Origin of the sequence: Streptomyces sp. NPDC046759 (genome assembly GCF_040645475.1) — a bacterium.
GTDB lineage: Bacteria > Actinomycetota > Actinomycetes > Streptomycetales > Streptomycetaceae > Streptomyces.
The window spans coordinates 56,633-144,559 of sequence record NZ_JBEYYJ010000027.1; the positions used below are offsets into that span (position 1 = coordinate 56,633).

Consider the following 87,927-nt stretch of genomic DNA (forward strand, 5'->3'; position numbering starts at 1 on the left):
GCGCAGCTCGCCCGTGTCCGTCACCGCGTTGTTCTGCGAGCCGTGCAACCTGGCGTAGGCACCGCCCCGGGCGAGAAGGTCCTCGTGGCGGCCGGTCTCCACGATGCGGCCCCGGTCCACGACGAGGATGCGGTCGGCGTCGGGGGCGTCGTACGGCCGGTCATTGAGTTCTCTTATGAACCGCTTCCCCGTCCAGCGCCTGGGCCAGCACCTCCGCCAGATGCCGGCCCCGCACGCCGGCCAGCTGCTCCAGCTGGGTGCGGCAGGAGAACCCGTCGGCCAGGATCACCGTGTCCGCGCAGGCCTGCCGCACCGCCGGCAGGAGCTGTTCCTCCGCGCAGGCCCTCGACACCTCGAAGTGCCCTTTCTCGAAGCCGAAGTTGCCCGCGAGTCCGCAGCAGCCGCCGCTCAGCTCGCCGGTCAGGCCCGCGGCCTCGCGCAGCCGGCGGTCGGGGGCCTCGCCGAGCACCGCGTGCTGGTGGCAGTGGGTCTGGCCGGCGACCGGGCGGTCCACGGCGGGCGGGGTCCAGTACGGGGCGTGCCGCTCCAGGGCTTCGGCGAACGTCACCACTGCGGAGGCGAGCCGCGCCGCCCGCGGGTCGTCGTGCAGCAGCTCGGGCAGGTCGGTGCGCAGGGCCGCCGCACAGCTCGGTTCCAGGACGACGACCGGGGCCCCGGCCCGCAGCACCGGTTCCATCAGGTCCAGCGTGCGGCGCAGCACCCTGCGGGCGTGGTCGAGCTGGCCGGTGGAGAGGTAGGTGAGGCCGCAGCAGACCCGGGAGCGGCGGGCGGTGAGCAGGGCGGTCGCCGACCTGGTCCTGCCGTCGCCGATCCCTCCCGAGCGCAGCAGCAGCGTCGGCGGCAGCGCCACCCGCAGACCGGCGGCCTCCAGCACCCGGACGGCGGCCCGGCCGACGGCCGGGGACAGATACTCGGTGAAGGTGTCCGGCCACAGCACGACCGACTCGCCCGTGTGCCGGGCCGGTTTCCGCCCGCGCCACCACCCCGAGAACGTCCGCGTCGCCAGCCGGGGAATCCCCCGCTCGGGCGCGATCCCGGCCAGCCGTGCGCCTATGCCGGCCAACGGCCGTACGGCGGCGAGGGCGTTGAGCAGCCGGGCCGTACGCGTGGCGGCCACCCAGCGCAGCCACTGCGGCAGCCGGCCCATGCTGAGGTGCGCGGCGGGGCGGCGCCGGCCGGCGTAGTGGTGGTGCAGGAACTCCGCCTTGTAGGTGGCCATGTCGACGCCGACCGGGCAGTCGGAGCGGCAGCCCTTGCAGGACAGGCACAGATCGAGGGCGTCGCGGACCTCCGTCGAACGCCAGCCGTCGGTGAGGAGTTCGCCGGCCAGCATCTCGTGCAGCAGCCGGGCCCGGCCGCGGGTGGAGTGCTCCTCCTCGCCGGTGGCCCGGAAGGACGGGCACATCACGGCGGGGCCGGCCGCCGTGGTCGTACGGCACTTGGCGACGCCGACGCAGCGGCGGACGGCCGCGCGGAAGTCGCCGCCGTCGGCCGGGTAGCCGAAGGCCACGTCGACGGGTCCCGTCGGCAGGACGGAGAAGCGGAGGCCGGCGTCGAGCGGGGCCGGGCGGACCAGCATGCCGGGGTTGAGCAGGTCGTCCGGGTCCCACACCGCCTTGGCCCGCTCGAAGAGCCGGACGGTCTCCGTGCCGTACATGCGCGGCAGCAGCTCCGCGCGGGCCTGCCCGTCGCCGTGCTCCCCGGACAGCGAGCCGCCGTGCACCACCACCAGGTCGGCCAGTTCCTCGGAGAAGCGGCGGAAGCGGCCGACGCCTGCCTCGGTGAGCAGGTCGAAGTCGATGCGGACATGGATGCAGCCGTCGCCGAAGTGGCCGTACGGCGTGCCGCGCAGTCCGTGCGCCGCCAGCAGCGCGCGGAAGTCCCGCAGATAGGCACCGAGCCGGGCGGGCGGCACCGCGCAGTCCTCCCAGCCGGGCCAGGCCTCACTGCCGTCGGGCATGCGGGTGGCCGTGCCGCTCGCGTCCTCGCGGATGCGCCACAGGGTCCGCTGGGCGGCCGCATCCGTCACGACCAGCGAGTCGAGCACGTCGGCGGCGCGGACGATCGCCTCGGCACGCGCGCGTGCCTCGGCCGCCGACTCACCGCCGGTCTCCACGAACAGCCAGGCACCTCCCCCGGGCAGCACGGCAGGCGCGCGCACCAGGTCGGCCGCCATGCCCTCGACCGTCAGCGGGCCGAGCGGCAGCAGCCCGGCGGCGGCCTCGGCCGCGGCGCTCTCGTCGCCGTACGCCAGCACGGCCAGGGCACGGGCGCGCGGGGCCTCCACCAGCCGTACGACCGCCTCGGTGAGGATGCCGAGGGTGCCCTCGGAACCGCAGAAGGAGCGGGCGACATCGGCGCCCTTCTCGGGCAGCAGCGCGTCCAGCGCGTACCCGGAGATCCGGCGGGGCAGATCCGGGAACCCCGTGCGCAGCCGGGCCAGTTCGCTCTGTGCCAGTGCGCGCAGCCCCTCGGGCGCGCCCGCCCAGCCCTGCCCGAGGCGCAGCCGGTCGCCACGCGCGGTGAGGACGGACAGCTCCCGCACGCTGTCCGCGGTCGTCCCCCAGGCCACCGAGTGCGCGCCGCAGGAATTGTTGCCGATCATCCCGCCGAGCGTGCACCGGCCGTGCGTGGACGGATCCGGGCCGAACCGCAGGCCGTGTGGGGCAGCGGCCTCCTGGAGCCGGTCCAGGACCAGCCCCGGCTGGACGACGGCCGTACGGGTGAGCGGGTCCAGCTCCAGCAGGCCGTCCATGTGCCGGGTGAAGTCCAGCACCACGCCCGTGCCGGTCGCCTGCCCGGCGATCGACGTGCCCCCGCCGCGCGCCACCACCGGCACCCCGCGCGCCCGGCAGACCTCCAGCGCGGCGGCCACGTCGTCGGCGTCCGCGGGGGCCACGACGCCCAGCGGGACACGCCGGTAGTTGGACGCGTCCATGGTGAACAGCGCCCGGGAGGTGGTGTCGAAGCCGACGTCGCCCCGGACGACCCTGCGCAGTTCGCCGGCAAGATCTGTCATGCGTCCAGGATGCATCCGCTCACGCTCAGTCACGGAGACTTTTCCACAGCCCCGCCCCTTTCGTCGTATCAATTCACAAGTCCACGCGTCGATGATCTCGTCTCATCGGACGGACACGGTTACGTCCGGTTTCGCCCACCGGATACCCTCCGAGTCGTGGCCGACATCCAGATCCCCGCTGACATCAAGCCCGCCGACGGACGTTTCGGCGCGGGCCCCTCCAAGGTGCGTACCGAGGCACTGGAGGCGCTCGCCGCCACCGGTTCGTCCCTCATGGGCACCTCCCACCGCCAGGCCCCCGTCAAGAACCTGGTGGGCCAGGTCCGCGAAGGCATCAGCTCCCTGTTCTCGCTGCCCGAGGGCTACGAGGTGATCCTCGGCAACGGCGGCTCGACCGCCTTCTGGGACATCGCCACCCACGGTCTGATCGAGAACAAGTCGCAGCACCTGAACTTCGGCGAGTTCTCCTCCAAGTTCGCCAAGGCCGCCAAGCTCGCCCCCTGGCTGGCCGAGCCGACGGTCATCGCCTCCGACCCCGGCACCCACCCGGAGCCGCAGGCCGAGGCGGGCGTCGACGTCTACGCCTTCACCCACAACGAGACCTCCACCGGTGTCGCCATGCCGATCAAGCGCGTGGCCGGCGCCGACGAGGGCGCGCTGGTCCTGGTGGACGCCACCTCCGGCGCGGGCGGCCTCCCGGTCGACGTCACCGAGACCGACGTCTACTACTTCGCGCCGCAGAAGTCCTTCGCCTCCGACGGCGGCCTGTGGATCGGCGTCTTCTCCCCGGCCGCGATCGAACGCGCCGAGCGCATCCACGCGAGCGGCCGCCACGTCCCGGAGTTCTTCTCCCTGCCCACCGCGATCGACAACTCCCGCAAGAACCAGACGTACAACACCCCGGCCCTCGCCACCCTCTTCCTGCTGAACGAGCAGCTGGAGTGGCTCAACGGCCAGGGCGGCCTCGCCTGGTCGACGGCGCGCACCAAGGACTCCTCGACCCGCCTGTACTCCTGGGCGGAGGAGTCCAAGTACGCCACCCCGTTCGTCGCCGACCCGGCCAAGCGTTCGCAGGTCATCGGCACGATCGACTTCTCCGACGAGATCGACGCGGCCGCCGTCGCCAAGGTGCTGCGCGCCAACGGCGTCGTCGACACCGAGCCGTACCGCAAGCTCGGCCGCAACCAGCTGCGCATCGCGATGTTCCCGGCGATCGACCCGGCGGACGTCGAGGCCCTGACGAAGTGCGTCGACCACGTCATCGAACGGCTCTGACCTCGCGCACGGACCGTTGAAGGGCGCCCGGTGCGACAGGCACCGGGCGCCCTCTCGTACGGTTCAGCTGCGGCGCCGCAGCCGCCGCAGCCCGAACAGGACCACCAGCCCGGCGGCCACCGCGGCGGCCCCGATCTTCAGAGCGCTGTCCCCGCCGGCGCCCGCGGCCGGGCTCCCGTTCGCCGACGGCGACTTGGCGGCGGGCCGGCCGGGCGCGTCCTTCGCCACGACCTCACTGTCCGCGCCCTCGCTGCTGTAGAGCAGTCTCGTTCCGTCGACCGAGTACGAGACGCCCTCCCCCTGCCCCTGCAGCGGCACGTCGAGCCGGCCCGCGCGCCTGATCCGGCCGCCGTTCCAGTCGTAGTAGATCCCGCCCAGGTAGCCGCGCACGGCGAGCTGTCGCCCGTCCGGCGAGAAGGCCGCGTCGGTGGCCCAGAGGTCGACGGGGGCGATCGGCCGGAAGATGTTCGTGCCGGAGGTGGACAGGGTCGCCGGCCCCTCGTACAGGTGCCCGCCGTCCTCCTTCTTGTCGATGATGTAGACCCGCCCGGTCTTCGGGTGGACGACCAGCGACTCGGCGTCGCGCGGCCCGTTCGCGTACTTCACGACGTACTGCGTGGCGGTGACCGTCTGGTCCTTCAGCTGCTTCGGCTCGGGCAGCCGGTAGATCCACACGTAGGGCCACTTGCCGCCGAGGTTGTCGCCGATGTCGCCCAGGTAGATCTCGTCGTGCGGCCCGATCGAGATGGCCTCGACGTCGCGCGGGGCCCCGATGCCGTGCAGGGTGATCCGGGCGACCGTCTTCCCGGTGCGGCTGTCCACGGCGTAGATGTACGGCCCGTCGCCGCTGTCGTTGTGCGTCCAGTAGACGCCGGGGTGGAGGTGGGAGGCGGCGAGCCCGCTGGACTCGGTGATGCGCGGGTCCTTGAAGGTGAACCCCTGGTCCCCGTCGGAGGCGGAGGCGGAGGCGGAGGCGGAGGCGGGCAGCGCGCAGGCCCCGGTGAGCAGCAACCCGGCGAGGACGGCGAACGATCGGCGCATGCCCCAAGCCTGCCATTGCCGCCGGGGGTTCGGCGGACGTGGTGGCCCTCACACTGCACCCGCGCGCGTGATCGTCCATGATGAGCGGATGCTCAGGTTCATGCCCGTAGGCGACTCCATGACGATCGGCAGCGCGGGCGAACACACCTGGCGTCACCGGCTGTGGCGGCACCTGTGCACGGCGTACGACGGCCCGTTCACCTTCGTCGGCCCGCGCGAGACGCTGTACGACAAGCTGGCCGACGCCCCCACCTCGCTCGCCTACGCCGACGCCGGCTTCCCCCGCGCCCACCTGGCCGGCTGGGGCGAGGGATGGCTGCACATGGCGCCGGTGATAGGCGAGACGGTGCGGCGGTACCGGGCGGACGTGCTGCTGGTCTCCCTGGGCCTGATCGACCTGGGTTTCTACACGAACGCCGAACAGACGGCGCAGAACGCGCGTGCGTTCATCGCGGGCGCCCGGGAGGCGAACCCGCGCATCCGCATGGTGCTGCTGCCGGTCATCCCCAACATCCGGGCCGAGGCGGACGCCCCCTTCGCCGCACAGGTGGACCTCTTCAACGTCCTGCTGGCGAAGTGCGTGGCCGACCTGGACGAGCCCCGCTCTACACTCCTGCTGGCTTCGCGGCCGGAGGGGTACGACATCCACACCGACACCTACGACGGCACGCACCCCAACGCGAGCGGGGAACACCGGATCGCGGCGGCCTTCGCGGGGGCGATGTGGGAGGCGTGGGGGGTCGGACAGGCGTACGTGGCGGGAACAGGTTGACCTGATTCCGGCGTGCCCCGGTCACCGTGCGTATCGTTGAACCGCGCGGCTGCACTCGTGCGTGGGGCAGCCGTGGAGGAGCGCCACGATGACCGTCCTTGAAGACAGGATCGAGATGGCCGAGGAGAGCGGCGAGCTGACTCTGGACGACCTGTTCGAGTCGCTCGAGCGGACCACCCCCGAGGGATACAAGGTCGACATCGTCGAGGGGGCCATCTTCATGTCGCCGCAGTGGGACACCCACTGGGAGATCATCGCCAACATCTACGACCAGTTGCGCACCAAGTACCCGCGCAGGCGCGTCAAGTCGGACGTCCGGATCGACTACCCGGGCCACCTCAACGGCTTCTGCTCCGACGTCACGCTCGTGACCGATGGTGCCGAGAAGACACCCAACGGCCTGTGGCAGTGCAAGGACGTCGAGTTCGTCGCGGAGGTCATCTCGAAGGGCACGGGACACAACGACTACGGCCCCAAGAAGACGGCCTACGCCACCGCCGAGGTGCCCGTCCACCTCGTCGCCGATCCCTACCAGGGCAAGTGCCACCTGTACAGCCAGCCGAAGGACGGCGAGTACCTCAGCGAACTGACGGTCGCCTTCGGAGCGGACGTCGACATGACCACGACCCCCCTCGGTCTCACCCTCAAGACCGACGAGTTCCCCGCGACTGACACCCCCCGAAAGCCCTTGCCTAGAGCGCACTTCAAGCCGTTGGCTGGGGAACCATGAAGTACACGCAGCTTGGACGCACGGGACTCAAGGTCAGTCGGCTCGTCCTCGGGACGATGAACTTCGGGCCGCAGACCGACGAAGCCGACAGCCACGCCATCATGGACGCGGCACTGGACACGGGCATCAACTTCTTCGACACCGCCAACGTGTACGGGTGGGGCGAGAACAAGGGCCGGACCGAGCGGATCATCGGCAACTGGTTCGCCAAGGGCGGCGAGCGCCGCGACAAGGTCGTCCTCGCCACCAAGGTCTACGGCAACATGGCCACCGACGGCCACGCCCCCTGGCCCAATCACGACAGGCTCTCCGCGCTGAACATCCGGCGCGCCGTGGACGCCAGCCTGAAGCGGCTGCAGACCGACTACATCGACCTCTACCAGTTCCACCACATCGACCGGAACACCCCGTTCGAGGAGATCTGGCAGGCCATCGACACCCTGGTCCAGCAGGGCAAGATCCTCTACGCGGGCTCCAGCAACTTCCCGGGCTACAAGATCGCCCAGGCCAACGAGATCGCCGCCCGCCGCGGCGGCACCATCGGCCTGGTCAGCGAGCAGTGCCTGTACAACCTCGCCGAGCGGCGCGCCGAGATGGAGGTCATCCCGGCCGCGCAGGACTACGGCCTCGGCGTCATCCCCTGGTCGCCGCTGCACGGAGGTCTGCTCGGCGGAATCATCAGGAAGGAGGTCCAGGGCGGCCGCCGCGCCACCGGCCGGGCCGCCGACACCCTCAAGGACCCCGCCGCCCGCGCCCAGGTCCAGGCGTACGAGGACCTGGTCGACAAGCACGGCCTGGAGCCGGGCGAGGTGGCCCTGGCCTGGCTGCTCACCCGCCCCGGCGTGACCGGCCCGATCGTCGGCCCGCGCACCGCCGAACAGCTGGAGTCGGCGATCCGGGCGGTCGGGCTGGAGCTGGGCGAGGAGCTGCTCGCCGGCCTGGACGAGGTCTTCCCCGGCCCCGGACCGTCGCCGGAGGCCTTCGCCTGGTGAGGGCGGCTCTCCTGACAGCTTCGTGAGGGGCGGCGCCCCGAAGGGACGCGGGGAACTGCACGACCGGCCACGACGGGTCCGCACCCGGCAGATCCGGCGCAGTTCCCCGCCGCTGTCCCGGCCACACCGCTATCGGACGGCCGCCGAAACAGCCACCACCACGAACATCAGCACAAGCACACCGGCCATGATCCGGTTTCGCGTCTTCGGGTCCACGTCATCGAGCGTAACCGGACCCGCCGAGCTGCCAGCGGGCGACCGCCTCGTACCGCGGCTGCTCCCCCGGCACCCCCGACCGGGGCAGGGTGCTGCGCACCAGCACCAGCTCGTCCACCGTCCAGGTGCTGCTGGTGAACCCGCGCAGCAGGTCGACGTACGGCCGTACGTCCACCGTGTCCCGGCTGCGCGCCACCGTCAGGTGGGCCTTGTAGCGCCGGTGCTCCCCCATCGGCACGCCCGCCTTCCGCGCCGCCGACTCGGCCCGGTCGGCCAGCAGCCGCATCGCCTCCACCTCGCCGTGGGCACCCGTCCACAGGGCCTTGCCGTGCCCGAACTGGCCGCCACCGGAGAGGGCCAGGGAGAAGGGGACCGTGCGGCGGGCCACGCGGTCCAGGCGGTCCGACAGGTCCGGTACGAGATCGTCGGTGACCTCGCCGTAGAAGGCGAGGGTGAAGTGCCAGCCCGGCCGGTTGGTCCAGCGCAGCCGGTCCGCACCGGGCAGCCGCTCCAACTCGGCGACTTCGGCGGCGAGTTCATCAACGACGTGCTCCGGGGGCAGCACCGCGGCGAAGAGTCTCATGCCTTCACCTTGGCAGACGCGGGCGGGCAGGATGGGCCCATGACGATCGCCATCCGAGAAGGCGTCCCGGACGACATCCCCGCGATGCTCGGCATGCTCGACAGCAGCGTGCAGTGGCTGGTCTCACAGGGGCGCACCGAGCAGTGGGGCACCCGGCCGCTGTCGGAGCACCGCGGCACGGTGAAGTCGGTCACCCGGTACATGGACGAGGGCACCACGTACATCGCCGAGATCGACGGCGTGCCGGCCGCCACCCTGACCCTCACGGACGCGCCCGGCGCCTGTCTGTCGCATCTGCCGTCCCCCGGCGAGCCCGAGCGGTACATCCACTGGCTCGCCTCCGACCGCCGCTTCGAGGGACGGGGTGCCGGCGCCGCCCTGCTCGCCCACGCGGCCGAGCAGACCCGGCGGGCCGGGGTCCGTCTGCTGCGGGTGGACTGCTACGCGGGCGGGGACGGCAGGCTGGTCGCCTACTACGAGGCCAACGGCTTCACCCCGACGGAGACCTACACCGCCGGCGAGCGCAACGACTGGCCGGGACAGGTGCTCGTCCGGCGGGTGTGACCGCCCGGCCAGCACCCCGAGTGTGGTCGGCGCATCGGCGCTCGCGCCCAGGGTGCCGAGCAGCCCGTGCCCCTCCTCCGCTTCCGGTCCTGCCGCTCCGCCCGGCCCGTGAGGTCCAGGACGAGGTCGCGCTCCTGGAAGCCGTGGCCGGCCTTGCACGGTGCGGCGACGGCCCCGGACGGCCCGGCGGCGGTGAGCGCGCCGACCGTGCCCGGGGTCAGCGCGCATCCGTACGGGCACCCGCCGTGGTGACTCCTACGCCGCCGCCGCCAGTTCCTCCCGCTCCCTCGGCACGAACCGGACCCGCGGGTGGCCGTGGTGCCAGCCGACCGCCAGACGCAGACCACCGATCCGCGCCAGGACCAGACCGATGGCGCCGGCCGCAGCGACCGACACGACGCCGCCGAGGGCGAAGCCGACCCGAGCGCCGTAGGTGTCGGTGATCCAGCCGACGACCGGCGCGCCCAGCGGCGTACCGCCCATGAAGACCATCATGAACAGCGCCATCACCCGGCCGCGCATGGCCGGGTCGGTGGCCATCTGCACGGCCGTGTTCGCCGTGACGTTGACCGTCAGGCCGCAGACCCCGATCGGGACCATGAGCAGCGCGAACAGCCAGTAGGAGGGGGCCAGGGCGGCCACCACCTCCAGCGCGCCGAAGGCCAGCGCGGCGGCGGTCAGGATGCGCAGCCGGGCCGTGCCGCGCCGGGCGGCCAGCAGGGCGCCGCACAGGGAGCCGACCGCCATGAGCGTGTTGAAGAGGCTGTAGGCGCCGGCGCCGGAGTGGAAGACGTCGTCCGCGTAGGCCGACAGCCACACCGGGAAGTTGAAGCCGAAGGTGCCGATGAAGCCGACGAGGACGATGGGCCAGATCAGCTCGGGCCGCTTGGCCACGTACTGGAGGCCCTCGCGCAGCTGGCCCTTGCCGCGCGGCGCGCGCCGGACGACGTGGAGCTCGCGGGCGCGCATCAGCAGCAGGCCGGTGATGGGCGCGGCGAAGGACAAGCCGTTGGCGAGGAACGCCCAGCCGGTGCCCACACCGGTGATCATCAGGCCGGCGACGGCGGGGCCGACCAGGCGGGCGGACTGGAAGTTCGCCGAGTTCAGGCTGACCGCGTTCTGCAGCTGGTCGGGGCCGACCATCTCGGAGACGAAGGACTGACGGGCCGGGTTGTCGACCACCGTGGCGAGGCCGACGGCGAAGGCGGCGACGTAGACGTGCCAGACCTGGACCTGGCCGGTGAGGGTCAGCGCGGCGAGCGCGAGGCCGCTGAGGGCCATCGAGGCCTGGGTGACCAGCAGCGTGCGACGCTTGGGCAGGCGGTCCACGAGAACGCCGCCGTAGAGGCCCAGCAGGAGCATCGGCAGGAACTGCAGGGCCGTCGTGATGCCCACGGCCGCGGAGGAGCCGGTGAGGCTGAGGACGAGCCAGTCCTGGGCGATGCGCTGCATCCAGGTGCCGGTGTTGGAGACGACCTGGCCGACGAAGAAGAGGCGGTAGTTCCGGACCTTCAGCGAGCTGAACATCGAGCCCTTGCGGGCGCCGGGGGTGGGGGTAGTGGTGGACGGTGCGGGGGCGGAAGCTGCTCCGGGTCCCGTACTCAAAAGGGTTCGCCTCCTACATCAGTGGCTTACAGGTGCGCGAGCTTCTCCAGCACGGGGGCGGCGGCGCGCAGCGCGGCCCACTCGTCCTCGTCGAGGCCCTCGATCAGGCCGGCCAGGAACGCGTTGCGCTTGCGGCGGCTCTCCTCGAGCATCGCCTCGGCCTGTTCGGTCTGGGTGACGACCTTCTGGCGCCGGTCCTCGGGGTGAGGCTCCAGCCGGACCAGCCCCTTGGCCTCGAGCAGCGCGACGATACGGGTCATCGACGGCGGCTGGACGTGCTCCTTGCGGGCGAGCTCGCCCGGGGTGGCCGAGCCGCAGCGGGAGAGGGTGCCGAGCACCGACATCTCGGTGGGGCTCAGCGACTCGTCGACCCGCTGGTGCTTGAGCCGACGGGACAACCGCATCACGGCGGAGCGGAGGGAGTTCACGGCGGCAGCGTCGTCGCCATGGGTGAGGTCCGGCATGTTCTTTAGGGTAACTCATTACTCTCCCTAAAGACCACCGCGACACGCGGGTCGTGCCCGTGACGCCCGCCACTGAACCCTTTGATCACCCGTATGAGTGAGCCGGTTCGGGAAAGTGACGCACCGGACGGCCGGATGTGGCGACCCTCGTACGCATGGGGACCAGTGTGCTCAGCCTGCGGATAGACGGGGAGCTGCTCGAAAGGCTCCGGCACCACGCGGCGAAAAGGGGAATGAGCGTGCAGGACTATGTGATCCGCACGCTCATTCGGGACGACTTCGACGAGCGGTTCCAGGCCGCCGTCGAGGAGACGGAGAAGTTCTACGGCGTCACGTGAAGCCGTGACGGGCCGGTCATGTCAGACCCAGGGCCGGCATCAGGTAGTAGAAGGCGAAGACCGCCGAGACGACGTACATCGCGGCCGGGATCTCCCGGAACCGGCCGGCGGCCAGGCGCAGCACCGTGAAGGTGATGAAGCCCATGCCGATGCCGTTGGTGATCGAGTAGGTGAACGGCATCATCAGCATCGTCACGAACGCCGGGATCGCGATGGTGTAGTCGGCCCAGTCGATCTCCTTGACGGAGTTCGACAGGATCAGGAAGCCGACCACGACCAGCGCCGGGGTCGCCGCCTGGGACGGGACCATCGTGGCGATCGGCGTGAGGAACAGCGCGACGGCGAAGAGGCCGCCCGTGACGACGTTGGCGAGGCCCGTGCGGGCACCCTCGCCGACACCGGCCGTGGACTCGACGAACGCGGTCGTGGCCGAGGAGGAGCTGGCACCGCCCGCCGCGACCGCGAGGCCGTCGATGAAGAGGACCCGGTTGATGCCCGGCATGTAGCCCTGGGCGTCGGTCAGCTTGGCCTCGTCACCGACGCCCATGATCGTGCCCATCGCGTCGAAGAAGCACGACAGCAGGACCGTGAAGACGAAGAGGACGCCGGTCAGCACACCGACCTTGGAGAACCCGCCGAACAGGCTGACCTGGCCGACCAGGCCGAAGTCGGGGCTGGAGACCGGGTTGCCCGGCCACTTCGGCACCGTCAGGCCCCAGGACGGGATCGTGATGACCGCATTGAGGACCACCGCGAGGACGGTCATGCCGACGATCGAGATCAGGATCGCGCCCGGCACCTTGCGGACGATCAGCGCGAAGGTCAGCAGCACGCCGAGGACGAAGACCAGCACCGGCCAGCCGTGCAGATGGCCGCCCATGCCCAGCTGGAGCGGGACGGTGGTCTGGGCGGCGTCCGGCATACGGGTGACGAAGCCGGAGTCGACCAGGCCGATCAGCATGATGAACAGGCCGATGCCGATCGAGATCGCCTTGCGCAGACCGAACGGCACGGCGTTCATCACACGCTCGCGCAGACCGGTGGCGACGAGGAGCATGACCACGACGCCCGCGAGGACGACCATGCCCATGGCGTCCGGCCAGGTCATCCGGGGCGCCAGCTGGAGCGCGACGACCGAGTTCACGCCGAGGCCGGCGGCGAGCGCGATCGGCACATTGCCGATGACACCCATGAGCAGGGTGGTGAAGGCGGCTGTCACGGCGGTCGCGGTCACCAGCTGACCGTTGTCCAGGTGATGCCCGTACATGTCCTTCGCGCTGCCGAGGATGATCGGATTCAGCACGATGATGTACGCCATCGCAAAGAAGGTGGCGAAGCCACCGCGGATCTCACGAGCGACGGAGCTGCCGCGCTCGGAGATCTTGAAGTAACGGTCGAGACCGCTCTGGGCGGTCGCGCCGCCCGGCTTTTCGGGGGTGGGGGCCTTGGCTGGTGCCGAGGTGGGCATGCGGGACTCCATCACCAACAGGTTTCCCCCGAGCACTGTTGGAGTTTCGTACGAACAGAAGTGGACACAGACAAACGGTTTCAGTATGAACGTATGAGTCGGAGATCGCTATCTCCGCGCGTAGAACCGCTCAGGACCTGACCGCCTCGGTCGCGATCCGATCGCCTCGTAAGCTGTGCGCATGGCCAAGTGGACTCCCCAGCACGAGGCGCCGGAGCCCCTGGAGGGGCCCGTGGTCGCCACCATCACCGGCGGCACGATCGTGTGGTTCGTGCTCTTCCTGGTCCAGCTGCCGTTCTACGGCTGGTTCCAGGAGCACCGCCATCTGTGGTGGCTGTGGACCTGCCTGGCCGGGGGTGGCCTGGGACTGATCGGCATCTGGTACGTCCGCAGGCGGGACGCGGCGATCAAGCGAGCGACCGCTCCAAAGGCGGCGCAGGCCGAGTAGGCCCGTCGGCGACCCGGGGCGCCCGGACGCTCCCTCCCGGACCGGTGGGCGGGTGGGCAGATCCACACGTACCGTCGAATGCATGAGCCATATAGACGCGGGTGCCGAACTCGACCCCGTGCACCCCGTGGCCCTGCCGAAGAGCCCCGCGGCCGGGCTGACCGGCGCCGAGGTGGCCGACCGCGTCAGCCGCGGCCTGGTCAACGACGTGCCCGTGCGCAGCAGCCGCTCGCTGGGCGAGATCGTCCGGGCCAACGTCTTCACCCGGTTCAACGCGATCATCGGCGTGCTCTGGCTGGTCATGCTGTGCGTCGCGCCGATCCAGGACAGCCTCTTCGGCTTCGTGATCCTCGCCAACACCGGCATCGGCATCCTCCAGGAGTGGCGGGCCAAGCAGACCCTCGACTCGCTCGCCGTGATCGGGGAGGCCCGGCCGACGGTGCGCCGGGACGGCCTGGCCACCGAGGTCGCCACGCACGAGATCGTCCTGGACGACCTGATGGAGGTCGGCCCCGGGGACAGGGCGGTGGTGGACGGCGTCTGCGTCGAGGCCGACGGGCTGGAGATCGACGAGTCGCTGCTCACCGGCGAGGCCGACCCCGTCGTCAAGCGCCCCGGCGACCCGGTCATGTCCGGCAGCTTCGTGGCCGCGGGCGGCGGCGCCTTCAAGGCGACCAAGGTCGGCCGCGAGGCCTACGCCGCCCAGCTCGCCGAGGATGCCTCCCGCTTCACGCTGGTCCACTCCGAGCTGCGCACCGGCATCTCCACGATCCTGAAGTACGTCACCTGGATGATGGTCCCGGCCGCGATCGGCCTGGTCGTCACCCAGCTGGTGGTGAAGAACGACGACTTCAAGGACGCCGTGGCCCGCACGGTCGGCGGTATCGTCCCGATGGTCCCGGAGGGGCTGGTGCTGCTCACCTCCGTCGCCTTCGCCATCGGCGTCATCCGGCTCGGCCGCAGACAGTGCCTGGTGCAGGAGCTGCCGGCGATCGAGGGGCTGGCCCGCGTCGACACCGTCTGCCTGGACAAGACCGGCACGCTCACCGAGGGCGGCATGGACGTCACCGAGCTGCGGCCGCTCGGCGGGGCCGACGAGGGCTACGTACGCAAGGTGCTCGGTGCGCTCGGCGAGTCCGACCCGCGCCCCAACGCCTCCCTCCAGGCGATCATCGACGCCTGTCCCGACAGCGAGGACTGGCGCTGCGTCGAGTCACTGCCCTTCTCCTCGGCCCGCAAGTACAGCGGCGCCGCGTTCAGCGAGGCCGACGGCGAGATCAGCACCTGGCTGCTCGGCGCGCCCGACGTCCTCCTCTCCGACGGCGACCCGGCCCTGGCCGAAACCGAGCGCCTCAACGAGCAGGGCTTGCGGGTGCTGCTGCTCGCCCGTGCGAAGCGGGACCTGGACGACACCGAACCGGCCCGCGACGCCCGCCCCGCCGCCCTCGTCGTCCTGGAGCAGCGGCTGCGGCCCGACGCCGGCGACACCCTGCGCTACTTCGCGGACCAGAGCGTGCGGGCCAAGGTCATCTCCGGCGACAACGCGGTGTCGGTCGGTGCGGTCGCGGCCAAGCTGGGCCTGGAGGGCACGACGGTCGACGCGCGGCACCTGCCCGCCGACCGGGCCGGGATGGCGGGCGCGCTGGACAAGGGGACCGTCTTCGGGCGGGTCACCCCGCAGCAGAAGCGGGACATGGTGGGAGCGCTGCAGTCGCGCGGGCACACGGTCGCGATGACCGGCGACGGCGTGAACGACGTGCTCGCGCTGAAGGACGCCGACATCGGGGTCGCCATGGGCTCCGGCTCGGAGGCGACGCGGGCGGTGGCGCAGATCGTGCTGCTGGACAACAGCTTCGCGAGCCTGCCGTCGGTGGTGGGCGAGGGCCGCCGGGTGATCGGCAACATCACGCGGGTGGCGACGCTGTTCCTGGTGAAGACCGTCTACTCGGTGCTGCTGGCCGTCCTCGTGGTGTGCGCACAGGTCGAGTACCCCTTCCTGCCCCGGCACCTGACCCTGCTGTCCACCCTCACCATCGGCGTCCCGGCGTTCTTCCTGGCCCTGGCCCCCAACAAGGAGCGGGCGAGACCGCACTTCGTGCGCAGGGTCATGCGGTACTCGGTGCCGGGGGGCGTGGTGGCCGGGGTGGCCACCTTCGTGACCTACCTGATCGCCCGCGTCCACTACACGGGACCGGGCCAGCTGGACGCGGAGACCAGCGCGGCCACCCTGACGCTGTTCCTGGTCTCCCTGTGGATCCTGGCGATCGTCGCCCGCCCCTACACCTGGTGGCGGGTGGTCCTGGTGGCCGCGATGGCCGCGGCGTTCCTGCTGGTCCTGGCCGTCCCGGCGCTGCAGGGCTTCTTCGCGCTGAAACTGGTGGGTGTCACGATGCCGTGGACCGCCGTCGGCATCGCGGTGGTGGCGGCGGCCGCCCTGGAGTTCCTGTGGAAGTGGGTCGACCGCCGCTTTCCCGACCAGGCGGGGGTTACTTCACGCCGACGTAGACACCCGTGGCGCTGACCGCCGGGGTCGTCGAGGTGCCGGCGAAGGAGTAACGCCAGTAGCCGCTGTAGTTCACGGTGGCGCTGGTCTTCAGGTTGCCGTACGAGTCCGTGTACACCGTCTTGATCGTGGTGTACGTGGTGGTGCCGGCCTTGCGGAACTGGAGCTTGACCGGCTGGTTGGCGTAGCCGTGGTACAGGTTGTCGTCCCAGTCGGCGCGGGAGAGCTTGCCGGACGCCGTGAAGGTCTTGCCCTTGTAGACGGACGTCGAGCTCACGGTGGTCGTCAGCTTGGAGTAGCGCTGCACCAGGGTGGTGCCCAGGCCGCTCTGGTCCTTGTAGCCGACCTTGCTCATGTCGGGGTTCTGCTGGTCCTGGCCGTTGAAGGCGACGGCCTCGGCGGCCACGTTCCAGGTGCCGGCGTCCGCGATCTTCGGGTCGGCGTCGGTCGGATAGATGTTGATGGAGCCCTTGCAGGTGGCCGTCGTCGACGAGGTGGCGGTGCAGGTCGCCGGGTCGTCGCCGTAGAGCTCGGGCGACGTGTCGCTGTAGGTGCCGTGGTACAGGAAGGCGTCCGTGTAGAAGTCGCTCGCGGCGATGTTCACGTCGGAGCCGTGCGTCAGCGTGTACGAGTACGAGACGCTGACCTCGTTGGTGGTGCCCACCTTGACCGCCTTGGCGATCGAGACGTTGGAGAAGCTTGCGTTCAGCGTGTACGGCGCGCCCGAGTCGGTGACGGCCTGTGCGGCCGGTACGGCGAGGGCGGAGAGGGCCAGGGCGCCGGAGACGGCGGCCACGATGGCACGTATGCGCATGTACGTTCCCCTGGAGGGATAAGAGATCGTGGAGTCGGTTGACTCACGCGATCAGATCCGTGGCACCCGGGACTGGTTGTACGGCCGAGGCGGTTCCCGGCCAGATTTGGGCGGCGCATTGCCAGGTCATGGCTCAAGTGAGAAGAAACGTTCCGGCCCGGGGCGGCAGACGCCTCCCGGGCCGTCACGGCACCTACCGCGCGTCGGCGTGGTCACCCGCGGCGCAGACCGCCGGGGCGGTCGAGGTGCCCGCCGAAGGAGGAGCTGGTGCTGCGACCGGAAAGGTTCACCGGCTCGCGACGCCCGCGAGCTTTCCGGCAGACCTTTCCGGTCCCAGCACTAGTCGAACCAGCGGTCCCGGGCCAGTTCCTCCGTCCGGGACGGGTCCTCCAGCAGGGCCGCCACCTCGAAGCGCCGCGGCCACTGCCCCGCCGCCCAGGCCAGCCCCGCGGCGACGCCCTCCAGCGTGGCCGCGTGCAGCACCCCGTCGTCGGTGAGCCGCCAGTCGATCTCCACGCCGTCCACGACCAGTTCCTCGTGCTCGACGTACGTCTCGGGAGTCCGCGGCCCGAGCAGCACCCGCACCGGCTCCGGCACCTCGTGCTCGGCCCCCTCGGAGTGCACCTCACCGGTCACGGACTCGCTGAGCCGGCGCACCTGGAACAGCTCCGCCAGCTCCGCGGCCCGCGCGGAGCGGACGGGCAGCAGTGGCATCCCGGAGGTGAACGGCAGCAGATCGGGCGAGTCGACCACGACGGCCTCGCCCGCGTCCACGACCTCCACCCGTCCGTCGACCACGGCCCGCAGCTCGTCCGGCAGGGTCACCTGCTCCGGGTCCAGCTCCGCCAACGCCCCGTACAGCCCGTGCAGCTGGGCCGGGGTGACCGGACGACCGGGGTCGGCCAGCCGGTCCAGCAGCTCCGCGGCGCCGCCGGGCTCGTCCAGCAGGGCCGCGACGGAGGTGCGCACGCCCAGGGCACGCAGCACCTGCTCGTCCTCGAAGCCGGTGGCGTCGGCCTCGTCGTACAGGCCGCGCAGCAGCGGGTCCCCGCCGGCCACCAGGAGACCGGCGGGACGGCGGCCGTCGAGGACCGGGTGGCCGCGCAGCCACCAGGCCGTGTACGGCCGTACGACCTCGTGCGTGCCGTCGTGCAGCAGGATGCGGACCTGCTGGGTGAGGGCGTCCCGCAGCGGCGGCCGGGCGAGCAGCGCGAGCGCCTGCGGCCAGTGCTCGTCGTCCACCAGGTCCAGGTCGCGTACGGCGACCAGCTCGGTGGCGACGGGAGGCACCGGGCTGTCAGGGAAGCGGTCGAGGATGTCCTCGCACCAGACGTCCACGGCGTCCAGCAGCCCGGCGTCGTCGGGCTCGGCGAAGTCGCCCTCCCGGGGCTCCAGTTCGTCCGGGTCGAGGACGACGTCGGTGGCCCGGACGAGCGCGAAGTCCGCGAGCACCCCACAGGCGGCCAGCGGCTGTGCGCCCCACTTCTGCGCCAGATCGTGGTCCACGGCGGCGAGCTCACCCTCGCGGATCACCTGGGCGAAGGGGCTGCCGGGGAGGACGAGTTCACCGGCGGGGGCGAGTTCACCGTCCTCGTCGGGCAGCGCGAGGGCCCCCAGCCAGGGCTCGTCCCCCGGCTCCAGCCCCGCGTCCCGGACCAGCGCCAGAACGGTGTCGGCCAGCTCCTCCGCGTCCGGTGCGTCCTCCTCCCAGCCCAGGGCGCCCTCCTCGTCCAGCGAGGCGGCGACGGCGGCCCGCACCTGCGGGGTGGTGAGCACCGCGCGCGGTGTGGCGGGCAGCGCGCCCAGCTTCTCCAGCAGCGGGTGCGCGGCGTCCTCGTGGGCCACCTTCAGCCCGAGCCGCCCCAGCACCTCCGGGTCGACCAGGGCGGCGTCCGGGGAGGGCAGGAGGACCCGCCGGGGCCCGATCGTGGTCCTCCCGTCCGCAAGCGGCACCGGCAGCCCGGACAGCCGGTCGGGGTCGACCCCGGCGAGGCTGTCGTAGAGGCGCCACCACCAGTCGGGGTCCTTCTCCAGCCCGGCCAGCCGGTCGACGGCGTCGGCGAGGGGCAGCCGGGCGACGCCGAGGGTGCGCAGCTCGGCCCGGCGCTCCAGGCCGGCCGGCAGCAGGGTGGGCAGCACCTCGGCGAGCACCCGCACGGTGTCCGCCCCGGCGCCCTCCACGACCTCGGCGTCCCGGGGGCGCAGCGCCTCGGGGAGTTCGTCGTCGCCCTTCGCGGACACGGCCGGGGGCAGGAAGGCGGTGCGCGGCAGCCGCTCCAGCACGGCCTGGCGCAGCGCCGCGTCCAGCTCGCCCTTGCCGAGGGGGCCCGGGACGAGGTCGATGATCCCGTCCGTCACCGGCCGCCAGCCGGCGAGCAGTTCGGCGTAGGCGTCGGCCGCGCGCCGCACCAGGAAGTCGGTGAGCGGCCCGGGAGCCGGGTGCCGACGGGTGGCGTCGAGGGGGAAGGAGGCGATGAGGAGAGCGGGCACGCCGAGGGGTTCGTCGCTGGGGGTGGGCGCGTGCACCACGGCGGCCGTCCGCGGCCGCACCGGACGCCCGGCCTCGTCCTCCGGTACGGCCCAGGTCACCGACCAGTGGGGCCGCAGCCGTTCCTCCACCGGCCGGTCGGCGAGCAGGTCTGCGGAGAGCGGCCCGTGCGCGGAGGCGGTACGCCACCGGGTCGTCCCCTCCCGCGAGTCCTCCACGACCGTCAGGGCGCCCTCGGTACGCCGGCGGAGCACGCGCGGCGCCTGCTCCCCCGCCTCGACCACGACCTCCTCCAGACCCGGCAGGGTGAGGAGCAGCGCGTCGTCGACGGCGTTCAGCAGCCGCTCGGCGAGATCGGCGGCGGCCGCGTCCCGCAGCGGCAGGATGACGGCGGTGTCGTACGGCTCCGGGGCGCTGCCCTCGGCGGCGAACGGCAGCCGGAGCAGCGGCACGTGCCCGTCCCGGCGCCGGATCTCGTCCCCCAGCCCCGGGCTGTGCCGGGCGGTCTCGGCGGCCAGCTCGCGCGCCTCGGCGAGGGACCACCGGACACCGCCGTGCCGGCCCACGATCGCGGGCTCGTCCGTCACCGAGAGCACGGCGGCGAACCCCACGCCGAACCGTCCGACGGCGCCCTGGGTCACCTCGACGTCCCGCTTGGCCGAGGCCCGCAGCGTGGACAGCGACTCGACGCCGGCCGCGTCCAGCGCGGCACCGGTGTTGGCGGCGACGAGGACGCCGTCGCGGAGGGTGAGCCGCAGCCGCCCCGGCACCCGTGCCCGGGCGGCGGCGTCGGCGGCGTTCTGGGCCAGTTCGACCACGAGCCGGTCCCGGTAGCCGCCCAGGACCAGGTCCTCCTCGGCGTTGGCGTCCTCGCGGAACCGGGCGGGGCTGGTGGCCCAGGCGTCGAGGACACCACGGCGCAGCCGGGCCGTCCCGAAGGGATCGGCGCCCTCAGCCGCCGGCCGCACGTAGTTGCTGCTCACGTTCACTCTCCTCATGGCGCGTGAGCACGAAGGTACAGCGCGGGTGCCGGTGCCGGGGCCGGGGTGTCCGGGCGGCGGGCGGCGGGCGGGCGGCGGGCCCGGGTTCAGCCGCCGAGCACGGGCAGGGAGACGCCGCAGCGCACGGGCTGTGCGTGGGCGGGATCGAGGGCGTTGCGGACGAGTTGGAGGGCGTTGGAGTCGTAGGTGATCGACACGTGCTCGGAGGCGTCCTGGCCGCAGAGGTCCTGGATCGTGATGTTGCGGACGGTGGCGCCGGGGCCCGCGGTCAGGAACTGGTGCTCATAGGGCGTGACGACCTCGTCGTACCGGGTGGCGACGACGGTGTAGTCGACTCCCGGCCGGGTGTCCCCGTCACGGTCCAGGCTCGTGTTCACCTCGGAGCCGGCCAGCTGGTCCTGGTACGCCCGGCCGAGGACGAGGGACGCGGGCCTGTCGAGCCCCAGCATCGTGGTCAGGGTGCCGATGCCGGAGCCGGTCGTGCCGTGGTTGGAGGGCGCCAGGCCGATGAGGGCGTGGACCTTGTTCCGTTCCGGGTGCGCGGGGTCGGTGCCGCCCTCGAACCGCAGGTACCAGCGGGGCAGCGGACCGCCGCCCTGGGAGTGCCGAGCGCCACTGGAGAAGACAGGATCCTCCCCTGCGGGGCCGGGGGCGCGGGGCTGCCCGCCGCGGCTGCCGTGCCCTGCCCGACGCCCACCGCCAGCGTCAGCGCCAGCCCGGCGCACACCGCGGTCCACCTGCCGTGCCGCAGGCCCGGCCCTCCCCGCGAAACACACCGGTCCGCCATCGGGCCACTCCTCGCCTCGGGGCCGGCCGCGCGCCGACTCGGTGATGATCAAGGAGGGGACCGCGGTGGTGCTCGGCGGCGGGGCGCGGCACCTCCTATGGAGCAGCCGGGTTCATCCGGTCGGCGGTCGGCCGGTGAGGCCTGCGGAAGGGCAGGCCGGTGGGCTGCCCGGACGGCGCGGTGGCGTGTCCGCCACCGGACCGCACCGGTACGCGACTTGGGCCGCCGGCGTGAGAGAGGCGCGCCCCCTCCGCCGCGCGAGTCCGGCGCCCGGCCGGGGTCGCCCCACGTCGTCAGGAGTGACCCAGTTCCGCCGTCTCGTCGTCGCCCGCCTCCGGGACCGAGCCCGAGTCACGGGCCGGACGGAGCGGGAAGGGGTCGACCCTCGTCTCGTCGACGACCGGCGCCGCCGGCTGCGGAGGCTTGGGCATGACCGCCGCCTCCGAGTGACCACCGCAGCCGTAGCCGAGGGAGACCACGTGGCCGTCGGCCGGGGAGAACTCGTTGGCGCACACGCCGAAGGCCTGGCCGAGGAAGCCGCCGATGGGGATCAGGAAGCCGCAGCTCATACAGGTGGCCGGGGCCGCCTGGGCCATCGGGGTCTTCGGGCCGAACGACTCCTCCCAGCGGTCGGCGGCGGCGCGCAGGCCGTAGCGGGACAGAACGCGCGCCCGGCGCATGCCCAGTTCCTCCGCCACCCCGGCGATCGAGCCGCGGGAGGGGATCGTGGGCTGGGCGGCCGGGGTGCCGGGGCTGACGTCGGCGTCCTCGGCCTCCGCCAGCTCCGCCATCTCCTCGGAGACCGCCGAGTTGGGCGGCGGCTCCTCCTCGCCGCTGTAGCCGGGCTCCAGGCGCAGGTCGTCCTGGTCGGTGGGGAGCAGATCGCCGGGGCCGAGGTCGCCGGGGCGCAGGCGCTCGCTCCACGGCACCCACTCCGGCGCGAGCAGCGCGTCGGGGCCGGGGAGGAGGACCACCTCGTCGAGGGTGACGATCTTGGCGCGGGAGGCGCGGGCCACGGTGGCCGCCCAGCGCCAGCCCCGGTAGCCGAGTTCCTTGCACTCGAAGAAGTGCGTGACAACGCGGTCGCCCTCGGAGACAAGGCCGACGTGCTCGCCGACCACGCCGGGGGCGGCGGCCTCCTCGGCGGCGGCCCGGGCGAGATCGACCGCCTCGGCGCACAGGCGGTCGGGGGTGCGGCTTCGCGTGGTCGCTGCGCTCACAGGTATCGCTTCTCTCCTACGCCGTCTCGTCGAGTGCGGCTGCCTTCCACGGGCCTGCCGACGGAGCGGACCGGGGGGCCGCATCGACGTCATGCATCCGCGCGCTCGGGCGCACCTCTGCCATCCATTCTGCGTTATGGCTGAGATACGCACGCTACACCGAACGGGATTCGTCGCCGCCATGCGGCAGGTTTTCGCACCGGCCCAACCGCCCCGTCCGCGCCGTACCGCACTATCCCTCGCCTTCTCGGGGCACTATGAAGCACGTGGCGACCGCGGACAGGCGTGGTGTTCGGGGTGGCGGTGCGAGCCGGGTCGGCGGCGCCGTCCGTTCCGTCGGGCGTGCCCTGCACTCTCCGGTCACCGGCGCCGCACGCGGGATCCGCAGGGCCACACACGCGAACGGGGCGGGCGAGTCGGGGCTCGGCCAGCTGATCGAGCTGCACGCGGTGAACGGCGCCGGCGACGTCATGGTCACCGTTGCGCTCGCCTCCACGGTGTTCTTCTCGGTGCCGACCGACGAGGCCCGTGGACGGGTCGCGCTCTACCTCGCCATCACGATGGCGCCCTTCACCGTGCTCGCGCCGGTGATCGGCCCGCTCCTGGACCGGCTTCCGCACGGGCGCCGTGCCGCGATGGCCGGGGCCATGCTGGCGCGTGCCCTGCTCGCCCTGGTGATCTCGGGCGCCGTGGCGAGCGGCAGTCTGGAGCTGTATCCCGCCGCGCTGGGCGTGCTGGTCGCCTCGAAGGCGTACGGCGTGGTGCGCAGTGCCGTCGTACCGCGGTTGCTGCCACCCCGGTTCTCGCTGGTGAAGGCCAACTCGCGGGTCACCCTGGCAGGGCTGCTGGCCACCGGTGTCGCCGCGCCGGTCGCGGCGGGGCTGCACAGGTTCGGCGATCCCTGGCCGCTGTACGGCGCCTTCGTGATCTTCGTCGCGGGAACGCTCCTGTCGTTCTCCCTGCCGTCCAAGGTGGACTCGGCCAAGGGCGAGGACGTGGCACTGCTCGCGGCCGACGAGCAGCATCTGCACGGCCCGCAGCGCAGGAGGGAGCAGGTGAGGCGGCCGGGGCTGCGGACCGTGGGGCCCGCCGTGACGCACGCGCTCGGCGCCAACGCCGCCCTGCGCTGCCTGTCCGGCTTCCTGATCTTCTTCCTCGCCTTCCTGCTGCGCGAGCACCCGCTGACCGGTGAGAGCGCGGCCGTCTCGCTCGGGATGGTCGGCGTCGCCGCCGGTGCGGGCAACGCGCTGGGTACGGCCGTCGGGTCCTGGCTGAAGTCACGCGCCCCGGAGATCATCATCGTGACCGTCGTGGCGGTGGTGCTCGGCACGGCGATCGTGGCCGCCCTGTTCTTCGGGGCGTTCCTGGTGACCTGCCTCGCGGCCGTCGCCGGGTTCGGGCAGGCGCTGGCCAAGCTGGCCCTGGACGCGCTGATCCAGCGGGACGTGCCGGAGCCGGTGCGCACCTCGGCGTTCGCCCGGTCGGAGACGCTGCTGCAGATGGCCTGGGTGTTCGGCGGCGCCGTCGGCATCGTGCTGCCGCTCGACGGCACCGTCGGCCTGCTGATCGGCGCGCTCTTCGTGGCCGTCGGCTGGCTGGCCACCCTGAAGGGCCTGCTGGCCTCGGCCCGCCACGGCGGCCGCCCCCGCGTGACGTGATCCACCGCGGCGCCCCGGCATAACGAACCGGACACGGTTCCCCCGGCCACCGGCACGGCTGGCGTAACGAACCGGGCACGCCGCACCCCACGTGGGCGGACGGCTCGGGGCCCCGATAGCCTTCGGCCATGACCACGCTGCAATCCGTTGTGCGACGCCGCCGCGCCGTCGCCGCCGCCGGCGCCGTTTCCGCCGGACTGCTCGTTCTGTCGGCCTGCGACAAGCCGACGCCCGTCGCGACGGTCACCGTCGGCGACAGCTCGGTCCACTCCGAGGCCATGTGCTACAACGACGGCAACGCGCTGGACACCAAGTCGCTGACCAAGTGCGTCAAGAACGTCAACAACGCCAAGTCGATCACGGTGGACCAGGACAACACGGTCCGCTTCGGTGTCGACCCGAAGATCGCGGACGCCGGCTGGGTCCTCCTGGTGAACGGCCAGCAGTTCACCGACGTCAGCAAGAAGACCTACCGCACCGTCCCCGGCAGCGCCTTCTTCAACCAGCAGTACGGCACCCAGGGCGACACCAACACGGTCACCATCCGCATGGGCGAGAAGTCCAACCAGGGCATGTGGTCGTTCAAGTTCAAGAAGGCCTCCTGACCACGCCTTCCGCACGCGTCCTCGTCGCCACCGCGGTCCCCGTCGAGCGGGACGCGGTGGCCCGGGCGTTCTCGGGGGCGGCGACCGGGGTACGGCTCCCCGGTGCGCTCCTGTGCCGCACCGCCACCGGCTGTGATCTGCTCGCCGCCGGTGTCGGCCCGGCCCTCGCCGCCGCCTCCACCGCAGCCGCCCTGACCGCCGCCGCCCTCGAGGGCGCCGCGTACGACCTGGTCGTCTCGGCGGGGATCGGCGGGGGCTTCCAGCCCGGGGCGCCCGTCGGCTCGCTCGTCGTCGCCGACGCGATCACCGTGGCCGACCTGGGCGCCGAGACCGCCGACGGCTTCCTCGCGGTCACCGAGCTGGGCTTCGGGACCGTCACCCACCGACCGCCGCGGCCGCTCGTGCGCGCCGTGGCCGAGGCGACCGGAGCACGCACGGGCACGATCCTCACCGTCTCCACCGTCACCGGCACCGCCGCCCGGGCCGCCGCCCTCGGCGAGCGGCACCCCGGAGCGCTCGCCGAGGGCATGGAGGGCTTCGGGGTGGCGGAGGCGGCCGCCGCGCACGGGGTGCCGGTGCTGGAGATCCGCGCGGTGTCCAACCCGGTCGGCCCGCGCGACCGCGCCGCCTGGCGCATCGGCGACGCCCTCACCGCCCTCACCGAGGCCTTCGGGAAGCTCGCCCCCGTACTGGAGAGTTGGAACGCACATGACGCAGTTGCCGCACACGACGCCCGAGGCCGGTGAGCAGCGGGAAGCGCTGAAGATCGCGTACTCCCCCTGCCCCAACGACACCTTCGTCTTCGACGCCCTGGCCCACGGCCGCGTCCCCGGCGCCCCCGCGCTGGACGTGACCTTCGCCGACATCGACATCACCAACGGCATGGCCGAGCGCGGCGAGTTCGACGTGCTGAAGGTGTCGTACGCCGTCCTGCCGTACGTCCTCGGCACCTACACGCTGCTGCCGTGCGGCGGTGCGCTGGGGCGGGGCTGCGGGCCGCTGGTGCTGACGCGCGGACCCGGAGCCGGGGGTGCCTCCCACGCGTTCGGCAGCGGGGGGCTCACCGGCCGTACGGTCGCCGTCCCGAGCGAGAGGTCGACCGCCTATCTGTTGTTCCGCCTGTGGGCGGCGGACGCCTTTCCCGGCGGGGTCGGCGAGATCGTCGTGATGCCGTTCCACGAGATCATGCCGGCCGTGCGGGACGGCAAGGTGGACGCCGGTCTCGTCATCCACGAGGCCCGGTTCACCTACCGGAACTACGGTCTGCACAAGCTCGCCGACATGGGCGAGCACTGGGAGCAGACCACCGGGCTGCCGATCCCGCTCGGCGCGATCATCGCCAGGCGCTCGCTGGGCGCGCAGGCGCTGACGAGGCTGGCCGACTCCGTCCGCGCCTCCGTACGGGCCGCCTGGGACGACCCGGAGGCGTCCCGGCCGTACGTCATGGCGCATGCCCAGGAGATGGACCCGGCCGTGGCCGACCAGCACATCGGGCTGTACGTCAACGAGTTCACCGCCGGCCTCGGCGAGGACGGCTATGCCGCGGTCCGCGGGCTGCTCACACGTGCGGCGGCCGAGGGGCTCGTGCCACCCCTCGGCCCGGATGCGCTCGCGTTCCCGTGAGACGGGTCCCGTGGGACCGGCTCAGACGTCCAGCTGGTCGGCGACCGCCCGCAGCAGGCCGGCGATCTTCTTGCCTGACGCCCGGTCCGGGTAGCGGCCCTTCTCGAGCATCGGCGTGATGTTCTCGAGAAGGGTCGTCAGGTCCTGCACGATCGAGGCCAGCTCGTCCGGCTTCTTGCGCTGGGCGGCGGCGACGGAGGGCGCCGGCTCCAGCACGGTCACCGACAGTGCCTGGTCACCACGCTGACCGGCGACGACGCCGAACTCCACGCGCTGTCCCGGCTTGAGCGCATCGACTCCGGCGGGGAGAACCGAGGAATGGACGAAGACGTCACCGCCGTCGTCGCGGGAGAGAAAGCCGAAGCCCTTCTCGCTGTTGAACCATTTGACACGCCCGGTCGGCACCGTCTGTCCTCGTCCTCGTGCTAGTTGGGGAAACTGCTCGCTTCCAGTGCTTCCACTGCTTCGAAAGTGCTCTTGACAGCAGTAGAGCGGGTCGACCATGACCCGCCGCTACCAAGGCTAATGGTCTCGGGGCGGGTGACAAGACGTCCCCCGGTTGTTCTCTCGCGCTGGGAACTACCCTGGTCCGGTGCGTGACAAAACCCAAACGAATTCCGCCGCACCCGGTGACCGGCTGATCCGCGCCGGTGCGATCGTCTTCTTCCTGGGGGCCGTGGCCACTCTGGTCACAGTGGCCCCGCTGTTCCTCGGTGCAAAGCCTTTTCCGACGTACATGTTCGGTTTGAGCATGCTCATGGCCGTCGGTTTCCTCGTCGCCGGCGCGGGTGTCCTGCGGTCGATCGCCGCGGGCCGCCGTCAGGCGCGGGGAGCCTCGGCCTCCCGGTGACCGGCGAGCCACGCCGGGAAGGCGGACAGGTCGTCGAGGACGACGTCCGCCCCGGCGGCGCGCAGTTCGTCGGCAGGGCAGGGTCCGGTCGCCACGGCCACCGACAGGGCCCCCGCCGTACGGGCGCCGCGCACGTCCCCGACGTGGTCGCCGACGTACACGCCCGCCGCGTACGCGCGCAGCGCCTCCGCCTTCTGCTCGGCCCACAGGTCGCCCACGATCACGTCCGGCTCGATGCCGAGGTGGCCGAGGTGCAGCTTGGCGTTGGGCTCGTACTTCGCCGTGACGACCATCGTGCGTCCGCCGGCCGCGCGCACCGCGGCTATCGCCTCCCGGGCGCCGTCCATGGCCGGGGTCGCCGCGATGGCGATCGCCGGGTACATCTCCCGGTACAGGTCGGCCATCACGGGCACCTGCTCCTGCGGGAACCAGTTGACCAGCTCCTCCGCGAGGGGCGGCCCGAGCCGGGTCACCGCCAGGTCGGCGTCGATGTACGTCCCGGTCCGCTCCGACAGTGCCAGGTAGCAGGCGCGAATGCCCGGCCGGGAGTCGATGAGGGTCATGTCGAGGTCGAAGCCGACGGTGAATGTCATATGGGTCATTGTGGCAGCGCGGCGGGGTGTCCCATGTCTGTCGGGTGACCGGGGGACGCCCACCTCACCTGGTGCGCTGTGAGCGCCAGGCCAGGAACAGGGCGGAGGAGATCGCCGCGCCCCTGACCACCCACGGCCAGGTCCCCGCGACCGCGTCGTTCATGTGGCCCTGGGCGATCGGCGCGCCCCAGCGGCCGTTGACCCTGCCCCACAGCCACACCGTTCCCGCCGCGACCGCCGCACCCGGCAGGACCATCACGGCCCACTTGGTCTCCGCGGGCGTCAACCGCCGGGAGCCGTAGGCGATCGCCCAGCCGAGCAGCAGCGCGAACCAGTTCCCCAGCACCGCACCGGCGACCAGCGCGGCCGCGGCCAGGAGCAGCAGGGGGTTGGTCCAGCCGGCGGCGGGGCGGGGCAACAGGCGCCGGCGCGGGGCGGGTTCGGCCTCGGTGGCGTCCGCCTCCGGCACGGCGGCGGTACCGGAGGCGGGCTTCGCCGTCCTTTTCGTCGGCTTCGCCCCGTCTTCCGCCGGCCTGGTCTTCTCCTCCGCCGGCCTCGGCGGCCGCTTCAGCAGCTCCGGAATCTCCACACCCCCGACGAACCCCGGCACCGAGTCCGTCTCGGCAGCGACGCCGAAGGGGCCACCGCCGAGCCGCCACCAGTCCGGCTGCACGGCACTGTCGCCGAGTTCGTGCGCGGCGGCCAGGTGCGGCGGGGACGGTCCGTCGTCGCGTGCGGTGGTGGGCGCGGCGGGGCGGGGGCGTGGGACGACCCGGCGCAGGCCCTTCCGCCGCCCCCCGTCCGCTTCCGCGTCCGACGGCTCCGGCTTCGGCTCGCGGGGCGCGGGCTGGGCGGGCACGGCGGCGGCAGGGGACGGCGCGAAGCGTGCCGAGCCGGACGTGCCGCCCGCCGCCTCGACGACCTCGTCCGGGGTGCCCAGGCGGTCCAGGATGCGGCGCACCGCTGCGGGGCTGTCGACGGTCGCCCTGGCCCGGTGCCGGTCGATCTCGTTGCGCAGCTCCGACACGAGCCGCATCCGCGTGGCCGACGGCAGTTGCCGTTGCTGAGCGATGTCCCCGACACGGCTCAGGTACTCGTAGACCACCTGGTCGCTCTCGATCCCCAACAAAATCCCCTCCGGGGCGACGGCGATGAAACCCCGCTGAGGACGGTACCGCTTCTCCCCGGCCGCCCGGGGCCGGTGTCGCCGTCCGCCGGGCTCCGCGCCGCGAACACCCGTCCCCGTCCGCACACCACCTGCCCGCTCGGCTGGAACGTGCTCACCCGCTACCGTGGGTCAGATGAGCCAAGCGGCCCACCCAGCTCCCCGTTCCCTCGCGGAGGCGCTCCGCGCGCGGGACGACGCGTCCCTTGCCGCGCTGCTGCGCAGCCGCCCCGACCTCATCACGCCCGTCCCGACCGACCTGACCCAGCTGGCGACCCGCGCCGGCACCCGGGCCTCGGTGCTGCGCGCCCTGGAGCGGCTGGACCGGTTCGCGCTGCAGACGGCGGAGGCGCTGGCCGTCGCCCCGGACCCGGCGCCGTACGGCACGCTGCTCGGGCTGATGGCCGGGGACACCACGGACGCGACGGTCGCGGCCGCGCTGCCGCACGCCCTCGCCACGCTGCGCGAACAGGCCCTGGTGTGGGGTGACGACGAGCGGCTGCGGCTGGTCCGCACGGCCCGCGAACTCCTCGCGCCCTCCGCCCAGCACCCCTCCCCGACCGGGCTCGGGCCCACCGTGCAGGAGGCCACCTCGGGCATGTCGCCGGGCCGGATCCAGGAGATCGTCACGAGGGTCGGACTGCCCTCGACGCACGACTCGGTGTCCGCCGTGGCCGCGCTCACCGCGCTGTTCACCGACCGGAAGAAGATGGCCGCGCTGCTCGCCGACGCCCCGGAGCCGGCCGCCGAGGTGCTGTCCCGGCTGGTGTGGGGACCGCCGTACGGCCAGGTCACCGCGGACCCGGCCGCGCATCTGCGCTGGCTGCTGGACCGCGGTCTGCTGCTGCCGACCGCGCCCGGCACCGTCGTCCTGCCCCGCGAGGTGGCCCTGCATCTGCGTGAGGGCCGCGCCCACCAGGCGCCCGAGCCGCTGCCGCCCGCCGTCGAACCGGCCGCAACCCACGGTGCGCAGGTGGTGGACGCGACGGCGGCCGGGCAGGCCTACACCGCGCTCGCGACCGTCGAGGAGCTGCTGAAGGACTGGGACGAGGGCGGACCGGCGGTGCTGCGGGCCGGCGGGCTGAGCGTCCGTGACCTGAAGCGGACCGCCGTCGCCCTGGACGTGGCCGAGCCGGTCGCCGCGTTCTGGGTGGAGTTGGCGTACGCGGCCGGCCTGATCGCCTCCGACGGCGAGGCCGACGAGCGGTACGCGGCCACGCCCGCCTACGACGAGTGGCTGGAGCGGCCTGCCGCCGAGCGCTGGGCGCGGCTCGCGGAGGTCTGGCTGGCGGCCACCCGGACGCCGGGGCTGATCGGCGGGCGGGACGGGAAGGACCGTACGCTCGCGGCGCTCGGTCCGGGCCTGGACCGCTCGGCCGCGCCCGAGGTACGGCACCGGGTGCTGACCCTGCTGGCCGGACTGCCGGCGGGCGCTGCTCCCGGCATCGAGTCGGTGCTGGCCCGGCTGCGCTGGGAGCGGCCGCTGCGCGGGCCGCAGCGCGGGGACGGCGAGGAGGACCTGCGCTCCCGGCTGGCCCGCTGGAGCCTGGCCGAGGCCGAACTGCTGGGCGTCACCGGGCGGGGCGCGCTCTCCGCGCACGGGCGTGCGCTGCTGGGCGCCGCGGCGGCGGGCACCGGGACGGGCTCGCAGACCGCGCGGGGCACCCGCGGCAGCGCGGCCGCCCGCACCTCCTCGGGCGCCTCTGCCCCCGCGGTCGCCGGCGCGTTGCCGGGCGGCCCCGCGTCGCCGGGCACATCGTTCGCCGGGGCGTCCGCTCCTTCGGCCGCACGCACGTCCGGCGGCTCGCTCCGGTCCGTCGGCTCCGCCGGGCCGGACGACCCCGGCGGGCCTCTCGGCCCGGGCGACAAGCTGCCCGTCCACCATCACCAGCGGCCGGCCGCCGCTCCCGCCCCGCTCTCCCCCGCCGAGCAGGCCGTGGCGACGGCCGCCGCCGCCCGTCTGCTCGCACCGCTCCTGCCCGAACCGCTGGACCACGTCCTGCTGCAGGCCGACCTGACGGCGGTGGCGCCCGGGCCGCTGCGGCGTCCGCTCGCCGATCTGCTGGGCGTGCTCGCGGACGTGGAGTCCAAGGGCGGCGCGACCGTGTACCGCTTCACCCCGGCCTCGGTGCGGCGCGCCCTGGACGCCGGCCGCAGCGCCGCCGACCTGCACGCCTTCCTCGCCCAGCACTCGCGCACCCCGGTCCCGCAGCCGCTCGCCTATCTGATCGACGACGTCGCCCGCAAGCACGGGCACCTCAGGGTCGGCGCGGCCTCGGCGTACGTGCGCTGCGACGACGACACCCTGCTGAACGAGATCCTCGCCGACAGGCGCGCCGCGGTCCTGGGTCTGCGCCGCCTCGCCCCGACCGTGCTGGCCGCCCAGTCCGACCCGGCGACGCTGCTGGAGGGCCTGCGCACGATGGGCTACGCACCGGCCGCCGAATCCGCCGAGGGTGACGTCCTGATCGCCCGTGCGCACGCCCGCCGCACCCCGCCGCGCACCGCTCCCGAGCCGGTGCCGGACGGCCCGCCGCCGCCCGACGCCACGCTGCTCGGGGCGGCGATCCGCGCGATCCGGGCGGGCGACCTGGCCGCCACCGCCCCGCGCAAGCCGGTCGGCGAGGGCGGCGGTGGATCCGGCGGTGCGCCCCCGGCGGCCGGCGAGCTGCCCCGGACCTCCTCCGCCGAGACCCTCGCCACCATGCAGGCCGCCGTCCTGACCGGCGAGTCCCTGTGGATCGGTTACGTCAACGCAGAGGGCGGTGCCAGCCAGCGTGTCATCGCCCCGGTCCGCGTCGAGGGCGGTTTCGTCACGGCCTACGACCACACGGCGGACGAGGTGCGCACCTATCCGCTGCACCGGATCACGGGGGTGGCGGAGCTCGCGGAAGACTGAGGGTGATCGTCGGCGTTTGAGGCACACTGGATGTTTGGCCTTCGTGGAAAGGGTGTGTGCCGTACGTGAACGGACCGCTGATCGTCCAGTCCGACAAGACCCTGCTCCTGGAAGTCGACCATGAGCGGGCCGGCGACTGCCGTCGGGCCATCGCGCCGTTCGCCGAGCTGGAGCGGGCGCCCGAGCACATCCACACCTACCGGGTGACTCCGCTCGGCCTGTGGAACGCGCGCGCCGCCGGGCACGACGCCGAGCAGGTCGTGGACGCGCTAGTGCAGTACAGCCGGTACCCGGTGCCGCACGCGCTGCTGGTGGACATCGCCGAGACGATGGACCGGTACGGGCGGCTCACCCTCTCCAAGCACCCCGCGCACGGACTCGTGCTGAGCACCACCGACCGGCCGGTGCTGGAGGAGGTGCTGAAGTCCAAGCGGATCGCTCCGCTGGTCGGCGCACGGATCGACCCGGACACGGTCGTGGTGCACCCCTCGGAGCGCGGGCAGATCAAGCAGGTGCTGCTGAAGCTGGGCTGGCCGGCCGAGGACCTCGCCGGGTACGTCGACGGCGAGGCGCACCCGATCGAGCTGCTGGAGGACGGCTGGGCGCTCAGGCCGTACCAGAAGCAGGCCGTGGAGAACTTCTGGCACGGCGGCAGCGGTGTGGTCGTCCTTCCGTGCGGAGCCGGGAAGACGCTGGTCGGCGCCGGTTCGATGGCGCAGGCCAAGTCGACCACGCTCATCCTCGTCACCAACACCGTCTCCGCACGGCAGTGGAAGCACGAGCTGGTGAAGCGGACCTCGCTGACCGAGGACGAGATCGGCGAGTACAGCGGGACGAAAAAGGAGATCCGACCCGTCACGATCGCCACCTACCAGGTGCTGACGACCAAGCGGAAGGGCGTCTACCCCCACCTGGAGCTCTTCGACTCCCGGGACTGGGGCCTGATCGTCTACGACGAGGTGCACCTGCTGCCCGCGCCCGTCTTCAAGTTCACCGCCGATCTGCAGGCGCGGCGGCGGCTGGGCCTGACGGCGACCCTGGTCCGGGAGGACGGCCGGGAGTCGGACGTGTTCTCGCTCATCGGGCCGAAGCGGTTCGACGCGCCCTGGAAGGAGATCGAGGCGCAGGGTTACATCGCGCCTGCCGACTGTGTCGAGGTCCGGGTGAACCTGACGGACTCCGAGCGGCTGGCGTACGCCACGGCCGAGACGGAGGAGAAGTACCGCTTCTGTGCGACGACGGACACCAAGCGGAAGGTGACCGAGGCGATCGTGCGGCGGTTCGCCGGCCGGCAGATCCTCGTCATCGGGCAGTACATCGACCAACTCGACGAGCTGGGCGAGCACTTGAACGCCCCGGTGATCAAGGGCGAGACCTCCAACATCCAGCGGGAGAAGCTCTTCGACGCCTTCCGCGAGGGCGAGATCAGTGTGCTGGTCGTGTCGAAGGTCGCGAACTTCTCCATCGACCTGCCCGAGGCGACGGTCGCCATCCAGGTCTCCGGCACCTTCGGCTCCCGTCAGGAGGAGGCCCAGCGCCTCGGCCGCGTCCTGCGCCCGAAGGCCGACGGCCACCAGGCCCACTTCTACTCGGTCGTCGCCCGCGACACCATCGACCAGGACTTCGCCGCGCACCGGCAGCGCTTCCTGGCCGAACAGGGCTACGCCTACCGGATCGTGGACGCGGACGAGATCCTCTCCGAGGACTGAGCGGCGGCGAGGAGCAGCGGGGTCACTTGCGGCGCATGCCCGCTTCCTCGCCGTACTCACCGAGGATGATCACGCCGAACGCGGCCTCCGCGAACACCTTGATGGCGCGCAGGGCGTTGCCGAGCGGGTGGTGATGCGGGCCGTCCACGGCCGTGGCGCCGGCCGGCGGCCGGACGGGCGATGGGGAGATGGTTCCTGCGCTCATGTCTCCATGGTGGATCGCGGGGCATAAGGCCCGCATCGGTCTCCGGGGCCAGTCTGCCCGTTCTTCGCGTACCCCGCTGGGCGGAGCGCTCCCCCTACGCCGGGCGGCTTCGCCCCCTAGGGGTCCGCACGCGGAATCGCGGCCCGACCCCGGCCCACCCCCGCGCGAACCCCTCCCGCGCCCGCTCCCCTGCGGGCCTGTACGCCGCGCCGCCGCCCACGTGAAAACGTTCCTCCGGCACACGCCCCCGGCACCTGCGGAGCGCGGCCGGCGCCGGGCGGGCTCCCGTTCAGCGCTCGAACAAACCATGAATGAGCCGAATATTCGGACTATCCGACTGTTCTCTTCCGTCTTGTCGGACCGTACCGCTCCCCGGCTAGCTGGTGACCAGGCCGCCCTCCGGGGCGGAGGGACAACACGTGAGGAGAGACAGGTCATGAAGAAGGCGTACGAAGCACCGACCCTCGTCCGGCTCGGCTCCTTCCGCAAGGAGACCGGGTTCCTGCAGCGGCACGGCAACGACCGGCTCATCCTGAGCAAGAACTGACAGGGCGGCGAGTGAAGGTCTCTGACCTGACGTCATGACTGATCTGCACGCAAGTGCGGGGACGGGCCACGGCGACGCGCACTTCGCGGTCTTCGCCGACCGCGCGGACGCCGCCACCGTGGCCCGCTCCTTCGCCCGTCCCGGCACCCGCAGCCTCGATCACGCCTCGGGCCGGCCCTGGCTCGTGGGCCACTGGCACGACCAGGAGATCGTCAGCGCCCGTGTCGGCCCCGCCGCCCTCGCCCTCGTCGGCTGCGTCCCCGTCGACCGCACGGAACTGGAACGGGTCGCCGGCTCCCTGCGCGACCTCGCCGCACTGGACGCGTGGGCGCGTTCGCTGCCCGGCAGCTGCCACCTCGTCGCCGACCTCGACGGACGGATCCGGGTGCAGGGCACGGCCTCCGGTCTCCGTCTGGTCTTCCACGCCTCGGTGCACGGCATCCGGGTGGCCGCGACGCGCGCGGACGTCCTGGCCGCCGCGCTCGGTGCCGAACCGGCGCCGGACCGCCTGGCCGTACGGCTGCTGTGGCCCGTTCCGCACCCCCTGCTCGACGAACCGCTGTGGCCCCAGATCACCGCCGTCGCCCCGCACGAGGCGCTGGTCCTCGCCCCGGACGGACGCGGTGCACGCCACACCCGGTGGTGGACACCCCCGGAGCCGGTCGTCCCGCTGCGCACGGGCGCCCCCCGGGTCCGCGAGGCCCTCACCGAGGCCGTCCGCGTCCGCACCCGGCACGGCGGGACGGTCAGCTGCGACCTGTCCGGCGGCCTCGACTCCACCTCCGTCTGTTTCCTCGCCGACCGCTCACCGGCCCGCGTCGTCGCCTCCACCTGGCCCGGACGCGACCCCGCCGACACCGATCTGCACTGGGCGAAGCGGGCCGCCGCCGCCCTGCCGGACGTCGAGCACGTCATCTGGGACGCCGAGGCCTCACCCCTCGTCTACGACGGACTGCTCGACATCGACGACGTCCTGGACGAACCCACCATCGGCGTCATGGACCGCGCGCGGGTCCTGCACCACCTGCCCGCCATGGCCGAGCGGGGCAGCCGGGTGCATCTGACCGGCATCGGCGGCGACCACATCGCCTGGTGCTCCGAGGCGTACTACCACCGGCTGGCGCGACGCCGCCCGCTGTTCGCGCTGCGGCAACTGCGCGGCTTCAAGGCATTGTGGCAGTGGCCGCTCGGACCCCTGCTGGGCGCCCTGGCCGACTCCCGGCCCTACGGCACCTGGCTGGCGGACGCGGAACACCGGCTGCGCGACCCGCTGGCACCGACGGTCGCCACCAGCCTCGGCTGGGGCATGAGTCCGCGCCTGTTCGAGTGGGTGACCCCTCAGGCGGAGGACCTGGCCCGCACGGCGCTGCGCTCGGCCGCCCGGCGGACCCAGCCCCTGGACCCCGACCGCGGACTCCACGCCGACCTGGAACAGATCCGCAACTGCACCCGCATCATCCGGCAGTGGGACCACATGGCGGCCCGCTGCGGGCTGCCCATGGCCTCACCGTTCCTCGACGACCGGGTCATCGAGGCCGCCCTCGCCGTCCGTCCCGACGAACGTGTCTCGCCCTGGCGGTACAAGCCGCTCCTGACCACGGCCATGCGCGGCATCGTGCCCGAAGACTGCCTGCGGCGCGCCGACAAGGCCAGCGCCGCGATGGACGCCGCCGACGGGCTGCGCGAGCACCGGGGCGGGCTCAGGGCGCTGTGGGAGGACTCTCGGCTGGAACGACTGGGGCTGGTGCACGGTGACGTGCTGCGCCGCCTGGCGGAACGCCCCGCCACCCGGCAGCTGCGGGAGGCCGTCCTGTACTCGACCATCGCGGTCGAGGTGTGGCTGCGCGCGCTCGGCCGTACGCGGCACGAGGCCGCACGTGACCGGGTGAGGCCGGACGAGCAGGCGAACACGTGAAGCAGAGCGAAAGGAAAGCCGTCATGCCCTTGCGGTTCGGTGCCGACATCTGCACCGCGAAGACCGACTACGGCACCGTCCTCCTCGACCAGCGCTCCGGCGAGTACTGGGAGCTGAACCCGACCGCGACCCTGGTCGTCGACACGCTCATGGCGGGCGGTGACGAAGTGGCCGCGACGGCGGCGGTCACGGAGGCGTTCGACATCGACCACGACCGCGCACGCGCCGACGTCATCGCCCTGGTGGAGCAGCTGCGCGCCGGCGGGCTGGCCGAATGACCACGCCCAGCGCCCTGGAGCGACCGTACGGGGTTCCGTTCGGCCGGCGGCTCGCCGCCCGTGTGGTCCTGGGACCGGCCGTCGTCCTCTCGCTGCTGTCGCCACGCCACATCCGCGCGGTCCTCGGCCTGCTGCGCCGCGGCGCCACACCCGCGACCGCGGCACAGGCCCTGCACGCCCGCGACGCCGTGTGCGCGGTGAGCCTGCGCTGCGCCGGGCCCAAGGGCTGCCTGCCCCGCTCCCTCGGGGCCGCCCTGCTGTGCCGTCTCGGCGGCACCTGGCCGACCTGGTGCACGGGCGTCCGCGTCGTACCACCGTTCACCGCGCACGCCTGGATCGAGGCCGAGGGGCGGCCGGTGGGCGAGGAGGCCCCCGACGGCTACTTCGCCCGCCTGATGGCCGTCGGCCCGGTGCCCCGATGACGACGAGCGACACACCCGCGGGGACCGGCGAGCGCACCGGGGAAGACACCGACCGGTCCACGCGTGCCGCGATCCTCGCCGTCCACCGGCTCACCGCCCGCCACCGCCGCGCGATCGTCCTGGCCACCACGCTGGCCCTCGTCGCGTCCGCACTGGGCCTCGCACAGCCGTTGCTGGCCAGGCGGGTGGTGGACGCGAGCAGCGGGCAGCAGTCCCTCTGGCCACCGCTGCTGCTGCTCGCCGCCCTGTTCGCAGCCGAGGCCGCCACCGGCTCCGCCGGCCGGTTCCTGCTGGAGCGGATGGGCGAAGGCGTCGTGCGGCAGGTGCGCCACACCCTGGTGGGGCGGCTGCTGCGCCTGGAGATGCGGGAGTACGACCGGCAGCGCCGCGGTGACCTGATCGCACGGGTGACCGCCGACACCGCCCTGCTGCGCGAGGTGGTCGCCCAGGCGCTGGTCGACCTGGTCACCGGCACCATGGTCGCCGTCGGCGCGCTGGGCCTGATGGCGTGGCTCGACCCGTTGCTGCTGGTGCTCGTCACGGCGACCGTCGCGACCGCGGCGGCCGTGGTCTCCCTGCTGCTCCGGGGCATCCGCACCGCCTCGGAGCACTTGCAGTCGTCCGTCGGTGCCCTCGCCGCCGACCTCGAACGCGCGCTGGGCGCGCTGGCCATGGTCCGCGTGTACCGCGCCGAGCGGCGCGAGGCAGCCCGCATCGGCGCCCGCGTCGACGAGGCCTGCGCCGCCGGGGTGCGGGCCGCGAAGTACGCCGCGGTGATGAGTTCGGCCGTCGAACTCGCCGTCCAGGGCTCCTTCCTCCTGGTCCTCGTCGTCGGCGGCCTTCGCGCACACGGCCACGGTCGCTCCGTGGGCGACCTGGTCGCGTTCCTGCTGTACGCCTCCTACCTCGTCGTCCCTCTGTCCTCGGTGTTCCGCGCGGTCGGTCTGATCCAGCGGGGCATGGGCGCCCACCTGCGCATCGAACAGACTCTGGACCTGCCCGTCGAGCCCACCGGCCCGGCGGACCCGCCTGCCCCGCGGGCACGGATGCACGTACCGGCCCTCGCGCTGGAGGACGTCCACTTCGCCTACCGGCCCGGGCGGCCGGTGCTGCGCGGCGTCTCCTTCACCGTGCCGCAGCGCCGGCAGGTCGCTCTCGTCGGACTCTCCGGGGCGGGCAAGAGTACGGTGTTCGCGCTGATCGCCCGGTTCTACGAACCCGACGCGGGCCGGCTTCGCTTCCACGGGCGCCCCGCCGCGGAACTCGGCCGGGCCGCGAGCCGGGCCGGACTCGCGATCGTGGACCAGAGCAGCCATGTCGTGCGCGGCACGCTCCACGACAACATCGTCTACGGCTGTCCGCACGCCACGGAGGACGAGGTACGCCGGGCCCTCACGCTGGCCCGCCTCGATCAGGTGGCCGAGCGGCTGCCCGGCGGTCTGCACGGCACGGTCGGCGAACACGGCGCCACCCTGTCGGGCGGCGAGCGCCAGCGCGTCGCCCTGGCCCGCGCCCTGCTCACCCGCCCGACGCTCCTGCTCCTCGACGAACCCACCTCCCACCTCGACGCCCTCAACGAGGCCGCGCTCACCGCAGCTCTGAAGGACATCGCCCGGGAGTGCGCGGTCCTCGTCATCGCGCACCGGCTCTCCACCGTTCAGCATGCGGACCGGATCGTCGTGCTGGACGAGGGCCGCGTCACCGCGTGCGGGCCTCATGAGGAACTGCTCACCACCAGTCCCGTGTACCGGCGGCTGGCCGCGGCCCAGACGGTCCGGCCGGCTGATGCGTCCATGAGGAACGGATGCATCCGTGATTAATTCGTTGGCAAGTCCCTGAGAGCCTCATCTAAAATCTCCGCTTCTGCCCGCCTCCCCACGGAGCGCCGCCGCCCGGTCGGCAACCGGACGGCCCCCAGGCATGCGTCAGCCATGCGCCAGTCATGCGAGAGCAGATCCGGAGGCACCCCTTGTCCGCGCCCGCCCACGAACCCCTCGACGACCCCCTCGCCCGAGAGCGCTCCCACCTCGCCGCCTCCCGCGCCGCGCTGCGCGCCATGCGCGAGGACGTCGAATCGCTGGACATCCGGGACGTCACCGCGAACTGGGTCAACGCCGAAGTGCTGTCCCGCCAGATCGACGAGCGGATCAAGGCGCTCGCCGACCTCAGCGACACCCCGCTGTTCTTCGGCCGGCTGGACTATCAGCACGCGCCGGGGGCCGCGCGGGCCGAGGGTGCGCCGAAAGGTGCGGCGCGAAGCGCCTCCGGTGAGGGCGGTGGTGGGCGACGGGAGGGAGAGCGGTTCTACATCGGGCGGCGGCACGTCCACGACGCCGACGGCGATCCCATGGTCATCGACTGGCGCGCCCCGGTCTCGCAGCCGTTCTACCGGGCGTCCAAGAAGGACCCGATGGACATCGGGCTGCGCCGCCGCTTCGGCTACACCGGCGGCGACCTGACCGCGTACGAGGACGAGCACCTCTCCGACCCCGCCGAGGCCGCCGCCACCAGCAAGCTGCTGCAGCAGGAGATCGAGCGGCCCCGCGTGGGTCCCATGCGGGACATCGTCGCCACCATCCAGCCCGAGCAGGACGAGATCGTCCGCTCCGGGCTGTCCGGGACGGTCTGCGTCCAGGGCGGCCCCGGCACCGGCAAGACCGCCGTCGGCCTGCACCGGGTCGCCTACCTCCTCTACGCCCACCGGGAACGGCTCGCCCGCACCGGCACCCTGGTGATCGGGCCGAACCGGTCCTTCCTGCACTACATCGAACAGGTCCTGCCCGCACTGGGCGAGTTGACGGTCCAGCAGGCCACCGTGGACGACCTGGTCGCGCATGTGGAGGTGCGCGGCACGGACGACGCGGCCGCGGCCGTGGTCAAGGGCGACGCCCGGATGGCCGAGGTGCTGCGCCGGGCGCTGTACTCCCACGTCACCATGCCCACGGAACCGGTCGTGGTGGTGCGCGGCTCGCGGCGCTGGCGGATTCCGGCGTACGAGCTGGCCGACATCGTCGGCGAGCTGCTGGCGCGGGAGATCCGGTACGGCGCCGCACGCGAGGCCCTGCCGCAGCGGATCGCGCACGCGGTGCTGGTGCAGATGGAGCGGTCCGGGGAGGCGCCGGACGACCGGGTGCAGGACGCGGTCGCCCGCAACAGCGCGGTGAAGGCGGCCGTGAAGGAGATCTGGCCGGCCGTGGACCCGGCGAAGCTGGTGCTGCGGCTGCTGACGGACGCCGACTTCCTCGCCGAGCACGCCGAGGGGATCCTCGACGAGGACGAGCGGAAGACGATCCTGTGGGCCAGGCCGGTGCGCAGTGCGAAGGCGGCGAAGTGGTCGGCGGCGGACGCGGTGCTGATCGACGAGGCGACCGATCTGGTCCGGCGCACGCACTCGCTGGGCCATGTCGTGCTCGACGAGGCGCAGGACCTCTCGCCCATGCAGTACCGGGCCGTCGGTCGCCGCTGCACCACCGGCAGCGCGACCGTGCTCGGCGACCTGGCGCAGGGCACGACGCCCTGGGCGACCCGCAGCTGGGACGAGGCGCTGGCCCACCTCGGCAAACACGACGGCGTGATCGAGGAGCTCACGGCGGGATTCCGCGTCCCCACGGACGTCATCACCTACGCCTCCCGCCTGCTTCCGCACATCGCCCCCGGTCTGGCCCCGGTGGCCTCCGTCCGTGAGAACCCCGGCTTCTTCGAGGTCCGCGCGATCGCGGAGACGTCCGACGTCGTCGCCGCCTGCGCGGAGTTGCTGCGCAACGAGGGCTCGACCGGTCTGATCGCCGCCGACGCCCGCGTCCCGGCACTGGCCGAAGCACTGGCGGCGGCGGGGATCACCTGTCTCGCCCCCGGCGAGGAGACCACCCAGGACACCCGCCTCACCCTGGTCCCGGCGTCGCTCGCCAAGGGCCTGGAGTACGACTACGTGGTCCTGGACGAGCCACAGGCGGTGGTGGACGGCGAACCGGACGAACGGACGGGGCTGCGGCGGCTGTACGTGGCGCTGACGCGTGCGGTGTCGGGGTTGGTCGTGACGCACTCGGCCCCGGTACCGGCGCAGCTGGCCTGACGGCCTAAGGTGTCGTGCCGTTCGGTCATGTCCCCGTCGAAAGGCCTCCGTTGAGCACTCCGCCGCCTCCGCACGCGTACCCGCAGAACCCGGGGCCGCACCAGCAGACCCCGATGGGACACCAGCAGGCCCCTGCGGGCTACGCGCAGGCTCCCGGGCCGTATCAGCAGGCCCCTGCGGGTCACCCGCAGCCGACCGGGCCGTACCCGCAGGCCCCGGGCGGCTACGGGCAGGCTCCGTACCCGCAGGCCCCCGGCGCCCCCGGGCAGGCTCCGTACCCGCAGGCACCGGGCGCCCCCGGGCAGGCTCCGTACCCGCAGGCACCGGGCGGCTACGCACAGGCGGGGTACCAGCAGGCCGGGTACCAGCAGGCCCCCGGCGTCCACGCGGCCGCTCCCGGCGTCGGGTGCGAGGTGTGCGGCGCGGCGCCCGCGGCGCAGGTGACGGTCCGCGGCCACCAGGGCATGCTGATCATCATGCGGCAGCTGCGGCGGCGCGGCACCTTCTGCCACACCTGCGGTCTCGCCGTCTTCCGGAAGATGCAGTCGGACACCCTGGCTCAGGGGTGGTGGGGCCCCATGTCGATGTTCATCACGCCCGTCACGCTGCTGATCAACCTCTTCGCCCTGTCCAGGATCCGCAAGCTCCCCGCACCGGTCGCCGCCCAGGGCCCCGGTCTGGACCCGGGCCGCCCGGTGTTCGGACGCCCGATGGGCATGGTAGGCCTCGTCCCGCTCGCCGGATTCGCCTCGCTGGTGGTCCTCGTGCTCATCGGGATGGCCGCCGGGTAACGACACCGACGGCACCGCAGCTCCCCGAGGGGCCCGGGGAACCGCGCGACCGGCCACGACGGCGCCGCACCGGCGTACGGCCCGTGGGCCCGCCGCGCTACCCCGCGTCCAGTGCCGTCCGCCACTCCCGCACGGCTCCCTCGGAAACCGCCCCCGCCCAGCCCGCGGGGCGGGCCGCACCACCGATGTGGAAGGCGTCGATGCCGGCGGTCCGCAGCCGCGGGACATGGTCCAGGCGCAGGCCGCCGCCGACCAGCACCTGCTGCCCGTACCCCGGCTCCCCGTTGCGTCCCGCCTCCGCGATCAGTGTCGGCAGCCCGTCGTCCACCCCGCCGGCGGCGCCCGCGGTGAGGAAGGTGTCGAGGCCGGGCAGGTCGGCGAGCTGCTTGCGGAGGGCGTCGCGGTCGGCGGCGCGGTCGATCGCCCGGTGGAAGGTCCAGGCGCAGCCGTCCAGCGCGTCGACCACCCGCTCCACCGCCGACAGGTCCGCCCCGCCGTCCGTGTCGAGGAACCCGAGGACGAACTGGTCGGCGCCCGCCTCCCGCAGCTCTGCGGCCACCCCCACGAGCCGCGGGACGTCACCGGCGGCGAACCCGTCCGCGAGGCGGAGCATGACGCGCAGGTCGATGTCGACGGCGGCACGGATCCGGGCGACGGTGGCGGGCGCGGGGCTGAGCCCGTCGGCCGCCATGTCGGTGACCAGCTCCAGGCGGTCCGCGCCTCCGGCCTGGGCGGCGACCGCGTCCTCTACGTCGAGCGCGATCACCTCCAGGACTGCACGCTTGCTCATGGCACCCCATTCCTCGGCGTTCTTCGGGCACGGGTCGGCCCGTACGGCCGCCCGGTACAGGTCTAGTCCAATTCCAAGACTACGCCTGTGCCGGAGCGGCCTTCACCCGAAGATGTTGAGTTCCCCCTCCCGCGCGCCGGCCAGCTCGTACCCGCCTTCGTTCACCGGCCGCCCCGCGTACAGCCGTACGAGGGTGGGCGCGTCGCCGATGTAGCGCGCGGGCGGGCCCGCCGCCACCGCCGCCCCGAGCCGCAGCGGCTCGTCCACGTCGTCGAGGTCGGCGTGCAGGGACAGGTGCTCCTTCTCCCTGGTGATCCGGACCAGCAGCGTCAGCGCGTCCGGCAGCCCGGCTCCCGCGTACGCCCCCGGTGCGCCGAAGGCCTCCCGTACGTCCCCGGCGTGCACCCACTCACCGAGCGCGATCATGTCGAGCACCCCGCCGGCCCTGGCGATCACCGGGCCCGCTTCGGTCATCCCGCGCTCCAGCTCGTCCAGGACCTGCGCGTTCGACCACTCGGCCCGCTCCGCGACGTCCCGGTCGTTGGACTCGGGCGAGAACACGCCCTTCTCGAACCGGCTCTCCACCACCCGCATCAGCGCGGCCGAGCAGTGCGCCAGCACGTCGCGCACCGACCACCCCGGACACGCCACGGCCGGCAGCGCGAAGTCCGCGTCCGGCCTCGACCGCAGCAGCGGTATCAGGGCGTCCCGCTCGACGGCGAGCAGCCGGCCGGGGAGTTCGGGGTCTCGTACTTCCTGTACGTCAGTCATGGGCGCCACGCTAGGTGCATCGGGTCGCCCGGCGTGAGAATGACGGCATGGCCGATCTCGACGACCTGCGTTCCCGCTGGGTGCGTGCCCTGCTCGCGACACGGCAGGACTCCTGCCACCCCGACCCGTACCGGTACGCCGATGCCCTGCTGCGCCGCTGGCAGGAGCCACAGCGCCGGTACCACACCGTCGAGCATCTGGCAGCGGTCCTCGACCGCATCGACGCGCTCGAGACGTACGCGGACGACCCGGATGTCGTACGTCTGGCAGCCTGGTTCCACGACGCCGTCTATCTGCCCGAGCGGTCGACGAACGAGGAGCGGTCCGCCCGCCTGGCCGAACGCGCGCTCCCGGAGGCCGGGGTCGCGCAGGACACGACGGCCGAGGTGGCCCGGCTGGTCCGGCTCACCGTCACGCACGACCCGGCCGACGACGACCGCGACGGCCAGGTGCTGTGCGACGCGGATCTCGCGATCCTGGCCGCGGCCCCGTCGGCGTACGCCGCCTACACCGCCGAGGTCCGCGAGGAGTACCACTTCGTGCCGAACGACGCCTTCCGGGAGGGGCGTTCGGCGGTTCTGCGCCAACTCCTGGAACTCCCACGGCTGTTCCGCACACCGTACGGCCGCGAGCACTGGGAGACCACCGCCCGCTACAACCTCGCCTCCGAGCTGGAAATGCTGTCGACCTGAGGGCGCCGGCCGCCTAGGGTTCGCCTCATGCGAGCCATAAACGGGGACGATGTCACCGCGGCCGTGGCAGGCTGCACGGCGGCACTGCGCACGGCCGTCGACCGGGACTGGAGGGCCGTACGGGCCGGGGGGCTGGAGTGGGACTGCCACACCACCGCCGTCCACGTCGCCGACGACCTCGTCGCCTACGCCGCCAACCTGGCCGGACGGGCGCAGGACGCCTACCTCCCGTTCGAACTCACCCTCGACGAGGGCACCGGCAACGCGGGCCTGCTGCACGTCGTCGAGACGACCGGTGCCCTGCTCGCCGCAGCCGTACGCACCGCACCGCCCGGCGTCCGCGGCTTCCACCCCTACCCCTTCCGCAGCGCCGACGCCGAGGGCTTCGCCGCGATGGGCATCGCCGAGGTGCTGCTGCACACCCATGACATGGCCGAGGGGCTGGGGATCGCCTACGAGCCTCCGGCCGAGCTCGTCGAGTCGCTCCTGGCCTGCCTCTTCCCGCACGTCCAGCCCGGCCCGGCCCCGTGGCCGACCCTGCTGTGGGCCACCGGCCGCGGGACGCTGCCCGGCCGCGCCCCGGTCACCGAATGGCGCTGGTACAACAACCTCGTCATCCCCGCCGAGCGCCTCACCCTGACCGGTGTCCGCCCGACGGCCGCCCACGATCTGCGCCTGGGCGGCGACGGCGGCTTCACCTGGCTCGACGGTGGTCCGTACGAGGGCACCAGGGAGGCCGCCTCCTTCCTGATGAAGGCGTACGAAACCGGCGTCCACCGGCCGGAGTTCGGGGTCTTCGTGCTCGTACGGCACGAGGACGGCCGCGCGATCGGCGGCATGGGCTTCCACAGCGTCCCGGACGAGGACGGCCGGGTGGAGATCGGCTACGACCTCGTCGAGGGCGCCCGCGGCCAGGGGTACGCCACCGAGGCCCTGCGCGCGCTGGCGAAGTGGGCGCTGGCCAGGGAAGACGTCAGCTCCCTGTTCGCGACCGTCGAGCGGGACAACACCGCCTCGCAGGCGGTGGTCACCCGGGCCGGGTTCGTCCCGGCGGGCGGTGAGGACGACGCGGAGCTGGCCTACGAGCTGCGTCGCTGACCGAGCCCCTTGGGTCTGCGCAGCCCCGATTCCCGCAGCAGCCGCACCACTTCGCGGCTGCTGGTCTCCACCGCTCCGGCGGCCACCGCGTCCGCGTACCGGTGCGACGGAAGATCGTAGTGGTCCCGCTCGAAGGCGCGCCGCGGAACGCCCAGCGTCGCGGCGAACGCGTGGAGTTCGTCGTACGACACGTCGCTGACCAGGTGCGACCACATGCGTCCGTGTCCGGGCCAGGCGGGCGGGTCGATGTACAGCGTCACGACGAGGGCAGTCCGCCGGTGGCCGAGCCCAGCGAACCCACGGCCGCGACCTTCACGCCCGCCTTGTGGCACACCCAGTGCGGGTCGGGGCCCAGTTCGGGTTCGACGTCCAGCGCGTGCGGGTCACCGGTGCCGCACACCGGGCACAGCGGCCACCGGCCGTACCGGTCCAGCAGCGCGTCCTGTACGTCCTGGGCGACCAGCCCGGCCACATAGGTGACGCCGTCCGGCCACTGCTCGACCCACCAGCGCCGCTCCGCGACGGAGTCCTCGACCAGCGAGACCACGTCCGCCTCCGCGACATCGCCGGCGACCAGGTCGGCGAGCACGAGCGCTCGGGCGGCATGCAGGACCTGCTCAAGGGGACTGATGGGCTCCATACAACCCATTGTGCGCACTCTTGACCGCGGGGCCGAACCGAAAATATCTTTCATTCGTGACCCAGGACGTGAAGGAAATTTTCGGAACTCCGGGCGGCTCCCTCGCCGCAAAGGTGCGCACCCTCGCCCCCTCCATGACCCGGTCCATGCAGCGGGTCGCCGAGGCGGTCGCGAGCGACCCGGCCGGCTGCGCCGCCCTGACGGTCACCGGCCTCGCCGAGCTCACCGGCACCAGCGAGGCCACGGTCGTGCGCACCGCGCGGCTCCTCGGCTATCCCGGCTACCGCGATCTGCGTCTGGCCCTCGCCGGGCTCGCCGCGCAGCAGCAGTCGGGCCGCGCGCCCGCGATCACGACCGACATCGCGGTGGACGACCCGATCGCCGACGTCGTCGCCAAACTCGCCTACGAGGAACAGCAGACCCTCGCCGACACGGCCGCCGGACTCGACACCGTCCAGCTCGGCGCGGCCGTGGGCGCCCTGGCCGGCGCGCGGCGTACGGACGTGTACGGCATAGGGGCGTCCGGGCTGGTCGCCCAGGACCTCACGCAGAAGCTGCTCCGCATAGGCCTCATAGCCCACGCCCACAGCGATCCGCACCTCGCGGTGACCAACGCGGTGCAGCTCCGCTCGGGCGACGTGGCGATCGCGATCACCCACTCCGGCTCGACGGGGGACGTCATCGAGCCGCTGCGGGTCGCGTTCGAGCGCGGGGCCACCACGGTGGCCATCACCGGCCGGCCGGACTCGCCGGTCACCCAGTACGCCGACCACGTACTGACCACGTCCACCTCACGGGAGAGCGAGCTGCGGCCGGCCGCGATGTCCTCGCGTACCAGTCAACTGCTCGTGGTGGACTGTTTGTTCGTGGGAGTGGCCCAGCGGACGTACGAGACGGCGGCGCCCGCACTGGCCGCGTCGTACGAGGCGCTGGCTCATCGGCATCGCACCAGCCCCAGGTGAGCAACAACACGCGAACAGGCACCCGAACCTGAGAGAGCCGCTCCCCATGACCTCCCATGACCTGCGCCGTCAGCTGGCCTCCCTGACCACCGAGGCCTTCCGTCCCGAGCTCGCCGACATCGACCGCCTGCCCACCCTCGACATCGCCCGCCTCATGAACGGCGAGGACGCCGGGGTGCCCGCTGCCGTCGCCACCCAGTTGCCCCGGATCGCCGCCGCCATCGACGCCATCGCCGAGCGCATGACGCGTGGCGGCCGGCTCATCTACGCGGGTGCCGGGACGGCCGGCCGGCTCGGTGTCCTGGACGCCTCGGAGTGCCCGCCCACCTTCAACACCGACCGCGCGCAGGTGGTCGGCCTGATCGCGGGCGGGCCGGAGGCGATGGTGACCTCCGTCGAGGGCGCGGAGGACTCCGCAGAGCTCGCCCGCCGGGACCTGGACGCGCTGCGGCTCGCCCCCGACGACACGGTGGTGGGCGTCTCCGCCTCCGGCCGCACCCCCTACGCGATCGGCGCCGTGGAGCACGCCCGCGCGCTGGGCGCGCTGACCGTCGGCGTGGCCTGCAACGAGCACAGCGCGCTCGCGGCCGCCGCCGAGCACGGCATCGAGGTGGTCGTGGGGCCGGAGCTGATCACGGGGTCCACCCGGCTGAAGGCGGGCACGGCCCAGAAGCTGGTCCTGAACATGCTTTCGACCATCACGATGATCCGGCTCGGCAAGACCTACGGGAACCTGATGGTCGACGTCCGGGCGTCGAACGACAAGCTACGGGCCCGTTCCCGCCGGATCGTCTCCCTGGCCACGGGCGCTTCGGACGAGGAGATCGAGAAGGCCCTCATCGAGTCCGGCGGCGAGGTGAAGAACGCGATCCTCACCCTCCTCGCCGATGTCGACGGCCCGACGGCCGCCCGCCTTCTGGAGGAGTCCGGCGGCCATCTGCGTGCCGCGCTGGCGCACGCGGCCCGCTGACCCGCACGCTCGGGGCGTGCGCAACGACCCCGTCTCCACCGCGACCGCCGTCCTCACCCTGGTCGGCGGCCCGGCCAACGTCACCTCCGTGACCCACTGCGTGACCCGCCTCCGGGTGGTCCTCGCCGACCCGGCGGCGGCGGACGAGGAGGGGCTGCGGGCGCTGCCGGGTGTGCTCGGGGTGGTGTCCGACGGGCCCGCCTGGCAGATCGTGCTGGGGCCCGGAGTGGTCGACGAGGTCACGGCCGCGGTGGAGGCGGACGTGGCGGCGGCCGCGGGGGCGGCGCGGGTCCGCACCACCGCCCGGCCGGAGCCGGCCGGCGCGCCTTCGGGGGAGCCCGGTGCCCGGTCCGCGGGCCCGGTCACCGCCTTCAGGACCGCCCTGCGCCGGATCGCGGGCGTCTTCGTCCCGCTCATCCCCGCCCTGATCGGCTGCGGCGTCCTGGCCGGGCTCAACGGCGTGCTGCTGAACACCGGTCGGCTGCCCGCGCTGACCCCGGCCCTGTCCGCGATCGCCTCCGCCTTCCTGGCGCTGATCGCGGTGTTCGTCGGGTACAACACGGCACGCGAGTTCGGCGGCACACCCGTGCTGGGTGGTGCGGTAGCGGCCGTGGTCGTGTATCCGGGCGTGGCGAAGGTGACGGTGTTCGGCACACACCTGGCGCCCGGACAGGGCGGGGTGCTCGGCGCGCTCGCGGCGGCGTGGCTCGCGACCCGGGTGGAGAAGTGGGTCCGGGGCCGGGTGCCGGGCGCGCTGGACGTGCTCCTCACCCCGACGGTCACCGTCCTCGTCTCGGGTCTGGTGACGCTGTACGGCCTGATGTACACCGCCGGCGCGGTGGCGACGGCGATCGGCACGGCGGCGAACTGGCTGCTGGCCACCGCCGGAGCCGTGGCCGGACTGGTCCTCGGCGGGCTGTTCCTGCCGCTGGTCATGCTGGGCCTGCACCAGGCCCTCATCCCGATCCACACCACCCTCATCGAGCAGCAGGGCTACACCGTTCTGCTCCCCCTGCTGGCCATGGCGGGTGCGGGCCAGGTCGGCGCGGCGCTCGCGGTCTACGTCCGCCTGCGCCACGACGCCTCCCACGTTCCGCTGCGCACGACGATCCGTTCGGCGCTCCCGGCCGGGCTGCTGGGCGTCGGTGAACCGCTGATCTACGGCGTCTCCCTCCCCCTCGGCCGGCCGTTCCTGACGGCCTGCGCGGGCGGGGCGGCGGGCGGGGCGTTCGTCGGCTTCTTCGCGACGCTCGGCACCCGGGTGGGGGCGACGGCGATCGGGCCTTCGGGCTGGGCGCTGTTCCCGCTGCTGACGGGGAACAGGGGCGCGGGGGTGGCGGCAGCGATCTACGGGGGCGGTCTGCTCACCGGCTACCTCGTCGGCTTCCTGGCGACCTACCTCTTCGGCTTTCCCCGCCGTCCCCGGGTGGGCGCACCCGCGTGACGTACCGCCCGGACCGGTCGTTCCCCCGGTCATGATGAAGAAGCTCCTGGTCACCGCCGCCCTCACGGCCTCCGCCGCGGCGCTGGCCGCCCCAGCCCACGCCGACGGCCGCGGCTTTGACGACGCCGCCGTGAGGTGCGCCGAGAACCTCGCCGTACTGCCCGCGCTTGCTCCCGTCTCCCCCCTGTCGACGGCCGCCGGCACCCTCGCCGCCGCACCCGCCTGCGGGGCGGAGAGCGCCCTCGACCGCCTCCGCGGCTGACGGCCGCCCTCCGGTCCCTCAGCGGTCCGACGGGCCGCAGGGGGTACGCCAGACGAGGGTGAGCCAAGGATGATGGTGGGCGTTGTGGTCCCCGGGATGAGCGGCGCCGAAGCGTCGAAGGGCGTCGATCACTGGGCTCGTCATCCCGCTGAGCCCGCGGCTGTCCCGGCTGACACGTGCCTTCGGGGCCCGTGGCCTCCGAGGGCGGTCGGCATGTGTCCCCGCCGCCCCCGGGGCGCTACCGTCGCACCATGAACCACGCCCAGATCGCCGCCCTCGGCCGGGCGCTGCGGCTGCTCGGGGAGCACGGGGAGGTGCTGACCGCCGACACCCCGGACGCCCGGCTGCACGAGGTGAAGGCCGATCTACGGCGCGCCCTCGACCTGCTGGACGAGACGGTCGGCACGAACGCGCCCACCACCCGCTGCGCCGAGCACCCGAACGGACCGGTCGACGAGAGCGCCCCGGACCGCTGCCTGCTGTGCGAGACCCGGCGCCGGGCCGCCCGGCGGTCCGAATACCAGGGCAGACCCCCGGCCACCGAGGCCCCGGACCGGGCCCCCTCCCGCTACGGCGTGCGCGGCGACCGGCCCCAGCCCCAGCAACGCTGGCTGCCCGAGGCGTGGAACGGGCAGGAGTGGCAGCTGTGCGGCACGCCCCGGCGGGACCGGCGCGAGGCGGAGGCGTACCTCGCCGCCCAGCGGCGCGGATCCCGGCCGGCGATGGCGTACCGGCTCGTGCACGAGTTCACCGACTACGAGGTGCTGCGGGTGTGGGGGACACCGGTGCGCGTGGACATCGAGCCGCTGGGCAACCTGTAGTCCCCCCTCTTCCCCGCTCGCGGGGTCAGCTGAGCGTCTTCAGCGCGGCCGCGTCGTACGGCTTCAGCTGGTCGAAACGGTCGGCGAGCACCTTGGCGGCCCACTCGGGGTCCTGGAGCAGCGCGCGGCCGACGGCGACCATGTCGAACTCCTCGGCCTCCAGGCGGTCGAGGAGGTTGTCGATGGCCTTGACCGGGGAGCCCTCGCCCTGGAAGGCGCCGACGAAGTCGCCGTCGAGGCCGACCGAGCCGACGGTGATGACCTGCTTGCCCGTGAGCTTCTTCGTCCAGCCGGCCAGGTTCAGGTCCGAGCCGTCGAACTCCGGCAGCCAGTAGCGGCGGGTGGAGGCGTGGAAGACGTCGACGCCGGCCGCGGCGAGCGGGGTGAGGATGGCTTCCAGCTCCTCCGGGGTCTCGGCGAGCCGGGCGGTGTAGTCCTGCTGCTTCCACTGCGAGTAGCGGAAGATCACCGGGAACTCGGCGGACACCCGCTCGCGGACCGCGGCGACGATCTCCGCGGCGAACTTCGTGCGGGCCACCGGGTCGCCGCCGTACGCGTCCGTGCGGGTGTTGGTGCCCGCCCACAGGAACTGGTCGACGAGGTAGCCGTGGGCGCCGTGGATCTCCACGCCGTCGAAGCCGATGCGCTCGGCGTCCGCGGCGGCCTGCGCGAACGCGGCGACGACGTCGTCCAGGTCCTTCTGGGTCATGGCCTTGCCGGTGGGCTCGGCGCCCGCGGTGACCAGGCCGGAGGGGCCGACGGCGGGCGCGTCCGGGAAGGGGTTCTGACCCTGCTCGCGGACCATGCCGATGTGCCACAGCTGGGGCACGATGGTGCCGCCCGCCGCGTGCACGTCCTCGGCGACCTTCGCCCATCCCGCAAGCTGCTCCTCGCCGTGGAACCGGGGCACGCGCGAGCTGTTGCCGGCCGACTCGTGGCCCACATAGGTGCCCTCGGTGACGATCAGTCCGACACCGGCGGCGGCGCGGCGGGCGTAATACGAGCGCACGTCCTCGCCGGGGACGCCGCCCGGGGAGAACATCCGGGTCATCGGCGCCATCACTATCCGGTTCGGGACGGTGAGGCCGTTGAGCGCGATCGGGCGGGACAGGACCTGGGCCGCGCGGGAGGCGGCAGCGGGCGTGACGGTCACGTGGGGGGCTCCTCGTGAGTGGCGATGTTAACCGGTCGGTATGTGAGCACGCATTGTTGCAGCTCCTTAAGTAACCGCCTATGCGCTGCCCCACATTCCGCCTCCGGAAAGTCCTTCACGTGACGCCGCTCACGCTCTCCCGGTTCAGTCGCCGCACCCGCTCCCGCAGCACCTCGTCCGGCGGCGCCGGCTCGACCGATCCGGGCGGACAGTCCCACTCCCGCCCTCCCCCGATGGGGCGCAGCTGCACCCGGCCGCCCACCTGCCCCATCACCTCACCGAGCCGTCCGCTGCGCGTATCGACGGCGTACTCGGGCGTACGGGCGGGTCGTTCGCCCGCGGCCGTTTCCTTCGCCTCCATTGCTCCAATCCCTCCACGCAGAGTGTTCCCGTTCACCACACAGCGTGGCCGTCGGCGCCCTAGCCTGGCCAGATACGGCGTCCCAACAAGCCCATCTGTGTGACAGGGAGTTGCCATGGCCGGACCGAAGGACCTCGACCCGTCGTCGTCGCCCCGCGCCCTGCTGGGTGCCGAGTTACGGCACGCCCGGGAGCGGACGGGGCTGAGCCAGGAGCAACTGGGCCAGCGGCTGTTCGTGAGCGGGTCGTTCATCGGGCAGCTGGAGGCGGGGACGCGGCGGATGCAGCCGGAGTATGCGCGGATGCTGGATGAAGTGCTGGAGACGGACGGCTTCTTCCGCCGGAACTGCGGGGCGGCGGCCAAGTCGAAGTTCGAGGAGCACTTCGAGATGGTGGCGGAGGCCGAGGCTCATGCAACGGCGATCAGGCAGTACACGCCACTTCTCATCCCAGGGCTGCTGCAGACGCCCGCGTACGCCCGGGCCGTGAACCGTGCCTACGATCCGACGGCGCCGGATGAGACCATCGAAGAGTGGGTGGAAGGCAGGATGGATCGGATCCGTCTGCTGGATCACCCAACAAAGCCCTTGTTGTGGACGGTGCTTGACGAGGCGGCGTTGCGCCGGGAGACCGGCGGCCGGGCGGTGATGGCTGAGGCCCTGCACCGCGTCGCCGATCTGTCCCGCCGCAGTCGGGTCATCGTGCAGGTGCTGCCGTTCGGCGCCGGTGCGCACACGGCGATGCAGGGGGCGCTGAAGCTGATGGAATTCGCAGACGCCCCTCCCCTGGTCTACTTCGAGGGAGTGCGCAACGGGCGTCTGGAGGACGACCCGCCCACCGTCGCCCAACTGAGGTTCGTGTTCGACCTCCTCGTGGCATCCGCACTCTCGCAAGAGAAGTCCCTGGCCCTGATCGAGGCGTTGGCGCAGGATTACGCACATGAGGAACACCCCTGACCTGAGCACGGCCACCTGGCGCAAGTCGAGCTACAGCCAAGGCGGCAACGACTGCCTGGAAGTCACCCACGACTTCCCCACCCTCGCTCCCGTCCGGGACTCGAAGAACCCCGACGGCCCGAAGCTCATCTTCCGGCCGGAGGCCTGGTCGGCGTTCGTCGCGAACCTCAAGCCTTGAGCCCCGAGCCCTCTTTGCACGGAATGGGTGGGGTCTCAACCCGCCCACCCACCCCGCCAGTTGACGCCCCGCACTCAACTTGCCACGCATGGTGACGATCCTCTAGCGTCCCCGCATAACGAACAGCCCCCGCCAGGTGCGCCAACACCTGCGGGGGCTTGACCGACGAGATCGAAAAGGGCGATCCCGTGGCTGAAGCCAAGTTTAGTCCTGCCCTCCCGCCCGCGCACGCCTCCTTTCACCCGATGGCCAACCCGGGCTACGGCAAGCGCTCCGCTCCGGACCAACACCGCCGCACCAAGCATGACTTCGGGCACCTCCCGCCCCGTGAAGCCGCCATCGCCGCGTACGTCGACCGCCTCCCCGACGGCGCCGACATCTCCGTGAAAACGCTGGCCAAGCAGCTCCCCTACGGCCAGTGCGCACTGCGTACGGCCCTCAACCGCATCCAGGCGGCGGGGCACTTGCGGCGAGGGAGGGAGCGGCTGGAGACGGAAGACGGGGGCTCGCGCTGGATCACCCGATCGTGGTGGTCCCGAACCGCACGCGACGACGCCTGGTGGGCGGCGTTCACGCGCGGCGCCGTACCGGAGAACCCGCACCCGCCCGAACGGCCCGGCCCCACCCGCTCCCGCGCCCACATCCTCCTCGCGGCCCTCGGCCGAACGGCTCCCGTCCTGTCCCTCTCCGCCGCCGACTGCGCCGCGCTCGCCCCGCTCCTGACGGAGTGGTTCGCACGGGGGGCCACCGACGAGGCCGTTCTCCGCGCGCTGACGGAGGGACTGCCGACGCCGGTCCACCACCCGGCCGCCTTGGTCCGCCGCCGCCTCATCGACAAACTCCCATCCGAACCGGTCCCCCGCCCGGCGCCCCGCCGAGTCCTGGAGTGCTCGGAATGCGGGGTGCCGGGGCGACCGGAGGCACTGCCGGGGGGCGTGTGCGCGGGATGCCGGGGCGGGCGGGCGCCGACGCGCTCCAACGCCCCCCTGCCCGCTTCAGCAGTCCAAGTCCACGCAGCCGAGATCCGCGCTGCGATGTCCCTCAAACGTCGAGAAAGAGCACCCGCATGACGGCCTCCACGGTCCGGCATGACCACTCAGGGGCACGATGGAGAGGAGGAGTGCGAGGAGCTGGCCGAGGCCGCGCCCGAAACCGTGCGGCTCGAGTACGTCAACGGAAAGGTAGTCGTAAAGGCCATGCCGGCCTCGCGCCCGAGCGAGGCGTCAGGGCCGAGGCCTACCGCAAAGGCCGTGCCATCACGGACGGCTTCCTCGCGCCGGAGTGCTCCACCCGCCCCTGGGGAGCGACCGTCGAGCTGCCGCCTCCGGTGGGCATCACCCTCGACACCGAAAAGCTGAAGGACTACGCCGACCGAGCCCGATGAAAACGCCCGAGGGCGGCACCCCCAGCCAGAAGCTGGACGTGCCGCCCTCGGTCCCAAGGACAGGCGATCAACCGTCAGGTCGATCAGAAGTCCATGTCACCGCCCGGCATGCCACCGCCGGCGGGCGCGGCGGCCTTCTCCGGCTTGTCGGCGATGACGGCCTCGGTGGTGAGGAACAGCGCGGCGATGGAGGCGGCGTTCTGCAGAGCGGAACGGGTCACCTTCGCCGGGTCGATGATGCCCTCGGCGACCAGGTCGACGTACTCGCCGGTCGCGGCATTCAGGCCGTGGCCCGGGGTCAGGTTGCGCACCTTCTCCACCACGACACCGCCCTCGAGGCCGGCGTTGACGGCGATCTGCTTCAGCGGGGCCTCGAGCGCGATGCGCACGGCGTTGGCGCCGGTCGCCTCGTCACCCTCGAGCTCCAGCTTCTCGAAGACCTGGGAGGCCTGCAGCAGGGCCACGCCACCACCGGCGACGATGCCCTCCTCGACGGCCGCCTTCGCGTTGCGGACGGCGTCCTCGATGCGGTGCTTGCGCTCCTTGAGCTCCACCTCGGTGGCGGCACCGGCCTTGATGACCGCGACACCGCCGGCGAGCTTCGCCAGGCGCTCCTGCAGCTTCTCGCGGTCGTAGTCCGAGTCGCTGTTCTCGATCTCGGCGCGGATCTGGTTCACGCGGCCGTTGACCTGCTCCGAGGAGCCGGCACCGTCGACGATGGTGGTCTCGTCCTTGGTGATGACGACCTTGCGGGCGCGGCCCAGGAGGTCCAGGGTCGCGTTCTCCAGCTTGAGGCCGACCTCCTCGGAGATGACCTCGCCGCCCGTGAGGATGGCGATGTCGCCGAGCATGGCCTTGCGGCGGTCACCGAAGCCCGGGGCCTTGACGGCGACGGACTTGAAGGTGCCGCGGATCTTGTTGACGACCAGGGTCGACAGGGCCTCGCCCTCGACGTCCTCGGCGATGATCAGCAGCGGCTTGCCCGACTGCATGACCTTCTCGAGGAGCGGGAGCAGGTCCTTGACCGAGGAGATCTTGGAGTTGGCGATGAGGATGTACGGGTCCTCGAGCGACGCCTCCATGCGCTCCATGTCGGTCGCGAAGTAGGCGGAGATGTAGCCCTTGTCGAAGCGCATGCCCTCGGTGAGCTCGAGCTCCAGACCGAAGGTGTTGCTCTCCTCGACGGTGATGACGCCTTCCTTGCCGACCTTGTCCATGGCCTCGGCGATGAGCTCGCCGATCTGGGTGTCGGCGGCGGAGATGGACGCGGTGGAGGCGATCTGCTCCTTGGTCTCGACGTCCTTCGCCTGCTCCAGCAGGGCGGCGGAGACGGCCTCGACGGCCTTCTCGATACCGCGCTTGAGGGCCATCGGGTTGGCCCCGGCGGCGACGTTGCGCAGGCCTTCCTTGACCAGGGCCTGGGCGAGCACGGTCGCGGTGGTCGTACCGTCACCGGCGACGTCGTCCGTCTTCTTGGCGACTTCCTTGACCAGCTCGGCGCCGATCTTCTCGTACGGGTCCTCGAGCTCGATCTCCTTGGCGATGGAGACGCCATCGTTGGTGATCGTGGGGGCGCCCCACTTCTTCTCGAGGACGACGTTGCGACCCTTGGGGCCGAGCGTCACCTTGACGGCGTCCGCGAGCTGGTTCATGCCGCGCTCGAGGCCGCGCCGCGCCTCCTCGTCGAACGCGATGATCTTGGCCATGTGAAGTGGTCCCTCCAGGACTGGGGGTGATTCCTTCGGACCGCGCCCGCGCCCGCGACGGACGGCTCGCCGGCCTGTGGTTCCTTGCCCCACGTGGCCTGCGGGCCTCACCGACCCGGTCCTTCTTTGTCACTCTCACCTTCAGAGTGCTAACGCCAATGATTAGCACTCGGCACCTCCGAGTGCAAGCGCCCCGGGGGTGCCGCAGGGCGCGCTCAGCCGCGCGCGAACAGGGGCGCGCCGGGCAGGACGAAGGGCCCGCACCCCGGGAGGTGCGGGCCCTTCGACGATGAAACAGAAGAACGTCGCTGTCAGTCGACGCGTGCTTCAGCTGGTCGCCAGCCGGACCATGTCCGCCTGCGGGCCCTTCTGGCCCTGCGAGATCTCGAAGTCGACCCGCTGCCCCTCTTCCAGGGTGCGGTATCCGTCCATCTGGATCGCGCTGTAGTGGACGAAAACATCCGCACCACCGTCGACCGCGATGAAGCCGTACCCCTTCTCCGCGTTGAACCACTTGACGGTGCCCTGAGCCATGCCTAACTCCCCTATTACTGGCCCTTGCACAGATCCACACTTCGCGGACCCGGGTCAGACCTCACCCCCCATCGACGGGGGCGTGCGCCGTAACGCGTCGACCGCGGCTGAATGTATCTGTCCAACTGCCGTCTGCAACAGGTCAATCGGACGAGAATTCTGGACGGGAACGGTCCGGAATGTAGCGAGAATTCATAGGAATTCGGGGCAAGTCGGGCCCCATAAAAGCCACAAATGCCGCATTCGACCCGGGCACTTTGGCTACTTCTTGTCGGGCCTGCGGCATGAATACAGGGCCCCCGACCGGTCCGACCGGGGACGCGTTCCCCAACTCTACCGTGCTCAATCACGCAGAATTGCCTCCTCCGCTTCTCTCACGGAGGAGGCAATTCAATGAACAATGAGTAACTGAAGTTACCCAAGGTAACGATCGACCGCCGTAACGATCAGCCGCCGGCGACCGCCGGAATGATGGAGACGCCGGCGCCGTCGGGGGTCGCCGTTTCCAGGCCCTGCTCGAAGCGGACGTCGTCGTCGTTGACGTAGACGTTCACGAAACGGCGCAGCTTGCCCTGGTCGTCCAGGACGCGGGCGGCGATGCCGGTGTGGTTCTTCTCCAGGTCCTCGATGACCTCGGCGAGGGTGCCGCCCTCGGCGGTCACCTCGGCCCGGCCCCCGGTGTAGGTGCGCAGGATGGTGGGGATGCGAACGGTCACGCTCATGCGAGGCCAGCCTCTCGGAAGGAGTCCAGGGTCGGGCGGATGGTGGCGGTGAGACCGGTGCCGGCCACCGCGTCGAGGGTCTTCAGGCCGTCGCCGGTGTTGAGGACCACCGTGGTCTTCGCCGGGTCCAGGACGCCGTCCTCGAGCAGCTTGCGGGTGACGCCGACGGTCACCCCGCCCGCCGTCTCCGCGAAGATGCCCTCGGTACGGGCCAGCAGCTTGATGGCGTCCACGACCTGCTCGTCCGTCACGTCCTCCACGGCACCGCCGGTGCGGCGCGCGATGTCCAGCACGTAGGGGCCGTCGGCCGGGTTGCCGATCGCCAGGGACTTGGCGATGGTGTTCGGCTTCTGCGGGCGGACCACGTCGTGCCCGGCCTTGAAGGCGGTGGACACCGGCGAGCAGCCCTCGGCCTGCGCGCCGAAGATCTTGTACGGCCTGTCCTCGACCAGACCCAGCTTGATCAGCTCCTGCAGACCCTTGTCGATCTTGGTGAGCTGGGAACCGGAGGCGATCGGGACCACGATCTGGTCGGGCAGCCGCCAGCCGAGCTGCTCGCAGATCTCGTACGCCAGGGTCTTGGACCCCTCCGCGTAGTACGGCCGCAGGTTGACGTTGACGAAGCCCCAGCCCTCGCCGGCCGGGTCGCCGATCAGCTCGGAGCAGAAGCGGTTCACGTCGTCGTAGTTGCCCTCGATGCCGACGAGCTCGCCGCCGTAGACCGCGGCCATGACGACCTTGCCCTGCTCCAGGTCGTGCGGGATGAACACGCAGGAGCGGAAGCCGGCGCGGGCCGCGGCGGCGCCGACGGCACCGGCGAGGTTGCCGGTGGAGGAGCAGGACAGGGTGGTGAAGCCGAAGGCGCGGGCGGCCTCCAGGGCCTGCGCGACCACGCGGTCCTTGAAGGAGTGCGTCGGGTTGCCGGAGTCGTCCTTGACGAACAGGCCGCCGGTGACGCCGAGTTCGGCGGCGAGGTTGTCCGCCTTGACGAGTTTGGTCCAGCCCGGGTTCAGGTTCGGCTTGTCGGCCACGTCGGCCGGGACGGGCAGCAGCGGCGCGTAGCGCCAGATGTTCGCGGGGCCGGCCTCGATGCGGCGGCGCAGTTCCTCGGTGTCGTGGGCGGAGAAGTCGTAGGCGATCTCCAGCGGGCCGAAACACTCCTCGCAGGCGAAGACCGGGCCGAGCGGGACGCGGTGACCGCACTCGCGACAGCTCAGGGCCGCGGCGGGACCGAGGTCGACGGTGGAACTGCTGGAGTTTGCAACTGTCTGCACAGCCATGGAGGCGAGGCCCTTTCTCCTCATCTTCCTCACGACGCATCTCGCCGTGAGACGGATTTGGCACCTTCCCTAGCCGGGAGCCTCGCTGCGAAGACGAGTACCGGCTGGAGGGTTGCCGGGGCTTCATCGGGCCGTGTCCCTCTGCCCCTCTGGATGAGCGGTATGCGGTTGTGAACGCGCGCGGACCCCCGACATGCGATGGTCATCGGCGTTGTTCAAGACTGTAACCGAAGGCCAGGACAGTTGAGATAGTCGTCCGAACCGCGAGATGGATCACACAGTCGACCCATGTGATCACGAACAGTGAGGAGCCGCAGACCGTGCTGGAAGAAGTCGAGCGCTGGCTGGCCACCCGCTCCTGGTCCGTGGCCGATCGCCCGCTCCACCGCATACTCGCCGCCAAACAGCGCACGGGCCAGACGATCAGCGTCGTGCTGCCCGCGCTCAACGAGGAGGAGACGGTCGGTGACATCGTCGCGGTCATCCGTCAGGACCTCGTCGAGCAGGTCCCGCTCGTCGACGAGATCGTGGTCGTCGACTCCGGCTCCACCGACCGCACCTCGGCGGTCGCCGCCGCCGCGGGCGCGCGGGTCGTTCACCGGGACGAGATCCTGCCCAGGCTTCCCGCCGTTCCCGGAAAAGGTGAGGTGCTGTGGCGCTCGCTGCTGGTGACCGGCGGCGACATCGTCTGCTTCATCGACGCCGACCTCAGGGAGTTCTCCTCCGACTTCGTCTCCGGGATCGTCGGCCCGCTGCTCACCGAACCGGACGTGGACCTGGTCAAGGCGATGTACGACCGCCCGCTGGCGGGGGCGGCCGGCCAGGGCGGCCGGGTCACCGAGCTGATGGCCCGTCCGCTGCTGAACATGCACTGGCCGCAGCTGGCCGGATTCGTGCAGCCGCTGGGCGGCGAGTACGCGGCCCGGCGCTCGCTGCTGGAACAGCTGCCGTTCCCGGTCGGGTACGGCGTGGAGCTGGGCATGCTGGTCGACGCCCTGCACCTGGTCGGACTGGACGCGCTGGCGCAGGTGGACGTGGGCGTGCGCAAGCACCGGCACCAGGACGGGCAGGCGCTGGGCCGGATGGCGGCGGCGATCTACCGCACCGCCCAGCTCCGGCTGGCCCGGGGGCATCTGATCCGGCCGGCGCTGACCCAGTTCGAGCGGGGCGAGGAGGGCTTCGAGCCGCGCACCTACTCGGTGGACACCGAGGAGCGGCCGCCCATGGTGGACATCGCGGAGTACGCCGAGCGGAAGGTGGCGTGAACCGGTCGTATACGGCGGCGTGCCGGACGTGGCCGTACGTTTGAGCGTTTCCGGGCCGGGCTAGGTTGAGGACCATGGCTTCCACGCACGGTGCTGTTCAGAGAGCTCAGGTGCTGGTCGCGTCCAACCGCGGCCCGGTTTCGTACACGGTGTACGCCGACGAGGGGACCGGCGGGCCCGGCTCGCTGCGCGCCAAGCGGGGCGGCGGCGGGCTGGTCTCGGGCCTGTCGGCCATCGGGTCGGACGCGGACTCGCTGTGGGTGTGCGCGGCGCTCGGCGACGGCGACCGGGAGGCCGTACGGCGGGCGGACGGCGGGGTGCTGCCGGCCGAGGACACCGGCGGGCAGCGGGTGCGGATGCTCGACATCGACGCGGCGGTGCACACGGACGCCTACAACGGCATCGCCAACTCGGTGCTCTGGTTCGTCCACCACATGCTGTACCAGACCCCGCTGGAGCCCGTCTTCGACACGGAGTTCCGGCGGCAGTGGGCGTCCTACGAGGCCTACAACCGGGCGTTCGCCGAGGCGCTGGCCGAGGCGGCGGCCCAGGGGGCGGCGGTGCTGGTGCAGGACTACCACCTGTGCCTGGTCCCCGGGATGCTCCGTGAGCTACGCCCCGACCTGCGGATCGGCCACTTCTCCCACACCCCGTGGGCGCCGCCGGACTACTTCCGGCTGCTCCCCGACGACATCGCGGCCGCCCTGCTGAACGGCATCCTCGGCGCGGACCGGGCGGCGTTCCTGACCCACCGGTGGGCGGACGCGTTCAGGGCGTGCTGTCATGCGGTGCTGGGACCGGAGGCCGCCACGGACACGCGGATCGGGGTGCACGGGCTCGGCGCGGACGCGGACTTCCTGCGCAAGCGGGCCCACGAGCCGGACGTGGACCAGCGGATGGCGACGCTGCGGGAGGAGATCGGCGAGGGCCGCCGCGCCGTCGTGCGCGTGGACCGCACCGAGCTCTCGAAGAACATCGTGCGCGGACTGCTGGCGTACCGGCAGCTGCTCGACGACCACCCCGAGTGGCGGGAGCAGGTGGTGCACGTCGCGTTCGCCTATCCGTCGCGGCAGGACCTCGCCGTGTACCGCGACTACACCGCCGAGGTGCAGCGGGTGGCCGACGGGATCAACGCGCGGTACGGGACGCCCGGCTGGACCCCGGTCGTGCTGCACGTCAAGGACGACTTCGCCCGCTCCCTGGCCGCGTACCGGCTCGCCGACGTGGCGCTGGTCAATCCCATCCGGGACGGCATGAACCTGGTCGCCAAGGAGGTGCCGGTCGTCTCCGACGAGGGCTGCGCGCTGGTGCTGTCCCGGGAGGCGGGGGCGTACGAGGAGCTGGGCACCGACGCGCTCGTGGTGAACCCGTACGACATCGGGGGTACGGCCGAGGCCCTGCACGCTGCGTTGAGCATGCCGGCGGCCGAGCGGGCGGAGCGCTCCAAGCGGCTGGCCGCGGCGGCCACCGCGCTGCCGCCCGCCCGCTGGTTCCTCGATCAGCTGGAGGCACTGCAGCGGTAGCTACGGCAGCCGGGCCGCCAGCGCCCGCAGCAGGTGGACGACGCCGGCCGGGCCGTCGACCACCACGTCCGCCCGCTCCGCCAGTTCGGTGACCTCCGTGCTGCCGCTGCAGACCAGCAGGCCGGGGATGCCGTCGGAGCGGAGCTTTTCGACGGCGGCGAAGGCGGGGAGGTCGCCCAGGTCGTCGCCGGCGTAGAGGACGGTCCCGGCGCCCGTCTTGCGGACGTGGTCGGCGAGCGCCACTCCCTTGTCCATGCCCGGCGGGCGCAGCTCCAGGACCATGCGGCCGGGTTCGACGATCAGGCCGTGGCGGGTGGCGAGGTCGGTGAGGGGGCCGCGCAGGGCCTCGAACGCGGCCTGCGGGTCGTCGGCGCGGCGGGTGTGCACCGCGACCGCCCGGCCCTTCTCCTCGATCCAGGTGCCGTGCCAGGCGCCGGCGCGGTCCAGCACGCCCGGCAGTTCGGCGCGGACCGCCGCGACGCCGGGGTGCGGGGCCGGAGCGGTGACGGTGCCGGTGGCACCGTCCCAGCGTTCGGCACCGTAGTGGCCGAGGACGGTCAGGTGCTCCAGGCCCGGCACGCCGGAGAAGCCGCCGTAGCGCACCGCGACCCCGGCGGGCCGGCCGGTGATCACGGCGACGGAGGCCACCTTCGGGGCGAGGGCGGCGAGGGCCGACAGGGCCTCGGGGTGGGCGCGGGCCTGCTCGGGGTCGGCGACGATGGGGGCCAGGGTGCCGTCGAAGTCCAGACCGACGAGCGCGGTGCGCGGCTGCGCGAGCAGAGCGGTGAGTCCGTCCCGGCCGGGCCGGGTCTGCGGGGTCGGCAGGGGGTCCATCGGGTGGGTCGAGTCCGTCGTATGGGTGCCCATACGGCGACACTATCCGCGAAGGGCCCCGTCCACTCCTCAGCGCTCCGAGCGCCGGGACTCCCGGACCCGGCGGAGCCGGTTCACGGTCACGGGATCCAGGGCCAGAGCCCGCTCGTCGTCCAGCAACGCGTTCAGCAGCTGGTAGTAGCGGACCGGGGACAGGCCCAGCTCCTCGCGGATCGCCCGTTCCTTGGCGCCGGGGCCGGGAAAGCCCCGGCGCTCGAGCGCGAGGACGGCTTGTTCGCGGTGGCCGAGTTCCATGGCAGCCACCGTAGCGCCGGGCACCGACAGAGGGCTCAGTTCTTGCTGTTGCTGTCGGCCGCTGCCGCCGTCGCCTGGAGGCGGGTCAGGACGCCGGCCGGGTCGCCGCCGGGGGCGACCGCCTGGCCGATGTTCTGCTTCACGGCCGCGCTGACCGACGCCCAGGAGGTCTTGCCGACGGGGTACAGCTCCGAGGTGGGCAACTGGTCCAGGAAGGGGTGCAGGGCCTTGTCGGACGCGGAGTCCGACGCGCTCATGGCGTTGGAGGCGGACGCGGTGACCGGCAGCAGGCCGTACTCGCGGGAGAAGCCGAGGACGTTCTTCTCGCTGTAGACGAAGTCGAGGAAGTCGCCTATCCGGTCGCGGTGCCCGCCCTGCTTGAACGCCATCATCCAGTCGGCCACCCCCATCGAGGCCCTGGCCACGCCGGTGCGCCCCGGCATCGGCACCATGCCGAACTGCACGCCCTTCTTCTGGGCCTGCTGGATCAGCGTGGGATGCCCGTCGACCATGCCCACCTGGCCGTCGGCGAAGGCGGCGAAGGCGGTCGCGCGGTTCAGCCTGCCGGGTGCGACGGGGCCGGTCAGACCCTTGCCGACCAGGTCGTCCTTGAGCCAGGTGAAGGTCTGGACGTTCTGCGCGGAGTCGATGGTGTAGGTGCCGATGTCGTCGGTGTAGCCGTTGCCGCCGTCGCTGCCGCTGCTGCCGCTCAGCAGCCACTGCATGGTCTCGGCCTGGGCCTCCTCGGGGCCGAGCGGCAGCGCGACGGGGTACTTCACTCCCTTGTCCTTGAGCGCCTTGGCGTCGGCGGCCAGCTCGTCCCAGGTGGTGGGCGGGGTGAGGCCGGCCTTGGCGAACAGGGTCTTGTTGTAGAAGAGCACGCGCGTGGAGGCCGCGAACGGGATGCCGTACTGCGTGTGGTTCCACTGCCCGGCCTCGGAGAGCGGGGAGAGGAAGTCGGCCTGCGTGCGGATGGAGAGCAGATCGGAGGCCGGGTAGAGCTTTCCGGCGGCCGCGTAGTCGGCGTAGGCGCCGATCTGGGCCATGTCCGGGGCCTTGCCGGCGTCGACCATGTCCTTGACCTTGCGGTCGACGTCGTTCCAGGAGTAGACGCTGACGTCGATCTTCACGCCGGGGTGCTGGGACTCGTACTCCTTGACCAGGGAGTCCCAGTACTTCTGGGAGCTGTCGGCGGCGGAGTCGCCGTAGTCGGCGGCGACGAGTCTCAGTGTCACGTCGGAGGAGCCCGTACTCCCGCAGCCGCCCAGAACCGTCGTCATGCCCAGTGCGGACACCATCGCGATCGTTCCTGCCGTACGCCGACGCACCCTCAAAGCCCCAACCCTGCTGTCTGACCGTTCAATATATGGACACATAAGGTCTACACCACGTGAGTGGACTAGACCTCTCGCGGGTGCGAGGGTCACACTAGGGGCCGTGGTGAGACATGTCATCGCCCTGGACGTGGGCGGTACCGGGATGAAGGCCGCCCTCGTCGGCGACGACGGCGGGCTGCTCCACCGCGCCCGCCGCGCCACCGGACGCGAGCGCGGACCGGACGCGGTGGTCGGGGCGATCCTCGACTTCGCCGCCGAGCTGCACGCGTACGGCGCCGAGCACCACGGGGCACCGGCCGTCGCCGCAGGCATCGCGGTCCCGGGCATCGTCGACGAGGAGCGGGGCATCGCCTCCTACGCCGCCAACCTCGGCTGGCGTGACGTGCCGCTGCGCGCGCTGCTCACCGAGCGGCTCGGCATCCCCGTCGCCCTCGGCCACGACGTGCGCACCGGCGGCCTCGCCGAGGGCCGGATCGGCGCGGGCAGGGGGGCGGACCGGTTCCTGTTCGTGCCGCTCGGCACCGGGATCGCGGGCGCCATCGGCATCGACGGCCGGGTGGAGGCGGGCGCGCACGGCTTCGCGGGCGAGATCGGCCACGTCGTCGTGCGGCCCGGCGGCACTCCCTGCCCCTGCGGACAGCACGGCTGCCTGGAGCGGTACGCCTCCGCGTCCGCCGTGAGCGAGGCCTGGGCGACGGCCTGCGGGGACCCGGACGCGGACGCCGCCGACTGCGCCGAGGCCGTCGCGTCCGGCGACCCGAACGCCGTCCGAGTCTGGCAGGAGGCGGTCGACGCGCTCGCCGACGGCCTGGTCACCGCGCTCACCCTGCTGGACCCGCGCACCCTGATCATCGGTGGCGGACTCGCCGAGGCGGGAGAAGTGTTGTTCCAGCCCCTGCGGGACGCCGTCCGGCAGCGGGTCACCTTCCAGAAGCTGCCGGCCATCGTCCCCGCAGCCCTCGGCGACACCGCCGGCTGCCTGGGCGCGGGCCTGCTGGCCCGCGATCTCCTCGGCACCGCCGGCCCCGTCCGCACCGCCCCCGACCCCACCGACCCCACCGACCCCCCGGAGGTAACCGCCTGATGGCTCCCAGCTTGGTTCTCGCAGGTGCTCGGGTGGTGCTGCCCACCGGGGTCGTGGACGACGGGCGCGTGGCCGTCGACGGCACGAAGATCACGGCCGGCGCTCCCGGGGACGCCGATGTGATCGACGTGACCGGCCACTGGCTGGTCCCCGGCTTCGTGGACATCCACAACCACGGCGGCGGCGGAGCCTCCTTCTCCGGCAGCGCCGAGGACGTGCTCAGGGCCGTCCACACCCACCGGCTGCACGGCACCACCACCCTCGTCGCCTCCACCGTCACGGACGAGATGGACGTGCTGGTCCGCCAGGCCGGGCTGCTGAGCGAGCTGGCCGAGCAGGGGGACATCGCCGGCATCCACTTCGAGGGGCCGTTCATCTCGCCGTGCCGCAAGGGCGCGCACTCCGAGGAACTGCTGCGCGACCCGGACCCGGCCGAGGTCCGCAAGCTGCTCGACGCGGCGCGCGGCAAGGCGAGGATGGTCACGCTGGCGGCCGAACTGCCGGGCGGCATCGACTCCGTGCGGCTGCTGGCCGAGCACGGCGTGATCGCGGCGATCGGGCACACCGACGCCACCTACGAGCAGACGGCCGAGGCCATCGGCGCGGGCGCCACCGTCGCCACCCACCTGTTCAACGCGATGCCGGCCCTGAACCACCGTGCGCCGGGTCCGATCGCCGCCCTGCTGGAGGACGAGCGGGTCACGGTCGAGCTGATCAACGACGGCACGCACCTCCACCCGGCCGCGCTGGAACTGGCCTTCCACCACGCGGGGGCGCACCGGGTCGCCTTCATCACCGACGCGATGGACGCGGCCGGCGTCGGCGACGGCCGCTACATGCTCGGCCCGCTGGAGGTCGAGGTCAGCGAGGGGGTGGCCCGGCTGGTGGAGGGCGGCTCGATCGCGGGCTCCACGCTCACCCTGGACCGCGCGTTCAAGCGGGCGGTGACCGTCGATCGGCTGTCGGTCGAGGACGCCGTACAGGCCCTGTCGGTCAACCCCGCCCGTCTCCTCGGTCTTTCCGACCGCGTCGGCTCCCTGGAGCCGGGCAAGGACGCCGATCTGGTCCTGCTGGACGCGGACTTCGACGTCAAGGGCGTGATGCGGCAGGGCGAATGGGTGGCCGTACCGCCCCAACTGGACTGATCTGTCCGTCTTTTCCCGCGACGGCGGCCGACTCGTGACTGGGCCGGCCGCCGTCTCTTTGGCATGATCGAGGCCCCGGAAACCGATGACAGGCGACAGGACTTCGAGGGAGGTCGGCCCGGGTGATCCTCACGGTCACGCTGAACACCGCTCTCGACCTCACCTATCGCGTGCGGTCGCTGCGGCCGCACGCCTCGCACCGGGTCTCGGAGGTCGTCGAACGGCCCGGCGGCAAGGGTGTGAACGTGGCCCGGGTGCTGGCCGCGCTCGGGCACGAGGTGACGGTCACGGGATTCGTGGGCGGCGGCACCGGCCGGGCGATACGTGACGGGCTGGCCGGGATCGCCGGGCTGACGGACGCGCTGGTGCCGGTCGCGGGGGCGAGTCGGCGCACGATAGCCGTGGTGGACGAACTCTCCGGCGACACGACCCAGCTGAACGAGCCGGGCCCGCAGACAGCGCCCGCCGAGTGGGGCACCTTCCTGGACCGTTACGAGGAACTGCTGGACGGCGTCCGTGCCGTGGCCCTGTGCGGCAGCCTCCCGCCCGGCGTGCCGGTCGGCGCCTACGCGCATCTCGTCCGGGCCGCCCGCGCCCACGGCGTCCCCGTACTGCTGGACACCAGCGGCGAGCCGCTGCGCCGAGGCGTCGCGGCCCGCCCCGAGCTGATCAAACCCAACGCCGACGAACTGGCCGAACTCACCGGCTCCCACGAGCCGTCGCGCGCCACCCAGGACGCACGCCGACGCGGGGCCCAGACGGTCGTCGCCTCCCTGGGCGCGCAAGGCCTCCTCGCGGTCTCCCCGGAAGGCAGCTGGCAGGCCGCCCCGCCCGCCCCCCTCCACGGCAACCCGACCGGCGCGGGCGACTCGGCGGTGGCCGGCCTCCTGTCGGGCCTGGTCGAGCACCTATCGTGGCCGGACCGCCTGGCGCGCGCGGTCGCCTTGTCCGCGGCGACCGTGATGGCTCCGGCGGCGGGCGAGTTCGACCGGACGGCGTACGAGCAATTGCTGAGCCGGGTGTCGGTGGGCGAGGGAATCAGCGCCGCGTAGGACGCCTACTTCCCTTCACTCTCTTTCGAGGGAGAAACGCGACCCAGGAGTTCCTCTGCGATGGTGCTGAGGAGTCCGTCCTCCTCCGCGCTCGACTCTTCCTCGGCGGAGGTTTTGGCCTCGCGGCCCGTTCTCGTGCCGTCAGCCCTCGGCTTGAGCTGAGCGATGGGCCCCTCAGCGCTGGGGGTGGGCTTGTGCGGAACGGCCGCGGACGCACCGGCCGTTCCGAGCAGGGCGAACAGGACAGGGGCGGCGATCGCGACGGCCAAGGCTCTACGTGATGTACGCATGGTTTCCACCTCGTCTGGGACAACGTCACCGCCAAGTTGTCCCGGCGATCGTTCCGAAAAACCGCTCACCGGACCAACCACCCGTACGGCCGAGCAACTCCCCGGCCGGTCCGGGATCGGGGGCCGATCAGCTGCCGACCCATCCCTTCACCAGCCAGAGCCGGTCGATGAGGGCGTCGCACTGGTTGCCCTGTCCGCAGGAGAGGGAAACGGTGTTGGTGCCCTTGTTGAGCTGGACGTAGTTGTAGGTCTTCGTCCAGCCCTTCTCGTAGTCGCCGCCGGCGGCATTCGCCCAGTTCTTCAGCTTGACGGGCGTGGTGGACGGCGTGCCGTTGACCGTGAGCGTGGCGCTGCCGTCCTTGCCCGGGACGCTGTAGCCGACGTACACCGAGTACTTGCCGGCCTCGGGGATGCCGTCGAACGTCCACGTGATCGCGGCACCCTGCTGGTTCAGGCCTGTCACATAGCGGCCGTCCGAGGACTGCGCGCCCTTGACGTCCGACGCCACGGTCGCACCGCCCGAGAGCTTCACGGAGCTGTTCGCGGCATCGACCTTCGGCAGTTCGCCGGCCGCCGCCGAGTTGCTCCCCGACGGGCTCGGTCCCTGGCTCTGGGACTGGGTCGGGGTCGTGGCGGACTGGTTCTTCTTGCCGTCGTCCGAGTTGCCGTTGATCATCGCGACGCCGATGCCTATGACGACCGCGGCGACCACCGCGATCGCACCGATCAGCAGGCCCTTGGTGTTCGGGCCGCGGCGGCCGGGCCCGGGCTGGGCCGGCGGACGGGCGGCCGGCGGGGCGCCGCCGGGGACGGTCTCGGGGGCCTGGTAGTGCGCGTTCGGCTGGCCGTAGGCACCCTGCTGCTGCGGAATGGTCGGCTGGCCGTACTGCGGCTGCTGGCCGTACTGGCGCTCACCGACCGTACGCACTCTGCTGACCGAGTTCGGGTAGCCGTAACCGCCGGACGGCGGCTGGGCGCCTCTGGCCTGGCCGTCGGCGTACAGATAGCCGAACGGGTCGTCGTCCTCGGGCGTGCTCGGGCCGTTTTCGCCGGGCGTCATCCCTTGGTCTCCTCAGCAGGTGCGGGTGGATGGGTACAGGTCTGGAAAGGCGAGCCTACCCGCTCTGACTGTGCCAAACGGGTGACTCGGACCGCATCAGCTCGCTGACCTGGGGATCACCCGGCGCGTCGGTGCTGTTTGGGACGAGATCGTTTCTCTACGTACATCCGCTCGTCCGCAGACTTCAACACTTCGTCCGCAGTCATGCCGCAGTGTGCCCATCCGATGCCGAAGCTCGCGCCCACCCGGACGGCCCGGCCCTCGGCGCGGATCGGCTGGATGATCTCGTTGCGCAGCCGTACGGCGAGGTCCTGGGCGTCGGCCCGGCCGAGGCCGTCGGCGAGGATCACGAACTCGTCGCCACCGAGCCGGGCCACCGTGTCGCCGTCGCGGACGCCGCGCGAGAGGCGCCGCGCGACCTCGATGAGGACCGCGTCGCCCGCGTTGTGCCCGAACCGGTCGTTGATCGACTTGAAGCCGTCGAGGTCGCAGAAGAGCACGGCGAGACCCTTGGTGCCGTCGTCGCGGTCGTCCTCGGGGGCGACGGTGTGCACGTGGTGGTCGTAGGCGTCGAAGCCCTCCGCGCCCGGACGGAAGTCGAAGCCGTGGCCGGCGACGGCGTCGAAGGCCGGGTGGCCGTAGGCCGCGTCCAGGGACTCCAGACCGCCGGCGTGGGCCGGACGCCGGCACAGCCGGGCGGACAGCCGTGAGCGCAGCTCGGCGGAGTTCGGCAGGCCGGTGAGCGAGTCGTGGGAGGCACGGTGGGCGAGCTGCAGCTCGCGGCGCTTGCGTTCCTCTATGTCCTCGACGTGGGTGAGCAGGAAGCGGGGGCCGTCGGCGGCGTCGGCGACGACGGAGTTGCGCAGCGACACCCAGACATAGGTGCCGTCGCGGCGGCCCAGGCGGAGTTCCGCACGGCCGCCCTCCGCCGAGGTCCGCAGCAGGGTGCCGATGTCCTCGGGGTGGACGAGGTCGGAGAAGGAGTAGCGGCGCATCGCGGAGGCGGGGCGGCCCAGCAGGCGGCACAGGGCGTCGTTGGTGCGCAGTATGCGGCCGTGCTGGTCGCCGCCCATCTCGGCGATGGCCATGCCGGACGGCGCGTACTCGAAGGCCTGCCTGAAGCTTTCCTCGCTCGCCCGCAGGGCCTGCTGCTCGCGCTCCAGGCGGACCAGGGCGCGCTGCATGTTGGCGCGCAGGCGGGCGTTGCTGATCGCGATGGCGGCCTGGAAGGCGTACATCTGCAGGGCCTCGCGGCCCCAGGCCCCGGGACGCCGGCCGTTGCGCGGCCGGTCGACGGAGATGACCCCGAGCAGCTCGCCGGAGGAGCCGCCCTGCACGCCCGGGGTGTACATGGGGGCGAAGAGGCGGTCCGAGGGGTGCCACTCGTCCTCGAAACGGGGCGCGGGCCCGTCCGTGAACCACTGCGGGACGTCGTCGTCGTCCAGCACCCAGCCCTCGGTGTGCGGTATGAAGATGAGGTCGCCCCAGTGCTCGCCCATGGTCAGCCGCCGCTCCCAGGACTCGCGGGAGCCGACCCGGCCGGTGATCAGCGCCTCGGCGGCGGAGTTCCCGGCGAACGCGGCGACGACGAGGTCGCCGTCGGGGCGTACCAGGTTCACTGCCGCCATCTCGTACCCGAGAGCTTGCACGGCGCCGTCGGCGACGGTCTGCAGTGTGTCCGCCAGGCTGCGTGCCGTGTTCATGTCGGCCATGACCTGGTGCAGCTGCCGCAGGGACGCAAGACGGACATACGGCTCCGACTCGGTCTCCATGCTCGCCCTCCCCCCGAGACCTCGCAGCGAATCAAGGGTTGTCTTCGGCGCTTCTTAGGGTGCCTCTTACGGTGCGTTCCGGTTTCCCCGCCACTGAATCACAGCGCGCTGCCCACTCGGTACACAGGGTCAACAATTCCCGGCCCTTGTGACTCAAGTCACAGGCAAACGTGAACAATTGAGTGGAGTTTCTGCGCTTTCTCATGCGTTTGATGACCACAGGATGTGTGGGTTTATGCACAAAGCGTGCCCCGGCGTCTCCGGGCGGTCGGCCCCTGGTCCTAGGACCCGTCTCGGGCCAGGGCCCGATGCGGCCCGCGCCGTGCGGAGATTAGCGTTTCCGGCGTGCTGAAGCCTCCCTCCCCCACCGCCGTCGCCGCTTCCGGGCATGCTGAGGGGGTGAGCAACGACGAGTTCCGGGCCGCGATGTCCCGACTGGCCGCCGGGGTGGTCCTGGTCACCGCGCAGGAACCGCCGCTGGACCCGGACGACCCGAGCGCGCCCGGCATGGAGGACGTCGGCATGACCGCCACCGCCTTCCTGTCCGTCTCCCTCGACCCGCCGCTCGTCCTGGTGAGCCTGCGCGAGGGCTCCCGCATGGACGACCTGCTCGACGAGCAGCCGCTGTGGGCGGTGTCGGTCCTCACCGAGAGCCAGCGGCACATCGCGGGCCGCTTCGCCATGAAGGGCCGCATCAGCGACCGCCTGCTCTTCGAGGACATCCCCTACGTCCGCGGCGAGGTCACCGGCGCCCCGCTGGTGGGCGGTGCGCTGGCCACGCTGGAGTGCCGCACCGAGCAGCGGGTGGCGGCCGGCGACCACACCCTGGTCATCGGCCGCGTCCTGACCGCACACGTCCCGAGCGCGGAGGGCGGACCACTGCTGTACTTCCGCGGCCGCTACCGGCAGTTGGGCTGAGCGGACATCGCCTGGCTGGAGCGCCGGGAACACGCGGTCGGACCGGTCGTGACGTCGCCGGCCGAGGCGTGCGTGCACCCCGCCGGCGTCGCCCGGCCCGGCTGTTCGTGGACGACGACCGCCCGGTCGGCTTCCTCAGGGCCTTCCAGAAAGGCGTCGACGACTCCCGCTGCCGGACCAGACCGGTCTCGGGCGTGTCCGCGCCCCGCACCCGCCGGCGTGCCCTGCCGGCCAGCTGCCGCGCCGCGGCCGGGTTGCGCCCGAGGACGCCGCCGACCTCCTCGAACGGCACCCCGGACAGATCGTGCAGCACGAACGCCAGCCGCTCGGCCGGCGACAGGGTGTAGAGGACGACCAGCAGCGCCGCCCCGACCGAGTCCGCGAGCAACGCGTCCTGTGCCGGGTCCGGTTCGGCGGAGGCGCGCGGGTGCCAGGTGTCCAGGCTCCTCGCCCCGGGAGCGCCGGGAGCGCAGCATGTCGAGGCGGACCCGGCCGACGACGGTGGTCGGCCAGCCCCCGAGGTTGCCCACCTCCCTGGTGTCGGACCGGCTCAGCCGGAACCACGCCTCCTGCACCGCGTCCTCGGCCTCCGCGGCCGAGCCCGGCATCCGGTAGGCGACGGCCCGCAGATGCCCCCGGTACGCTTCGGACCGCTCGGCGAGAAGGTCGTCGTCGTGGTGCTGGTGCTCCTGGTCGCTCATCGGGGTGCCCGGCCTCTTCGTCGTCGGTGGTCCTCTGCCCCACTGACGAACCCCGGGCGCCGAATGTGACGGCTCAGGCCCAGTCCCGGCCCGAACGGCCCCGCTTCGTCTGCGCGCGCTGCTTCTTCTCCCGCAGCCGGCGCTCGTTGATGCCGCGCGGGATCCGGGTCGGCTTGCGCGGCTTGGGCGGGGGCGCGCTCGCCTCCGCGAGCAGGGCGGCGAGGCGTACGGCGGCGGCCTCGCGGTTGCGCCACTGGGAGCGGTGCTGGGAGGCCCGCACGGACACCACGCCGTCGACGAGCCGGCCCGCGAGCCGCTGCAGTGCCCGCTCCTTCCACACCGGCGGCAGCGCCTCGGTGCGGGCGAGGTCGAAGCGCAGCTCCACCTGCGAGTCGGTGGTGTTGACATGCTGCCCGCCGGGCCCGGAGGACCTGGAGAAACGCCACATCAGCTCGGCCTCGGGAAGCGAGACGGAGCCACGGATACGGAGTTCTCCGGAGGCGCCGCCCCCGGACCCCAGGGAAGGACCGGACATGCCGTCCATGTTCCCGGTACCGCCCCGTCTCGTCATCCCGATTTCCGGCCGCGGCCCCCGCACTCGGTAAAGCCGCGGCCCCCGCACTCGGTAAAAAGGGTAAAGGCATCCGGAACCACCGGGACCCCCCTCGACGTTCTTCCCGGTGACGGTAGCTTCATCGGCACCGACACACAGAAATCCAAGGAAGGGACTCCCGACATGGCAGTAAGCCTGTCCAAGGGTGGCAACGTCTCGCTCACCAAGGAGGCTCCGGGCCTGACCGCCGTCACCGTGGGCCTCGGCTGGGACGTCCGCACCACGACCGGCACGGACTTCGACCTGGACGCCTCCGCCATCGCGGTCAACCCCCAGGGCAAGGTCTACTCGGACGCGCACTTCGTCTTCTTCAACAACAAGCAGACCCCGGACAACTCCATCGTCCACACCGGTGACAACCGCACCGGCGAGGGCGCGGGCGACGACGAGGCGATCAACGTCAACCTGGCCGCGCTCCCGGCCGACGTCGACAAAATCGTCTTCCCGGTCTCCATCTACGACGCCGAGAACCGCGGCCAGAACTTCGGCCAGGTCCGCAACGCCTACATCCGCATCGTCAACCAGGCCGGCGGCTCCGAGATCGCCCGCTACGACCTCTCGGAGGACGCCGCCACCGAGACGGCCATGGTCTTCGGCGAGCTGTACCGCAACGGCGCCGAGTGGAAGTTCCGCGCGGTGGGCCAGGGTTACGCCTCCGGGCTGGTCGGCATCGCCCAGGACTTCGGCGTGAACGTCTGACGGACGCGCGTGTCCGCAGGAAGCCCCGGCCCGGCCGCCCGCCGCCGGGGCTCCCGTGGTTCTGGGCGGGAGGAAAACCGGAGGTGGGCCCCGGCTCCTCGGGGATAGCTTGCCTCTGTGATCCTCGAACCGCTGTCCCCCGGCCGGGACCTGCCGCCCCCGCTGCTGGCCGAGCTGACCGCGCTCTACGCGTCCAACCGCGAGTTCCACCGGCTCAGCGGCGACTTCCCCGACCCGGACGCCATACGTCCCGAGCAGGTCGCGGCCGCGCTGGCCGAGGACATGGCCGTGCCGGGCGCCGAGGTGCTGCTCGCCCGCACCGAGGAGGGACGCCTGCTCGCAGTCGCGGGCACGCTGGCCCACCACCCCCAGCCCGCCGACCCGGACCCGTGGATCGGCCTGCTGATGGTGGACGCGGCCGAGCACGGCAAGGGCCACGGCCGTACGTTCGCGGGCCTCCTCGAGCACCGTTTCCGCGCCCAGGGCCGCAGCGCCGTACGGCTCGCCGTCCTGGAGAACAACCCCAGGGCCCTGGCCTTCTGGACCACCCTCGGCTACGAGATCGTCGACCACCGACCCGACCGGGCCCACGGCCGCCCCTGCGCCGTGCTGCGCAAGGTACTGGGCGACGGGGCGCGCACGCCGCGGAGCGCGGCCCGGACCGCCGTCGTCGACCCGGAGGGCGCGGTGCTTCTCCTGCGGTACGACAACGTGGAGGTCGGCGTCCACTGGGCCCTGCCCGGCGGTGGCCTGGAGGCCGGCGAGTCCCCGCGCGAGGGCGCCCTGCGTGAGCTCGCCGAGGAGACCGGCTGGTCCGACCTGGAGCCGGGACCGCTGTTGTGCACCTGGGAACACGACTTCACCCACACCGGCACTCCGGTCCGCCAGCACGAGCACGTCTACGTCACCCGAGGCCCGCGCAGGAACCCGGCCGGTCCCGAGATCGCCGCGGCGCACACGGCCGACGGCATCCTCGCCTGGCGGTGGTGGACGCGTCAGGAACTGACCGAGGCACCCGAACCGGTGTGGCCACCCGGGCTGGCGGCACTGCTGGACGCGTGGGAAGGCTGAGCGGGCGGTGGAGTGGACGACACTGGCCGGGACGGGACTCGGCGCCGTCGTCGGGGTCGGCTCGACGCTGCTCGCCGACCGGGTGCGGTGGCGGCGGGAGACGGGTGAGCGGGACCGGCGCGAGCGCCGGGACGTCTACGTCACCTGCCTGACCAAGTACCGGCTGGCTTATGAGGGCATGTACGCGGCCGCCTCCGCCCACCGGGACGGGCCCGCCGACCACAGGGACGCCGCCGTGCGGGAGGCGTTCCGCGCCTCGGGCTGCGACGAGGTCCGGGAGACCGTGCTGATCTGCGCCCCGCCGGAGATGTCCACGGTCGCCGAGGACGTCTACGCCTCCCTGCGGGCTCTGCTGGAGGTGTTCGCGGCGGGTGATCCGGCCCTGGACACACCGGGGTTCCAGGAACACCGCCTCAGGCACGCGCAGGCCGTGTGGGCGGCGCGGGCGGCGATGCGGACGGCACTGGGGCGGGGAGACTGAGCGTCGTGCGGCCCGTCACGGGTGGGCCGGCTTGCCGTCGCCGTACAGCCAGTCCTTCCAGATCTCGGTGAAGTCCTTGTGCGGTGCCTTCCTCTCCACGTACGCGGTGAAGTCGGCGGTGCTCGCGCTGCCGTGGCGGTGTGCCGCCGCCCAGCCCTGGATGATGGCGTAGAACGTGTCGTCGCCCACCTTCTGCCGGATCTTCTGCAGGACCATCGCGCCGCGCTCGTAGACGGGGCTGTCGGAGATGTGGGCGGCGCTCGACGGCTTCGCCGGCGGATAGGCCCAGATGGCCTCGTTGTCGCCGTCGTAGAGCTCCATGAAGGTCTGCTGGGCGCTCTTGCCTCCGTGGTCCTCCCCGTACAGCCACTGCGCATAGGTCGCGAAGCCCTCGTTGAGCCACATGTCCTGCCAGGACACGGGGGTGACCGAGTCGCCGTACCACTGGTGGGCGAGTTCGTGCACGAGGGTGCCGGTCTCGGGCGCGCCCGGGAAGAAGGGCCGGTTCTGGGTCTCCAGGGCGTAACCGGCGTCGTCGGGGCGGGCGACGATCGCTCCGGCGGAGGAGAAGGGGTAGGGCCCGAAGTTGTACTCCTCCCACTTGATGATGCCGGGGAGCTTCGCGAGCACCTCTTCGGCCGCCTTCTCCTGGGTGGGGTCGACGGCGGTGAGGATCGGCAGTCCGTGCGGGCCGGTGCTGCGGGTGAGGTCGAAGTGGCCGACGGCGACCGTGGCCAGGTAGCTCGCCATGGGCTGCGCGGTGTGCCAGTGCCAGGTCGTCCGGCCGCCCTTGGTGGACTGGTCCGTCAACTCGCCGTTGGAGACGGCCTGCAGGCCCTTGGGAACGGTGACGGTGATGTCGTAGGACGCCTTGTCGGAGGGGTGATCGCTGCCGGGGAACCAGGCCATGGAGCCGACGGGTTCGCCGAGGCCGAGGGCCCCGTCGGCGGTGGGCAGCCAGCCCTCCTCGGAGCCGTCGGGGTCGGTGAGGGTGCGCGGCTTGCCCGAGTAGTGGACGGTGGTGCGGAAGGTCTCGCCCCGGCTCAGGTCGTCGTGCGGGCGGACGGTGAGTTCCTGGCCGGCCCGGTTGAAGCGGGCCTTCCTGCCCTCGACGGCGACCGCGTCCACCTGCAGCCCGGCCAGGTCCAGGTCGAAGGCGGACAGGTTCTGCGTGGCACGGGCGGTGATGACGGCCGTGCCGGTGAGACGGCGGGTGGCGGGGGTGTAGTCCAGGGTGAGGTCGTAGTGCCCGACGTCGTAGCCGCCGTTGCCGGCTTTCGGGAAGTACGGGTCGCGTACGCCGGAGCCTCCGGGGGTGCCGTGCACACCGCCGTCGCACGCGGCGGCGGTGAGGGCGAGGACCAGCAGGGTGGCGACGGCTGGTACCAGGCGCACGGATCTGGACATGTCAGTGATCTTAAGTGCCGGGGTCCGTGTGACCCGGGTGTCGGGGGCTTGTGCCGAGGCGTGACACCATTCCTGCCGTGCTCGACATCGGCTACGCCCTCTCCAACCGGTTCCCGGACCCCCCGCAGACCGACTACCGACGCGCGGACGTCCGGGCGCTGCGGCACGACCTGTTCTGCGGTGACGTGTATCTCGCGGACACCGGGACGGACCAGGAGCTGTCCACGGCCTGGGGATGGGTGCCGGTGCTGGACTTCGCGTGGGCGCTGTGCGACATCGCCGAGCGGCTGGACCGGGACCCGCTGGGCTCCCGCGCCGCCCGGCCGCAGCGAGCCGAGCTGGACTTCACCGAGTCCACCGACCGGATGCTCTTCGAGCGCCGCTTCGGCTGGGTCGACATCACCGCCGACTGGGTGCCCGCCGAGCAGGCCCCGCTGTCCTTCTCGCACGCCGAACTGCGCCGCGAGGCCCGTGACTTCCTGCACGACCTGATCGCCGATCTGACCGACCTCCATGAGGAGCTGGCGGAGAACCCGGCCGTCTGGACCCTGCAGGCCCGCTTTCCCCGGGTGCCGTAGCTGCCACCGCCCTAGCTGCCACGGCCGCCGTAACTGCCGTAGCTGCCGTAAGGCCTACTCCACCCGGATCCCCAGCTCTGCTGCCAGCACCGGAGCCAGGTCGAGCAGTTGCCCCGTGCTGATCACCGCCCCCGACAGCCGGTCCAGCCCCCGCACGATCTCCAGCGGAGCTGCCCCGCGCAGGTCCACGTCCTGCAGTGTGACGCTGCCGAAGTCGGCCTCCCTCAGCACGCAGTCCACGAACTCCACCCGCTCCAGGACCGCGCCCGCGAAGTCCGGCTCGACCAGGACGCAGGACTCGAAGACGACGTCCTTGAGGCGGGCCTCGCGCAGGTTCAAGTAGTCGATCTTGCCGCCGCGGACCACGACCCGCTCCAGGACGGCGCCGTGCACCTGCGTGCCGCCCAGCCGGGCGTCGATCAGCTCGACGTCCCGGAAGGTGGACTCGGCCAGATGCGTGCCCACCCCGCGCAGCCCGGTCAGGACCGAGTCCAGGACCCTGGCCCGGCCCAGCGCTGTCCCGTCCACCGCGCAGCCCGTCAGCGCGCAGTCCATGAACCGGGCGCCCACGCCGTCCTGCCCGCTCAGGTCGGCGTCCCGGAACTCCAGCCCGTCGTAGTCCCCGTCCGGTGCCAGCTCGCCCCCGCGCCACGGCTCGAGGGGCGGCAGCCGCAGCTCCGGCCGTCGCGCGCCCCGCACCGCCGCCCGGCCCGCCGCACGGCCGCCCGTCGCTCTCCTCACCATGCCCCCCATGCTGCACCCCACCACTGACAATCCCCCCGACCTGGCCGAAGAGGACGGGCCCGGTGCCCCGATCAGTGATCCGACCCCAGCGCCGCCAGCGCCTCGTCCGTCAGCCGGTACACCGTCCACTCGTCCTGCGGACGCGCACCGAGCGCCTCGTAGAACCCGATCGCGGGCCGGTTCCAGTCCAGCACCGACCACTCCAGCCGTCCGTACCCACGCTCCACGCAGATCCGCGCGAGCTCGGCCAGCAGTGCCCGCCCGTGCCCGCCCCCGCGTGCGGCCGGGCGCACGTACAGATCCTCCAGGTAGATCCCGTGCACCCCGCGCCAGGTCGAGAAATTCAGGAACCACAGCGCGAACCCGGCGACCTCACCGCTGTCGTCGTCCACCGCCACATGCGCGAACGCCGCGGGCCGCTTGCCGAACAGCGCCTCCCGCAACTGCTCCTCGCTCGCCCGCGCCTCCTCGAGCGCCTTCTCGTACTCGGCCAGCTCACGGATCAGGGCATGGATGACGGGGATGTCGGCGGGCACCGCGGCACGAATCATGAGGGGAGGCTAACCGCGCGCGGCCCGCTCCCGGCACCCGGGCTGTTCCGGTCCGGCTCACCCGGCGCGGAGCCGGCGGCCGATCTCCAGCTGCCGCTCCTCGATCACCCGGCCGGCCGCCACGTCCCACAGCACGTTCTGCAACAGCCGTCCCAGCGTCCAGGCGCGGGCCCGCTCCCGGTCCAGGCCGAGGACATCGGTCATCGCATCGAAGCGCCGGCCGACCTCGGCCGCCTCGAAACGGTTGTCCAGCGCCGGCCACAGCTCGAAGCCGGGGTCGCCCGCGAGCGGCTTGGGGTCGATGGCCAGCCAGTCGGCGCGGTCGGCGGCGAGGACGTTGTCGAAGTGCAGATCCCAGTGCAGCAGCCGGTCGCCGGGCTCGGCGACGACCTCGCGCACGGCGGCCGCGCAGTCGGCGACCAGCCGGCGGACCCGAAGGTCGCAGATCCGCTCCAGCGCCGGCGGGGTCCGCTCCAGCATCGCCGCGGCGATGTCGCCGAGCCTGCGCATCCCCGGCGGCGCCGGGAACGACGTCAGATGCGCCAGCAGCCGGGCCACGACCAAGGCGGCCTCGCGGGTGTCGGCCACGGCGGACAGCATCCGGGACTCGTCCAGCCGCTCCAGCAGCATGGTGCCCGTCCCCGGATCGTGGTCCAGCAGCCGTACGGCGCCGTCGCCGTCCCACACCCGCAGCGCGACCGGCTCGCCCTCGCTCTCCTCGTCCGGCAGCTGCAGCTTGAGGACGGCACGTCCGCCGCCCGCCCGGACCACCGGCAGCACCAGGGCGCTGACGCCGTTCATCGACGGCCCGTCCAGCCGCAGCCCCCAGCGGTCCAGGAAGGCCGCCACCAGATCCGGCAGCCCGGCGACGAACGCCCGGCCCGCCGCGCCGTTGTACCTCTCCTGGGCTTCCGCGAGATCGCCGGGGATGTCAATCACGGACCGGACGATACCGGCGTGCGTGAATCGGCTCATGGGATTCAACCGGGGACTCGGCGGCGTGTGGGCCTTCATCCGCAGTGCTCCCGGCACGTACGTGTGGCTGGCGGTCCTGTTCGTCACGACCGTCGCGCTGCACCAGATGTCGCCGGAGTTCGAGCAGCACTTCCTGCGCCAGCGGTCGACCAACATCCACGAGCTGTCACGCAACCCCGTGCGCGTGCTGGTGGCCAGCGCCATGTGGATCGACAGCGGCCGCTGGCTCCCCTACGTCGTGCTGTACACCGTCTTCCACGCGCCCGCCGAACGCTGGCTCGGCACGGCCCGCTGGCTGGCCGTGTGCGCGCTGGCGCACGTCCTGGCCACGCTGATCAGCGAAGGGGCCCTGCTGAAGGCGATCCGCGACGGCATCGCCCCGCACGCGGCGGTCAACACACTCGACATCGGCGTGAGTTACGCGCTGGCCGGGATGGTCGGCGTGCTCACCTACCGGATCGCGGTGCCCTGGCGGTACGTGTACCTGATCGTGGTGCTGTCCGTCTTCGGGCTGTCGCTGACGCAGGGCCGGACGTTCACCGGACTCGGCCACTTCGTCTCCCTGCTGATCGGACTGGCCTGCTATCCGCTGAGCCGGGGCCGCGGAAAAGCATGGAATCCGAAGGAGACACTGACCGGTCTCAGGGATTAACGTCCCGGCCATGAACAGCTCGGCAAGCAGTGCCGTCAACGGCGGGATCTCCTACTGGTACGCGGACGACGGTCTCCCGGCGGTCCGCGAGCCGCTGCCCGGGGACGCGACCGCCGACGTCGCGATCATCGGCGGCGGCTACACCGGCCTGTGGACGGCCTACTACCTGAAGAAGGCCGCCCCCTTCCTCCGCATCACCGTGCTGGAGCAGAAGTTCTGCGGCTACGGCGCCTCCGGCCGCAACGGCGGCTGGCTGTACAACGGCATCGCCGGCCGCGACCGGTACGCCCGGCTGCACGGCCACGAGGCCGCCGTACGCCTGCAGAAGGCCATGAACGACACGGTCGCCGAGGTGATCGCCGTCGCCGAGGCCGAGGGCGTCGACGCCGACGTGCACCGGGGCGGCGTGCTGGAAGTGGCCACGACCCCGGCCCAGTTGGCCCGCCTGAAGGCCTTCCACCAGCACGAGCTGTCGTACGGCGAGAAGGACCGCGAACTGTACGGCGCCCGGGAGACCGCCGAGCGGATCCGGATCGCGGACGCCGTGGGCTCCACCTGGACCCCGCACGGCGCCCGCCTCCACCCCGTGAAGCTCGTCAAGGGCCTCGCGGCCGTGGTGGAGGCCCTCGGCGTCACCATCCACGAGTCGACGCCGGTCACCGAGATCCGCCCCAAGCACGCCGTGACCCCCTACGGCACCGTCCGCGCCCCCTACGTCCTGCGCTGCACCGAGGGCTTCACGGCGTCCCTGAAGGGCCAGCGGCGCACCTGGCTCCCCATGAACTCGTCGATGATCGCCACCGAGCCGCTGACCGAGGAGCAGTGGGCGTCCATCGGCTGGAACGGCCGCGAAACCCTGGGCGACATGGCGCACGCCTACATGTACGCCCAGCGCACCGCCGACGGCCGGATCGCGCTCGGCGGACGCGGGGTGCCGTACCGGTTCGGCTCGAGGACGGACAACGACGGCCGTACCCAGCGGGCGACCGTCGAGGCCCTGCACGAGATCCTGACCCGCTTCTTCCCGTCCCTGGCCGGGGTGCGGGTGGCGCACGCCTGGTCGGGTGTGCTGGGGGTGCCGCGCGACTGGTGCGCCACGGTGACGCTCGACCGGTCCACCGGCCTCGGCTGGGCCGGCGGCTACGTCGGCTCCGGCGTCGCCACCACCAACCTGGCCGCCCGCACCCTGCGCGACCTGGTCCAGCAGGACTCCGGCCAGGGCGGCCGCACCGAGCTGACCGACCTGCCCTGGGTGAACCACAAGGTCCGCAAGTGGGAGCCGGAGCCCTTCCGCTGGCTCGGCGTCCACGGCATGTACGCCACCTACCGCACCGCCGACCAGCGCGAACGTCTCCGTCCGGGGACGGAGTCCTCGCGGCTGGCGAAGGTGGCGGACCGGGTGGCGGGGCGGCACTGAGCGGACGGGCCGGCCCCGGCACCGGCCCCGGCACCGCCCCGCGACCGGGAGGGACTCAGTTCCCCCGGCGTGCCGCCCCCGCCAGGATCCAGCCCTCGACCGCCTCGTACTGGCGGCGCTGCTCCGCCGCCTTCTGCCGCCCGGAGAGCACCGTGCCCAGCCAGCCGAGGCCGAAGCCCAGCGGGACGGACACCAGCCCGGGGGTGGTGAAGGGGAACCAGTTGAAGTCGGCGTTCGGGAAGGCGGCGAAGGAGGAGCCGGAGACGAGGTTGGTGCCCGTCATGAGGACGATGGTGGCCACCGAGCCGCCGATGAGGGTGAACAGCAGCCCCATGCGGGTGTAGCGGCGCCAGAAGAGGCTGTAGACCAGCGCCGGTGCCAGCGCGGACGCGCCGAGGGAGGCCGACAGCAGGGCCAGCGGCTGCAGGTTGTGGTGCTGGACGAGGATCGCCAGAAAGATCGTCGGCGCGCCCACGGCGAGGGCGGACAGTCGGGCGAGGGTCATCTCGCGGCGGGCCGAGGTCGGCTTCGCGCGGCTCGCGAACAGGTCGTGCGCGAGGGTGTTGGCGCAGGCCAGGATCATCCCGGCGACCGAGGCGAGCAGGGTGAGGAAGAGCGCCGTCGCGACCATGGTGAACAGGAAGGTCTCGGCCGTCGACACATCGGGCCCGAGGGCGGCCCGCGACCCGAGCAGGTAGGCCGTCCTGCCCGTCGGGTCGGCACCCGCGATGGTGGCACGGCCGATCAGTGCCGTCGCGCCGAAGCCGACGATGGTGATGATCAACGTGAAGAGGGCGACGCACGGCACGGCCCAGGACATCGACCGGCGCACCTGACGCGCGCTGCGCGCCGTGTACATGCGCATGGTGATGTGCGGCAGGCAGGCGCCTCCGAGGACGACGGTCAGCTGGGCGCTGATCATGTCGAGCCGGGGGTAGGAACCGCCGGCGAACTCCAGACCGGAACGCAGGAAGGCCGGCCCCACTCCGCTCCGTCCCGCCGCCGCGGCGAACAGCTTGCCCGTGTCCCAGTCGAACTGCCGCAGCACCAGGACGGCCACGATCGCGCCGGAGCCCAGCAGCATCACGATCTTCAGGATCTGGACGAGTGCCGTGCCCTTCATGCCGCCGATCGCCGCGTAGCTGATCATCAGGGCGCCGATGCCGAGGGTGCACGCGGTCTTCAGGGAGTCGCTGGAGAAGCCGAGGATGAACGCGAGCAGATCGCCGGTTCCGGCGAGTTGGAGCAGCATCATGGGCACCAGCGCCGTGATCGTCGCGGCGCAGGCGGCCCCGCGCACGGCCCGCCCGGGCATGCGCCGCGCGAGGACGTCGCCCATGGTGAACCGTCCGGCGTTGCGCAGGGGCTCCGCCAGCAGGAACATCAGCAGCATCAGGGACAGGGCCGTGCTCAGCGCCAGGACGACACCGTCGTAGCCGTAGATCGCGATGACCCCGCCGGTGGACAGCACCGTGGCGGCGGAGATGTAGTCGCCGGCGATGGCGAGGCCGTTGCGCATCGCGGACAGCGACCCGTAGCCCGTGTAGAACTCGTCGAGGTCGTCCCGGTCGGGCCCCGTCATCACGCACAGCAGCAGGATGATCGTGGCCACCGCCGTGAACGCCACCAGGGACATCGCGTGCGTGGAACTGCTGAAGCCGGTCACCGCGTCGCCCCCCGCCCCGCGTCCGCCGCGGCCTGCTCACGGATCCGGTCCGCGATCGGGTCGACCCTCCGGCGCGCCGTGTGCTCGTACAGCGCGATGGCCAGGCACGTCACAGGTATCTGCAACAGCCCGAGCAGCAGTCCCGACGTCAGGCCGCCCGAAATCACACCTGTCATCAGCGAGGGAGCGAACGCGGACAGCACGAGGAAGAGCGTGAAGTACCCGAGCGCCGTGAACGTCGCGACGCGGCGCTGCCGGCGGTAGGCGCCGCGCAGCAGGCGCAGCTCACCGTGCGCGCTCGGTGCCGGGGGGCGCGGCGCGCCCCGGCCGGTGGACTCCGACTGCTGCCACAGCTGCGCGACGTAGGAGGGCGACGACGGGAAGGCGGCCCCGTACGGCGGTGCCGGGGGGCGCGGATACTCCGGGTACTCCGGGGACGAGAACGGGTCTGTCATCCCGACTCTCCTTGCATGGCTCAGGTCCGTGCGGACGGCAGGGAGTGGGGGGTGAACGCACGTTACTCGTGCGTATGGTGTTTGGCGAGGGCCGGCGGAGACCAATCGCGCCCATGAGCGTGGTCGTGCGGAGGTTCCCGGGGCGGGCATGCCGAAGCCGGCGACACGTCCCCCGTCGTCATGGCAGACGATGCCGCGCAGTTGACATTGCCGCTGCACGCGGCGGTGATTGGCCGGGGCGGCTTGCCGGCACCCTGCGCCTCGGTCGCTCGTCCACCGAGGTCCGGTGTAGACGATGCAGATCTCGGAGCACAGCCAATGCCGCCCCGGACCGATCACCGGCCGGGGCGTTCGTGCCGTTCAGAATGAGAGCCCCCTGTCGGATTCGAACCGACGACCTTCGCTTTACCGGCGGAGACCAACGCGGTCCAGATCCTGATGTGGGTTGTCGTGGCCGTGGCGGCCCTCCGGTGTACCGCAACGGCCACGAGCTCGGACACCTGAGCCGCCGCGGATACCAGCTCACCGGGCTGAGTACACGTCAGTTTGGCAGGCTGGTCACCGCACGGATCACGCGGGTGACGCCCTGACGTCGAAAGCCAGGTGCACCGAGACAGAGACGAACGTCTCGGGAGCACTCGCCAGCCCGCCCCTCCCGCGGGCCGGCACATGGATCCGGGTGCCCGTGGGGTTCGAGCACCCGGATACAACCTTCGCTTGTCTATGTCAGGGGATGTCGCTCACTGCTGAGGCTCAGTACCAGCCCCACCCCCAGCCGCCGCCCCAGCCCCAGCCGCCCCAGCCCCATCCCCAGCCGCCGCCCCAGCCCCAGCCCCAGCCACCGCCGCCATGGTGGTGGCCCCATCCCCAGCCACCGCCGTCGTGGTGGTAGGTGACGACGTGCTGCGGGGCAGCGGTGGTGGCGGCCGCGTGGGCGGCTCCAGCCCCGGCCGCGATGGCCAGGATCGGCGCCGAGCAAATTGTGACGGCCACTCTCTTCATACGTGTGGTGTGCGCGCGCATGATTCGCCCCTCTCCGGAGGGTCTCTGGTTTTCACGGCGGCCTCCACGGGCCGCCCGCCCGCGCTCGGAGCCTGCGCGTAGCTCCGGCGCCCATCCACCGCATGTGCCTGCGGCGGTCACCATCAGCGGCAAGAAACCGGCATAAATGGCTTTTGCCTTAAACGTACGACAAGGTCACCAGGCAGTCAAAACGAGGAACCGAGCCTGGGCCCGGTGCGCCAGCTGTGAACCATATGAGGCCTCAAACTCGCGCCGGCTGACTGGCAACGCCCCGGCTTCCGGGAAGACTACTTCGACGCTGTTCTCGACGCGGTAGCTGACTACCGCCGTCTCCGGGCGGAAATGTTCCAGCGGTCGTAGCTGCCGCTGAAGCGTGGTTAGAGCCTCACTGGCCGGACACCTTCTCGCGTTCCCCGTCGCGAGCTCTCCCCGTGGACGCTGGACGAAACGCTGAGGTTCCTCGAGGAGGCGCGCCGCGATCCGCTCTACGCCGCCTTCGTCCTGGCGGTCTCCATGGGCCTGCGGCGCGGCGAGATCCTCGGGCTCCGCTGGTCGGACGTGGACCTTGAGCATCGAGTGTTGCGGGTCAGCAAGCAGGTGCAGCGCGTGGGCGGGGAGCTCTACGAGAACACCACCAAGAGCGGCTGGGCGTGTCCGGTGCCCCTCCCCCTCATCTGCCTTGCTGCGCTCCGCTGGCACCGGCTGCGGCAGACCGAGGCTGCACGGGTCAAGGGAGTCGAGCTGTCCCCGTCGTCGTACGTCTTCACCACTCCATGGATCGCCTGCTCAGGCGCCGTGTCGACCGTGAGTGACTGCCCGCGTTGATGTCACCCGTGGATGTCGAACGCCCCGGACCGATCACCGGCCGGGGTGTTCGTGCTGTTCAGAGTGAGAGCCCCCTGTCGGATTCGAACCGACGACCTTCGCTTTACAAGAGCGGCGCTCTGACCAGCTGAGCTAAGGAGGCGTGCACGCGGGTGCTCGTGCAGTGTACCCAGGTCCGCGGCGCGTCCTGTCGAAAATTTCCGCGAAGTTCACAGTCCTCGAGGTACTGACAGACTGCGTGAACGCCAGGTACCGTCCTGAGCCAGTTCACTCGTGTGGACTACACCAACCACCTTCCTACAACGGATCGTCCGGCACGTTCCTGCCGGTAGAAGGGGGCCCATTCACCATGGCCACTGTCACGTTCGACAAGGCGACCCGGATCTACCCGGGTTCCACCAAGCCCGCCGTCGACTCGCTCGACATCGCGATCGAGGACGGCGAGTTCCTCGTCCTGGTCGGCCCGTCGGGTTGCGGAAAGTCCACCTCGCTGCGGATGCTCGCGGGCCTGGAGGACGTCAACGCCGGCGCCATCCGCATCGGTGACCGCGACGTCACCCACCTGCCGCCCAAGGACCGGGACATCGCCATGGTGTTCCAGAACTACGCGCTCTACCCGCACATGACGGTCGCCGACAACATGGGCTTCGCGCTCAAGATCGCCGGCGTCAACAAGGCGGAGATCCGGCAGAAGGTCGAGGAGGCCGCGAAGATCCTCGACCTCACCGAGTACCTGGACCGCAAGCCGAAGGCGCTCTCCGGCGGTCAGCGCCAGCGTGTCGCCATGGGCCGCGCCATCGTGCGTGAGCCGCAGGTCTTCCTCATGGACGAGCCGCTGTCCAACCTGGACGCCAAGCTCCGGGTCTCGACCCGTACGCAGATCGCGTCCCTGCAGCGCCGCCTGGGCATCACCACCGTCTACGTCACCCACGACCAGGTCGAGGCCATGACGATGGGCGACCGCGTGGCGGTCCTCAAGGACGGCCTCCTGCAGCAGGTCGACTCGCCGCGCAACATGTACGACAGGCCCGCGAACCTCTTCGTCGCCGGCTTCATCGGCTCCCCCGCCATGAACCTGGTCGAGGTCCCGATCACCGACGGCGGCGTGAAGTTCGGCAACAGCGTCGTCCCGGTCAACCGCGACGCCCTGAAGGCCGCCTCCGACAAGGGCGACCGCACGGTGACCGTGGGTGTCCGTCCCGAGCACTTCGACGTGGTCGAGCTGGGCGGCGGCGCGGCCGCCTCCCTGACCAAGGAGAGCGCGGACGCCCCGGCCGGTCTCGCCGTGTCCGTGAACGTGGTCGAGGAGCTGGGCGCCGACGGCTACGTGTACGGCACCGCCGAGGTCGGCGGCGAGGTCAAGGACCTGGTCGTCCGCGTCAACGGGCGCCAGGTGCCGGAGAAGGGCTCCACGCTGCACGTCGTGCCGCGGCCGGGCGAGACCCACGTGTTCTCGACCTCGACGGGTGAGCGCCTCTCCGACTGACCAGCGGGTTTGTACCGAGGTTGACGGAAAGGGCCCCGCGGAGCACCGCGGGGCCCTTTCCGTATCGGGCATAGCCCCGGAAATACCCCGGCCCCGCGACCATTCCGGGTGGGGCAGGTCAACCCCCTACCCAGAAAAAGTCGCCTCTCCGTCCCCCGAAGGGGTGACTAAATGTCGCCAAATCATTACCCCGCGCTACTCTCACACGCGTGAAGCACTCCACCACGCCACAGACGCGACGCGGCCACCGGGGCGGCCCTGCCCGCCGGATCGGCCGCACTCTCGCCCTCGTCCTGCCCGTCGTCCTGGTGCTCTCCGGAACCCTCGCGGTCACCCGGGTCAACTGGACCGGGAGCCCCTCCAGCTCGCTGCTGGCCGCCTCGGACGTCTCCCCGGCGAAGGTCTCCACCAAGACGGTCTCCCGCGCCCCGCAGGACGTGCTCCGCGACCAGCTGGTCGGCGAGCTGCAGGACAAGAATCCGGCGGTCGTCCTCACCCACCTCCAGCAGGCCGTCAACGGACACCCTTCGCTGGCCCGGCACTGCTCCGCCATCGCCCGCACCCTGGGCCAGGCCGCGGTGCGCATCTACGGCGCCTCGCGCGCCCAGTCCTACGCCCGACCGGTGTGCGACACGTCGTTCGCCTCGGGTGTGCTCGCCGCGCACAGCTGACGGTCCCCGGTAAGGGGTCCCCGAGGACCGCGCCGCCGCCGGGCGGCGCGGGTCGGGCGCCACGTACAGTGCGGTCATGACCCATCCCAACGCCGCGTCGCGCCCCACTCAAGCCGTGGTCCTGGCCGGTGGCCAGGGCTCCCGGTTGCGTCCCTACACCGACGACCGGCCCAAGCCGATGGTCGAGATCCCTGGCACGGGCACTCCGATCATCGGCCATCAGCTGACCTGGCTCGCCGAGGAAGGCGTGACCGACGTGGTGGTCTCCTGCGGCCACCTCGCCGACGTCCTGCAGAAGTGGCTGGACTCCGCCGACCTGCCCGTCTCGGTCACCACCGTCGTGGAGACCGAGCCCCTCGGCCGCGGCGGCGGCCTCAAGTACGCCGCCGCGCATCTCCCCCATCCCGACCGGCCCTGGTACGCCACCAACGGCGACATCTGGACCCGTTTCTCGCTGCGGGACATGGCCGACTTCCACACCGAACGGGATGCCGTCGCGACCCTGTCCCTGGCCCGGCCGCGGATCCCGTGGGGCGCGGTGAAGACCGACGGGTTCGGGCACATCACCGACTTCATCGAGGCCCCGCCCTCGACGTTCGAGATCAACGCCGGTGTGTACGTCTTCTCGCCCGAGTTCGCCGAGTTGCTGCCGGAGCGGGGCGACCACGAGCGCACGACGTTCCCCGGGCTCGCCCGGGAGCGGAAGCTCTTCGGCTTCCCGATCCCGCAGGGCGCCTACTGGCGGGCCATCGACACCGCCAAGGACCTGACCGAGGCGGCCAAGGAGCTCGCCGCTCTGGGGCGGTAGCCGTATGCCGGAAAGGGCCCCGTACCTCCCTGGCGGTTTCTAGGGGTCGTCGCAACACGTGGTCGTGTTGATCAGGCCGCGAGCAGTTTATGCAGGCGCTCGGCTGGGGTTTCCCAGCCGAGCGTT

84 protein-coding genes, 1 tRNA gene, 3 pseudogenes and 1 riboswitch (1 of these 89 running past the window's edge) are annotated in these 87,927 nt (G+C 72.1%); of the genes and pseudogenes, 48 read left to right on the plus strand and 40 right to left on the minus strand.

All coding sequences use genetic code 11. The features are described from left to right. Together ABZ919_RS30765 and ABZ919_RS30770 are read right to left on the minus strand one after the other, a co-directional pair. Positions 1-147 (minus strand): annotated as a pseudogene (locus tag ABZ919_RS30765) (ABC transporter ATP-binding protein) (its annotated part extends 204 nt beyond the left edge of the window); the annotation flags it as partial. Positions 148-160: 13 nt separating this feature from the next. Beyond that, a complete protein-coding gene (locus ABZ919_RS30770) occupies positions 161-3,040 on the minus strand; it encodes an FAD-binding and (Fe-S)-binding domain-containing protein (protein ID WP_361253988.1) in 2,880 nt (959 codons plus the stop codon). Between the two features lie 156 nt (positions 3,041-3,196). Here ABZ919_RS30770 and serC point away from each other — a divergent pair, with 156 nt between their 5' ends. Beyond that, positions 3,197-4,315, plus strand: coding sequence for a phosphoserine transaminase (gene serC, locus ABZ919_RS30775; protein ID WP_361253990.1), 1,119 nt, complete (start codon positions 3,197-3,199; stop codon positions 4,313-4,315). Positions 4,316-4,378: 63 nt separating this feature from the next. On the opposite strand, the gene ABZ919_RS30780 is transcribed toward serC, so the two are convergent. Further along, positions 4,379-5,356 carry a WD40 repeat domain-containing protein gene (locus ABZ919_RS30780; RefSeq protein ID WP_361253992.1) on the minus strand — a complete coding sequence of 326 codons (978 nt, stop codon included), beginning with the start codon at positions 5,354-5,356 and terminating at the stop codon, positions 4,379-4,381. A gap of 88 nt (positions 5,357-5,444) precedes the next feature. On the opposite strand from ABZ919_RS30780, the gene ABZ919_RS30785 reads away from it, so the two are divergent. The 3 genes from ABZ919_RS30785 to ABZ919_RS30795 all read left to right on the plus strand — a co-directional run bounded on the left by ABZ919_RS30785 (position 5,445) and on the right by ABZ919_RS30795 (position 7,850). Further along, a complete protein-coding gene (locus ABZ919_RS30785) occupies positions 5,445-6,128 on the plus strand; it encodes a GDSL-type esterase/lipase family protein (RefSeq protein ID WP_361253994.1) in 684 nt (227 codons plus the stop codon). Positions 6,129-6,216: 88 nt separating this feature from the next. Continuing rightward, the gene (locus ABZ919_RS30790) at positions 6,217-6,858 is read left to right on the plus strand and encodes a Uma2 family endonuclease (protein ID WP_361253996.1); all 642 of its coding nucleotides are present in this window, start codon (positions 6,217-6,219) and stop codon (positions 6,856-6,858) included. After that, positions 6,855-7,850: an aldo/keto reductase gene (locus ABZ919_RS30795; protein WP_361253998.1), complete on the plus strand. Its 996-nt coding sequence runs from the start codon at positions 6,855-6,857 to the stop codon at positions 7,848-7,850. Before ABZ919_RS30790 ends, ABZ919_RS30795 begins: the two co-directional genes overlap by 4 nt. A gap of 217 nt (positions 7,851-8,067) precedes the next feature. On the opposite strand, the gene thpR is transcribed toward ABZ919_RS30795, so the two are convergent. Continuing rightward, positions 8,068-8,649 carry an RNA 2',3'-cyclic phosphodiesterase gene (gene thpR / locus ABZ919_RS30800; protein ID WP_361254000.1) on the minus strand — a complete coding sequence of 194 codons (582 nt, stop codon included), beginning with the start codon at positions 8,647-8,649 and terminating at the stop codon, positions 8,068-8,070. A gap of 39 nt (positions 8,650-8,688) precedes the next feature. On the opposite strand from thpR, the gene ABZ919_RS30805 reads away from it, so the two are divergent. Further along, complete coding sequence (locus tag ABZ919_RS30805; RefSeq protein ID WP_361254002.1) at positions 8,689-9,213, plus strand: GNAT family N-acetyltransferase; 525 nt, start codon at positions 8,689-8,691, stop codon at positions 9,211-9,213. 255 nt (positions 9,214-9,468) lie between these two features. On the opposite strand, the gene ABZ919_RS30810 is transcribed toward ABZ919_RS30805, so the two are convergent. Together ABZ919_RS30810 and ABZ919_RS30815 are read right to left on the minus strand one after the other, a co-directional pair. Next, on the minus strand, positions 9,469-10,818 hold the full coding sequence (locus ABZ919_RS30810) for an MFS transporter (protein ID WP_361254004.1): 1,350 nt from the start codon (positions 10,816-10,818) through the stop codon (positions 9,469-9,471). Positions 10,819-10,844: 26 nt separating this feature from the next. Beyond that, positions 10,845-11,282 (minus strand): MarR family transcriptional regulator, encoded by a 438-nt coding sequence (locus ABZ919_RS30815; RefSeq protein ID WP_361254006.1) that lies wholly within the window; start codon positions 11,280-11,282, stop codon positions 10,845-10,847. A gap of 155 nt (positions 11,283-11,437) precedes the next feature. Between ABZ919_RS30815 and ABZ919_RS30820 the strand changes: the two genes are divergently transcribed. After that, positions 11,438-11,620: a ribbon-helix-helix protein, CopG family gene (locus ABZ919_RS30820; protein ID WP_361254008.1), complete on the plus strand. Its 183-nt coding sequence runs from the start codon at positions 11,438-11,440 to the stop codon at positions 11,618-11,620. A 16-nt stretch (positions 11,621-11,636) separates the two neighbouring features. Here the strand turns inward: ABZ919_RS30820 and ABZ919_RS30825 are convergent, their stop codons facing one another. Next, the gene (locus ABZ919_RS30825; protein WP_361254010.1) at positions 11,637-13,088 is read right to left on the minus strand and encodes an NCS2 family permease; all 1,452 of its coding nucleotides are present in this window, start codon (positions 13,086-13,088) and stop codon (positions 11,637-11,639) included. A 181-nt stretch (positions 13,089-13,269) separates the two neighbouring features. Here ABZ919_RS30825 and ABZ919_RS30830 point away from each other — a divergent pair, with 181 nt between their 5' ends. Both ABZ919_RS30830 and ABZ919_RS30835 read left to right on the plus strand, forming a co-directional pair. Continuing rightward, positions 13,270-13,536, plus strand: a complete 267-nt coding sequence (locus ABZ919_RS30830) for a DUF2530 domain-containing protein (protein WP_361254012.1) — start codon at positions 13,270-13,272, stop codon at positions 13,534-13,536. Between the two features lie 82 nt (positions 13,537-13,618). Further along, entirely contained in the window at positions 13,619-16,057 is a 2,439-nt protein-coding gene (locus ABZ919_RS30835) for an HAD-IC family P-type ATPase (RefSeq protein ID WP_361254014.1), read from the plus strand. Here the strand turns inward: ABZ919_RS30835 and ABZ919_RS30840 are convergent. The 4 genes from ABZ919_RS30840 to ABZ919_RS30855 form a co-directional block, all read right to left on the minus strand. Next, the gene (locus ABZ919_RS30840; RefSeq protein ID WP_361254016.1) at positions 16,023-16,853 is read right to left on the minus strand and encodes a hypothetical protein; all 831 of its coding nucleotides are present in this window, start codon (positions 16,851-16,853) and stop codon (positions 16,023-16,025) included. The two genes, ABZ919_RS30835 and ABZ919_RS30840, sit on opposite strands and share 35 nt — an antisense overlap. A gap of 339 nt (positions 16,854-17,192) precedes the next feature. Then, positions 17,193-20,339: a molecular chaperone Hsp90 gene (locus tag ABZ919_RS30845; RefSeq protein ID WP_361254018.1), complete on the minus strand. Its 3,147-nt coding sequence runs from the start codon at positions 20,337-20,339 to the stop codon at positions 17,193-17,195. An 89-nt stretch (positions 20,340-20,428) separates the two neighbouring features. Further along, entirely contained in the window at positions 20,429-21,067 is a 639-nt protein-coding gene (locus tag ABZ919_RS30850) for a hypothetical protein (protein ID WP_361254020.1), read from the minus strand. A 355-nt stretch (positions 21,068-21,422) separates the two neighbouring features. Further along, entirely contained in the window at positions 21,423-22,349 is a 927-nt protein-coding gene (locus ABZ919_RS30855) for a DUF3027 domain-containing protein (protein ID WP_361254022.1), read from the minus strand. Between the two features lie 257 nt (positions 22,350-22,606). Between ABZ919_RS30855 and ABZ919_RS30860 the strand changes: the two genes are divergently transcribed. The 4 genes from ABZ919_RS30860 (at position 22,607) to ABZ919_RS30875 (ending at position 26,235) form a co-directional block, all read left to right on the plus strand. Further along, positions 22,607-24,007, plus strand: coding sequence for an MFS transporter (locus ABZ919_RS30860; protein ID WP_361254024.1), 1,401 nt, complete (start codon positions 22,607-22,609; stop codon positions 24,005-24,007). 128 nt (positions 24,008-24,135) lie between these two features. Then, complete coding sequence (locus ABZ919_RS30865) at positions 24,136-24,612, plus strand: DUF2771 domain-containing protein (RefSeq protein ID WP_361254026.1); 477 nt, start codon at positions 24,136-24,138, stop codon at positions 24,610-24,612. Next, positions 24,582-25,358 (plus strand): futalosine hydrolase, encoded by a 777-nt coding sequence (locus ABZ919_RS30870; protein ID WP_361254028.1) that lies wholly within the window; start codon positions 24,582-24,584, stop codon positions 25,356-25,358. Before ABZ919_RS30865 ends, ABZ919_RS30870 begins: the two co-directional genes overlap by 31 nt. Then, complete coding sequence (locus tag ABZ919_RS30875) at positions 25,321-26,235, plus strand: 1,4-dihydroxy-6-naphthoate synthase (protein WP_361254030.1); 915 nt, start codon at positions 25,321-25,323, stop codon at positions 26,233-26,235. The genes ABZ919_RS30870 and ABZ919_RS30875 overlap by 38 nt, the downstream gene beginning before the upstream one ends. A gap of 21 nt (positions 26,236-26,256) precedes the next feature. Here the strand turns inward: ABZ919_RS30875 and ABZ919_RS30880 are convergent, their stop codons facing one another. Beyond that, positions 26,257-26,640, minus strand: a complete 384-nt coding sequence (locus ABZ919_RS30880; protein ID WP_361254033.1) for a cold-shock protein — start codon at positions 26,638-26,640, stop codon at positions 26,257-26,259. Positions 26,641-26,827: 187 nt separating this feature from the next. On the opposite strand from ABZ919_RS30880, the gene ABZ919_RS30885 reads away from it, so the two are divergent. Continuing rightward, positions 26,828-27,085, plus strand: a complete 258-nt coding sequence (locus ABZ919_RS30885) for a hypothetical protein (protein WP_361254035.1) — start codon at positions 26,828-26,830, stop codon at positions 27,083-27,085. Here the strand turns inward: ABZ919_RS30885 and ABZ919_RS30890 are convergent. Together ABZ919_RS30890 and ABZ919_RS30895 are read right to left on the minus strand one after the other, a co-directional pair. After that, positions 27,055-27,678 carry an HAD family hydrolase gene (locus tag ABZ919_RS30890; RefSeq protein ID WP_361254037.1) on the minus strand — a complete coding sequence of 208 codons (624 nt, stop codon included), beginning with the start codon at positions 27,676-27,678 and terminating at the stop codon, positions 27,055-27,057. The genes ABZ919_RS30885 and ABZ919_RS30890 overlap by 31 nt on opposite strands. A 64-nt stretch (positions 27,679-27,742) precedes the next feature. After that, the gene (locus ABZ919_RS30895; RefSeq protein ID WP_361254039.1) at positions 27,743-28,804 is read right to left on the minus strand and encodes a hypothetical protein; all 1,062 of its coding nucleotides are present in this window, start codon (positions 28,802-28,804) and stop codon (positions 27,743-27,745) included. Positions 28,805-28,979: 175 nt separating this feature from the next. On the opposite strand from ABZ919_RS30895, the gene ABZ919_RS30900 reads away from it, so the two are divergent. Then, positions 28,980-31,742 (plus strand): helicase C-terminal domain-containing protein, encoded by a 2,763-nt coding sequence (locus tag ABZ919_RS30900; protein WP_361254041.1) that lies wholly within the window; start codon positions 28,980-28,982, stop codon positions 31,740-31,742. Between the two features lie 65 nt (positions 31,743-31,807). Beyond that, positions 31,808-33,451: a DNA repair helicase XPB gene (locus tag ABZ919_RS30905; protein ID WP_361254043.1), complete on the plus strand. Its 1,644-nt coding sequence runs from the start codon at positions 31,808-31,810 to the stop codon at positions 33,449-33,451. A 22-nt stretch (positions 33,452-33,473) separates the two neighbouring features. On the opposite strand, the gene ABZ919_RS30910 is transcribed toward ABZ919_RS30905, so the two are convergent. Next, entirely contained in the window at positions 33,474-33,656 is a 183-nt protein-coding gene (locus tag ABZ919_RS30910) for a hypothetical protein (RefSeq protein ID WP_361254045.1), read from the minus strand. Between the two features lie 436 nt (positions 33,657-34,092). Between ABZ919_RS30910 and ABZ919_RS30915 the strand changes: the two genes are divergently transcribed. From ABZ919_RS30915 to ABZ919_RS30945, 7 genes are all read left to right on the plus strand, one after another. Beyond that, entirely contained in the window at positions 34,093-34,203 is a 111-nt protein-coding gene (locus ABZ919_RS30915) for a keywimysin-related RiPP (protein WP_361254047.1), read from the plus strand. A 34-nt stretch (positions 34,204-34,237) separates the two neighbouring features. Further along, positions 34,238-36,118: a lasso peptide isopeptide bond-forming cyclase gene (locus ABZ919_RS30920; protein ID WP_361254049.1), complete on the plus strand. Its 1,881-nt coding sequence runs from the start codon at positions 34,238-34,240 to the stop codon at positions 36,116-36,118. A gap of 23 nt (positions 36,119-36,141) precedes the next feature. Then, positions 36,142-36,396 (plus strand): lasso peptide biosynthesis PqqD family chaperone, encoded by a 255-nt coding sequence (locus ABZ919_RS30925; RefSeq protein WP_361254051.1) that lies wholly within the window; start codon positions 36,142-36,144, stop codon positions 36,394-36,396. Then, entirely contained in the window at positions 36,393-36,818 is a 426-nt protein-coding gene (locus ABZ919_RS30930) for a lasso peptide biosynthesis B2 protein (protein WP_361254053.1), read from the plus strand. The genes ABZ919_RS30925 and ABZ919_RS30930 overlap by 4 nt, the downstream gene beginning before the upstream one ends. Continuing rightward, a complete protein-coding gene (locus tag ABZ919_RS30935) occupies positions 36,815-38,638 on the plus strand; it encodes an ABC transporter ATP-binding protein (protein ID WP_361254055.1) in 1,824 nt (607 codons plus the stop codon). The genes ABZ919_RS30930 and ABZ919_RS30935 overlap by 4 nt, the downstream gene beginning before the upstream one ends. Before the next feature lie 122 nt (positions 38,639-38,760). After that, positions 38,761-40,890: a UvrD-helicase domain-containing protein gene (locus tag ABZ919_RS30940; RefSeq protein WP_361254057.1), complete on the plus strand. Its 2,130-nt coding sequence runs from the start codon at positions 38,761-38,763 to the stop codon at positions 40,888-40,890. 113 nt (positions 40,891-41,003) lie between these two features. Next, complete coding sequence (locus ABZ919_RS30945) at positions 41,004-41,681, plus strand: hypothetical protein (protein WP_361254059.1); 678 nt, start codon at positions 41,004-41,006, stop codon at positions 41,679-41,681. A gap of 97 nt (positions 41,682-41,778) precedes the next feature. Here the strand turns inward: ABZ919_RS30945 and ABZ919_RS30950 are convergent, their stop codons facing one another. Together ABZ919_RS30950 and ABZ919_RS30955 are read right to left on the minus strand one after the other, a co-directional pair. Then, the gene (locus tag ABZ919_RS30950) at positions 41,779-42,471 is read right to left on the minus strand and encodes a copper homeostasis protein CutC (RefSeq protein WP_361254061.1); all 693 of its coding nucleotides are present in this window, start codon (positions 42,469-42,471) and stop codon (positions 41,779-41,781) included. 102 nt (positions 42,472-42,573) lie between these two features. Continuing rightward, entirely contained in the window at positions 42,574-43,242 is a 669-nt protein-coding gene (locus tag ABZ919_RS30955; protein ID WP_361254063.1) for a maleylpyruvate isomerase family mycothiol-dependent enzyme, read from the minus strand. Positions 43,243-43,289: 47 nt separating this feature from the next. Between ABZ919_RS30955 and ABZ919_RS30960 the strand changes: the two genes are divergently transcribed. Together ABZ919_RS30960 and ABZ919_RS30965 are read left to right on the plus strand one after the other, a co-directional pair. After that, the gene (locus ABZ919_RS30960; RefSeq protein WP_361254065.1) at positions 43,290-43,934 is read left to right on the plus strand and encodes a hypothetical protein; all 645 of its coding nucleotides are present in this window, start codon (positions 43,290-43,292) and stop codon (positions 43,932-43,934) included. A gap of 27 nt (positions 43,935-43,961) precedes the next feature. Continuing rightward, a complete protein-coding gene (locus ABZ919_RS30965; RefSeq protein WP_361254067.1) occupies positions 43,962-45,032 on the plus strand; it encodes a GNAT family N-acetyltransferase in 1,071 nt (356 codons plus the stop codon). Here the strand turns inward: ABZ919_RS30965 and ABZ919_RS30970 are convergent. Further along, positions 45,014-45,292, minus strand: a complete 279-nt coding sequence (locus ABZ919_RS30970; RefSeq protein ID WP_361254069.1) for a DUF4031 domain-containing protein — start codon at positions 45,290-45,292, stop codon at positions 45,014-45,016. The two genes, ABZ919_RS30965 and ABZ919_RS30970, sit on opposite strands and share 19 nt — an antisense overlap. After that, positions 45,289-45,672 (minus strand): hypothetical protein, encoded by a 384-nt coding sequence (locus ABZ919_RS30975; RefSeq protein ID WP_361254071.1) that lies wholly within the window; start codon positions 45,670-45,672, stop codon positions 45,289-45,291. Before ABZ919_RS30975 ends, ABZ919_RS30970 begins: the two co-directional genes overlap by 4 nt. 56 nt (positions 45,673-45,728) lie before the next feature. Between ABZ919_RS30975 and ABZ919_RS30980 the strand changes: the two genes are divergently transcribed. From ABZ919_RS30980 to ABZ919_RS31000, 5 genes are all read left to right on the plus strand, one after another. Beyond that, positions 45,729-46,634 (plus strand): MurR/RpiR family transcriptional regulator, encoded by a 906-nt coding sequence (locus ABZ919_RS30980; protein WP_361254072.1) that lies wholly within the window; start codon positions 45,729-45,731, stop codon positions 46,632-46,634. Positions 46,635-46,680: 46 nt separating this feature from the next. Further along, positions 46,681-47,604, plus strand: a complete 924-nt coding sequence (murQ, locus tag ABZ919_RS30985; protein ID WP_361254074.1) for an N-acetylmuramic acid 6-phosphate etherase — start codon at positions 46,681-46,683, stop codon at positions 47,602-47,604. A 16-nt stretch (positions 47,605-47,620) separates the two neighbouring features. After that, on the plus strand, positions 47,621-49,048 hold the full coding sequence (locus ABZ919_RS30990) for a PTS transporter subunit EIIC (RefSeq protein WP_361254076.1): 1,428 nt from the start codon (positions 47,621-47,623) through the stop codon (positions 49,046-49,048). A 31-nt stretch (positions 49,049-49,079) separates the two neighbouring features. Then, positions 49,080-49,310 carry a hypothetical protein gene (locus tag ABZ919_RS30995; RefSeq protein WP_361254078.1) on the plus strand — a complete coding sequence of 77 codons (231 nt, stop codon included), beginning with the start codon at positions 49,080-49,082 and terminating at the stop codon, positions 49,308-49,310. A gap of 251 nt (positions 49,311-49,561) precedes the next feature. Then, positions 49,562-50,131 carry a hypothetical protein gene (locus ABZ919_RS31000; RefSeq protein WP_361254080.1) on the plus strand — a complete coding sequence of 190 codons (570 nt, stop codon included), beginning with the start codon at positions 49,562-49,564 and terminating at the stop codon, positions 50,129-50,131. A gap of 25 nt (positions 50,132-50,156) precedes the next feature. Here the strand turns inward: ABZ919_RS31000 and ABZ919_RS31005 are convergent, their stop codons facing one another. After that, positions 50,157-51,284, minus strand: a complete 1,128-nt coding sequence (locus ABZ919_RS31005) for an NADH:flavin oxidoreductase (RefSeq protein WP_361254082.1) — start codon at positions 51,282-51,284, stop codon at positions 50,157-50,159. A 115-nt stretch (positions 51,285-51,399) separates the two neighbouring features. Then, complete coding sequence (locus ABZ919_RS31010; protein WP_361254084.1) at positions 51,400-51,645, minus strand: hypothetical protein; 246 nt, start codon at positions 51,643-51,645, stop codon at positions 51,400-51,402. A 115-nt stretch (positions 51,646-51,760) separates the two neighbouring features. Here ABZ919_RS31010 and ABZ919_RS31015 point away from each other — a divergent pair, with 115 nt between their 5' ends. The 3 genes from ABZ919_RS31015 (at position 51,761) to ABZ919_RS31025 (ending at position 53,848) form a co-directional block, all read left to right on the plus strand. Beyond that, positions 51,761-52,600 carry a helix-turn-helix transcriptional regulator gene (locus ABZ919_RS31015; protein WP_361254086.1) on the plus strand — a complete coding sequence of 280 codons (840 nt, stop codon included), beginning with the start codon at positions 51,761-51,763 and terminating at the stop codon, positions 52,598-52,600. Then, positions 52,584-52,778: a DUF397 domain-containing protein gene (locus ABZ919_RS31020; RefSeq protein WP_361254087.1), complete on the plus strand. Its 195-nt coding sequence runs from the start codon at positions 52,584-52,586 to the stop codon at positions 52,776-52,778. Before ABZ919_RS31015 ends, ABZ919_RS31020 begins: the two co-directional genes overlap by 17 nt. A gap of 245 nt (positions 52,779-53,023) precedes the next feature. Further along, positions 53,024-53,848 carry a hypothetical protein gene (locus ABZ919_RS31025; protein ID WP_361254146.1) on the plus strand — a complete coding sequence of 275 codons (825 nt, stop codon included), beginning with the start codon at positions 53,024-53,026 and terminating at the stop codon, positions 53,846-53,848. Between the two features lie 397 nt (positions 53,849-54,245). Here ABZ919_RS31025 and groL read toward each other — a convergent pair whose 3' ends face one another. The 4 genes from groL to thrC all read right to left on the minus strand — a co-directional run bounded on the left by groL (position 54,246) and on the right by thrC (position 58,404). Beyond that, on the minus strand, positions 54,246-55,868 hold the full coding sequence (gene groL / locus ABZ919_RS31030) for a chaperonin GroEL (RefSeq protein WP_228624502.1): 1,623 nt from the start codon (positions 55,866-55,868) through the stop codon (positions 54,246-54,248). A gap of 327 nt (positions 55,869-56,195) precedes the next feature. Next, complete coding sequence (locus tag ABZ919_RS31035; RefSeq protein WP_019057200.1) at positions 56,196-56,402, minus strand: cold-shock protein; 207 nt, start codon at positions 56,400-56,402, stop codon at positions 56,196-56,198. 446 nt (positions 56,403-56,848) lie between these two features. After that, complete coding sequence (locus ABZ919_RS31040; RefSeq protein ID WP_361254088.1) at positions 56,849-57,124, minus strand: MoaD/ThiS family protein; 276 nt, start codon at positions 57,122-57,124, stop codon at positions 56,849-56,851. After that, positions 57,121-58,404 carry a threonine synthase gene (thrC, locus tag ABZ919_RS31045; RefSeq protein ID WP_361254090.1) on the minus strand — a complete coding sequence of 428 codons (1,284 nt, stop codon included), beginning with the start codon at positions 58,402-58,404 and terminating at the stop codon, positions 57,121-57,123. Before thrC ends, ABZ919_RS31040 begins: the two co-directional genes overlap by 4 nt. Before the next feature lie 17 nt (positions 58,405-58,421). Continuing rightward, a riboswitch (SAM riboswitch) is annotated at positions 58,422-58,564 on the minus strand. A 160-nt stretch (positions 58,565-58,724) separates the two neighbouring features. On the opposite strand from thrC, the gene ABZ919_RS31050 reads away from it, so the two are divergent. Together ABZ919_RS31050 and ABZ919_RS31055 are read left to right on the plus strand one after the other, a co-directional pair. Further along, positions 58,725-59,669, plus strand: a complete 945-nt coding sequence (locus ABZ919_RS31050; protein WP_361254148.1) for a glucosyl-3-phosphoglycerate synthase — start codon at positions 58,725-58,727, stop codon at positions 59,667-59,669. Between the two features lie 74 nt (positions 59,670-59,743). Beyond that, positions 59,744-61,192: a trehalose-6-phosphate synthase gene (locus tag ABZ919_RS31055; protein ID WP_361254092.1), complete on the plus strand. Its 1,449-nt coding sequence runs from the start codon at positions 59,744-59,746 to the stop codon at positions 61,190-61,192. Here ABZ919_RS31055 and otsB read toward each other — a convergent pair whose 3' ends face one another. Genes otsB through ABZ919_RS31070 form a run of 3 tightly spaced genes read right to left on the minus strand, consistent with a single transcriptional unit; the run spans position 61,193 to position 63,618 of the window. Next, the gene (otsB, locus tag ABZ919_RS31060; protein WP_361254094.1) at positions 61,193-62,059 is read right to left on the minus strand and encodes a trehalose-phosphatase; all 867 of its coding nucleotides are present in this window, start codon (positions 62,057-62,059) and stop codon (positions 61,193-61,195) included. A gap of 36 nt (positions 62,060-62,095) precedes the next feature. Then, positions 62,096-62,320: a DUF3263 domain-containing protein gene (locus ABZ919_RS31065; RefSeq protein WP_361254096.1), complete on the minus strand. Its 225-nt coding sequence runs from the start codon at positions 62,318-62,320 to the stop codon at positions 62,096-62,098. Between the two features lie 35 nt (positions 62,321-62,355). Continuing rightward, positions 62,356-63,618, minus strand: coding sequence for an extracellular solute-binding protein (locus tag ABZ919_RS31070; protein ID WP_361254098.1), 1,263 nt, complete (start codon positions 63,616-63,618; stop codon positions 62,356-62,358). A 142-nt stretch (positions 63,619-63,760) separates the two neighbouring features. On the opposite strand from ABZ919_RS31070, the gene ABZ919_RS31075 reads away from it, so the two are divergent. From ABZ919_RS31075 to ABZ919_RS31085, 3 genes are all read left to right on the plus strand, one after another. Continuing rightward, positions 63,761-64,741 (plus strand): ROK family protein, encoded by a 981-nt coding sequence (locus ABZ919_RS31075; RefSeq protein ID WP_361254151.1) that lies wholly within the window; start codon positions 63,761-63,763, stop codon positions 64,739-64,741. Continuing rightward, positions 64,741-65,886 carry an N-acetylglucosamine-6-phosphate deacetylase gene (nagA, locus tag ABZ919_RS31080; protein ID WP_361254100.1) on the plus strand — a complete coding sequence of 382 codons (1,146 nt, stop codon included), beginning with the start codon at positions 64,741-64,743 and terminating at the stop codon, positions 65,884-65,886. The genes ABZ919_RS31075 and nagA overlap by 1 nt, the downstream gene beginning before the upstream one ends. Positions 65,887-66,008: 122 nt before the next feature. Further along, positions 66,009-66,938: a 1-phosphofructokinase family hexose kinase gene (locus tag ABZ919_RS31085; RefSeq protein WP_361254102.1), complete on the plus strand. Its 930-nt coding sequence runs from the start codon at positions 66,009-66,011 to the stop codon at positions 66,936-66,938. A 417-nt stretch (positions 66,939-67,355) separates the two neighbouring features. Here the strand turns inward: ABZ919_RS31085 and ABZ919_RS31090 are convergent, their stop codons facing one another. Next, positions 67,356-68,288, minus strand: coding sequence for a carbohydrate-binding protein (locus ABZ919_RS31090; RefSeq protein WP_361254103.1), 933 nt, complete (start codon positions 68,286-68,288; stop codon positions 67,356-67,358). 116 nt (positions 68,289-68,404) lie between these two features. Continuing rightward, positions 68,405-70,060 carry a diguanylate cyclase CdgB gene (gene cdgB, locus ABZ919_RS31095; protein WP_361254105.1) on the minus strand — a complete coding sequence of 552 codons (1,656 nt, stop codon included), beginning with the start codon at positions 70,058-70,060 and terminating at the stop codon, positions 68,405-68,407. 345 nt (positions 70,061-70,405) lie between these two features. On the opposite strand from cdgB, the gene ABZ919_RS31100 reads away from it, so the two are divergent. Next, positions 70,406-70,978, plus strand: a complete 573-nt coding sequence (locus ABZ919_RS31100; RefSeq protein WP_361254107.1) for a flavin reductase family protein — start codon at positions 70,406-70,408, stop codon at positions 70,976-70,978. 163 nt (positions 70,979-71,141) lie between these two features. On the opposite strand, the pseudogene ABZ919_RS31105 reads toward ABZ919_RS31100, so the two are convergent. Both ABZ919_RS31105 and arfB read right to left on the minus strand, forming a co-directional pair. Then, positions 71,142-71,679 (minus strand): annotated as a pseudogene (locus ABZ919_RS31105) (sigma-70 family RNA polymerase sigma factor); the annotation flags it as partial. A gap of 73 nt (positions 71,680-71,752) precedes the next feature. Continuing rightward, the gene (gene arfB, locus ABZ919_RS31110) at positions 71,753-72,214 is read right to left on the minus strand and encodes an alternative ribosome rescue aminoacyl-tRNA hydrolase ArfB (RefSeq protein ID WP_361254109.1); all 462 of its coding nucleotides are present in this window, start codon (positions 72,212-72,214) and stop codon (positions 71,753-71,755) included. A gap of 201 nt (positions 72,215-72,415) precedes the next feature. On the opposite strand from arfB, the gene ABZ919_RS31115 reads away from it, so the two are divergent. The 3 genes from ABZ919_RS31115 (at position 72,416) to ABZ919_RS31125 (ending at position 74,543) form a co-directional block, all read left to right on the plus strand. Continuing rightward, positions 72,416-72,991, plus strand: a complete 576-nt coding sequence (locus ABZ919_RS31115; protein WP_361254111.1) for a TerD family protein — start codon at positions 72,416-72,418, stop codon at positions 72,989-72,991. A 117-nt stretch (positions 72,992-73,108) separates the two neighbouring features. Then, positions 73,109-74,062: a bifunctional GNAT family N-acetyltransferase/NUDIX hydrolase gene (locus ABZ919_RS31120; RefSeq protein WP_361254113.1), complete on the plus strand. Its 954-nt coding sequence runs from the start codon at positions 73,109-73,111 to the stop codon at positions 74,060-74,062. A 7-nt stretch (positions 74,063-74,069) separates the two neighbouring features. Continuing rightward, the gene (locus ABZ919_RS31125; protein WP_361254115.1) at positions 74,070-74,543 is read left to right on the plus strand and encodes a hypothetical protein; all 474 of its coding nucleotides are present in this window, start codon (positions 74,070-74,072) and stop codon (positions 74,541-74,543) included. Between the two features lie 15 nt (positions 74,544-74,558). Here ABZ919_RS31125 and ABZ919_RS31130 read toward each other — a convergent pair whose 3' ends face one another. Beyond that, positions 74,559-75,950: a M1 family metallopeptidase gene (locus ABZ919_RS31130; protein WP_361254117.1), complete on the minus strand. Its 1,392-nt coding sequence runs from the start codon at positions 75,948-75,950 to the stop codon at positions 74,559-74,561. A 77-nt stretch (positions 75,951-76,027) separates the two neighbouring features. Here ABZ919_RS31130 and ABZ919_RS31135 point away from each other — a divergent pair, with 77 nt between their 5' ends. Further along, entirely contained in the window at positions 76,028-76,528 is a 501-nt protein-coding gene (locus ABZ919_RS31135; protein ID WP_361254119.1) for a hypothetical protein, read from the plus strand. Between the two features lie 54 nt (positions 76,529-76,582). Here the strand turns inward: ABZ919_RS31135 and ABZ919_RS31140 are convergent, their stop codons facing one another. The 3 genes from ABZ919_RS31140 to ABZ919_RS31150 form a co-directional block, all read right to left on the minus strand. Then, positions 76,583-77,272 carry a pentapeptide repeat-containing protein gene (locus ABZ919_RS31140; protein ID WP_361254121.1) on the minus strand — a complete coding sequence of 230 codons (690 nt, stop codon included), beginning with the start codon at positions 77,270-77,272 and terminating at the stop codon, positions 76,583-76,585. A gap of 71 nt (positions 77,273-77,343) precedes the next feature. Then, positions 77,344-77,823, minus strand: a complete 480-nt coding sequence (locus ABZ919_RS31145; protein ID WP_361254123.1) for a GNAT family N-acetyltransferase — start codon at positions 77,821-77,823, stop codon at positions 77,344-77,346. 57 nt (positions 77,824-77,880) lie between these two features. Beyond that, positions 77,881-78,798: an aminoglycoside phosphotransferase family protein gene (locus tag ABZ919_RS31150; protein ID WP_361254125.1), complete on the minus strand. Its 918-nt coding sequence runs from the start codon at positions 78,796-78,798 to the stop codon at positions 77,881-77,883. Between ABZ919_RS31150 and ABZ919_RS31155 the strand changes: the two genes are divergently transcribed. Continuing rightward, complete coding sequence (locus ABZ919_RS31155; protein ID WP_361254126.1) at positions 78,797-79,450, plus strand: rhomboid-like protein; 654 nt, start codon at positions 78,797-78,799, stop codon at positions 79,448-79,450. The genes ABZ919_RS31150 and ABZ919_RS31155 overlap by 2 nt on opposite strands. 10 nt (positions 79,451-79,460) lie before the next feature. Then, positions 79,461-80,867 carry an FAD-binding oxidoreductase gene (locus ABZ919_RS31160; protein WP_361254128.1) on the plus strand — a complete coding sequence of 469 codons (1,407 nt, stop codon included), beginning with the start codon at positions 79,461-79,463 and terminating at the stop codon, positions 80,865-80,867. Between the two features lie 55 nt (positions 80,868-80,922). Here ABZ919_RS31160 and ABZ919_RS31165 read toward each other — a convergent pair whose 3' ends face one another. From ABZ919_RS31165 to ABZ919_RS31175, 3 genes are all read right to left on the minus strand, one after another. Then, entirely contained in the window at positions 80,923-82,533 is a 1,611-nt protein-coding gene (locus tag ABZ919_RS31165; protein WP_361254130.1) for a cation acetate symporter, read from the minus strand. Continuing rightward, entirely contained in the window at positions 82,530-82,988 is a 459-nt protein-coding gene (locus ABZ919_RS31170; protein WP_361254132.1) for a DUF485 domain-containing protein, read from the minus strand. The genes ABZ919_RS31165 and ABZ919_RS31170 overlap by 4 nt, the downstream gene beginning before the upstream one ends. Positions 82,989-83,741: 753 nt before the next feature. After that, entirely contained in the window at positions 83,742-83,990 is a 249-nt protein-coding gene (locus ABZ919_RS31175) for a hypothetical protein (protein WP_361254134.1), read from the minus strand. 438 nt (positions 83,991-84,428) lie between these two features. Here ABZ919_RS31175 and ABZ919_RS31180 point away from each other — a divergent pair. After that, positions 84,429-84,782, plus strand: a pseudogene (locus ABZ919_RS31180) (tyrosine-type recombinase/integrase); the annotation flags it as partial. Between the two features lie 122 nt (positions 84,783-84,904). On the opposite strand, the gene ABZ919_RS31185 reads toward ABZ919_RS31180, so the two are convergent. Continuing rightward, positions 84,905-84,978, minus strand: a tRNA-Thr gene (locus ABZ919_RS31185). 207 nt (positions 84,979-85,185) lie between these two features. Between ABZ919_RS31185 and ugpC the strand changes: the two genes are divergently transcribed. The 3 genes from ugpC to ABZ919_RS31200 all read left to right on the plus strand — a co-directional run bounded on the left by ugpC (position 85,186) and on the right by ABZ919_RS31200 (position 87,801). Next, positions 85,186-86,322, plus strand: coding sequence for a sn-glycerol-3-phosphate ABC transporter ATP-binding protein UgpC (gene ugpC / locus ABZ919_RS31190; RefSeq protein WP_361254136.1), 1,137 nt, complete (start codon positions 85,186-85,188; stop codon positions 86,320-86,322). Positions 86,323-86,531: 209 nt separating this feature from the next. Further along, positions 86,532-86,993 carry a hypothetical protein gene (locus tag ABZ919_RS31195; protein ID WP_361254138.1) on the plus strand — a complete coding sequence of 154 codons (462 nt, stop codon included), beginning with the start codon at positions 86,532-86,534 and terminating at the stop codon, positions 86,991-86,993. A 76-nt stretch (positions 86,994-87,069) separates the two neighbouring features. Further along, on the plus strand, positions 87,070-87,801 hold the full coding sequence (locus ABZ919_RS31200; protein ID WP_361254140.1) for a nucleotidyltransferase family protein: 732 nt from the start codon (positions 87,070-87,072) through the stop codon (positions 87,799-87,801). Positions 87,802-87,927 lie beyond the last annotated feature (126 nt).

Excerpts from the sequence above, each read along its gene's own strand:
- ABZ919_RS31145 (WP_361254123.1), bottom strand. The coding sequence starts at position 77,823 with ATGATTCGTGCCGCGGTGCCCGCCGACATCCCCGTCATCCATGCCCTG.
- ABZ919_RS31025 (WP_361254146.1), top strand. The coding sequence starts at position 53,024 with ATGGCCAACCCGGGCTACGGCAAGCGCTCCGCTCCGGACCAACACCGC.
- ABZ919_RS30925 (WP_361254051.1), top strand. The coding sequence starts at position 36,142 with ATGCCCTTGCGGTTCGGTGCCGACATCTGCACCGCGAAGACCGACTAC.
- ABZ919_RS30920 (WP_361254049.1), top strand. The coding sequence starts at position 34,238 with ATGACTGATCTGCACGCAAGTGCGGGGACGGGCCACGGCGACGCGCAC.
- ugpC (WP_361254136.1), top strand. The coding sequence starts at position 85,186 with ATGGCCACTGTCACGTTCGACAAGGCGACCCGGATCTACCCGGGTTCC.
- ABZ919_RS30965 (WP_361254067.1), top strand. The coding sequence starts at position 43,962 with ATGCGAGCCATAAACGGGGACGATGTCACCGCGGCCGTGGCAGGCTGC.
- ABZ919_RS31070 (WP_361254098.1), bottom strand. The coding sequence starts at position 63,618 with ATGGTGTCCGCACTGGGCATGACGACGGTTCTGGGCGGCTGCGGGAGT.
- ABZ919_RS30795 (WP_361253998.1), top strand. The coding sequence starts at position 6,855 with ATGAAGTACACGCAGCTTGGACGCACGGGACTCAAGGTCAGTCGGCTC.
- ABZ919_RS31170 (WP_361254132.1), bottom strand. The coding sequence starts at position 82,988 with ATGACAGACCCGTTCTCGTCCCCGGAGTACCCGGAGTATCCGCGCCCC.
- ABZ919_RS30825 (WP_361254010.1), bottom strand. The coding sequence starts at position 13,088 with ATGCCCACCTCGGCACCAGCCAAGGCCCCCACCCCCGAAAAGCCGGGC.
- ABZ919_RS31140 (WP_361254121.1), bottom strand. The coding sequence starts at position 77,272 with ATGGTGAGGAGAGCGACGGGCGGCCGTGCGGCGGGCCGGGCGGCGGTG.
- ABZ919_RS31155 (WP_361254126.1), top strand. The coding sequence starts at position 78,797 with ATGGGATTCAACCGGGGACTCGGCGGCGTGTGGGCCTTCATCCGCAGT.
- nagA (WP_361254100.1), top strand. The coding sequence starts at position 64,741 with ATGGCTCCCAGCTTGGTTCTCGCAGGTGCTCGGGTGGTGCTGCCCACC.
- ABZ919_RS30815 (WP_361254006.1), bottom strand. The coding sequence starts at position 11,282 with ATGCCGGACCTCACCCATGGCGACGACGCTGCCGCCGTGAACTCCCTC.
- ABZ919_RS31160 (WP_361254128.1), top strand. The coding sequence starts at position 79,461 with ATGAACAGCTCGGCAAGCAGTGCCGTCAACGGCGGGATCTCCTACTGG.
- thrC (WP_361254090.1), bottom strand. The coding sequence starts at position 58,404 with ATGGCTGTGCAGACAGTTGCAAACTCCAGCAGTTCCACCGTCGACCTC.
- ABZ919_RS30930 (WP_361254053.1), top strand. The coding sequence starts at position 36,393 with ATGACCACGCCCAGCGCCCTGGAGCGACCGTACGGGGTTCCGTTCGGC.
- ABZ919_RS31015 (WP_361254086.1), top strand. The coding sequence starts at position 51,761 with ATGGCCGGACCGAAGGACCTCGACCCGTCGTCGTCGCCCCGCGCCCTG.
- groL (WP_228624502.1), bottom strand. The coding sequence starts at position 55,868 with ATGGCCAAGATCATCGCGTTCGACGAGGAGGCGCGGCGCGGCCTCGAG.
- ABZ919_RS30805 (WP_361254002.1), top strand. The coding sequence starts at position 8,689 with ATGACGATCGCCATCCGAGAAGGCGTCCCGGACGACATCCCCGCGATG.
- ABZ919_RS30955 (WP_361254063.1), bottom strand. The coding sequence starts at position 43,242 with ATGACTGACGTACAGGAAGTACGAGACCCCGAACTCCCCGGCCGGCTG.
- ABZ919_RS31020 (WP_361254087.1), top strand. The coding sequence starts at position 52,584 with ATGAGGAACACCCCTGACCTGAGCACGGCCACCTGGCGCAAGTCGAGC.
- ABZ919_RS31200 (WP_361254140.1), top strand. The coding sequence starts at position 87,070 with ATGACCCATCCCAACGCCGCGTCGCGCCCCACTCAAGCCGTGGTCCTG.
- ABZ919_RS31010 (WP_361254084.1), bottom strand. The coding sequence starts at position 51,645 with ATGGAGGCGAAGGAAACGGCCGCGGGCGAACGACCCGCCCGTACGCCC.
- murQ (WP_361254074.1), top strand. The coding sequence starts at position 46,681 with ATGACCTCCCATGACCTGCGCCGTCAGCTGGCCTCCCTGACCACCGAG.
- ABZ919_RS30785 (WP_361253994.1), top strand. The coding sequence starts at position 5,445 with ATGCTCAGGTTCATGCCCGTAGGCGACTCCATGACGATCGGCAGCGCG.
- ABZ919_RS31115 (WP_361254111.1), top strand. The coding sequence starts at position 72,416 with ATGGCAGTAAGCCTGTCCAAGGGTGGCAACGTCTCGCTCACCAAGGAG.
- ABZ919_RS30940 (WP_361254057.1), top strand. The coding sequence starts at position 38,761 with ATGCGAGAGCAGATCCGGAGGCACCCCTTGTCCGCGCCCGCCCACGAA.
- ABZ919_RS30890 (WP_361254037.1), bottom strand. The coding sequence starts at position 27,678 with ATGACATTCACCGTCGGCTTCGACCTCGACATGACCCTCATCGACTCC.
- ABZ919_RS30770 (WP_361253988.1), bottom strand. The coding sequence starts at position 3,040 with ATGACAGATCTTGCCGGCGAACTGCGCAGGGTCGTCCGGGGCGACGTC.
- ABZ919_RS30875 (WP_361254030.1), top strand. The coding sequence starts at position 25,321 with ATGACGCAGTTGCCGCACACGACGCCCGAGGCCGGTGAGCAGCGGGAA.
- ABZ919_RS30910 (WP_361254045.1), bottom strand. The coding sequence starts at position 33,656 with ATGAGCGCAGGAACCATCTCCCCATCGCCCGTCCGGCCGCCGGCCGGC.
- ABZ919_RS31040 (WP_361254088.1), bottom strand. The coding sequence starts at position 57,124 with ATGAGCGTGACCGTTCGCATCCCCACCATCCTGCGCACCTACACCGGG.
- otsB (WP_361254094.1), bottom strand. The coding sequence starts at position 62,059 with ATGGGCACCCATACGACGGACTCGACCCACCCGATGGACCCCCTGCCG.
- ABZ919_RS31175 (WP_361254134.1), bottom strand. The coding sequence starts at position 83,990 with ATGAAGAGAGTGGCCGTCACAATTTGCTCGGCGCCGATCCTGGCCATC.
- ABZ919_RS30915 (WP_361254047.1), top strand. The coding sequence starts at position 34,093 with ATGAAGAAGGCGTACGAAGCACCGACCCTCGTCCGGCTCGGCTCCTTC.
- ABZ919_RS30830 (WP_361254012.1), top strand. The coding sequence starts at position 13,270 with ATGGCCAAGTGGACTCCCCAGCACGAGGCGCCGGAGCCCCTGGAGGGG.
- ABZ919_RS30945 (WP_361254059.1), top strand. The coding sequence starts at position 41,004 with ATGGGACACCAGCAGGCCCCTGCGGGCTACGCGCAGGCTCCCGGGCCG.
- ABZ919_RS30960 (WP_361254065.1), top strand. The coding sequence starts at position 43,290 with ATGGCCGATCTCGACGACCTGCGTTCCCGCTGGGTGCGTGCCCTGCTC.
- ABZ919_RS30935 (WP_361254055.1), top strand. The coding sequence starts at position 36,815 with ATGACGACGAGCGACACACCCGCGGGGACCGGCGAGCGCACCGGGGAA.
- ABZ919_RS30835 (WP_361254014.1), top strand. The coding sequence starts at position 13,619 with ATGAGCCATATAGACGCGGGTGCCGAACTCGACCCCGTGCACCCCGTG.
- ABZ919_RS30900 (WP_361254041.1), top strand. The coding sequence starts at position 28,980 with ATGAGCCAAGCGGCCCACCCAGCTCCCCGTTCCCTCGCGGAGGCGCTC.
- ABZ919_RS30860 (WP_361254024.1), top strand. The coding sequence starts at position 22,607 with ATGAAGCACGTGGCGACCGCGGACAGGCGTGGTGTTCGGGGTGGCGGT.
- ABZ919_RS31035 (WP_019057200.1), bottom strand. The coding sequence starts at position 56,402 with ATGGCTCAGGGCACCGTCAAGTGGTTCAACGCGGAGAAGGGGTACGGC.
- cdgB (WP_361254105.1), bottom strand. The coding sequence starts at position 70,060 with ATGGAGACCGAGTCGGAGCCGTATGTCCGTCTTGCGTCCCTGCGGCAG.
- ABZ919_RS30950 (WP_361254061.1), bottom strand. The coding sequence starts at position 42,471 with ATGAGCAAGCGTGCAGTCCTGGAGGTGATCGCGCTCGACGTAGAGGAC.
- ABZ919_RS30845 (WP_361254018.1), bottom strand. The coding sequence starts at position 20,339 with ATGAGGAGAGTGAACGTGAGCAGCAACTACGTGCGGCCGGCGGCTGAG.
- ABZ919_RS30790 (WP_361253996.1), top strand. The coding sequence starts at position 6,217 with ATGACCGTCCTTGAAGACAGGATCGAGATGGCCGAGGAGAGCGGCGAG.
- arfB (WP_361254109.1), bottom strand. The coding sequence starts at position 72,214 with ATGTCCGGTCCTTCCCTGGGGTCCGGGGGCGGCGCCTCCGGAGAACTC.
- ABZ919_RS30780 (WP_361253992.1), bottom strand. The coding sequence starts at position 5,356 with ATGCGCCGATCGTTCGCCGTCCTCGCCGGGTTGCTGCTCACCGGGGCC.
- ABZ919_RS31130 (WP_361254117.1), bottom strand. The coding sequence starts at position 75,950 with ATGTCCAGATCCGTGCGCCTGGTACCAGCCGTCGCCACCCTGCTGGTC.
- ABZ919_RS30995 (WP_361254078.1), top strand. The coding sequence starts at position 49,080 with ATGATGAAGAAGCTCCTGGTCACCGCCGCCCTCACGGCCTCCGCCGCG.
- ABZ919_RS30975 (WP_361254071.1), bottom strand. The coding sequence starts at position 45,672 with ATGGAGCCCATCAGTCCCCTTGAGCAGGTCCTGCATGCCGCCCGAGCG.
- ABZ919_RS31055 (WP_361254092.1), top strand. The coding sequence starts at position 59,744 with ATGGCTTCCACGCACGGTGCTGTTCAGAGAGCTCAGGTGCTGGTCGCG.
- ABZ919_RS31090 (WP_361254103.1), bottom strand. The coding sequence starts at position 68,288 with ATGACGCCCGGCGAAAACGGCCCGAGCACGCCCGAGGACGACGACCCG.
- ABZ919_RS30865 (WP_361254026.1), top strand. The coding sequence starts at position 24,136 with ATGACCACGCTGCAATCCGTTGTGCGACGCCGCCGCGCCGTCGCCGCC.
- ABZ919_RS31150 (WP_361254125.1), bottom strand. The coding sequence starts at position 78,798 with ATGAGCCGATTCACGCACGCCGGTATCGTCCGGTCCGTGATTGACATC.
- ABZ919_RS31000 (WP_361254080.1), top strand. The coding sequence starts at position 49,562 with ATGAACCACGCCCAGATCGCCGCCCTCGGCCGGGCGCTGCGGCTGCTC.
- ABZ919_RS31065 (WP_361254096.1), bottom strand. The coding sequence starts at position 62,320 with ATGGAACTCGGCCACCGCGAACAAGCCGTCCTCGCGCTCGAGCGCCGG.
- ABZ919_RS30840 (WP_361254016.1), bottom strand. The coding sequence starts at position 16,853 with ATGCGCATACGTGCCATCGTGGCCGCCGTCTCCGGCGCCCTGGCCCTC.
- ABZ919_RS30820 (WP_361254008.1), top strand. The coding sequence starts at position 11,438 with ATGGGGACCAGTGTGCTCAGCCTGCGGATAGACGGGGAGCTGCTCGAA.
- thpR (WP_361254000.1), bottom strand. The coding sequence starts at position 8,649 with ATGAGACTCTTCGCCGCGGTGCTGCCCCCGGAGCACGTCGTTGATGAA.